Below are 112,079 nucleotides of genomic sequence, written 5' to 3'. Positions count from 1 at the left end.
CGTCAAAGCCCCGGCATGGGCGCGGTCATCAGGGGCTGGTGCGGCCCGGCGAAGTGTCCAGCGCAGGCGGGACTCAGGGCTCGACCCTGATGGGCGGCAAAATGCTGGGCCAGGTCGAGGAATGGTTCACCGATCAGCTCAGCCCCGGCGACACCTTCATGTTCGCCGGGCAAATCCTGAGCTTTGAAGGGGTGAGCGGCGGCGATTGCCTGGTCAGCCGATCAAGCGCGGAAGATCCGAAAATCCCCAGCTTTGAAGGCGGCAAATTCCCCTATTCCACCTATCTCGCCGCTCGCGTGCGCGAGCTGGTGCATAACCCCGACCGCTGGGCGCTGTTGCCCGCTCAGGTGCGTGACTGGCTGGAGATCCAGAAGCGCAAATCAAAACTGCCCGCGCCCGATAGCCTGCTCGTTGAGACCTTCCCGCGGGCCGGAAAGAGCTGGCTGGTCTGCTATCCGTTTGAAGGACGGTTGGCGCACCAGACGCTGGGCATGCTGGTCACACGGCGGCTTGAACGGCTCGGCAAACAGCCTTTGGGCTTTGTGGCGAACGAATATGCGCTGGCGGTCTGGGGCCGCAAGGACCTCTCTGACGTGGATATGAGCGCGCTGTTTTCAGAAGACATGATGGGCGATGATCTCGACGCCTGGCTGGCCGAGAGCGATCTGATGAAACGCACGTTTCGAAACTGCGCCCTGATCGCCGGGCTGATCGAGCGGCGCTTTCCGGGGCAGGAGAAGACGGGTCGGCAGGTCACGTTCTCCGCCGACCTCATCTACAATGTGCTGCGCGATCACGAGCCTGATCACATCCTGATGCAGGCCGCCTGGGCGGACGCGGCGGCGGGGCTTCTGGATGTGCGCCGCCTGTCAGATGCGCTGGTGCGCGTGGCGGGCCATGTGGAGGCGGTGCATCTCGATCAGATCAGCCCGCTGGCGGTCACGGTCATGCTGGAAGTGGGACGCGAGCCCATCCGGCATGGCGAAGCCATGGACGCCATTCTGGAAGACGCCAGCGAAGACCTGATCGCCGAGGCGATGAGGGTTTAATCCTCCGCCGTCACCTTCCGCATGGCTTTATAGGCGTCGCGCTGCTGCACCCGATCGAGCCAGGCCTTGAGCGCTGAGCCGTCTTTCACACCGCCACGCTTGGCGATGGCGTCGAGCTGAAAGCCCATCAGACAATCCGCCGCACTAAATAATTCGCCTGCGAAATAGTCATTCTGGCTGAGATGACGCTCGATATGGGCGAAGGCCTTGGCGCGTTCGCCTTCCATGAACTGATCGAGCAGCGACTCCTTCAGCCCCGTCGCTTCGCAATAGGTGCTCATCAGGAAAGGCAGGAAAACCGCGCCTTCAGACGCATGCATCCATTCAAGAAATTTCAGCCGCCCCGGCGTTCCCGGCGCCGGGTGCAGGGCGTGGTCCGGATCAAACGTATCGAGCAGGTACTGCGCGATGGCGCCGGTTTCCGCGATCACCGCACCGTCCTCAAGCTCCAAGAGCGGCGCTTTGCCCAAGGGATGCTTCTCGGCAAGTTCAGGCGGCGCAAGGCGGATTTGCGGATCGCGCTTATAGCGCTTGAGCTCATACGGCGCGTTCAGCTCCTCGAGAAGCCAGATGATCCGCTCGGAGCGAGACAGCTCGAGATGGTGCAAGATGACAGGCATGAACGCCTCCGCTTTGTCATGAAAACGCCGGGGGCGAGGCCCCCGGCGCGTATCTGATTAGTTGGCGACCGGCAGGACGTATTCCACCGTCGCGCCCGGCCCCAAGGGCAGGCCGAGGAACACCCAGGCCATGGTCATGATGATGCCCGAGATCAGAAGCCAGATCGAATAGGGCAGCATGCTCGCCGTCAGGGACCCGATGCCGAAGCTGTCCACCCATCGGCGGCAGAAGATCAGCACCAGAGGGAAATAGACCATCAGCGGCGTAATGATGTTGGTGGAGCCGTCACCGACGCGATAGGCCGCCGTGGCCATTTCCGGGCTGACGCCCAAGAGCATCAGCATCGGCACCAGCACCGGCGCCATCAGCGCCCATTTGGCGCTGGCCGAGCCCACAAACAGGTTCAGCACTGCCGAGAACAGCACGATCATGCCCAGGACGATCGGCAGGGGCAGGCCAGATTGCTCGATCGCGTTCGCGCCGTTCACCGCGGTGATGATGCCCAGGCTCGACTGGTTGAACATCTCCACGAAGTAGGCCGCGAAAAAGGCGAGCACGAGGTAATAGCCCATATCCTTCATGGCTTCGGCCATCATCGAAACCACGTCGCGATGGCTTTTCACCGTACCGGCGGCCTGGCCATAGGCGACGCCCGCCAGCAGGAAGAGGATCATGAAACCCGCCACCAGCGACTGGAAGAAGGGCACCATGGCGATGGCGACGCCCTGCCCCGCCTCCAGCGCGGCTTCGTTCAGAAGCGGCACATCACCGCCATACATCGAGAACGCGCCAAAGCTGAGGAGCGCGACCAGATCGACCGCCATCAACAACCAGACGAAGCACACCACCAGCACCGCCCAGAGCGCGCGCCACATGCCTTTTTTCTGACCGTCCGTCAGCGGCGCATCGGGATCCTCCTCGCCCTCCTGAGCCGCGGTCGAGGCGCCGCCTGTCCACGGACCCAGGCGCGGTTCAACAATACGGTCGGTGACAAACCAGATCACCGGCATGAAGACAAAGGTCATCGCGGCGATAAAGTACCAGTTGCCGACAATGTTCATGGTCCAGTCCGGCACCAACGCAATCACAGACGCTTCGGTGACGCCGAACAGGAGCGCATCGAGCTGGCCGGGCAGAAGGTTCGCGGAGAAGCCGCCCGACACCCCGGCGAAAGCGGCGGTGATGCCAGCGATCGGGTGTCGTCCGGCGGCGGCGAAAATGACGCCCGCCAGCGGGATCAGCACCACATAGGCCGCGTCAGCCGCCAGATTGCCCATCATCGCCACCAGCGCCACCGCCGGGGTGAGCAGCATTTTCGGGACATCGCGCACGGCCGCGCGCATGGCCGTGCCGAAGAGGCCCGCACGCTCGGCGACGCCGGCGCCCAGCATCACCACCAGCACATAGCCCAGCGGGTGGAAGCCCGTGAAAATGTCCGGCATTTCCACCAGGAGATGCTGCAGGCTTTCAGAATTGAGCACGCTGCGCGCATTGACGATCACTGCGCTGCCATCGGGATTGGTCTGGGTGGGGTGGATGGCGGACAGGCCGATCATCGCGGCGATCACCGAGATGACCACCATGGCGATGATCAGATACAAAAACAGAAAAGCCGGGTCCGGCAGGCGATTGCCCGTTCGCTCAATCAGCCCCAGAAACCCGGTCTGGTGTTCAATTTGCGCGCTGTCGCGCCCTTGTTCGCTCATGATGCTCCCCATCACCACAGCGGCTCTTTACGCTGAGCGCGCCGCAAAACTTTCCATTGCAAACAGGGATACAGGGCCTCGAAGCAAACGAAAACCCAAAGTGGATGCGGTTATCACAGCGGATTCATGCTGCAGGCGGCAAATCCACGCCCCGCGCCTATATGATCAAGGCATGGAACGCTTCGCCACTCTTCTGGACCGCCTGTCCTACACCCCCCAACGCAATGGCAAACTGCGGCTTCTGGCGGATCATTTCTCAAGCACGCCGGACCCTGACCGCGGCTATGCGCTGGCGGCGCTGACCGGGGCGCTGGACTTCAAGACCGCCAAGGCCGCAGCGATCCGCAGCCTCGTGAGCGAACGCGTTGATCCTGTACTGTTCGAGCTGTCTTACGACTATGTGGGCGATCTGGCCGAAACCGCCGCGCTGATCTGGCCGCAAAAGCATGGCGCGAACCGTCCGCCCGACCTGGTCGAGGTCATCGACGGACTGAGCACTGTGAGCCGCGCGGGCGCCCCCGCTTTGATCGAGGGCTGGCTGGATGCGCTGGACGCGCAGAGCCGATGGGCGTTGCTCAAGCTCGTCACCGGCGGGCTGCGCGTCGGTGTTTCGGCGCGTCTGGCGAAAACCGCGCTGGCGCAATTCGGCGATGTGGACGTCACCGAAATTGAAGAGCTGTGGCACGGGCTGGAGCCGCCCTATGAAAGCCTGTTCGCGTGGCTCGACGGCGAGGCGGACAAACCCGTCAACGCCGCCAGGGCGCCCTTCCGACCCGTCATGCTGGCGCATCCGGTGGATGACGGCGCTTTTGAGCGCCTGGACCCCGAAGACTTTCTAGCTGAATACAAATGGGATGGCATCCGCATTCAGGCCGTCAGCGAAGCGGGCGTGCGACGGCTCTACACCCGTACGGGCGATGACATCTCCCACACTTTTCCAGACGTGCTGGCCGCGCTCGACTTTGAGGGCGCGATCGACGGTGAACTCTTGATCCGCACCGAAGACGGACAGGTGGCGCCGTTTTCCGACCTCCAGCAGAGGCTGAACCGCAAGACCGTGTCCAAGGCCATGATGGCCCGATTGCCCGGCTTTATTCGCGCCTATGACATATTAGTCGACAAAGAAGACGATCTTCGCAGCTTGCCTTTGACCGACCGTCGCAAACGCCTTGAGAGCCTCATCAGTCAGTGCAGCTCGGAGCGGATCGATCTTTCAGAATGCGTGGCGTTCAAGGACTGGTCCCAGCTGGACGCCCTGCGGGCTGATCCACCCCACCGTCAGGCTGAAGGCGTGATGATCAAACGCAAGGACAGTCCCTATCTTTCAGGACGCCCTAAAGGTCCGTGGTGGAAATACAAACGCGACCCGTTTCTGATCGACGCCGTTTTGATGTACGCCCAGCGCGGCCATGGCAAACGGTCGAGCTTCTATTCAGACTTCACCTTCGGCGTCTGGCGCCAAGACGACGGCGAGCACGTTCTGACGCCGGTCGGCAAGGCCTATTTCGGGTTCACCGACGACGAATTGAAAAAGCTCGACAAATTCGTTCGCGACAACACCATCGAACGCTTTGGCCCTGTGCGCTCTGTCACCGCCCGCCCTGATTTCGGACTGGTGCTGGAGATCGCGTTTGAAGGGCTTAATCGTTCGCCGCGGCATAAATCCGGCGTCGCCATGCGCTTTCCGCGCATTCACCGCATCAGATGGGACAAGCCCGCGGGCGAGGCGGACACGCTCGACACAGTTGTGAAAATGCTCCCCAAGCCCCTCACACCCTCGGCGAAACAATGATATCCAAGGCTCAATCTAAGACGTTGAGCTGACTTATTGGGGACGCCTTTCATGGATACTTCCGCCTTTGATCTTCAGCGGGCTCAGGAATACCTGACCACAATCGGTCTGCAGATGGCCATGAATGTGGCCATGGCCGCGATCATCCTGATCGTGGGCTTCATGATTGCAGGCGCGATTGGCCGCACCATCCGCTCCATCCCGGACCGTAATCCGAAAATGGACCGGACCCTGGCGAGTTTTTTCTCGTCCATCGCCAAATATCTGGTGCTGGCGATCGTGATTATCGCAGTTCTGACCCGTTTCGGGGTTCAGACTACCTCCATGGTCGCCGTGCTCGGCGCCGCCTCGCTCGCCATTGGTCTCGCGCTTCAGGGCACGCTGTCCAATGTGGCGGCGGGCGTGATGATCATCTTCTTCCGCCCGTACAAAATCGGCGATTATGTCGAGGTTGCGGGCGTTGCAGGATCGGTCAAGGACATCACCTTGTTCTACACCGAGCTTAACACCCCCGATAACCGTCAGATCATCATCCCCAACGGTCAGTCCTGGGGTGATGTGATCACCAATTATTCCGCCTACCCCACACGTCGCTGCGACTTTGTGTTCTCGGCAGGTTATGATGATGACATCGACAAGGTGATCGGCGTGCTGCGCGACACGTTCGAAGCGGACAGCCGCGTGCTGGCGGAACCGGCCCTGTTTGTGGAAGTCAAAGCCCATGGCGCCTCCAGCGTCGATTATGTGGTGCGCGCCTGGTGCAAGGCGACGGACTATTGGGGGCTGCATTTTGACATGAACAAGAAGGTCAAGATCGCGTTCGACACCAACGAGATCGAAATCCCCTACCCCCATCAGGTGGAAATCCAAAAACAGGGATGATCGCCGCGTTTACGCCCTAATTGCATGAGACACAGACGATCATGAGTGAACAAACTCCAAAGACCTCAGAGCGCCATTCGCTGGTGCACCGTGTTCTGAGCGTACGGTTCGCCGACCTCATGGTCGTCTTTCTCCTGTGTGTGCTGGTGGGCCTGGTCCTCGCGGTGTTCCGTGTCGATCCGGCGGATCTGTGGGTGGATTTCTTCCACACCGTGGGCGAGGCCTGGGCGTCCTTCTTTGACTCCATTGGCGCGTCGGTGCGGTGGGCCTTGCGGTATTTCTTCCTGGGCGCGGTGATCGTTCTGCCGATCTGGCTGGCGGTTCACCTGATCCGGGCGTTTACCCGCCGGTAAGACTAACCCACGAATTCATAAGACAATATCCACTTTTTCCCTCTAGACCTATGTACATGAGTCTGTGAGGGGGAATACGTGGCGGCGGAACTGGATATCGATTTTGAGGACGAGAAGTCCGGCGAGGCCCTGGACTGGCGCCAGCGCGCCATTATCGTCTGTGACCCAACGCCCTTCTCACGCCGCCTGACTGTAGACATCCTGCGCTATGCGGGCGCGGAACGCATTCAAACCTGCACCACGCCGGATTCTGCGGTTTGGTTTGCTGAAAATGCAGACCATTCGGTCATGCTGGTCGACTGGCGCGATGAACGTCTGGACGCCGCAACGACTGTTCGCAAGCTGCGCCGGACCAGAACCGTCGCCAACCGCACCCCGGCCATGATCCTGTCCACCAAGAACACGCTGTTGGATATCGAAGCGGCGCGCGACGCCGGCGCCGACACTTTGGCGCTGCGGCCGATCTCTCCGCGCGCCGTCACTGAACGCCTGACTGAGATCACCCAGCGTCCCCGCCCCTTTGTGAAAACACTCAATTACAACGGCCCGGACCGCCGGGTCCGGGGTGAAGACCGAGCCGGCACGTTCAAACGCGATATGGATGTGGCGGCCGGGCTGACGTCGCCACTGCAGGCGGCCCGGGCGCAGGCCCAGTCCATTATCTTCAACATGCTGCGTAAGGGCGATGAACTCTCCGCCCGAATTGGCCGCTCGCTGGAGCGGTTTCTGTCCAGCGTCGAGGCGCTCGGCGAACGTGAGCGCGAGATCATTCAGCTGCACCGCGCCTCCCTGGGGCGTCTTGCAGATATGCAAGGCGAGCCCATGAATACTCGCCTCGAGGTCGTGAAAGGCCTGGAAACGCTGGTGCGGCGCAAGGTGCGCGACTGATCGGGCTGGAAAGCCCCGCCGCATCCGATTACAAGCGGGCGTATGAGCGACCCTTTACAAGACAAACTCGACACGCTGGCCGGCTTGCTGGTCGATGGCAGCCCCCATGCCATGGCGCTGGGCCTGAAACTGGTGAGCGTCAGCCCGGGTGAAGCGGTGATCCGTGCGCCCTATGAAGAGGCCTCCATCGGCGATCCGGACACCGGCGTCATGCACGGCGGAGTGGTCACGGCTTTGCTGGACCATGCCTGCGGCACCGCCGCGTTCGCCGGGCTCGGCGGGGACCAAGCCGTCGCTACGCTGGATTTACGGCTCGATTACATGCGCCCCGCCAAGCCCGGCCATGACGTGATCGCCGTCGCCAAGACCATCAAGGTGTCCGGCCTGATCGCCTTTGTCAGCGCTTTCGCCCATGACGGCGACACGGACGATCCCGTTGCGACCGCCCATGCCGCTTTTATGGTGAGTAAGGTCAGCCAGGCCGCTGCGGAGCGGGCCAAAGCCGATTTCGATCAACAGGCTGCAGCTTCAAAAGCCAGAGGCGCAGTCTCATGAACGAGCGATTGCTGAAACTCCAGTCGAGCCCATATGTGAGCCGCATGGGCGTGCGCTTTGACGATCATGGCGACGAGCTGACTGCGATCCTGCCTTATGACGAATGGCTGATCGGCAATCCGCTGATCCCGGCGCTTCATGGCGGCGCGATCGGCGCCTTTATGGAGATCACGGCCTCGGCGGGGCTTCTGGCTTTCACCGAGCTCGCCGGTCTTCCCAAACCCATTGATGTCGCTGTTGATTATCTGCGCCCCGGCAAACCACAGGACGTATACGCCCGCGCCTCCATCACCCGCCAAGGCTCCCGCGTGGCCAATGTCCGCGTGGACGCCTGGCAAGACCGCCGCGCCGCACCGATCGCCAATCTGCACGGGCATTTCCTGATCAAGCCGGTGAAGGCGAGCGGCTAGCCCAAGCACCGCGCATTCGCACCCACAACAAAAAACCCCGCAGGCGCGCCTGCGGGGTTTTCTAATCATCAGTCAGACGTAGCGGCTTTAGCGGACTTCCGCAGCCATTTCGATCACGCCGTTCACGCGAGCGACAGCGATGTTGAGCTGGGACTCGCCTTGGCGCTGGGCTTCGATCATGCAGTCGCGCGCCATGCGGCGCTCGGTCAGGGTGCGGGCTTCATAAACGTCGCAAACAGTCACAGCGGCGCTGCGAATACGCTCACGCAGCGTCTCCAGACGCTCGACATTGGTCAGGTCAGACGCGCGGAAGTCGATCTCGACAGATTTGGTGGTTTCAGTGGCGGATGCAGCGCCGGTCAGGGCGGCGGCGGCAATCAGGGCGACAGCGATGAAACGCATGGGGGAGATCCTTTTGTTCATTAGCGAACTACTCTTGCGGCAGCTCAATACCAACCAGGCCGGTGCATCCGGCTGCGGGCAATCTGCCCGCGGTTTGCTACGCGGATATGACACTTGCGCCCGCTTCCGCGCAGTGCCGCCTTGCAAAAATGCATGGCGGTTCTCGTCAGGGGTGAAAGCGCAACAGCGCTGAAAAAGGCCTCCCTCCGTGGTGCGGAGAGAGGCCAGGGGAACAGCCTCGTGAGCATTGCAGGCTGTTGTTCCGGGAGCTGAGCGTCGAGTGAGACTTATTGGACCTCTTGCTCGGACTCAGTTGCGCTTTGGGCATAGTAACGGTGGGAGGCGCGAACCTCAGCGACTTTGATTTCAAGCTGTTCGAGCCCCTGTTCGTACGCAGTCCGGGCGCAGGCGCGGGCTTCACGGCTTATGTATGAATTGAGATTGCCCGGTTCGGTGCACACCCTGCGAGCGGAATATGCGATCTGCTGACGAATGGCCTCAACCCCTTCATCCGAGAGCAATTGTTCGTTTGCGAAGTTCACAGCTCGACTCTGGGTCACAGTGTCTTCGGCGGGGAGTTCCGAGGCGGGGGTGAGTGCGAGCCCAGCCAGACTGACGAGCAAGACAGAAAGCGTAGACATGACCATTCTCCTAAGTTCGACCTTCGGACGTGGACCGCTCTCTTCGGAGCGGGTCTCTTCAGTCCGTAAGGTTGACCCTAGATTGCCTGACCTAACCGTACGCTGACGGGTAAATGAGACTTATGTCATGCGAAGGACATCATACCGACCGGCGATTTGAAGCGCATCGTCTGGAGCAATACTTCACACTCTCCCAATTGCGCTCCCACTTCTTTCGCCAGGTGAAGGGGCGCTTGCAAACCGGACACATCTTCTCGGGCAATTGGGATTTTTTGGCGCGCGGGGCCGGGCCTTTCATGTGATGTCCGCCCTGCTCCATCGTCGCGCAAGCTTCTGCAAAACGGGCCGAATAGGAAGAAACAGCTGGTAAGCCCCCTCGCCGATCCAGACGAAAGGCGGCAAGCCGCCGATGATCCCCAGCCACCTCCAGCCGGGCGTGACTCGCCAGAGCGCCGCGAAAGCCGCCGCGCCGGACCTGAGCCGCCCCTGGGAGTCCCGCACATGAAAGCGCTTGAGCGCTTGCGCGCAGCTGACGCCCGGCGGCGATGCGCCGTCCTGGGTCACGTCCGTGAACAGAGCATCCGCCCCAGATCGTTGATAATATCCAATCTCCGCTCGGCAGAGCGGACATCCGCCGTCATAAAAGACCTCGACAGCTGCAGGTGTGACTGCATCATCGGATTTGGATTCACTGGGTTTTGAACTTTTCTGATCCATAACAATCATCAAGCTAGTTCGCAGCAAAGAGGATGACAGGTGGCCAGGCACAGCGCAGCAGTGATCGGCGCCGGATTGGCTGGCGCAGCCGCAGCCAGAGCCCTGTCCGCCCGCGGGCTGGACGTCGTCCTGTTTGACAAGGGGCGAGGGCCAGGCGGGCGCATGTCCACGCGCCGGGCCAGCACGCCGCAGGGCGATGTCAGTTTTGATCATGGGGCGCAATTCCTGACCTCGACGGGGGAAAGCTTCAACGCTTTGCTGACCGAGGCGCACAAGGCTGGCGCCGCTGATCTGTGGAACGCCCGGACAGTCTCGATCGACCGGGGCGGCAATGCAGAGGCCCTGCGGGACAAGACGCGCTGGGTTGGCGTCCCGGGCATGAACGCGATTGTAAAAACCGCCCTGACCGGCATGGACGTCCAGTTTGCTCGCCGCGCCGTCAAGGTCAGCGGAGAGGGCGGCGCCTGGCTCGTCCATTTTGAAAACGGGGATACTGAAGGCCCGTTCCACAAAGTGGTCCTGACCCTGCCGCCTGAACAACTGATCGAGTTTCTGGCGCGCAGCGACGGCGATTTCTCCACCATGATTGCAGAAGCGCTAGCGGCGAAACTCTCGCCATGCTGGGCGGTGATGACGGTGCCGGAGGCCGAGACGGATATCGGCTTTGACGGCGCAAAGCTTCTGGGCGGTGCGCTGCGCTGGATGGCGCGTATGACCTCTCACCCCGGCCAGACAGGCCCTGACTCCTGGGTGCTGCATGCGTCGCCGGATTGGTCAGAGGCGTTTCTGGAAAACGATCCGGACACCGTCGCCCGCGCCCTAACCGAGGAAGCGTTTGTCCGCTTCGGACTGCCCCTGCCGGTCTGGAGCCAGGCGCATCGCTGGCGTTATGCGCTGGTCACCGAGGCGCCAGGCACGCCCTTCGCCCTTGATCCCAGCGGGACATTGGGATGCGCAGGCGACTGGCGATTGGGGCCGCGCGCTGAATTCGCCTGGGACTCAGGTGATGCTCTGGGCGACGCGTTGTCAGACTGATTTGCCGCTCGCCACCCACGCTCTGAGCCGTTATCCAGCCTGAATGACGGCGCCGCCCCTCAGCCGAAAGCACGTGTTTCTGCGCGCGCTGCCCATAATGGGCGCAAACATCGCCTCGCCTCTGGTGGGGCTGGTCGATTTGGCCGTGATTGGACGCACTGCGGACACTCAGGCCATCGCCGCCGTGGCGCTGGGCGGGTTGGTGTTCAACGTCTTTTTCTGGTCCGTCGCCTTTCTGCGCATGGGCGCGACCGCCCTCACCGCCCAGGCTGACGGACGCGAGGATGAAGGCGAAGTACGCGCCGTGCTGTGGCGCGCCGGACTGGTCGGCGTCGCCATCGGTCTGGTCTTGCTGCTCGCGCAATGGCCGCTCAAGGCTGGCGCCTTCGCCCTGTTTGACAGCCCCGATGATGTGGAGACGCTCGGCCGGGCCTATGTCGACGCCCGGTTATGGGGGGCGCCGGCCGCTTTCGCCGGATTCGCAGTCTATGGCTGGCTGATCGGTTTAGGGCTCACCGGACGCGCTTTGATCTTGCAGGCGGTGCTGAACATCACCAACGCCGGCTTGTCCGTGTTGTTTGTACTCGGCTTTGACATGGGCGTGGCCGGCGTCGGCGCAGCCAGCGCCGCAGCGCAATGGCTGCATCTTCTGGCGGCGGGCGGTCTTATTGTCATGATCTTGCGCAATCGCGGCGCGGCGCCCGCCAGCGCACTCTTTGACGGGGCCGCCATACGCCGTCTGCTTTCGGTCAATCGCGACATCTTCCTGCGCACGATGGCGCTCTTGGCCGGGTTCACCTGGTTTAACATCGCCAGCCTGCGCGAGGGGGCGGACGTTCTGGCGGGCAACGCCATTTTGATGCAGTATATCTCGATCTGCGCCTTTTTCCTCGACGCTTTCGCCCATGTGACCGAAGCCGAGACCGGCCGCGCAGCCGGGGCGAAGGACTGGAAACGCCTGTTACGCGCCTTCCGGCTGACCAGCGAGCTGGCGCTGGGTTTTTCGATCGCGCTCAGCCTCGGCTTTTTGCTGCTGGGCGATCAGTTCATCATGATGATGACCACTGACGAGGCCACGCGCGCCACTGCCCGCAGTTTCCTGATCTGGTGCGCGCTGACACCGCTCCTGGGCATGCCCAGCTGGCAATTGGACGGGTTGATGATCGGCGCCACCCGAGGCCCGCTCATGCGCAACGCCATGATCGCAGCACTGGTGATTTACCTGGCGCTCGACGCGGTGCTGCGGCCGGCCTTCGGCGCTCACGGGCTCTGGCTGGCCTTTCTGGCGTATTATGTGGCCCGGGCCGGAACCTTGATGGTTGGCTGGCCGGGCCTCAAGCGCAGCTTTATGACCTAGACGTCGACGCCCACCGCCTCTGACACATGCTCGAACCCGTCCGCTTTCAACAGCGCCGCCAGACCGTCGCGGATTTTCAGCGCCAATCCCGGCCCCTGATACACCAGGGCTGTGTAGAGCTGAACGGCGTTTGCGCCGGCGCGGATCTTGGCATAAGCCGCTTCCGGCCCGTCAATCCCGCCCACGCCGATGATGGGCAGGTCCGGTCCGGTGCGTTGACGGAACTGGCGCAGAACCTCGGTGGAGCGCGTCTTGAGCGGCAAGCCAGAAAGACCGCCCGCCTCGCCCTTATGGGCGCTTTTCAGGCTGTCAGGACGTTCCAGCGTGGTGTTGGAGACGATCAGGCCGGACAGGGCGTGAACCTGAACCGCTTTGACGATGGCGTCGATATCGGCCTCGACCAGATCAGGCGCGACTTTCAAGAACACCGGTTCCGCCCAGCGCGCGTCATTGACCCGCTTCAATAGCTCGTCCAGCGCATCCCCGCTTTGCAGCGTGCGCAGACCCGGCGTATTGGGCGAGGAAATATTGACGGTGAAGAAGTCCGCCAGCCCCGACAGCGCCTTTAGAAGAACCGCATAGTCATTCGCCCGGTCTTCAGAATCCTTGTTGGCGCCCAGATTGACGCCCACAGCCCCCATCACTTTTGAGGGACTGTCCTGGCGCGCTTCGAGCCGAGCTTTGACCGCTTCCAGGCCCTCATTGTTAAAGCCCATGCGGTTGATGACCGCCTTGTCTTCGCGCAGGCGAAACAGGCGCGGCTGCGGATTGCCATGCTGCGGGCGAGGCGTCACGGCGCCCACTTCCACAAAGGCGAAGCCGGCGTTGAGCAAGGCGTCCGGCGCCTCGGCGTTCTTGTCGAACCCGGCGGCGAGCCCGACCGGATGGCTCAACTCCATACCCGCCAGTGCGGTTTTCAATACCGGGTCGGCGGTCGAGCGCGACTTGGGGCCGAACCCGGCCTTCAGACCCATCAAGGCCGTGCGGTGCGCCGTCTCGGCCGGCAGCAGGGTGAGCAGTTTGGCGAGGGCGTCACTCATCGGGTCAACTCCGAAGGCAGACGCCAGCCGCCGCGCTCATCACGTTGCAGCAAGTGAATGCCGGTGATCGCGCTGAACGGGATGTCGCCATAGATGTGAGGGAACAAGGCGCCGCCGCGGGAGTTTTCCCATTTCAGCGTCTCGCCCAAGGCTGCGGTATCGATCTCGGCCACCGCCAGACGTTCCGCGTCGGCATAGTGCAGCTGCAGCGTGTCCGCGAGCTGGTCCAGCGACGAGGCGTGGATGAAGCCGTCAGCCTTGTCATGGGCTTCGCCTTCATAAGCGCCGGCGAGGGAAGCCGCGGCCAAAGCCGCCGGATCAGCGATGCGATAAATAAGCTCGGTCATGACACAGGCCGATACGACGCCCACGGGTTTGGTGCAAGCGTGAGACCCCTCTGACTGCGCCTGTAATCGCCCCTGGCATTTCTCAAGGATTTTTTTCCTGCTATAAGAGCGGCGAGAGTCGCGTTATACGGTATGCTCATGCTGACCCACGCCCAGATCTGGAACGGGATAGACCGGCTGGCCAACCGCGTCGGCCTGACGCCGTCCGGGCTGGCGCGCCGCGCCGGGCTGGATCCGACCACTTTCAACCCTTCCAAACGCAAAAGTGCGGACGGCGCAAAACCGCGCTGGCCCTCCACTGAGAGCCTCGCCAAGGCGCTGGACGCCACCCATGTCGGGTTTGACGAGTTCGCCGCCCTCGCCATGGGCCGCAGCCAGGGCCGCTCCGTGCCGCTGATCGGTTTCGCCCAGGCCGGCGATCATGGCTATTTCGACGATGCCGGTTTCCCGTCAGGCTCGGGTTGGGAAGACATCCTGTTTCCCGGCGAGGAGGGCGATGGCGCCTATGCGCTCGAGATCTCAGGGGAGTCCATGGCTCCCGTCTATCGCCATGGCGATCGTATCGTCGTTAGCCCTGAAGCGCCGCCGCGCCGCGGCGACCGGGTCGTGGTGAAAACCCGCGAGGGTGAAGTGATGGCCAAGGAGCTGGGCCGCGTGACCGCCGACAGCGTCGAGCTGATCTCGCTCAACCCTGTTTATGACAACCGCAATCTGGCCACGCGCGATATTGTGTGGATGGCCCGCATTGTCTGGGCCAGCCAATAGGCCAGCGCCCCCGCACCAGAAGACGCGAGGGGCTGAACGTCAAAGATATCTCAAGTGGAGCGCTTCGGCGCGTATTCGAACACCTCGGTCAGAGGGATTTCAAACACGGCGGCGATCTGAAACGCCACTTCGAGCGAGGGCGAATACTTGCCCTGTTCAATGGCCAGGATCGTCTGCCGTGTGACGCCGACCCGCTTGGCGAGCTCGGCCTGGGTCATTTCGCCCGCGTGAAAGCGAAGCTCGCGAATGCGGTTCTTGATCTGGGTGGATTTGGCCAAGGCTTACACCCCCACCCGGTAATCAATCGCACGCTGGACCCCCTTGTAGATTTCAGAAGCCGCCAAGCCCGCCAAAACCATGTGCGCGACCCAGTACACCTCAAACCCCAGCCAGGCGAGGTTCAGCGCCAGGATGGCGCCAGCGCCCAGCACATAACCGGAGCGCGCGTCGGCGCGCATCTCGATGAACCTGTCGCGTTCATCCGCTTCATCAGTATCGTCTGGCGACCAGACCGCGACGGCGATATGGGCGATGATCGCGTAGAAGATGATCGCCGCTGTCAGCCCGATAAAGGGCATGCCCAGCTGGGACGGCTCCGCTTCGCCCCGGATCAGAGCGACGCCCAGATCACCGAAATAGCCGCCAAAGACCAGCACCAAGATGACCGTCATGACCAGATTGCTTTTTTCTTGAAACGACATGTCAAACTCCTTTGATCTAATGTCGAATTTTTTTGACAAGGCAAGATGTAAAGACACGCAGACATAATGTCAAATATTTTAGACCTTGTGGCCTATTTTTTTGATACGAAGGCGTTGGAGTTATGCTAAAGCGCTGAAATCACTCTTCGAGTAGACGCACCGCTTCGGCCTGAGCCGCATCAGGGTCCGTGTTCAGCTGGTCCAGAAGATGTGTTGAAAGCGCTGCAACCGCCTGCCCCACCGCATCGGCTTCAGCGGTGTCGAGCGCCCGGTTCAGCATGCGCGTCGCCTCCGCGCTGTGGACGACCGGATCGGAAGCCACCAGCGCGACCGCAAAGCGATAAGGGATGGCGGCGGGCGCGCCGTCCATCTCAACCGACTGACGCATCAGGGCAAGGCCCTCCGCCTCATTGGCGTCGAACATGCCTTCACCTGCCCGGCGCACAACCTCGAGATGCCAGGCGCCCAGCATCGCCGGCGCCCAGGGCTCTGAGGGATCAAGCGCCAAGGCTTCCACCATATGGTCGCGCCCGCGCTGGGGCAGGCCCATCATCACGGCGCGCACCGTGTTCACATAGCGGCTCTGATAGCCAAGCCCGGCAGCAAGGCGCAGATGCGCCTGGGCGTTATCAGGCTCCAGCGCCAATGCCGCCTCTGCATAGTCTTGCGCGCGCAGCGCCGCCTGACGCCGCTCCCGGCGCGACAGGCCGTCCGCCTGATCGAGCGTAATGGGCATCAGCGCGGCTTCAGACGCAAGGATCAGGGCCGCCACATCAGAGACCTGGCTGGCGGCTGCGCTCTCCGCGACGCCCCATTGACCCGTCTCAAACGCCGTCATCGCCGGCGCAGGCGGCTGAGCAGACGCAGAAGCTGAGGCGAACAGAAAACAGGCGGACAGGCAAAGCGCTCTGAGCATGTAACCTCACACGGGCAACAGGGCGAATGGCGCGCCATTGAGGCGATCTGCATTCCCTGCTCAAATAGATCATGGGGGTGAGGAGACGACAATCATGTTGACGATCATGACTTTGGTTTTGGGTCTGCTCGTCGCCACCCAAGGCGCAGCCCTCTCTGAGCGTTGGCATGACTACCCGGCCTGCTCCCTGCTTGAGACGGCCCAGCCTTCACGAGACCTGACCAGAGAGAAGATCGATGCGGGCCTTCAGGCGTGCGCCCTGCCTATGGACGGCATTACCGCTCACGACGCAGCGCGCGTGCTTGGCGAGTCCCGCTTCGCGTTTGAGGCGGAGTCGGAAAGCGGTGTTCTGACCCTCTATGCCCGCCCCCATGATATGAACGCCCGTTTGCGGCTGTCCGGGTTGAGCGTTGAGCTGACGCCAATCAGCGACACGATCGCTGCTGGCCGGTTTCGTCTGTTGCACATGAACAGCGCCATGCTCACCTTCTACCTGCCGCCGAACCTTGCAGAAAACGGGCGTTTCCAGATCGTGACCTGGCGAGGGCCGGACGCCCCGCCCCTTCGGATGCGGGTGGAGACACTGGAGGGTCGAATTGATCAGGCTGAGCTCTATAGCGAGGCTCTGAGCGAGACCCGTCGGCTGGAAATCTACACCCCGCCGGGCTTTGATCCGGCTGCAGGCCCCTACCCGGCAATCTTCATGGCGGATGGCGGAGAGACGGCTTACTTCGCCCATCTGATTGAAACAGGAATTCAATCTGGCGAGCTGGAGCCTCTGGTCGTCATCGGTCTGGTCTCTGGCCATTGGGGCATTGTCGACGAAATTGATCCGACAGTGGACTGGCGAAGCGCTGATTATCTGCCCGGCTGGTATGAGGCCGAACCCCGATTCGAGCAGCATATGCGTTTCGTGATCGAGACCGTCGCGCCCTGGGCGGCCCATCATTACGCGATCAGTGAAGACCCGGCGCGTCGGCTGGTCATGGGACATTCCAATGGCGGTGTGTTCGCGCTCCACGCCGGCTATCGTCATCCGGACCAGTTTGGCTGGGCCTTCCCGTTCTCACCGGGTCGTGTGGCGCTTGATACGCTCGACTTTGAGACGGAGCAGCAAGCTCGCTTCCGGTTCGGCGTCGGACGCTATGAGCCGCGCTTTCATGTCTCCGCCCGAAACAGCCACGCACTCTTGAACGAGCGCGGCTATGACAGCGAATTCTCTGACTTCTCGGCCGGTCACACAGACGATATCCGCAACGCCGTCCTGATCGACTGGCTAGGCGAAGTCTTCCCCGGCCCTTGATCATATTCGGAGCAAAACGCTCGCATCATTGTGAAAAATCCTCATGAGGCGCTGGCGGTCAGCCCCCGTACAAACAGGCTGACGCCATGACGCGTCCAACAAAAGCACAACCATGAGGAAGCCTTAATGATACTCGCCGTCACTCACGCCTTGATGATGACGCTCAGCCTGGCCCAGGCCGAACAAACCCCGCCTTATGAGTGGAACCGGTATCCGCTGTGTGAGGATGTCGAAGCTCATGCCCCGGCTCCAGAGAGCCTTGAAGCGCGCCAACGCGCAATCGCGCTCGAGGCCTGCCAGCTTCCCACCGATATGATCCGCGTTTCAGATGTAGATGCGGGTCTGAACGGACAGAGCCTCGCCCTGTTGCCGGATCTAGAACGCTCAACTCTGACCCTGTTGGCCCGGCACGATGACGACGCCAATCTGGGCGTATTGGGCACGTTCAGAATGCCGCTCACCGCGATCGGAGAAGGGCGTTATGCGGCCCGGCTGAGACTGGCCCACATGGACACCGCGCTCATGACGGTGGTCTTGAATTCTGAATCGCCGACCGTAAGCGCCGAGCCGGTCTTCTGGCGGGGGCCAAACGCGCCCGACCAGGCTCCGCGCCAGTCTGAGCTCATGGGTCGGATTGAGCAGCATGAGGTCTTCAGCGAGGCGCATGGCGAAACCCGGCGGGTCCATGTCTATCTGCCGCCCGCACATGATCTGGAGGCCGGGCCTTATCCCGTGGTGTTCATGACCGACGGGGCGGAAACCGCGCATTTCGCCCATCAGGTCGAAGCGGCCATAATGGCTGGCGAACTCGCACCCCTCATCATTGTGGGCGCCCTGTCCGGTCAGTCGGGCGTCGTGGAGGACATGTCAGACTTCCCCACCGATCTGCGGGCGGCGGACTATCTGGCGGGCTGGTATGAGGGCGAACCCCGCGCGCAGGAGCATTTGCGTTTCTTCGCCGACGAGTTGACCGACTGGGCGTCCGAGCACTTCGGGGCGAGCACTCAGCGAGCGGATCGCGCCGTGCTGGGCTTTTCAAACGGAGCCAGCTTCGCACGGGACGCCGGCTACAGACGCGGCGACGCCTTTGGTTGGGTGATGGCCTATTCACCCGGGCGAGGTCCAATTCGCAGCGTAGAGTCCATAGACCATCCCCGGGCTTCGTTCCGTTTCGCCGCCGGGCGGTATGAACCGGGCTTCCTGCTGTCCTCTGAACTCACTCATAACACCCTGAGCGAGGCGGGCTATGACAGCCGCCTCACCCTGTTCACCACCGGCCATACGCGCGATGTCCGCGATGTGGTGCTGGCGGACTGGCTGGGCGAAGCCTTCGCCCCGCCCTCGCCCTGATCAGAGCACCCGGCCCGCAACGGCGTCGAGCTTGGACAAAAGTGCCGGATCGCGTTTGTCAGGCGCGGTGATGATGGCGTATTCCAGCGCCTTCTCGATGCCTTGCGGGCTGTCCGTGCGCTCGGTCGCAGCCATCGTTTTCACGAGGTTGCGCACCAGCGCATGGGCGTGGGCGGTGTTGGCGTGCATGGTCTTGAGAATGTCGGAGATGTCGACATCCGCATCCTCAGCGCGCCAGCAATCATAATCGGTGACCATGGACACGCTGGCATAGGGCAGCTCGGCTTCGCGGGCCAGCTTGGCTTCAGGCATGTTGGTCATGCCGATCACGCTGCAGCCCCATTGACGATAGAGCTGGCTTTCCGCACGGGTGGAGAATTGCGGGCCTTCCATCACCAGATAGGTTCCGCCGCGCTGCACGGTCTCGACCCCCGCCGCTTCCGCCGCATCCGCCGCCATGGCGGACAGGCGCGAACAGACCGGATCCGCCATCGCCACATGGGCGACGCAGCCTTCAGAGAAGAAGCTCTTGGTGCGCGCAAAGCTGCGGTCGATGAACTGGTCCACCACCACAAACGCGCCCGGCGCCAGCTCTTCCTTGAGCGAACCAACCGCTGACAGAGACAGCACGTCCGTCACGCCGGCGCGCTTCAAGGCGTCGATATTGGCGCGGTAATTGAGATCGCTTGGCGGAATGCGGTGGCCTTCGTCATGACGCGCCAGGAACACCAGCTCCACGCCCTCGAGCGTGGCGTGAACCAGCGCGCTGGAGGGATTGCCCCAAGGCGTGCCCACCGTCTCCCGACGCACATTGTCCAGCCCGTCCAGACCATAAAGACCGGACCCGCCGATAATCCCGAGTTTCCAGCTCATTCTTCGGTTCTCCAGTATGAATCAGGCACGCCCGGCGCCCAATGATGGATCTCCGCCCAGCTTTCCGCGGACCGAAGCACGGTCGAGATGAAAGGGCGCTTGATCGCCTGATATGCGGACCGGTCGCTTCGAGTCTTGTCCGCTAACGCCATTTTGAAGTCGCCATAATCCCGGCGCGCACTCTCATTGTCGCGCAGGAAGTCGCGCATCAGCAACATGTTGCGCGCGCCCGCCGCGCCATTGCGCCGGATGTGGATGTGCAGGCGGCGCTGGCCCCTGGCCTCTCGGAAATAGACCTTGCGCCAGTCGTCCTGTCCCAGCGAGGGCGGGGTGTCGAGATTGGGGTCGTCGCCAGTATTGTCAGGGTGGTGAACAAACCCCGCCGTCTTCATGGCGTGCACCAGACCGGCGTCATCCAGGTCAATCACCAGCGCCTGAATGTCGATCACATCCTTGGCGGCCAATCCCGGCACCGCTGTCGAGCCCACATGGTCGACCCGCAAGGCGCGAGAGCCCAGGGCGACGCACACGGCGTCGGCAAAGCCCAGACCTTCTTCCGCCCAGGCGGGGTCAGGGGGAGAGACATGGATTGGATCGCGGCTCATGCTCGGTCCTTTAACACCGGTCGCCTGGATAAGAAACGGGCCGCCCGGCTGTCCGGACGGCCCGCAATCTTGCTCAGTCAGAGCGTGAGAGCCTAGTGCTTCACGTTTGACCAGACCTGACGATAGGCGGCGTACAGCAAGCCCGCCAGCGCCAGCAGGTAGATCATGACCATCAGGCCCATCTTCTTGCGCTGTTCCATGTGCGGCTCGGACGCCCAGGTCAGGAAAGTGACGAGGTCGTGCGCCATCTGTTCCTTGGTGGCCTCGGTGCCGTCAGCATACTCCACCAGGCCGTCCTGCAATTGCGGCGGCATGGCGATGAGTTTGCCAGGCATGTAAGGGTTGTAATACTGGCCGACGCCGACATCGATATCGTCGGGGACTTCATAGTCATAGCCCAGCATCAAGGAGCGGATGTATTCCGGGCCATGGTGGCGCGCTTTCACGATCACCGAAAAGTCCGGCGGAATGGCGCCGCCATTGGACGCTGCAGCCTGCGCATCATTGGCGTACGGGCTCGGGAACCGGTCCGCCGGACGACCGGGGCGTTCGAACATGTCGCCATATTCGTCAGGGCCGTCTTCGATGAAATACTCCGCCGCAATGGCCCGCACGATCGGGTTGTCATTGGGGTTGGGGTATTCTTCAGAGTAGAACGGACCGCCCTGTTCGCCCAGATTGCGCAGGTGCAGTTGCTCCATCCCGTGACAGGCCGAACACACTTGCTGATACACCAGGAAGCCGCGTTGCAGCTCGCCACGGTCATAGCTGCCGAACGGCCCTTCCCAGGACCAGGTATGCTCTTCGGGTTCGTAATACTCGCCCGCGCCCATGGCGGCCGGGGTCGCCAGCGCCAAAGCGCCAGCAGCCACGGTGAGGAGGCGTTGGATCGTTTTCATCTATCGCTCTCCTTATTCAGCCGGAACGGCGGACGCCGCCGACATGTCTTTTTTGCCTGAACCCAGCACCGATTCCTCGATCGAGGCCGGGCGTTGGGTCGGTTTCTCGATGAATCCCAGAAGCGGCAGGATCACCAGGAAGTAGGCGAAGTAATACAGCGTCAACAGACGGCCCAGCCACAGGAAGTCCATCCCGACCGCGCCCAGCACCGGCACCTTGTTGTCCGGCAGCTCAGCGCCGCACCAGCCCAGCCCCAGGCACGCGATCACGAAGAACGCGAAGAACCAGCGGCCCAGCGGGCGATAGCGCATGGACCGCACCTTGGAGGTGTCGAGCCAGGGCAGGATGAACAGCACCGCAATGGCGCCAAACATCAAGATCACACCGCCCAGCTTGTCAGGCACGGCCCGCAGGATGGCGTAGAAGGGCAGCAGATACCATTCGGGCACGATATGCGCCGGGGTCACCAGCGGGTTCGCCTCGATATAGTTGTCGGCATGGCCCAGAGCGTCCGGCCAGTAAAACACGAAGAAGGCGAAGATGATCATAAAGACGATGATCGCGAAGCCGTCTTTCACCGTGTAGTACGGGTGGAAGGGCAGCGTGTCCGCCTTGGTCTTCACACTCAAGCCCGTCGGGTTGTTGTTGCCCGGAACGTGCAGCGCCCACACGTGCAGACCCACGATCCCGGCAATCAGGAACGGGATCAGATAGTGCAGAGAGAAGAAGCGGTTCAGCGTGGCGTTGCCCACCGAGAAACCACCCCACAGCCATTCCGTAATCGGCGTGCCGACCAGCGGCAGCGCACCAAACAGATTGGTGATCACCATCGCGCCCCAATAGGACATCTGGCCCCACGGCAGCACATAGCCCAGGAAGGCCGCAGCCATCATGAGCAGGTAGATCACGACGCCCAGAATCCACAACAACTCTCGCGGAGCCTTGTAGGAGCCGTAATACAGGCCGCGCAGCATGTGCAGGTAAACAGCCAGGAAGAACATGGACGCGCCATTGGCGTGAATGTTCCGAAGCAGCCAGCCAAAGTTCACATCGCGGTCAATGCGTTCAACCGATGCGAACGCGTAATCGATGTGGGGCACATAGTGCATGGCCAGCACAATGCCGGTGACGATCTGGATCATCAGGCAGACGGTCAGGATCCCGCCGAAGGTGTACCAGTAGTTCAAATTGCGCGGGGTCGGGAAATCCACGAAGGAATCCCAGCCCAGGCGCACGATCGGCAGGCGCTGATCCAGCCAGCGCTCTACACCGGTTTTGGGTTCGTATGTGCTCGGTCCGCTCATTCTTCGCTCTCCCTAGCCCAGACGCAATGTCGTCGCCGAGATGAAGGTCATCGGCGGAATAGGCAGATTTTCCGGGGCCGGGCCACGGCGAATGCGGCCGGCGGTGTCGTAGTGCGAGCCATGGCACGGGCAGAACCAGGCGTCAAAATCGCCTGCACCTTCAGTCGGAACGCAACCCAGATGGGTGCAGTTCGCGCTGGAGATCATCAGCGAATTGCGCAGGGTTTCGTCTACTTCCACGCCATCATCAATCAGGGCGGTGAATGCAGACCGGTTCTGGTCGGTCGCAGGCGCGTTGTCGTCAAGATTGGCGTTGCGCGCGAGCTGATCGGGAAGGCGAGACACCTCGACGTCCGCAGCTTCCGTAATCTCGGACGCCGTGCGGCGGCGCACGAAGTGCGGACGCTCACGGAACATCACCGTGATTTCCGCGCCTTCTTCAAGCGCGCCGACATTCACCTCGGTGGTGGACAACGCAAGCGTATCCGCCGCCGGGTTCATCTGATCGATGAACGGCCATAGCGTCAGAGCGCCACCGACGCCCACTGCTCCGACCGATGCGATGTAGAGAAAGTCCCGGCGCGACGGCTCGTCGCCGCCGGTCTCAGGATTGCTGTTCACGTCCGTCACGTGCCGACCTCTTGAATTCGAACTGCCCGCCCCGCAGAACCTGGCAGGCCCCACGCACGCTAGCGCGCGATATCAGACTTAGCCTAACGCTGCGACTTTTCCGTGCGACGTGCTGACGCAGCCTCGGTAAGTCTACAACGCAGATAGAGGGGCGGAGTAATGCGCGCCCCTGATTTTTTCAACCTGATTATCCCGTTTCCTGCGCGTGATTTCGCCGCAAACGCAGATTTTCCCCAGTTAAAAACTCACATCAGCGTTCGGATTCAGAGACAGGCTTGGTCTTTACCGCTCGCCGACCGATAAAATCGTGGCCTGAGCGACAGCAATGAGTTTTTCGCCCTCGTCTTGCTCAGCAATGATATCCACACGGACAACAACCTGCCTTTTGCCGGCTTTGATCACTTGAGCCCGGGCGCGAAAGGCGGACCCGATTCCCGGCGACAGAAAATTCACAGTGAACTGTGACGTGACCACGTCGCCCACAACTGTGGCGGCAGCGTACGCGGCGGCGTTATCCGCCAGAAAACCGACCAGCCCCCCATGCAGGAAGCCATGATGCTGGGTCATGTCGTCTTTGCGAAGCACCAGACGCGTCTCGACTTCGCCGGACTCGGCCTTGATGACCTCCAGCCCCGTCCAACGGGTGAAGGGCTGGACCTTGATGACCTCACGAAGCAGTGCGGCATCGGCCACAGGGGCTTCAGGCGGACGTTGTGCGGATGACATGAAAAACCTCCAAAACTAGACCGACCGGTCCACATAGACATCTCCGCCCCCTTCGTACAAGGTCTTGTTCAAGGAGATCTCGCCCATGTCCGCGCCCAAACACCCGTCGACCGCCCGCCCTGCTCGCAAGCACGGGGCGTCGCGGACGCGTCTGATCAGCGCCGCCGCTCAGCTGTTTCAGGAGAAAGGGTTCGCCGCGACCGGATTGTCAGAGATTCTCGACCGCGCCCAAATGCCCAAGGGCTCGCTCTATCATCACTTTCCGGGTGGAAAGGCCGAGCTGGGCGTGGCCGCAATGGAGTCAGCCGGTCAGGTCTTGCACCAGACTTTGACGGCACGCCAAGAAAGCCAGGGAACCTCGGCCGAAGCCATTCGCGCTTTCGCCCAGGATCTGGCCGGTTGGCTGGAAAGCTCTGCGTATACAAGAGGGTGCCCCATCGCCACGGTTGCACTGGAGCAAGCCAATGGCGCCCCGGAACTCGTCGCGGCGATCCGTTCAGCCTTCGATCGCGTTATTCAGGGGCTGGCGGAACAACTGGTCGCTGAAGGCCAGACGCGGGAGCGCGCGCGTCAACTGGCCACGCTGTGCCTGTCAACGCTCGAAGGGGCGCTCATTCTCGCCAGATCGCAGCACTCCAGCGATCCGGTTCGCATGGCTGGCGAAGAGCTTGCGCGATTACTCTCTAATGAGGCGTCAGCCTAGATCAGCCCCGCCCGTTCCAACGCGGCGCTCAAAGGCTCAAAGCGGTCTCCCGCCTCTGCATGAACGCCCGCGGGATCTGCGTTGAGGGCCTCGCTGCGCAGCCAGGCTTCAGCCGCCGCCGCATCGCCATCCACACCGATAAAGGTCGCCACTTCGCGCGCCACGGCTTGCGGATCACTGAGCATGTCTTCGTAGCGCACCGTGAGTATCCGGTCTGGAAAAATCGATTCCCAGTGCTCACACAGACGATTATGGCACGCCAGCACACGGGCAATGTCATCTGGATGGTAGGTCCAGTGCCGCGCCTTGCGAAACCGGGTCTTGTAGATCGACCAGGCCAGATCACGCGGATCACGGAAAATCCGAACCATTTTTGATGCGGGCAGGCAGACGCCGAACGCGCCCGCCGCCATTTCAGACAGCGAGCTGGGATCAATGATCCGTTTCGCAGGCGCCCCCAAGGCTTCCTCGGCCTGCCCCAGATAGCGCTTGGCGACATCGCCCAGCACATTGCGGCCCCATCCGGCTTCGATTGCGGCTGAAATCTCTGACAGGGTCTGATCGCCCAACGATGCGGCGTTGAGCCAGAACAGGCTGTTAGAGCGCATCAGCGTAGCGGTATCATCGTCTGCCGCCAGAACCTGGCTGAGCCACTCCGCGCCGCCGCAAGGCGGTGCGATCAAGAGCACCGGACGCGCGTCAATGACGCCCGCCTCTTCATGCTGGTCGACAAATTGGGGCTCATAACTGGCGATCAGCGCCTTGACCGACTGCTCGTGCCGGTCGGTGTCAAACCCTGTATCGCCCAGACAGAAGGATGCGCCTTCGGCCACACGCATGGCCGCGACAGCGTCCTCGCCCACATCGCGATAGGCCTTGGCCAGGGTATAGGCCAGCACGCCGCGTTGGGTGGAGGACATGTCGGCCGTGTTCTGGATACGCATTTCCTCCAGTGCGGCCAATTCCGCCGAGCCCGATTCAAACGTGATGCATTCCGACAGGCCTTCCCACGCCATGACATCGAACCGATCCAGGCTGATCGCACGCCGAAAACTCAACGCCGCCAGGTTTTTGCGCCCCAGCGCCAGAAGGGCGCGCCCTGCCCGTCTTTGCAAAGCCGGGTCATTGGGCGCTTGAGCGATCAACCTCTCCAGAATGTCGAGCGCTTGCTGATGACGGCCCAGACCGGACAGCGCGGAGACGAGCCAGAGCCAGGATTGCTGATAATTGGGAGAGGCTTGCGTCAGACGTTCCGCGGCCTGCAAGGCGCCGACTTCATCACCGACTTCAAGCGCCAGGCTGGCCACGTCTCCCCATTGACTGCCCAGTTGGGGCGCAGCCTCGATCAGGCGGCGCGCCTCGACAGAGACAGACAACAGGTCTTCACGACGACGCGCGTCGCGCAGGTCAGTCAAAGGGTCAATCATGGCGGTCAGCGATCCACATTCAGACAAGGCGTGATATGGCGGCGCAGACTAATGCCCGCCTCTCGCCTGCGCCAGCGCTTCAGGCGCCGTTTGGACTTGCCAGCGCGAGCCGAGATGTATCTTTTCACTTCGCCTAGAGCCTTGAGGAGCGAGCATGTCTGCAACCGCCAAACCTAGCGCTGATGCTCTGGCTGAGCGTCGCGCCCGCGCCAAAGCCTGGTTTGAGGACCTGCGTGACCGGATCTGCCTGGCGTTCGAAGCGCTTGAAGACGCCGCCGATCCAACCCTCTATCCGGGCGCGGCGGGGCGATTTGAACGCACGCCCTGGACCCGCGGCGACGGCGATGAAGATCTGGGCGGCGGCGTGATGGGCATGATGCATGGCCGGCTTTTCGAGAAGGTCGGCGTGCATGTCTCCACGGTCTATGGCGCGTTCAGCCCCGAGTTCGCCGCCCGTGTGCGCGGCGCTGAAACCGATCCGCGCTTTTACGCGACCGGCGTCTCTCTGATCGCCCATATGCGCAATCCCCATGTGCCCGCCGTGCACATGAACACCCGCTTCATCACCACCACGCTGAGCTGGTTTGGCGGCGGCATGGATCTCAATCCGACCCAGGACTATCAGCGCGACAAGCGCTTTGAGGACAGCGTGCTGTTTCATGAGGCCGCGAAAGCCGCCTGCGACGCCCATGACCCGTCTTACTACTCGCGCTTCACAGACTGGTGTGACGAGTATTTCTGGCTCAAGCATCGCGCGGAGCCGCGGGGCACCGGCGGCATCTTCTACGATCATCTCGACACGGGCGACCATGAGGCGGACTTCGGCTTTACCCGCGATGTGGGCGAGGCCTTCCTGAACGCTTACCCCCAGATCGTCAAAGCGCGCATGGACACGCTCTGGTCCGATGAGGACCGCGAGGAACAATTGGTGCGCCGCGGCCGCTATGCCGAGTTCAACCTGCTTTATGATCGCGGCACGAAATTCGGGCTCGAGACCGGCGGAAACATCAATTCCATCCTGTCCTCCATGCCGCCCCACGCCCGCTGGCCATAAGCGAAATCTTAATCTGCGTTAACGACCGGTTAGCAGACTCATCGAACGCTCTCCTTGAACGGCACCCCGCCTTTGGAGCGTGACATGGTCAATACGGTTGGAACCCAAGGTCCGTATCTGGGCACGAATGGCGCCCATGCGGCGACGCAAGCCGAAAGCGCCAAAACGCGATCTGGCTCCACCGGGCAGGATCAGACGTCTTCAAAAACCAATGACACCGTCAGCCTGTCTGCAGCGGCGCGTGCGGTTCTCAACGGCGCCGCATCGCGCGTAGACGCCCTTCTGGGAGACCACGGAGACGCGATCTTCCGCAACGCCCTGTCCGGCGCCCGCGCCTACAAGGACAATTTCGCCGCCACGCTGGAACAGCCGGGCCTTGATCCAGACATCGCGCGCGACACCCGCAAGAAAATGCTTGAACGCGAACGCGAGGCCTTCACCGCGCCCGAACATACCGGCGACGTCCTGACCCGTGCGCGCGCCTATATCGAGTTCTACGATTCTCTCTCCGAAGACGAACAAAACTCCGACCGTTATCGCGGCACCCGAGAGACCATGCAGGCGATCGTGGAGCAAGAATCGGCCAATGCCGGGGTCGAGGCGCCTGACCTCTCCCTGTCTCAAAGCCCGTTTGATGCGCTCTTGAACGCCCTCTCTGACGGCGAAGGCGGCGTTGCCCAGCGTGACAGCCAGGAGGTGATCGATCAGTTCCGCGCCCGCATGGAAGCCCAGATCGGATCGGAAGCGCGCCAGCGTGAAAGCCAGGATCTGGAGAGCCGCTACGCTACATTACAGGCGCTGATCGAACAGGCCCGTCGCGGCGATGACAAGGCCTATGCGCGGCTGGAAGCCCTGGCGGATAATCGTCTTGAGATCGCCCCGATAGCTGAAAGCGGCACGGACGAATAAGCCCTCAGGGTCAGACAAAGCCCGGCGACCAGCCCGCAGTCAGCAATCCGAAAATAAAGCCCAGCGCAATCAGCGAGGCGGCGACACCGCCCAAAATCAGCCAGTTCGTCATCTGAAGCCAGATTGGATTTGGGGCTTGGCGCGTCTCCAGCGGAGCGCCCAGATTCTTACGGATCGGCTGGTCAGCCCGCATTTCCGCCGCATCTTTTGGCGACCCTGCCGCCCCTGTCGCGAACTGGCACAGCCGAGCCAGCACATCGACCGCCAGCCGTGCGCTGGCTTCATCGTCCATGTGCAGCATCAGGCTGCCTTCGCCGTGGTTCAGCAGCTTACCGTCCCGCTTCGGCACATCGCGCACTGCGGTGATCTTGGAATAACTGCGGATCTCGTCCGCTTCCGCTTCCTCGATATCGTAGGGGCTGTCTTTATCTTCGGGCAGACCGAACAGGACCAGCCGCAACAACATCTCCGCCAGCCCCGCCCGGTCGAGCGCGTTCAGGCGCTGGTCTTTCAGACCGCCGCCATGGGCCAGCCATTTGCCGATCATCTCGATCCGGATCGCCGCCGCCACGCCCTCCGACACACCCTTGAGCGCGGTTTTGTCCAGAGGCGGCCCCGCCAGCCGTCCCAGCCCCTTGGCCGGTCGCTTGTCCTTGGGCGGTTTGGCCTTGACGAACGGTCCGTCCAGCTTGCCCCGGAAATGCACCAGACACTGGTCCAACGCATGCCGCGCCGCGCGCACCGCCGCGCCATGGCGCACTTTGGGGGACAAGAGGTCAGATTCCAAAAGGCGATCCGCTTCCCACAGGCTGCGCGCCGCTTCTGATAGCGACGCAGAGACTTTCAAAGGATCGAGCGTATGCGCCGTGACCTCTTCGCCATTGCGAATCTTGTTGTCCTGCGCGGTCAGCGCCTGATCAGCCTGGCTTTTGAGCGAGAAGAGGATCTGATCAAACTGGCTGTCGCGTTCGCGCGGCCAGTCATCGCGCCGCCAACGGCCCAGCTGGAAATACCAGCGCGACTCCCCGCGCTGAAGTCGCTGGTTCAGATCGCGACTGAACTCGAGCTGCTCCTCGCCGGGCAAGAGATCAAAGAACGCCTCCACATAATCAAAGATCATGAGGTTGGCGGCGATGCTCCATTTCTTGCCATTCAGCGGCTCGCGCGCGCTGACCCCGCCCTCAGCCTGAAAGAGGTTCTCAAAACCCGGTGCGTCCAGAACCGCAGACCAGTGCGCCCGGTTCGCCTGCAAATAGGCGTCCGCCATGATCTGGCGCGCCCGCCTGGGAAGATCCTTGATCTTGCGCTTTTCATTGGCGTTGTTGATGGATTTGTCGAGCTGGATGCGTAACGCCAGTTCGGCGTCCACCAGCGCGTTCTCAACCTCGTCTTCCGTGTAGTTGAGCGCCTTGGCCTTTTCTTCCAGCGCGCGGCGATCGTGCAGGTGCAAATCCGCGGCGAACAACTCGCCGCAGCCGACCCGGGCGCGATAGCGCAGGGAGAAGAGCTCGGACAGGCTCATCCCCGACCCTCGCTCGCCATCGCCAGAAGCGCCGCATGATCCAGTGTGAATCCTGATTCAATCCAGGCCTCTTCAAGCTGGCTCAGAACAGCGCCGAGTTGCGGCCCGGTTTGCAGCCCCGCCTCGATCAGGTCGCGGCCATTGACCGGCAAATCGGGAGCGCGCCAGGCCGCCGCCGTGTGTAAATCCGCCTCCGCATCGCCCTCGCCCTGCGCTTCAGCCAGGCGCAAGCGATCTGACACGGTCTGGGCGCCCAGCACGTAAAGCGCGCGTGAGAGAGCGTGACCATCATGCCCTGGACGCACCTCTCCTGCGCGCGCCGGCGCCGGGCCGCACATGGCGACAAGACGGTCTGTCTCTGCGTTTGACGCTTTCATCTGGTCACACAGGCTACGCACGGCGTCACCCTTTCCCCCGCACAGCGCCGCCGCTCTCAGGAGCGTGTCGGGCGCGCGCCCTTTCCCTCTGTCGGCGTTAATTATGCTTAAGAGAAGGTTTAAGTCGAGCGGTTCCGGCCAAACCGGTTTGAAAACGTGGCCCAGATGCATCGCTTTGACCACAGCACCTGGATCAGGCGCAGCCAGCAGTTTCTTGAGTTCTTTCCACACCCGTTCCCGCGCTAGCTCTGCCAGATTTGGAGCGGCGCGGATGCACGCGGCATGGCCGGCTTCATCCAGAGCGGAGCCATACCAGGCGTTAAACCGGTAAAAGCGCAGAAGCCGCAGAACGTCTTCCACCAGTCTTTGGTCTGGATCGCCAATGAAGACCACGCGCCGCGCTAGGGCGTCCGCAACGCCATTCCAGGGATCAAACAGGCTGCCGTCGCGTCGCGCATAAATCGCGTTCAGACGAAAATCGCGCCGGGCGGCGTCCAGCCTCCAGTCCTTAGTGAAGGCCACCACCGCACGCCTGCCATCGGTGGTCACATCCTTGCGTAGGGAGGTGATTTCAAAAGGCGCGCCATCGACCACAGCCGTTATCGTGCCGTGCTCAATCCCGGTGGGTATCGCGCGTATGCTTGCAGCCTCAAGCGCCGCCAGCGTTTCGTCCGGCGTCGCTTGAGTGGCGATGTCCACATCCTCCACAGGCTCGCCCTGAATGGCGTTTCGCACGCAGCCGCCCACGAAACGCGCCGTGTCGGCGTCAGCGGGACTGATCGCGTCCATGACCGCGTTCGTCGCCGGATCCCTCAGAAAGGCGTGCTGATCGGGATCGAGCTTCATCCCCTCACACCTTCGCTAGATCGCGTCGTCAGCCGGGGGCGGATCACGCTCTTCAAACTGACCGGGGCGGATTTCTCCCTCTTCCAGGCGTGGCGGCTGATAGGCGCCGTCCCGGGAACTGGCGTCGGTTTCCAACACGACCAGAACCACCAACATGATCAGGGCGGCGGCCATGCCGGACAAGACGCCCAGGGTCACAGAGAAGGGCTGTTTAAGCACGCCGGCCGCCGACAACAGTCTCGCGACAATGTAGGGCAACACAAACGCCACCAGCATCAACAGGAATATGCGGGTCATCGAGTGGTCTCCTTTGAACGCCTGATGGGCTCTCCCGGTCGCCCTTGTGCAAAGCGCACGGACAAGGCGCGCAGCATGCCCGCCGTCGCGCCCCAGATATAACGTCCTTTATGCGGCATCGCGTAAAAGCGCCGCAACATGCCGGCGAATTCGCGTTCTTCAAGTCTGTGATTGTCTTTGTCCATCAGGAAATCGAACGGGGTTTCAAACACCTCCGCGACTTCTCCGGGATCGGGCGACAGATCGAAACCCGGCTCGATCACGCCTGCAAAAGGCGTCACGGCATAGCCGGTGCCCGTTTCATAGCTCTCCCATCGCCCCAGCATCGTGATCATGCTCGGAGGCAAACCCACTTCTTCCTCGGTCTCGCGCAGGGCGCATTCGCACAAACTCTCACGCCCCGCCATCTGGCGGCCTCCCGGAAAGCTGACCTGACCGGGATGGGCCTGCAAATGGTCTGCCCGTCGCGTAAACATCACAGTCAGTCCCGCCTCGCGTTTGACCAGCAAGGCCAGAACGGCGGCCGGTTTGAGTTTGCGACCGGCAGGCAGCGTAAGATCCTCGTTCAGATCTCCGTCGCCACGGGTCGGCCGCGCCTCCTGCGGGGCGTCAACCGGGTCCAGAACTGTGCTGAGACGTTTGAGAATGCGGCCCGTCTCAACGCTCATTCGGCAGGCCCCAGAGGGAAGAACACGCCGCGACTCCACACGCCCATGCAAGGCTTGCCGGTCTCGTCCTCGCCGGCTTCAGCGAACTCCACGAGATCATAAAAGGCCGCGCGCGTGATCAGCGCTTCCAGCCGCCCGCGCACATGCACAAAAGGTTCCGGCTCGCCATCTGCTGAGATTTCAACGCGAAGTGGATGTTCAGGGCCGGCAATCACCGCGTCATCCATATTGGTCAGAAAAGCCAGTTTCTGATCCGGGCCAGAGCCTGACCGGTCCACGCGCACGGCAGTGAAGGGCGCGGCCTCGACCTTGATTTTGATTTTCTCGACCGGAGTGACGAGATAGGTCTCGCCATCCTCATCCTTCCGCAGAATCCGCGCGAACAGTCTGACGAGTTTTTCCCGCCCGATTCGCGCGCCTTCATGCCACCAGCTGCCGTCGCGGCGAATGACGAGATCCATCTCCCCGCAATACTCCGGCTCCCACCGATCCACCGGGGGATAGCCGTCTGCGGTGTCGATCGCTTCCGCCGCCGAGAGCAGCGACTGCATTGCATCTTGTTCAGACTTCGGTGCGCCCATGGACACCTCCTCTGGCTGCGGCCATGTTTGAGGTTAGAAAACAGCCTCGTTCAAGGATGTAAGCCGATGCCCACCTCGAAGGAAGACGTACAGGCGCTTTCAGCACGCGCAGACGCTGCAACCGCCCGCCTGGCCGAGGTTCGCCACTCCATCGCCCGTTCCATTATCGGGCTCGATGACGTGGTCGAACAATCACTCGCCGTAATTCTGTCAGGCGGTCACGGCCTGCTGGTCGGCCCGCCAGGCGTGGCGAAAACTCGCCTGGTGCATGCGCTGGCGGTGGTCACAGGGCTTGAGGACAAGCGGGTGCAGTTCACACCCGACCTGATGCCGGCGGATATTCTGGGCTCTGAAGTGCTCGACCAGGACACCGACGGCAAACGCCATTTCCGCTTCATTCCCGGCCCGGTCTTCTGCCGCTTGCTGATGGCGGACGAGATCAACCGCGCCAGCCCGCGCACTCAGGCCGCGCTTTTGCAAGCGATGCAGGAAGGCTTCGTCACGGTAGCGGGCGCGCGGCATGATCTGCCTCAGCCCTTCCACGTGCTGGCGACCCAGAACCCGATCGAGCAAGAGGGCACCTACCCGCTGCCCGAAGCGCAGCTTGACCGCTTCTTGATGCAGATCGACGTGCCCTATCCTGACAAGGATCAGGAGCGCGCCATCTTGCTGGCCACCACCGGATCTGAAGACGCGGTCGCCGAGCCGGTTCTGAACGCTCAGGAAATCCTCGACCTGCAACAGCTGGTGCGCGCCATGCCGGTAGGCGAAGCCGTTCTGGACGCCATTCTGGCGCTGCTCGAACAAGCCCGCCCGGACCGCTCCAATGACCCAGATGTTCGCGAGGGCGTGAGCTGGGGGCCGGGCCCCCGCGCCGGTCAGGCGCTGATGCTGGCCGTGCGCGCCCGCGCCTTGCTGCAAGGTCGCCTCGCGCCATCTACCGAGGACGTGCTCGCACTCGCCGAGCCCGTGCTCAAGCATCGTATGGCGCTCAGCTTCGCCGCCCGGGCCGAGGGCCTGCAGCTGGACGCCCTGATCAACCGCCTTGCGAAAGCCGCCGCGTAACCCTTGATGAGCCAGGCTCCCGCCCCTTCCCGACTGACCCGCCTGCGCCATGATGCGGAGCACGCGGCGGCGCGCTTTCCGGCGCTGCTGGCCGAGGCCGAGCGTATCGCCGCCAGCGTCGCCCATGGCGTGCACGGCCGGCGACGCGCGGGTCAGGGCGAGACTTTCTGGCAATACCGCCATCACCGGCCTGAAGACGGCGCGCGCTCTGTGGACTGGCGCCGCTCGGCCCAGGGCGATCATCTGTATATTCGCGAAGTGGAATGGGAGGCGGCGAACGCCATCTATTTCTGGCGCGACGGGTCCGCTGGCATGCAGCTTCATTCGCCAGGACTCCCTTCGAAAGCCGAGCGCGCCTCGGTGAACCTCATGGCCATCGCGAGCCTTCTGAGCCGAGGCGGTGAACGTCTGTCCGTGCTGGGGGAAACCGGCCGCGCCCGCGCAGGCCGCACCGGGTTTGAAACCGTCAGCCGCGCATTGGCCTTGGGCGAGGGAAACGCGGATAGCGTTGAGGCTGCGGACTTGCCGCGCCATGCCCGGCTTGTGATCGCCAGCGATTTCCTGGACCCGATCGAGACCTGGCAGGCCCGGCTGAGTCGTTTCGCCGCCCAAGGCGCCAGCGGCGCCGTGTTGCGCCTGATCGACCCTGCCGAAGATGATTTCCCGTTCAAGGGCCGCACCCGATTTGAAGCAGCGACCTCTGGTGTGGACAGTGTGTTGTTCGGCCGGGCCGAAGACGCCCGATCCGCCTATCGCGAGGCCTGGAGCCGTCATGGCGCGCAGCTCAACGATCTGGCGCGTCAGTATGGCTGGCGGCTGATCACCCATCGCACTGATCGTCCTGCGGCGAGCGCCGTGCTCGCCCTTTACCAAGCCCTGTCAGAGCCCCGTTCATGATCAGCCTGGGTCCGCTCGCCTTCGCCGCGCCCTGGGCGCTGGCCGCCTTCGCAGTCTTGCCGCTGCTGTGGCTCTTGCTGCGCGCCACGCCGCCCGCTCCGGCGCGAATCGTCTTCGCGCCGCTGCGCCTGTTGCAAAACCTCGCACGGACGCCGGAAACCCCGCAATCCACGCCCTGGTGGCTTCTGGTGCTGCGGCTGCTGATGGCGGCGTTGGTGATCCTGGCGCTGGCGCGACCGATCCTGAGCCCACAGACGGACATCAGTACAGATCGCCCGCTTCTGCTGCTGGTGGATGACGGTTGGCGGTCCGCGCCTGACTGGCCGCAAATGCAGGCTCAGGCCCGCAGCCAGCTGATCGCGGCGCGCAGCGAAGGCCGGGATGTTCTGCTGGTCTTCACCGCCGCGTCCGCGAACCAGAGCGATCTGTCCTTCGGCCCCGCCAGCAACGCCCTCGCCCGCCTGAACGCGCATGAGCTGCGCGCCTGGCCGCCCGCTCGCGATGTCACAGCAGAACGCCTTGAAACAGGTCTGAGCGTACAAGGCGCGCCTGAACGCTTTGACACTGTGTGGATCACCGACGGCGTCTCAAACGACGACCAAGATCGCGCGTTGGCGCGCATACTCAGCGCCTCAGGTTCGGTGACGATCGTCTTGCCCGAGCCTGAGCGCACCGCCATAGGCCTGACGCGCGTCGGGGTGGAGCCGGACGGCTTCACGGTCCGGCTGGTGCGCGCAGACAGCGACACTGCGCGCCTGGTCACCCTGACCGCCACGGGCGCCGATGGGCAGGCGCTGGCGCGACTTGAGGGCGTGTTTGAAGCCGGTGAACAGCGCCTGGATCTGTCCGCCAGCCTGCCGCTCGACCTGCGCAATCAGATCTCCCGCCTGGCGCTGGACCGCTTCGGGTCCGCGGGCGCAACCCATATCACCGGAGACCGCTGGCGCAGGCCGCGCGTGGGTTTGCTGACGCCGGAGACCGGCGGCGACCGGCAACCGCTTTTGTCTGATTATCATTACGCCCGCGAAGCGCTGGCGGGATCCTCAGAACTTGTGAGCGGCGATCTCGACACAGTGTTGGGCACAGAGCCTTCGGCGCTGGTCATGGTCGACAACGCCCGTCTTGAGGATGATCGTCTGACCGCCTTTGTCGAAGAGGGCGGCCTGCTGATCCGGTTCTCCGGTCCCAACCTCGCCACCCGCGCCGATGATCTGTTGCCCGTGCGACTGCGTGAAGGCGGGCGTTTGTTTGGCGGCGCAATGGCGTGGGAAGATCCCCAGCGCCTTGCAGATTTCCCCGATGAGAGCCCGTTCACAGGGCTGGCGGTGTCCAGCGAAGCGCAGGTGACCCGCCAGGTTCTGGCCGAGCCCGGCCCCGATCTCGACGCCAAGGTCTGGGCGCGCCTGTCTGACGGCACGCCACTGGTGACCGCCGACAGGCGCGGGCAAGGCTGGATCGTGCTCTTTCACGTCACCGCCGGTCCTGACTGGTCGTCCCTGCCCCTGTCCGGGCTGTACCCGGCCATGCTGGAACGGGTCTTGTCGCTCAGCGGCGGCGCGGACCCGACCCCGCCCCAGGGCGGCGCCTGGGGGCTTGAGCGTCAACTGACCGCTGAGGGGCTGTTGACGGACCCCACCGGCCAATCACAGATGATCGCTGCGGATCAGTTTACCCAGGCGCGCGCCAGCGCCGAGACCCCCCCCGGCGTCTGGAGCCTGGGCGCAGCGAGCGCCGCGCTGAACGTGATGCAGCCCGGCGATGATCTGGACTTGATGGCGCGCGATCTGCCCGGCGCGACCTATCGGACGGGCGATGGCGCAATCGAGACGCGACTGGCGGGGCCGCTCTTGAGCCTGGCGCTCATCATCTTGTGTCTTGATGGCCTGATCACCCTGGTCCTGTCCGGGCGCATGCCCTTCGCCACCCGCAATCTCGGTGCGATCGCTTTGCTCGCGCTGGCCTTTGGGGGCCTGCCGCAAGACGCCCACGCGCAAGGCGTCACTGGGATCGACCAGCAAGCGCTCGAAGTCCGCCTCGCCTATGTGCGCACAGGGGATGCGCGCATTGACGAACTGAGCCGGGCAGGTCTCGCAGGACTCTCGCGTGAAAGCACGCGGCGCAGCGCAGTCGAACCCAGCACGCCCGCTGGCGTTGATATCGAGACCGACGACATCCTGTTCTATCCGATGATCTACTGGCCGGTGACCGAAGACGCTGAGGCGTTGTCGCCTGAGGCTGCGGCCCGCGTCACCGCCTATATGAATGCGGGCGGGCTGATCGTCTTTGACACCCGCGACGGGCGCGCCAGCGGACGCGGGCTCGCCCCGCATCCCGGGCTGGTGCGGCTATTGGATTCCGTCGAAGTGCCGCCACTGCAGCAAATGCCTGATGATCATGTGCTGGGCCGGGCGTTCTATCTTCTGACAGACTTCCCCGGACGCTATCCCGACACCCGGATCTGGGTGGAAGCCAATCCTGAAAGTTCGGGCCGCGACGGCGCCTCCTCGGTGGTGATCGGCTCGGCGGACTGGGCCTCCGCCTGGGCGATTGACGAACAGGGACGCCCGCTCGCCCCGGTGGAAGGCGGCCCGCGACAGCGCGAGCTGGCCATCCGGTTCGGGGTCAATCTCGCCATGTACGCCCTGACCGGCAACTACAAGGCCGATCAGGTGCATGTCCCCGCCATTCTCGAACGTTTGGGGCAGGATTGATGGATGCTGTAACGCTCTCCCTCTCTCCGCTCGTCCCGCCGGCTCTGGCCTATGGGCTGGGTGCGCTGGCGCTGGTTGTGGCGGGCTTTGCGCTGGTGCGCGGTCTGAAAGGCTGGCTGTGGCGGGCGCTGGCGGCGCTGGTGCTGACGGGCGCGTTGCTCAACCCCGCTTTGGTGCAGGAAACCCGCGAACCGCTAAGCGATGTGGCGGTGCTGATCACAGACGATAGCGCCTCCATGCAGATCGGAAGCCGCAGCGACGCCTCAAATCAGATCGCTCAAGCTGTGCGCTCCCTGGCGGAGCGTGATCCGCTTCTGGACCTGATCGAAGTCACAGGCGGCGCCTCCGAAGACGGCACCCGCCTCAGCCGCGCCCTCCAGCAGGGCCTGTCGCAAGCCCCGCGCAACCGGCTGGCCGGGGTGATCATCGCCTCTGACGGTCAGGTGCACGATACGACGCCAACCGCAGAGGAACTGGGGCTGGATGCGCCCGTGCATCATTTCCTCACCGGCGACCCGGACGCGCGCGATCGGCGGCTGATCGTCTCTTCGGCGCCGCGCTATGGCCTGGTGGGCGATCCGGTCAGCTTCACGCTGCGCGTCGAGGATGAAGGCGCCGCGACCGGCACGGCCATGGTCAATCTTTATGTCGATGGCGGCGACCCGATCAGCGCGCGCGTGCAGATCGGTCAGGATGTGACCGTGCAGGCCGAGATCGCCAATCGCGGACCCAATGTGGTCGAAATCGAGGTCGAGCCCGGTCCCGGCGAGCTGTCTTTGATCAATAACCGTGCAGCCGTGAACGTCACCGGCGTACGCGACCGCTTGCGCGTGCTCCTGGTGACAGGTGAGCCGCATAACGGCGCGCGCGCCTGGCGCAATCTTCTGAAATCTGATCCCAGCGTCGATCTGGTGCACTTCACCATTTTGCGCCCGCTGGACAAGGATGACAGCGTGCCGCCCAATGAGCTGGCGCTGATCGCCTTTCCCGTATTCGAGCTGTTCCAGCTGAGCTTGCAGGAATTTGATCTGGTCATTTTCGACCGCTATCGCCGCCGCGGTATTTTGCGCCCGCTCTATTTCGACAATATCGCCAATTATGTAGAGAATGGCGGCGCGCTGCTGGTGACCACCGGCCCGCCCTTCGCCGGCCCTGAGAGCGTCGCGCGGTCGCCGTTAGCCAGCGTTCTGCCTGCCGTACCGACGGGACAAATCAGCGAAGAGCGCTTCACGCCGCAAATCAGCGATATCGGCGAAAGACACCCCGTCACCCGGCCCATGCTGAGCGGACAAGGCGAGTGGGGCCCCTGGTTCCGCAGCATCGGCGCCCGCGCCCTCTCCGGCGAGACACTCTTGCAGGCGCCCAATGGCGATCCTTTGCTGACCCTGTCGCGCGAAGGTCAGGGCCGTGCGGCGATCCTGCTGTCTGATCAGGCCTGGCTGTGGGCGCGCGGTTATGAAGGCGGCGGCCCCCATGACGAGCTGTTCCGGCGAGTGGCGCACTGGCTGATGGGCGAACCTGAGCTTGATGAGGAACGCCTGAGCGCGCGGGTTGTGAATGGTGAGCTGGAGGTGACGCGCAACACCCTCGCCGATGATGTGCCCGATCTTGAGATCGAATGGCCGTCGGGAGCCCGCGACACCCTTGCAATGACATCAAACGGCTTTGGCGATTATGTGGAACGTCTCCCCGCGCGCGAGCAGGGCCTTGTCCGGCTGCGGTCAGGCGATCTGACCACGGTCACCGCCTCCGGCCCGCTCAATCCGCTGGAATATCGCGATCTGCGCCCTGATCCTGAAGGCTTCGCTACGCTGGTGGACTCAAGCGGCGGCGGCGTGTTCGCCTTGGGCGACGCTGTCGACCTGCCCGACCTGCGCCGGACCAATGAGCGCGCCCGTCAGGCGGGGATCAACTGGGCGGGTCTCAAGCGCAACGCCGCCTATCGGGTCATTGACGCGCAATCCACACCCCTCGCCCCCGGCCTTCTGATCGCGCTTCTGGTGCTGGGCCTGTTTGCTTTGGCTTGGCGACGCGAGGGCGAGTAGGGCTCATCCTTTCCAGAACGGCAAAACTCACCGTCCAAGCCTCCCATTAATCTGAGCGCCTTCAGCCGCTATCTGTGTGTCCAACACGAGCGAGCTAAGGAGGTTCGTCATGATCGACATTCGACATTTTGAAGATCTGGGCGCGTTCCGGATCGACTGGCTGAACGCGAAACATCATTTCAGCTTCGGCTCCTATCACAATCCAAAGCGCATGGGCTGGGGCGCGCTGCGCGTCTGGAACGATGATGAAATCCAGCCCGGCACGGGCTTTCCCCCGCACCCCCACGCAGAGATGGAGATCATCACCTATGTGCGTGACGGCGCGATCACGCACCAGGACAGCCTGGGCAATAAGGGCCGCACGGTGGCGGGCGATGTGCAGGTGATGAGCGCGGGCAAGGGCATCCGCCACGCCGAGTACAATCAGGAAAGCGAGCTGACCCGGATTTTCCAGATCTGGATCCTGCCCGATGAACGCGGTGGCGAGCCCTATTGGGACAGCCGCAGCTTTCCCAAAGGTGACCGGGCGGGGGAATTGGTGGTGCTGGCCTCAGGCCGCCAGGGTGATGACGACGCCCTGCCCATCCGCGCCGATGCGCGGGTTCTGGGCGGAACGCTCAAGGCTGGTCAATCAGCGAGCTATGCGCTGGAGCCGGGCCGTCACGCCTATCTGGCGCTCGCCAAGGGCGCCGTGACGGTCAATGACGAAACCCTGGGTCCACGCGACGGCGCGGCGATCGTGGATGAGCCGAGCCTTGAGATCACAGCGCTTGAGGACGCCGAAATCGTGATGGTGGACAGCCGCTAGCGCAGGATGTTCACCCGGCCTTAAGCGCCAATGCCTAGACAGAAAGCCTCGGTGGAGCGACGGGCTCCCCGTGGCTTTCTGGAGTTCGCCATGTCGCGCACCGCCCTTGTAATGTTCGCCCTCGCCACGTTGGTGCTGACGCCCGGCTGCATCGTGGTGCAAACCGCCGATCTCGCAGTCGGGGCGACGGGCGCCGTGGTGGGAACCGCCGGCAAGGTGGTGGTCGGGACGGTGGACGCCGTGACGCCTGGCAAAACCGCGCCCGAGGACAAGTTCGTCACCGAGTTGTGCGAAGAAACGCCCGCCTAGGGCACGTTGATCCATTTGTGAGTCTGCAGGCTGAGCATCCATTGGGGATGTTTCAGGCAATACTCGAACGCCGCCTGGGCGTTCTCCGCCTGATGAGGCCCGTCCATGGGCTGAAGCCGGAACTGCTTGAAATCGAGATGCTCGAACAGCTCGGGCATGGCTTCGGGCTGGGGGTAGACGAGCTTGAGCTCATCGCCTGAGATCTGCTTGAGCGGGGCGGTGGATTTGGGACTGACGCACACCCAGTCGATCCCCTGCGGCGCTTGGATCGTGCCGTTGGTCTCCACAGCAATCTTGAACCCTACGGCGTGCAGAGCGTCGATCAGAGGCGCATCGAGCTGCAAGAGCGGTTCGCCGCCGGTGCAGACCACATAAGGCTCGCCCCCGCCCGGCCACAGGCTGGCGACGGCTTCCGCCAGCGCCTCGGCGGTCTTGAACTTGCCGCCATTAATCCCGTCTACGCCGACAAAATCGGTGTCGCAGAACTGGCAGATGGCGCTGGCGCGGTCACGCTCCAGCCCGCTCCAGAGATTACAGCCCGCAAAGCGCAGGAACACGGCCGGACGCCCCGTCTGGCCGCCCTCGCCCTGAACGGTCAGGAACATTTCCTTGACGGAATAGGTCATAAGCCTGCCGCGCCCTCGCGCCATCTGCTCCAGCCCGTCTTGCGCAGCGCGCACGCCGGACAGTCACCACAGCCATAGCCCCAGTCATGACGCTGGCCTCGTTCGCCGCGATAACAGGTATGGCTGTGCTCAACGATCAGATCGACGAGCGCATCGCCGCCCAGCTCATGCGCCAATGCCCAGGTCTGGGCCTTGTCCAGATGCATGAGCGGGGTCTCAACCCATGTCGGCCGATCAAGCCCCAGCCCCAGCGCTTTCGCCTGGGTCTGGATCGTGTCCTCGCGGCAGTCGGGATAGCCAGAATAATCAGTCTGACACATGCCGCCCACCAGCACATCGACGCCGCGGCGATAGGCCAGTGCGGCGGCGACTGTGAGAAAGACCAGATTGCGCCCTGGCACGAAGGTCGAGGGCAGGCCAGCCTCGGTCATGACGATTTCCATGTCCGCCGTCAGCGCGCTCTCCGCGAGCGCGCCATAGCCTGACAAATCCACAAGCCGGTCCTCGCCCAGTCGGTCGCTCCACGCGGGGAACGCCCGAAGCATCTCTGCGCGAACCGACAGGCGCGCACTCAGCTCCACATCATGACGCTGGCCATAGTCAAAGCCGATGGTCTCCACCCGCTCATACCGGCTGAGCGCCCAAGCGAGACATGTGGCGGAATCCTGGCCGCCGGAGAACAGCACGAGAGCCGCGTTTGAAGAAGAGCGAGTATCCATGTAGCCAGTATATCTTGCGTATCAGCCGCGCCTGCAAGGAGCTCGACCATGACTGACGCCGCTGAGGGCGTTCTCGTCCTTTACACCACCTGGCCAGACATAGAGAGCGTGGAGCACGCCGCAACCCGGCTGCTCGACGCCCGGTTGATCGCTTGCGCCAATATTCTGGGCGAGAGCCGGTCGATCTATCGCTGGGAGGGCGAGGTTCAGAGCGAGCGCGAAATCATCGCCCTGTTCAAGACGTCCGAAGCCGCAGCCGGGCGCGCGCGCGACGCCCTCCTCGCGCTTCACCCCTATGACGAACCGTGCGTGCTGGCGCTGGAAAGCCGATCTGAATTCAGCGCCCCCGGCTTCACCGGCTGGGTGCACAGCCAGACGGTATAACCGCAGGTTTAATAACGCGACTTTTCAATGAAGCTTCCGTGAAACACGCGCGCTATTAAGCCCGCGGCAAGAGCCAGCATGTGTTTGTTCCCGCGACATTAGCCGCTATCCCTACGGAGCGTCCGCATGAGCCGCACGGTTCAAAGTCTGTTGCAACACGCCCCTGTGCTCAATCCCGGCGTTACCGGGTCGCATGTGTATGACCTGTTCTCCGAAGACCGCGATCTTCTGGTCTGCGCCGTGGTTGAAGACGACAAACCGATCGGGCTGGTCGCGCGCAACGCCTTCTTCCTGCGCATGGCCGACACCCATGGCCGCGCCCTCTTCGCCAAGCGGTCTGTGACCTATGTCATGGACAAGGACCCGCTCGTGGTGGAGAGCAATCACCTCCTCTCCCAGCTCAGCCGGCATATCGTCACCGACCGGATCTCGGCGCTGTTTGACGGCTTCATCATTACCGAGAAGGGCCGCTATGCGGGGGTTGGCACCGGCGTCGGCCTGATGCGGATGATCCAGTCCGAGAGCGAGGAGCGCAATCGCAAGCTGGTCGCACTGGCTGAGCAACTGGGCGAAGCGCGCCTTGAGGCGATGTCCGCCAACGCGATCAAGTCTGAATTTGTGGCCACGATGAGCCATGAAATCCGAACGCCGCTCAGCGGTATGATGGGCATGACCCAGCTTTTGCAAGAAACCGGTCTGACTGAAGAGCAAGGCAAGCTGGCGCAGAGCATCCAAAGCGCAGGAGATGTCATGCTTCACCTGCTCAATGACGTGCTGGATCTCTCCAAGATCGAAGCGGGCAAGATGGAGCTCCAATCTGTCACCTTCACCCTGGATGAGCTCTCCGAAAGCGCAGCAGAGCTCTGGCGCGGTCGCGCCCAGGGCAAGGGCCTCGGTTTCACAGTTCGCACCGAAGGCGCCTCCGCCACGCCTCTGCTGGGTGATCTCAGGCGCCTCAAACAAATCTTGTTCAACCTCATCAGCAACGCCATCAAATTCACTAATGAGGGCGCAGCTGAGGTCTGTCTGTCACTGACGCCCCTGACGCCGACGCGGGTCATTCTGCGCGGCGAAGTGACCGATACAGGGTGCGGCGTGCCCCAAAGCGCGAGGGACACGCTGTTCACCTCGTTCATGCAGGCCGAACCGAAAACCCCACAGGCCGTGAACGGCTCTGGGCTGGGACTGGCGATCTGCAAGCAGTTGATCGAGATGATGGACGGCATGATCGCCTGCGATAACGAGGTGCAGACAGGCGCGCGCTTCTGGTTCGAGCTGCCGTTGAAGATCGCCCAAACCCAGAGCGACCCGCGTGCAACCCTGGAATTCGCCCCGTCTGCACCTGCGCACGCCGTCTCCCCGAAGATCCTTCTGGTGGAGGACGACGCGGTGAACCGGGCCGTCATTGAAGGGTCTCTGAAGCTGCGTCAGTGGCGCTGCGGGGTCTGCGAGAGCGGAACAGACGCGCTGGAGCGTCTTCAGAGCGAAGCCTTTGACCTGATCTTGATGGATGTGCGCATGCCGGGCCTGAGCGGGTTGGAAACAACGCGCCGCATCCGACAGATGAACACCTCGGCCCGCTCAACCCCCATTCTCGCCCTGACCGCCAATGCGCTTCGGGAAGAACGGGCTGAGTGTCTGCGCGCGGGCATGGATGGCTACGTCTCCAAGCCCATCCAGCGCGAGGCCTTCTTCGCGGAAATGGACCGCTTGCTCACGCCAGACTGCAGGTTGCACGGTTTAAAGCGCCCCAGAGGCGCCGCCTGACCCCTCAGAACAGAAAAAAGCCGACGTCACCGCCGGCTTTTTTATGGGATACGCTTGGGAGGATAAAACGATCAGGCGATTCGGTAGAGCTGGGCGTTCGCAATCGGATCATTGGCGAGAGCTTGCTTCAGCCCCTCCATCAAAACCTCGGCTGTCACCGGTGATCGCACCAGGGTTTCCATCGCATTCACCCGAAGCGGCGTATCCAGGCCTTCCACAAGGCGCAAGACGGGCGTCATCGCTGCAGTCGACGGCAAGGCGCGCACATCCGCCGCCGCGTCCTCGGGCTCAGCATCACTGAGTTCATGTCCCAGGACGACCGCGTCGTAAGCCGAAGCCCCGAGCGCGTCCGTGAGTTCCGCGGAATTGCTGGAACAGGTGACCACGCAATTGAACGATTTGAGATAGCCCAGCAGCACAGAGCGGAGCGCCGGCTCGCTTTCTCCGACCAGAATGCGCAAGCGACGGCTTGAGACCGACATTTGCTCGCCATCGGCAAACCGGTCCGCTTTCGCAGAATGACGCAGCTTCACCTCGAACCAGAACACAGATCCGGTCTCGGTCTCGGCCGGTGCGTAACCGACATCCCCATGCATCATTTCAGCCAGTTTGCGCACCAGATGCAGCCCCAGCCCGGTGCCAGCCTGTTTGATGTTATCGTCGATCGAGTCGCGCCCCATGGCGTTGAACAGTTGATCGCGCGAACTCTCAGGCACGCCTGAGCCTGTGTCATGGATCTCGACCCGCAGCGAAGAGCACGCATTGCCGGTTTCGTCCGCACTCAGCCGGATCGTGACGCCACCAGTTTCGGTGAAGCGGATCGCATTGCCGGTCAGAATTCTGCACATATGCATGAGACGGCTGCCATCAGCCCGCAAGGTACGCTCGACATCGCCCGCCAGCTCGATGTTCAGGTCAATATTCTTGGCTAAGGCGTGCGGCTTGTGCTCGCGGCGCAAGCGGTCAGCGAGGTCGCTGGGTGTCAGATCCTCGACCACCAGCTCCATTCGGCCTGCATCAATGCGCGACACTTCGAGGACCGTATTGATCAGGCCTTCAAGGGTTCCACCGCTTTCAAGAAGCCCGGACACCATCAACGCCTGTTCGTCAGTCAGCGAGGACTTGCTCAGCAATTGCGCCATGCCGAGCACGCCATTGAGCGGCGACCGCAATTCATGACCCATATTGGCGAGCATGACGGAGCTGGCGCGCGCTGTTTCTTCAGCTTTCCGAGCCGCCTGGTCATTATGTTCGGCGAGGCGCGCCAGAGCAGCGGCCTGTTCAAGGGTCTTCTTGTTGGCGCTTTCCAGCGCCACGGTGGCGCCCACCGCTTCCTTCAAGGTCTCGGCATAGGTCTTGGCCAGCATGGTGATCCCGGACAGGAAACCGAGCAGCATCAGAGCGCCGAAACCGCCAATCACAGGATCAACCTCGATTAACGAGACCGCCCACAAGCCAAGCGCAGGACCGGCGTAAGACAGAATGACCCGGCGTTCGCCTGCAGAGGTCAGCACCGCGCCAGCGGCCATGCCGGCGATCACGAGGCCGACGATCTGGGTCACCAGAGCCGGAGCCGCATTAGACAGGATGAGCGGCGTCGCGCCCCACGCCACCCCTACAACGGCGGATAGGGCGATGTAGAGGTACATTTCGGTGTCATTGGGCGCACGTTCCGCCTTGCGAGCGCGCAACATGGCGCTAAAGCGCAAGAGCGGACCAACGCTGAGCACGGCCAGCCAGGTCCACAAAGCGACCGGAGCCACATAGGGATAGATAATGGCCGTGAGCAGCAGGGCGTTGACAATGTTCAGGGGAACAGCGCGGAGCGCACCTTTGGACACGAGTTCGTACTGCGCGTGTCTGGCGCGATGCGCAATGTCGTGTATTTGAATGTCGTCCGCCGGGTTAAATTGACCCATCAAGCCACCTCCAGGACCGCTTTTCGCGGCTCTTCGGTAGGTTTATGACAGGAAGTTCTTAAAACTGCGTGCATTTCTCTCTAGCTGTTATTGAGATGTCCGCACCCTGAACTGGAGCTTTGGTGTTATGTTGCGCATATCCGCTCTGAGCCTGCTCGTCCTGCTCGCACTGACAGCGTGTGGAGCCGAACCGACTCAGAGCAGCGAGAGCCTTTCCGGGCTGGTGGCGGTCGACCCTGACGCTGAAGCCGAGCTGCTGGTCTGGCGCGACCTCATGCCCGATGCAGACCTGGAAGCGCTTGAGGCGCTTGTTGAAGGGCGCGCGGATCCTTCCTTGATGAGTCAGCTGGGGGAGCAAAGCACGATCGAAGGGCAGATCGGCACCTTCAATATTGTCGAAGACCTCGATGGGCTGGTGGTGCGGATGCCGGGCTATATTCTGCCGCTCGATTTTGCCGAAAACGGATCAGCCCAAGAGTTCTTGCTGCTGCCCTATCATGGCGCCTGCGTGCATGTCCCGCCGCCGCCGCCCAACCAGATCGTCTATCTGCGCGCGCCGGAGCCGGTGCGGTTTAACAGCTTGTGGGAGCCGGTCTGGGTAGAGGGCCGCATGGAAATCGAACGCGTCGACACAGAACTCGCCGCCACCGCCTATTCCATGGTGGTGCGTTCAGTCGAACCCTACCAGGTGCGCTAGACCGAGTGGCTTAACGCTGGTGATCGCAGGCGTCAGTCGTGAACAGATCCGCGATGACGCCCTCGCAATCGCGATCCCGGCGCGGTCGAGCATGGCGACGGTCATAGCGATCGCGGCCATACGCATGATGATGGCGCGCCGGCGCCGCGATATCGGCGCGGATTTCCGCCAGAGATAACGACACGTCCGTAAAGCGATCCTGGGCCCGCTCCCACGAATTGAGTGAGGCCACGCAATCGCGTTCCTCGTAATCGCGTTGGTGCATGCACGCCGAGTAGGCGCGGCAAGAGCCGGCTGCAAACCGGTAGGCGGCGTCCAGGTCCAGCTCGAAAGCCCGCAGCATTTCCGTACGCTCGGTTTGCGGGCCTGAGGGCGGCTGATCCACGCGAAGCGTGCCTTCGCGGTCCTCCCAGCGCTCGTTCACATCCCCGCCCGACGCATAGCCGGTGATCAGAAGCGCGCGTGCCGACTCGATGCGCTCGTCACGTTGAGCCCGCAAGGAGTCCACTTCACAAACCTGCAGGGCGGTGTCGATCGCAATGGCGTCAGCTGTCGCGGCGACCGGCTCGCTAATGGGCGGATAATAGGGGTCCACAGGCGGAACATAGCCAGGCTCGGTCTTGCAGCCTGCGAGCGCGGCGGTGCTGATCAGCACGCTGAGTAAGATTGAATTGCGCATCAGTCCTGTCCTCTTGGTCTCGCCGGTCATCGGCTCGCGTTGGCGTCCAGGCATCCGGCATGCGCCGGCGGGACTCGGGCGCGCATGGCGTTGCGCAGAATCTCCATCGCCCGGGCTCCCCGGCCCGGCTCGGAGGCGGCTTCTTCTTCGATCTCTTCGCGAATCCGGGCCCATCGCACATGCGCGTTGGGCGCACGGGTCAATTCGGGCGTCGAGCGGAAGCGCCGCGCCAGGCCATGACCCAACTCCGCTGCGTCACGCAGATACGCGTCGGCGCGTTCGGGATTTTCCACGATGGCGCACAAACGATATGAGCCGAACACTGCGCCCGTACCGTAAATGACCGCCAGGTTGAAATTGGCGTCGGGATCGCCGCGCACCGCCGCCATCTCAAGCCATTCCAGCGCAAGATCGGTGTTCTGGACGACGCCAAGCCCGACGGCGTGCATAATCCCCAGCACGTTCTGGACGCTGGGATCACGGGCAGTCTGGGCGGCGTGACACATCAGCTGGGCGGTCTGACGCGGCGTCAGCGAAGCGGTTTCATCATAGCCAAGCTCGCGCTGGAACGCGCGGACGGCCCGGCGGGTTTCCGCTCCATAGGTTCCGTCGATTGAGCCGTTGTAATAGCCCAGCGCGGACAAGGCCGCCTGCCGCAAATTGAGCCCGATCACGTCCGCCAGACGGCTTTCTGGATCGCGGGCGATGCGCGCCAGGCTGTCCTGGGTCACCGGACAATCAACCAGATGCGCCTGGAGCCGGCGTTGCGCCAGGATCGAAGATTGCGCGCCGAACGGACGGCCCCAGGCGACCGACCGGTTCCAGAAGCGCATGGCCGCTTCACGCGATTCAGGCATGAGCGGACGTCCGCCCGCCTGTTCGCACCCAAAGTCTATGAGGGAGGAAAAACTGTCCCCGCAATCGAGCTCCAGCGTGGTCAGCTCCGCATCGCCGCGCAACAACCAATATCGCGCCGCCTCGCTGTAAACACGCGCGGCGACAGGCCGGGGCACGCACTCCGCGGCGCCGTCCACGCACACCAGGGTCGCGTTGGTCTCGCCGGTTCCCGGATCCGTTGTCTCAAGATGAAACGTCCAGGGTTCGGACGGAAACGCGTCGCGCTGGCGCGGAAACCATCTGCGGTTCGGGTTCAGCCAGTTGCTTGGTCCTTGATAGGTCGGCGGCTGATAGCCCGGAGCACGACCGCCGCGAGGCGTCCAGCGCCCTTGCTGACGAGACGCCTCCGAGAGGGTGCGCGGTTGCCAGTCATCCACACTGGGGGAGCGCGTCACCTGGATGTCTTCATCCTCGGGTTCGGACTGAAAATTGAAGATCGACTGACGCGCCGAACTGTCGGCGGCGAAAAAAGCCGCCGTCGCGCCCGCGAGCGCCAGCGCCAAAGCCAGGGTCACAAGAATGGAGTACCGGTTCATGAGCCCTCACCCCATCCGCTCTGGGTCGCACCGAAGGGACGCTCTTGCGATTGCGGGGCATAGGCGGGGTCTGTATCCAGCCCGTTTTCATAATAGTCATACCGGGGCGGCTCGCAGACCGGCACGCCGCAAATGTCAGACGCGTCGATGCAGACGCGAGCATCGCGCCCGGTCAGCGTATTTTGCGCCAACCGACCGTCGAAATAGCGCCGACGATAGGCGTCACGCTCCAGCTCGCGCACATAGCTTTGATAACCGTAGCGCGAGAGCTGAACGCTCAGCACGCCTGAAAAACACCGGCAATTATTGTCGCCATACGTGTCGATACAGGCGGCGTAGATCGGCTCGCTGTCATCGCCGCCACGCATGATTTCACTCATGCGCCAGCCGCCGAAAATCAGCAATCCGATCAAGATCAGGCCCGCCAAGGCCCAGACCCATCCCAGTCCGTATGAGAATTGATCGCGTTCGTGCATGTGCGCCTGTCCCGCCTCGTCCAAGCGTTTACCCCCTGTTAAGGTTAACGTACGCTTAGGACGTCTGCCCGGCAACTAGAACGGATCAAGTTTCGGTGAGTTCCCTTTTTTATTCCTCGGCGTGCGCTTTTCCCACATCAGTGCGGTAGGGCGTGTCGGGATCCTTGAAGACCACATAGACTGCAGGAATGACCAGCAGGGTCAGAAGTGTCGAGGACAACAGGCCGAACAGAAGCGAAATCGCGAGCCCCTGAAAGATCGGATCAAACAAGATCACCGAGGCGCCGAGCATCGCCGCCAGGGCGGTCAGAAGGATCGGTTTGAAGCGGATTGCGCCCGCCCGCAGAACGGTCTCGCGCAAGGTCTCGTCCGGCTGGGCTTCATGACGGATGAAGTCCACCAGAAGGATCGAGTTGCGCACGATGATGCCCGCCAGCGCGATAAATCCGATCATGGATGTGGCCGAGAACGGCGCGCCGAAAAGCGCATGCCCGATCAGGATGCCGATCAGGGTCAGCGGCACGGGCGTGAGGATGACCAAAGGCGCCCGGAACGACCCGAACTGGGCCACCACCAACACGTAGATCCCCGCCAGCGCCACCATGAAGGCCGCGCCCATATCGCGGAAGGTCACATAGGTGATCTCCCACTCGCCATCCCACAGCAAGGTTGGCGCGTCGTCGCTGAGCGGTTGGCCGAACAGCCGAATCTCCGGACGCGGCAGGTCGTCCGGCCAGCTCTCGCCCTCAATCAATTCAGCGACCGCGCCCATGCCGTAGATCGGCGCTTCATAGCGGCCCGCCAGCTCCCCCATCACCATGTCGGCGAAGCGGCCATTGCGGCGATAGATGACCGGCGAGCCTTCCACTTCGCGCACGCTGACCACATCACCGAGCTCGACCACAGTGCGGTCGCCCGGCAAGAGATTGGCGGGCACAGGTGTCGAGAGCAGGCGCTCGGCCCAGATCCGCTCGGACCGGGGCAGGTCAATCGTGATCTCCAGCGGATTGCGGCCATCACCCTGCTGGGCGTAGCCCACCGCGCGGCCATCCAGCAGGATGCGCAGGGTGTCAAACACATCGCCCTGCTCCACGCCGTAAAATTCGAGATTGTCCTGATCAAGCACGATCTGAAGGCGCGGGCGCGGCTGACCGAAGCTGTCATCCACATCCACGATGAAATCGACCTCATCAAAGATGCGGCGCACTTCAGACGCCACCGCGCGTCGGGTCTCGCCATCAGGCCCGTAAATCTCAGCCAGCAAAGTCGACAGAACCGGCGGTCCCGGCGGGGTTTCGGCCAGTTTGATCACCGTGCCCTCAGGCGTGGGTATTGCGCTCAACAGCTCACGCGCTTCCAGCGCAATGTCATGGCTCTGGCGGGTGCGGTGATGGCGTGAGGCGAGATTGACCTGAAGATCGCCCTGCTCGGGATTGGTGCGGAAGAAGTAATGGCGCACAAGGCCATTGAAGTTGAACGGCGCAGACGCGCCCGCATAGGCCTGAATGGAGATCACTTCCTCGACGCCGGACAAGACCTCCGCCGCGTCAAACAAGACCCGTTCGGTGTCTTCCAGGCTCGCGCCCTCTGGCAAGTCCACGATCACCTGAAACTCTGACTTGTTGTCGAACGGCAAGAGCTTGACCGTGACGATCCCCATGGGAATCACCAGCATGACGGCGAGCGTCATAACCCCCGCGCCAATCAGGAACGCCCAGGCGCGGGCGCGGCTCTTCACCACCCAGCCGGCGATGGCGCGATATCCCCGGCCCAGCCGGGTCTCGGTGTCTTCAGCGCCATGGGCGTGTTCGCCCGCATTTGAGGCGATTTTCACCATCAGCCAGGGCGTGATGATCATCGCCACGAAGAACGAAAAGATCATCGCCGCAGACGCGTTGATCGGGATCGGCGCCATATAAGGCCCCATCAACCCGGACACGAAGAGCATGGGCAGGAGCGCCGCCACCACCGTCAGGGTCGCAACGATGGTGGGATTGCCCACTTCGGCCACGGCTTCGACAGCGGCCTTGATCGGCGGGCGGCCATCCTTCATCGCCCAATGGCGCGCGATGTTTTCGATCACCACAATGGCGTCATCCACCAGAATGCCGATGGAGAAGATCAGCGCGAACAGGCTGACCCGATTGATGGTGAAGCCCAGCGTGTTGGAGGCGAATAGCGTGAGCAGGATGGTGGTGGGAATGACCACCAGCACCACGATGGACTCCCGCCAGCCCACCATCAGCGCGATCAGCACCACGATGGAGATCGTTGCGAGCCCCAGATGGAAGAACAGCTCATTGGCTTTTTCCGCCGCGGTCTCCCCGTAGTTTCTGGTGACCTCAACGCGTACGCCCTCAGGGATCAGCGTGCCGCGCAGGGTCTCGACGGTGTCCAGCACCTGCTCGGCCACCACTACGGCGTTCGCGCCGGGGCGTTTCGCCAAGGCCAAAGTCACCGCCGGGCTGCGGACCCAGTCGCCGGTCGCGCCATGCGCTGCTTCGGCGTGGGCGTCTTCAGCATGGGCGTCGCCCTCGCGGGTCAAAGACCAGACGCGGTGATCAGAGGGCTCGGCCCCGATCACCACATCCGCCACATCGCGAACATAGACGGGGCGTCCGTCACGCGTTGTCAGCAATAAAAGACCGATAGAAGCGGGATCGCGCAGGGTTTCGCCGACCAGCGTTTGCGCCATCGCGCCGTTCTGAAACACCGGGCGCACCGGAAAGGCGGAATTGGCGGCTCCGATCTTTCCCGCCAGCTGCTGCAAGGTGACGCCATAGAGCGCCAGCCGTTCCGGGTCAGGCTCGATGCGCACCTGATCCGCGCGTCCGCCGACGATGAAGCTCAAGCCGGAGCCGTCCACAGACGTCAGCCGCGATTGCAGCTCTTCAGCTAGCGTCAACAAGGACGCATCCGTCCAGCGTTCGCCAAGGCCCGGTTCAGGACTGAGCGTCAGGGTCAGGATCGGCACGTCGTTGATGCCGCGCGCAATAATCAACGGTTCCGGCACGCCCAGGGGCAGCTGGTCGTAATGGCCGCGGATTTCCTCATGCACGCGCAGGACGGCGATATCCTCGGCCACGCCCACCTTGAAGCGGGCGGTGACCAGAACCTGATCATCCATGGTGTTGGAATAGGTGTGCTCCACCTCGGAAATGCCCGAGATGATCGCTTCGAGCGGTTCGGTGATCAGCTCCACCGCGTCCGGCGCCGCCAGACCGTCCGCGCGCACCATGATGTCGATCATGGGCACCGAGATTTGCGGCTCTTCCTCACGCGGGATGGTCAGAAGCGCGATCAGGCCCAGGCCAAGCGCGGCCAGCAGCAAGAGCGGGGTGAGCGGCGAGCGGATAAACCCGTTCGCCAGATGTCCAGACAGGCCCAGCTTCATGGCTGCACCAGCAGGTCGCCGGGCTGCAAACCGGAGAGGATCTCAACGCGGGCCTCGCCCTCTGGGCCCTCTTGCAGGCCGCCGCGCTGGACCACCACGTCACGGGCGTGGCCCGCCTCATCCAGCACGCTGACATAATCAAGGCCATAGCGGGTCTCGATCAGATCAATTGGAATGACGATGCCGCGTCGGGCGTCGGTGTTGACCTGAACGCGCACACGCTCGCCCACAAAGAAATCGCCAAGGCCTTCAACCACCGCGTCCGCCGTCACCCGGCCCGCCTCGATGCGCGGATAGACCTGACGGATCGTGCCGGTCGCGGCGAGGCCGTCCTCGGTCAACGCGCCGCCCTCCAGCTGGACCGGGTCGCCTTCGCGGACAAAGCGGGCATGACGTTCGGGCAGAGAGAGCCGCAGCACATAAAGATCGGTGGCGATCTCGGCGATCTGCTCGCCCGGCATCACCACGCTGCCCGCCGTCACCGGCGCAGACAAGACCACGCCGGTGGCTGGGGCCAGCACATCGCCTTCGCGGGAGCGCTGCACCGTCACCGCGCGCTGCTGGCGCGCGGCGCTGACCTGATTTTCAAAGACCTCGACCTGGGTGCGCGCCGCTTCCAGCCGCGCTTCAGCCACAAGGCCGCGCTCATACAGACGCTGATCGCGCGCCAGATCGGCGCGGGCCTGTTCAAGCTGGGCGGAGACCGCCGCCAATTGCGCATTCAAGGACCCGATTTGCGGAGCGAGCTGGGAATCCACGACCACGGCCAGCACCTCACCGGCCTCGACCCGGTCGCCCTCATCCACGCGTAATTCTCCGATGGTGCCCGACAGGCGCGCGCGCGCTATGGTGACGTCCACGCTCTGCACCGTGGCGAAAACCGCCTTCTGATCGGTGATTTCGGTCTCGGAGACCTCAAAAGGCGCCTCTTGCGCCCAGCTCGCAGCCGGGGTCAGACCCAGCGCAAGACACCCCAATACCAGTCCGCGGATCATCCAGTCTCTCCCTGCGCGCGCGAGCGGAGACTCTCCCGTCGCACTTATCACTTATCAAAATAGATAAGTGTGAGAGACTTGTCACCGCCCCGCGCTGCTCTGCCGCACCTGGGGGGAGGCTGGAGGCTGCGCGCGCCATCCGACGTCAGATTGCCCGCTGTCCATTCCGGGGTCAGCGTGCGCGCAACGGCGCCCGTCTCGGTGATGTCGATGATCTGGTTGAGCGCGTTATGGTCATAGATCGAGGTCTGGTCGGTATGGCCCGAAAAGGCGAAGCTGCCGCCGGTATCCGTCCGCTCGGTGATACTTTGCAAGTCAAAGTCAAAATTAAATTGATTCAACCCCACGCTGGATCATCATATTCACCATCACAGTACATTTCATCAGGGTCATAATTATTTTGACCAGCAATTCTTGCGAATATATACCCAAATACAGTGCGAGTATCAGAGTCATATGATTCACGTGGCGAAAACCTAATCATTACCTGATTATTAATAAATCTGTCTAAGCAAGAATCAGATATCACAATTATATTATTATCCTCATCCCCTAGTATAAGCGTATCACCTTCACTAGAGCGGAGCTGGCCAATTACACCTATGGCTGATTTTTGTTCTGGATAAACTTCTTCCAAAAAACCATCTACGCTAAATATTCCCATCGATTCACGGGCACATGCTATAATACCGACATAGCAACAGAAGGCGACCAATACAATTGGTAGTTTTTTTACATTAATGGCAAGCATCAGTTGTTCCTCCGCGAGCAACTAATTCATATGATCTCCCATCAGAAACATACAAGTCGGCACTATAAGTTAAGGTTTTTTGAGTCCAACCATCCCTCCTAACAGAAACTGTCACTGTATTATTGCGTGAATTAACAACATTAGCAACTCGTTCTGTTGTGAATGGCACAATTCCACCATCCGGAAAATGCCAGCCCGTGCCGTACTGCCCACTTTGAAGACTATATCCAGCATAGTTGTGGATAAAATAGTTACCATTTAAGCGGTTTCTAAAAACGGATGCACCTATAAGGCGATCACCAATATTCATATCTCTCCTATAAGACTCCATTCTAGCCCCTGCCTCCAATAGAGCTTGCTCAAAATCACTGGCTTCATTTGGTAATGGAGTTACTTGTTGGCAAAGATCATCCTCCCGTTCGCTATCACCCCCCTGACTTTTCGGCTGTCTGTAGACGCCTCCACTTCCACCAAAATTCCAACCACTTCCCCAGCCCCCGCTTTCAAAGCGACGGCCTATAACGACGACTCTATCTTCCGCCTCGCAGCCGCCGCTACTGTCAGGCCGAGTCCCTGAAGGACATTTCTGATTGGGTACGTTGACAGGGTTTCCAAACAACCCCCACGGATCCGTCGCATTCACCGGATCCCCGCCCACATAGGCGTAGAGATTGATGCCGCCGCTATGACCGATCGGGTCGGATTGCATGAAGACGCCCAGCTCGGCGTGATAGGCGCGGGCCTTGTAGTGATAGAGCCCGGCTTCGGCGAGCCAGATCTGGCCGGTATAGCCAAACCGGCCCTGGTTGGAGTTCCCCGGACGACCATATTCGTCATAGGTGTTGATCTGGATGATCGCGCCCGCCTCATCCGCATGGGCGTAACTTCGGAGGATCAGACAAAGGCGCCGGGGGCGCGTTTGGCCCGGAGAAGGCCGCGTTCATCGGCCAAGAGCCAGCGGCGACCCTCGAGCGCGCCCAAGCTGTCATAATCATAGCGCACCAGCGGGGCGTCCATGCCAGGACCATGCACATAGCGGCGCATCACAGTGCCCGACCCGTCATATTCAGCGATCATCGCGGCGCCGCCATACTGGAACCGGGTCACCAGACCGCCCGTCACATCAAGCTCCGCCAGGCGCCCCAGAGGATCGTAGCCGAGATCCACATCCGACTGACCGCCGCCGGTGACGCTGCTGAGCCGATTAAACGGGTCATAGCCATAGTCTCGCTCGCCATCCGACGTCAGATTGCCCGCCGTCCATTGCGGGGTCAGCGTGCGCGCAACGGCGCCCGTCTCGGTGATGTCGATGATCTGATTGAGCGCGTTATGATCATAGATTGAGGTCTGGTCGGTATGGCCCGCAAAGGCGAAGCTGCCGCCGGTACCGGTCCGCTCGGTGATCTGACCTGCAGGGTTGTACTCAAAGTCCAGCGTTCGGATCTCGGACGGGGTCGAGCCCGCAAGCTCATCTAGGCGTGATGCGGCGTCGTAATACATGCCGGTCCGCACGCCATTGCCGCGCAGGATGGAGTCAAGTCGCTCCCTAAGGGAAAGTCACTCTCTCCGTAGAACATAATTATTTAGACCTATCACTTCCCCAAACGAATTTGAAATTCAACCATGCCGGAAAAAATATTATGAAAGCAAGTATTATATATAGATACCAAAAATTTACAAAAAACCAATCTAAAAATAGAACCATCCCCCCAAAACCTGAATTCAATACCGTATCAAAAAATCTCAATAAGTATATAATTGCTGGAAACGCAGATAATATAACCACATAAAATATGAAAAATCTCATGACCACCTCTATTCGCAACTATTAAATGTAGTCTCTGAGCCCCCCATAGAGCCTCCCGCACCTGAGCCTACTCCGAGCCTGTAAACGTTATATAGCATACCATTTTCAAGAGACCCGCCAGCAAAGAAAGCGCCTTCGTAGACTGATGACTGGCCTGACATTTCCACACCCCGAACACCATCTGCATATCCGAGAGCCAAGCGAACGTCATATCCTTGCCCACCAATACCAAGCTCCTACCCTGTGAACGTACAGTAGCTTCCGTCACCTGATACCCAGGCGCCAACATTGCCACCAGCACCCAGTCCCAATACACCGGCAGCACTAGCGTCAATAAGCAATGTGAAGTCCTGTGCGCTCAAACCTGAATCTAGTCTCTGGCTCGCCAGCTCACCAACAAGGCCCTCTAATTGTTGCGCGGCTTCATAAATGGCTACACAGACAGGATCAGATTTCAGTCCCTCTTCATTATTTGCAAAACCACCTCGCTCCCACCAAGGAGCGCCCGCATCACTCCATGGGTCTCTATTGTAATTAGGATTGAAAAAACTCCAGAATGTCCGCAATCGCTCTTTAGATGGCTCTACTTGTACTGTGCAAGCTGGAGGGTCTTGAGTGTCGTCGCACTGCCAAGATAGTCCCCAAGGGTCCACCCTGTTCACCGGATCCCCGCCCACATAGGCGTAGAGATTGACGCCCCCGCTATGACCGATCGGGTCGGATTGCATGAAGACGCCGAGCTCGACGTTCCCGGATCAAGTCCGGGACAGGGGCCGACGCGGGCCTTGTAGTCTTCGAAGCCGGTCCCGAAGGGATGATTTGATCCGGTGGATCAAATCAAGGCGCAGAAGGCCACGGCAGTGGCATGAGCCCCGCTTCGGCGAGCCAGATCTGGCCCGTATAGCCGAACCGGCCCTGGTTGGAGTTCCCCGGACGGCCATATTCGTCATAAGTGTTGATCTGGATGATCGCGCCCGCCTCATCCGCATGAGCGTAACTTCGGAGGATCAGACAAAGGCGCCGGGGGGCGCGTTTGGCCCGGAGAAGGCCGCGTTCATCGGCCAAGAGCCAGTGGCGACCCTCGAGCGGGCATACGTCGTTGTCAAAGGAGAAGGGGTGGTGGCGGGGGGGAGACTTGAACTCCCGACCTCACGATTATGAGTCGTGCGCTCTAACCAGCTGAGCTACCCAGCCAAACCGTGTGTTCGCAACGGGGTCGGCTGCGAACCGGAGGGAGGCGTATAGCCGCGCGCGGGCCGCCTTGCAAGGGGTCCGCGCTGATGCGGCGTGATAGAAGTCAGTTAGGCCGCGCGGACCGAGGACAGGAACTCGCCAACCGCTTTGCGCAGGCCGGTGGATTCTTCGGTCAGGGCGTGGCTGGCGGCGTTCACCTGGGCGGCGCACTGGCCGGTTTCAGAGGCGGCGGCGTCCACATGACCGATGGATTCAGACACTTCACGCGTCCCCGAGGCGGCCTCGTGGGCGGCGCGTGTGATTTCAGACGCTGCAGCGCGCTGTTCTTCCATGGCGGCGGCGATGGCGGCGGAGATATTGTTCATCTCGGAGATGACTTCGCCGATATTCTCGATGGAGCTCACGGTCTTGCCCGTGGCGTTCTGAATGCCGGAGATCTGGTCAGAGATCGACGAGGTCGCCTTGGCGGTCTGCTCAGCGAGGGTTTTGACTTCGCTGGCCACGACCGCAAAGCCCTTGCCGGCTTCGCCCGCGCGGGCCGCCTCGATGGTGGCGTTCAGCGCCAGCAGGTTCGTCTGCTCGGCGATGTCGTTGATCAGGTTGACGATATCACCGATGCGCGCGGCGGCTTCATCGAGCTGGGCCACATCCGTATTGGTCGCCTGCACGCGGTTGGCGGCGTCCTGGGCGATCTCGGTGGAGCGCGAGATTTGCTGGGCGATTTCGGCGATCGAGCCGGTCATCTCTTCAGCGGCGGCGGCCACGGTGTCCACATTCTCAGCGGCGCGGCTGCCCGACGAGTTCACGCGCGCCGTGGTTTCGCCGGCACTGCGTGAGGAATGGTCAAGCGCGGTCGCGGCGCTTTCCATTTCCTCGGCGGCGGTGCCGACCGCATCCAGGGCGCGGCGCGAGACATCGTCGAACTGGGCCACCAGCTCTTCGATTTTCTTGGCGCGGGCTTCACGAGCGATCCGCTCGGCTTCGCTTTCCTGCTCCAGGCGCTGACGCTCGACGGCGTTCTGACGGAAGACAGCGACGGCCTTGGCCATCTGGCCGATCTCATCCTTGTCATTGTCTTCGATTTCCTGACCCAGATCGCCCTTGGCGAGGGTCGCCATGGCGCGGGCGATGCGGGTCAGACGATCCAGCAGATTGCGCGAGACATAGAAGTACCCCACAGCGCCGCCGACGGCGACGGAGAGGATGGCGAACACCCACATCAGCGCGGAACCGAACGCCATGGCGTTCAGACCGGCATTGCTGGCGGCGTCTTGCTCATTCAGCGCGCCTTCGCGGGTCGCGGTCACCAGCTCTGCAAGCGCGGCGTCCATGATGCGCGCGTCTTCAACGAGCATTTCAGTCTCGTCGATCATTTCAAGCTCGGTCTCACGCAAGCTGAACATGCCTTGCGGACCTTCGGCATAGGCCAGAAGCGTATCGACGGCGCTGCGCAGTTCAGCGGTCGCCACATCGCCCAGAATGGCCATGTTGATGCTGAGATCGTCAGCGGCGATGTAGAAATCATCCTGAATGCTGGCGACTTCACCGGGGCTGCTCGCTGTGCTCAGCTCGGCGAACCGCGCAGCGGCCAGATTGACCGACATGGACGAACGCAGAAGCGTTTCGATGACGCCCTCATCGCTGGTTTCATCCAGCGCGCCTTCGAGCATTTCAGACACGGCCGCGCGTTGACGCAGCACGTCGCGCATGGCGCGTTCGCGTGCGGCGCTGGCTTCCAGCTTGGCGCCGACCGGACCGGAAGCGGCCTCAACGGAGGCTTTCACACTATCAAGCGCTTCGCTCAAGGCATTGGCGTTTTCTGTGCTCAGACCTGCCTGGCGCAGAGAGTCGATCGCGGCGCTCGCGTCCTGGGTCAGGGCGTCGAGGCGCGAGGCGGACACTTGTTGGTCGATGGTGTCGCGCGAGCGTGAGAACGCCGCCAACTCGCCGGTCAGCGCGCTGGAGGCGGCTTCCAGCCTTTGGGCGGCGGCGGCGCGGGGCGCGGATTCTTCAACGATGGCGTCAAGCGCATTCTTGGAGCTGGAGAAGGCAAACAGGCCCGCAGCGCTGGTCGCCAGAGTAATAACGATCACTGCAGCGAAAGCGGCAAGCAGGCGTGTCTGAACGGAGTGGATCGAGATCGCCATCTATAAGCCCCAATTAAGGTTAATTCATTCAAACGCACAAAAACGGCGCAGCCATTGTTTGACTGCGCCGCCTTTACAAAAGGTTTAGTCGCCGAAGTTGAAGTCGAAACGGCGCTCAACACCTTCAGCGCCCGGGCCGGTCGCGTACTGCCAGCTTTCAAGAGCGCGCATCACGGAGCGCTCGAACACACCCGCAGGGCTCGCTTCGACCACTTCCACATCAGCGACAGCGCCATCAGCGGAAACGTTGTAGCGCACGACCACATGGCCTTCGATCTCGCGGCGCTGAGCAGCGCGCGGAAACTCAGGCGCTTCGGCCTGAACCAGTTCCGGCTCCTGGAACGCATAAGCGGGGGCTGCGCCCAGACCAGCGATCAGAGACACGGCAGCGAAAACACCAGCAAACTTTTTCATAGTCACACCCAAACCTAGCAAAGGGGTCCTCGTTTTGAGGCCCGTTGTCTTCCCAAAACGTCGTCGTCTGAGCGTGTTGTCCGCTCTTCCGACAATCGACAGGTGTGATTTGTGACAGAAAGGGCTGAATCTTCGTTTAAAGGGTATGACTAATAATCGGTAAAATTGCGCGCCTAAGTCGTCTGGTCTGCGCAAGCCCCCGTCTCGACTTCAATGGTGGCGTGGGTGAGTTTGTACCTCTCCGCCAGGCGGGCCTTAAGTCTGCGCACGATCTGGGCGACATCCGCCTCCGGTTCTATTCGCGCGTGAAGTGTGGCCATGGGCCGGTCCGGGGTCAGCGACCAGACATGAACATGATGGATATCAAGCACGCCCGGGGTCGACGCCATCAAATCCTCTCGCAGCACTTCAGGATCGATATGATCCGGCGCCGCTTCCAGAAGCACCCGTCCGGCGTCGCGCACAAGGCGCCAGGCCGACACGCCGATCAGCCCCGCGATCAACAGAGACAACAGCGGGTCAATCGGCGTCCAGCCAGTCCACCAGATCACGCCCGCCGCAATGATCGCTGCGACCGAACCCAAAAGATCGCCCATCACATGGGCCAGGGCGCCGCGTATATTGAGATTGTTGGTATCGGCGCCATGCAGGACCGCAAAGGCGGCGATATTGACCAGCAGCCCCAGCACCGCAATCACCGCCATGCCGGTCGCCTGAACCTCGTTGGGGTTAAACAGGCGCATCACCGCTTCACAAGCGATCCAGACCACTAAAATGGACAGCGTCACCCCGTTGGCGAACGCCGCCAGGATCTGAATCCGGTCATACCCATAGGAGCGCTTGGAGGTGGCCGGCCTGCGCGACAGCCGAAACGCGCCCCAGGCAAGGAGCAGCGCGGCGAAGTCCGTCAGCATGTGCGCCGCGTCCGCCAACAACGCCAGAGACCCGGTCAGAAGACCGCCGATGACCTCGGCGAGCATGAAGCTCCCGGTCAGCGCGGCGGCGATCAGAGTCCGCGTCTCATTGCGGCTATCCACGGGATGCGCGTGGCCATGACCATGGCCATGGTCATGGTGGCCGCCATGGTCGTGGGCGTGATCGTGGTCGTGACGGTGTGGGGCGTGCTCTTTGGTCATCACCTTCCCCTACCCGCATTGGCGGGCGGGGAAAAGCGATGACATAACGTTTCTATCAGGCCGAAATGTGGATGGGATGGCCCAGTGCGGTCAGCACGCCTTCGGCAAAGCCCTCGGTCAGGGTCGGGTGCACGTGGATCGTGCCCGCCACATCTTCCAAAGTCGCGCCCATTTCCAGAGCCAATGCGAACTCGCCTGACAGTTCGGAGACGTGTTTGCCCACCGCATGAATGCCCAGGATCACATGATCGCTCTCACGCGCGGTGACGCGCACAAAGCCGCCATCCGCGCCACCTTCCATGGTCAGCGCCCGGCCGGAAGCCGCCAGCGGGAATTTGCCGGTGATGACGGTTTCCCCTTTGGCCTTGGCTTCATCCGGCGTCAGGCCCACGCCCACGAGTTCGGGTTCGGTGAAGCACACCGCCGCAACAGAGACCGGATCATAGGCGCGCTTGTGGCCGGCGATAATCTCGGCGACCAGCTCGCCCTGTTTGGTGGCCTTGTGCGCCAGAAGCGGTTCGCCCACCAGATCACCAATGGCGTAGACGCCGCGCATGGCGGTGCGGCACTGATGATCGATCTTCACGAACGGGCCGTCCATGTCGACGCCCATGTTTTCAAGCCCCCAGCCTTCGGTGACCGGCTTGCGGCCGACGGCGACCAGGATCTTGTCCGCTTCGATACGCTGGGTCTGGCCCTTGGCGTCTTCAAACTCTAGGAAGGTCTGACCGCCCTCCTCCACCGCGCCCTTGGCCTTGCAGCCGGTATGCAGCGCGACCTTGTTCTTCTTCAGCCACATCTGGACCGGGCGGATCAGCTCCTTGTCATAGCTCGGGAGGATGGAGTCGAGCGCTTCAACGACCGCGACCTCCGACCCCATTTTACGGAAGGCGATCCCCAGCTCGAGGCCAATATAGCCGCCGCCGACGACCACCAGCTTTTCAGGACGCTCGGTCAGCTCCAGCGCCTCGGTCGAGCCGATGACATTGCCGCCAAATGGCATGAAGGGCAGCTCGGTCTCTTTCGACCCCGTGGCGAGGATCACGTGCTCCGCCGTGATCTCAACGGTTTCGCCGTTCTCCATCTCGACCACGCAGGTCTTGGCGTTCTGAAAAGTCGCCCAGCCCGCGATCGTCTCGACCTTCGCCGCCTTCAGAAGCTGGCCCACGCCCTTGGTGAGTTTGGAGACGATGCCGTCCTTCCACGCCGTGACGCCCGCCATGTCGAGGGTCGGATCGGCAATCTTCAGACCCATCTCGTCTTTCTGGGCGTGATGGACCATCTCCTCATACTTGGAGCTGGCATGGATGAAGGCTTTGGACGGGATGCAGCCGCGGTTCAGGCAGGTGCCGCCCAGTCCGTGCTTGTCCACGATAATGGTGTCCAGCCCCAGCTGACCCGCACGAATGGCGGCAGGGTAGCCGCCAGGGCCGCCGCCAACCACGAGAACCTGACATGTTTTAGACTGGGCCATGAGCAAAACTCCTGCGGGTCCGGTATCGATTGGCGTGATGTTTAGACGCTCGGCGCACAACAAAAAAGGGGCAGGCTGAAACCTGCCCCTTTAGTTCGTAAAGGTCCGTACAGATTAGGTCTTCTCGACATTGACGTTTGTGTCGTCCGCCCAGCGTTTGGTCAGGCTGGCGCCGCTGGCCACGGCGATGCCGAGCAGGATCATGTCAGCGATCACGATCCAGGTCGCTGGAACGCCAAGCTGAACCAGCGCCCAGGTCAGACCGCCGATCGCGAGCAGTGCGCCAATCAGGAAAATGCCGAACGTTTTCATCTCATCACCCTTTGTCTGTGCTGGATGAAGAACGCGAGGCGCAAGATGAAAGTTCCCGATCAGGGCGTGGCCTCGCCTAGCCGCAACAACTGCCCCTCCAGCACGCCGCGCACCTGTTCAATGACGAAAGCTTTCAGATCGTCCGGACTGCGCGGCATCAAAGAGGCCGTGCTGGCCAGCGTCACAAGCCCATAAGCCGCCGACAACCCGGCGAAGGCCAGATCGCGCGCATCAGCCTCCCGCTCCCCGGCCTCGGCTTCAAGCGCCAGTCGCGACCAGACCATAAGCTGCTCAAGCTCGGCCTTCACAGCCTCGCCCAGCGCGGTGTGCGCATCCATGGCCGCCCGTGATCGCGTCAGCATCAACGCGTGAAGGTGCGGACGGTCGAGCGCGAAGCGGACAAAGACCTCAAACGCCGTCTGAAGCGGGGTTGATACGCCTTCACAGGCTGAGAGCTGATCGCCGAGCAGCTGGCGATAGCCCTCGGCGGAGACTTCGGCCAGCACAGCCTCCCGGTCCGGGTAATGGCGGTAGAGCGCGCGGTGATCGACGCCCACCGCCTTGGCCAGCGCGCGCATGGTCAGGGCGTCAGCGCCCTTCGCCTCGATCAGCGCGAGCGCTTCGCCGATGGCCGTCTGCCGCACCTCGCCATGATGGTAGTTTCGCCCGGCCATCAGCCCGTTTTCTTGACGTGCCAGTTCACCACCATTTCGGAAACCGTGACGCCCTCGGCGTCCGTGATGGCGACCTTGATGTCAAACACCACCTTGCCGACGTCTGCGAGTTCCTTGCGGATCGCCTCGGCGTCCGAATTGGCGGTCGCGGTCGCCGTCAGATCGGTCTTGCCGGTCTTGAGATATTTGATGCTGGCGTCCGCCGCCACGGGCCGCGCCGACATCAACAGGTCGCCCAGGACGCCGCCCAGCGCTGCACCCGACGCCGCCTCACCCAGGGTGAACATGGCGCCGGCATGCATGGTCTGAATGTGGTTCTCGACCTCCGGACGCTTTTTAAGTCGCGCCACGCCTCGCTCGGGCGAGACTTCCACCAGCTCGACCCCGGTCACCGTGGCGAACGGGACCGACTTGTCCATATGATCGCGGATCATCTCATAGATCGACATCAAACCCTCCTAATGTCACCAGTGGTGACATTAGGAGGCGGGGGCTTGGGTGGCAAGGGGGGATTGATGGATATTGAGGCGGCGACGCTTCCAATGGGTCCCCGGGTCAAGCCCGAGGACCGAGACTTCATAGCTCAACCCACTCGGCCTTCGGACTTGATCCGGAGGCCCATGCGGCATTTGCCATAGAACACATCGTCATCCCGGCCTTGAGCCGGGATCTGGTGACAGCGTCTCTGTGATCAGAACAGAGTGATTTCGCCAGATCCCGGATCGCTTCGCGTCCGGGATGACAGCCATTTGATGGCTTGCAAAAAAGCCCGGCGCGAGGGCCGGGCTTTGAGCGTGTCTGACAGGGTGACCTAGTCCATGAATAGCGTCGCGGGGTTTTCGAGATAGCCCTTCATCTCCTGCACCAAAAGGGCGGCTTCATAGCCATCCACGATACGGTGATCGAAGCTCGAGGACAGGTTCATGATCTTCTTGGGCACGACGCGGCCTTCGCGGTCATAGCGCGGCAGGGTCTGCATCTTGTTCACGCCGATAATGGCAGTCTCGGGATGGTTGATCACCGGGGTGGTAACGATGCCGCCAATCGCGCCCAGAGAGGTGATGGTGATGGTCGAGCCCGTCAGCTCGTCTTTGGTGCAGTTGCCGGCCTTGGCTGCATCGCCGAGGCGCTTCACCTCGGCGGCGACCTCCCAGATATCGAGACTCTCGGCATGCTTGATCACCGGCACCATCAGCCCATTGGGCGTGGCCGCGGCGATGCCGCAGTGGATGCCGTCATGCTGGGTGAGCAGAGAGCCGTCGGTATCGAAATGGGCGTTCGCCTGCGGGAATTTCGGCAGGGATTTCACGAGCGCCATGACCAGGAAGGGAATGATGGTCAGCTTGGTCTGATCGTCTGACTTCTTAGCGTTCATGTGCGCGCGCAGGTCTTCGAGCGCAGTCAGATCGATCTCGTCCACATAGGTGATGTGGGGAATGGTGCGCTTGGCGTGCGCCATGTTCTCGGCGATCTTGCGGCGCAGGCCGATCACCTTGATGTCTTCCTTGCCGGTGCGCGGCGCTCTTGAAGACCCCGCCCCGCCCGCTTTCGAAACAAGACGACCGCCTGCAGCGATGAAATCATCAAGATCGGTATGGGTGATGCGTCCCGCAGGTCCGCTTCCGGGCACATGCGCCAGATCAATATCCGCCTCCAGCGCGCGTTGACGCACAGCGGGGCTCGCTAGCGGGCGTTCGCCATTGGAGCGCGCCGGGGCCGCGGTTTTCGCCGGAGCGGCAGCCGCCGGTTTCGGCGCGGGCTCGGGTTCGGGTTTCGGTTCCGCCTTGGGTTCGGCTTTAGGGGCCTCGGCCTTCGGGGCCTCCTTGGGCGCGTCCTGGGTTTCAGGCTCAGCCGTGTTCTCGACATCGTCGGGGACTTCGCCGTCCACATTGATGACCAGGATTTCAGTGCCCACAGCGATAACTTCGCCAGGCTCGCCGACGATGGATTTCACCACGCCGTTCACCGCGCAGGGAATCTCCACGGTCGCCTTGTCCGTCATCACATCGAGGATGTGCTGGTCCTCGGTGACTTTGTCGCCGACCTTGATGTGCCATTCGACGATTTCCGCCTCGACGACGCCTTCGCCCACATCGGGGAGCTTGTACTTGTATTCGCTCATGCTCAGGCCTCCGTCACGGTCTTCATCGCGCGCGCAAAGCGATCGCGCGTGGGGAAGTACGCCCATTCATGGGCGTGCGGATAGGGAATGTCCCAGCCGGTCAAACGGAAGATCGGCGCTTCCAGCGCATAAAAGCATTCTTCCTGAATCTGGGCGGCCAGCTCAGCAGCAAAACCCGAAGTGCGCGGCGCTTCCTGCGCCACGACCACCCGTCCGGTCTTGTTCACCGATTTGGCGATGGTCTCGATATCATAAGGCACGAGCGTCTTGAGATCGATGATCTCCGCATCAATACCCGCCGCCTCGGCAGCGGCCTGCGCCACATGCACCAAAGTGCCATAGGCGATCACGGTGCAGGCTTCGCCTTCGCGCACCACTTCGGCCTTGCCCAGCTCGACGGTGTAATGGCCTTCGGGCACGTCGCCCTTGGCGTGCTTGGCCCAGGATTTCAGCGGCGTATCCGGCACGCCGTCAAACGGGCCATTATAAATCCGCTTGGGCTCGAAGAAGATCACCGGGTCGCCGCTTTCCAGCGCCGAGATCAGAAGGCCCTTGGCGTCATACGGGTTGGACGGCACGACGACCTGCAAACCCGGAACATGCGTGAAGAAGGCTTCCGGGCTCATCGAGTGGGTCTGGCCGCCACGAATGCCGCCGCCCCAAGGGCTGCGCACCACACAGCCGGAGGTGAACTGACCCGCAGAGCGATAACGGATGCGGCTCATCTCGGAGATAATCTGGTCGATGGCCGGGAAGATGTAATCGGCGAACTGGATCTCGGCGATAGGCTTGAGACCCTTGGCCGCCATACCAACCGCCATGCCGGCGATGGCCGCTTCGTTGATCGGCGTATCAAACACCCGATCAAGGCCGTATTTCTCTTGCAGCTTGTCGGTGGCCTTGAAAACGCCGCCGAAATAGCCCGCGTCCTCGCCAAAAACCACGACGTCCGGATCGCGCTCAAGCAGCACGTCCATGGCCGAGTTCAGCGCCTGAATGATGTTCATCGCTGGCATGACTTAAACCCCCAGATCCTGGCGCTGACGGCGCAGGCGCCAATCGGGCTTGGCGTAGACGTCTTCAAAAATGCTTTCGGTCGGCGAGAGCGGGCCTTCGTGCAGCGTGCCGTGGCTTTCCGCTTCCTTGTAGGATTTCACCACCAGCGCGGTCATCTGCTCCTCGAGCTTGGACTGGCGCTCTTCATCCCACTCGCCCTTGCCGATCAGATGCTGTTTCAGGCGCTCGATGGGATCACCCAGCGGCCAATGATCAAATTCGGTCTTGGGACGGTATTTCGTGGGGTCGTCCGAGGTGGAGTGCGCGTCCGCGCGATAGGTAAAGAGCTCAAGCACCGTCGCGCCCTTGCCCGCACGCGCGCGCTCGGCGGCCCATTGGGTGGCGGCGTACACGGCCAGGAAGTCATTGCCGTCCGCCCGGATGGAGGCGAGGCCATAGCCCAGTCCTTTCGCCGCAAAGGTCGGTGCATCACCGCGGGCGATGTTCTGATTGGACGAAATGGCCCATTGATTGTTCACGACGTTGAAGATCACCGGCGCACGATAGGTCGACGCCAGGGTCAGACCGGCGTGGAAGTCGCCCTCCGCCGTGGTGCCGTCCCCGATCCAGCTCGCTGCAATCTGGTCTTCGCCTTTATAGGCGCAGGCCATGGCGTAACCGGCGGCTTGCGGGAACTGGGTGCCCAGATTGCCCGAGATCGTGAAGAAGCTGCCTTCCGCCCAGGTGTAGTGCACCGGCAGCTGGCGGCCCTTCAGATTGTCGCGGCTGTTGGAGATGCAATGGCACATCATGTCCACGATGTTGCGACCGCGCGCGAACAGGATGCCTTGCTGGCGGTAGCTGGGGAACACCATGTCGGTGGGTTTGAGCGCCATGGCCGCAGCGACGGCGACCGCCTCCTCGCCCGTGGACTTCATATAGAAGCTCATCTTGCCCTGGCGCTGCAGCTTGAGCATCCGCTCGTCATAGATACGGGTGAGCACCATATGGCTCAGCCCTTCGCGCAGCACTTCCGGACTCAGCTCCGGGTTCCAGTCCCCGACCGCCTGGTGATTATGGTCAAGAACGCCCACGAGGCCGGTGGCCAGATCGCGGGTTTCTTCCCAGCCGACGGCCGGATCCGGTCGCGGCGCCGCGCCGGCTTTCTGAAGATCGAGGTGAGCGAAATCGGGCTCGTCCCCCGGCCGATACGGCGGGGTCGGAACGTGGAAACGAGTCTGTCCGTTCGACATGCTTTGTCCGTACGTTTCTTCAAGCCATACAAGGCTTTTCGGGCTGCGAGGTAGCGATCTGTGACGGGTTTGGCAAGCGATGCGCCGTGGACAAAGCCATGTTGCGGCGCATCATGATTATTCCACTTCCGATGAATTTCGGAGTGGATTCCCGGTCCGGACACGACGCATCTCTTGCATACCCCCAGGATAAACCGCGTCCTCAGAGCCACTTGATTTAGAAATCATAAGTTACATGGCGCACAATCATGAGGCATTGCAACACAGGCAATTGTTATGACGCGTGTGAATCTCGCAAATCAGCTTCTCTCCACCCGCCCGCGCATCTGGTATCTCGCCGTGGGCGGGATCGAGACCGTCCATGGCGCCATGGGCAATCTGCAAGAGCTGCAGAAACGGGTCGATAAAGAGCATATCCGCGGCGCCGTGATCGATTTTCGAAAGCTCGAAGGCTATGATCCCCAGCAGGACTGGGTCGGGTTCATCAAAGGATTGAAAGCCTATACGCCCCATGGTCTGCCCATTGCCTGGATGGCGCATGCCCATGGCGCGAACGCCGCTCAGCAATTGGCGCAGGCCGCTCAACAAGCCGGCGCGCTGTCGCAATTCTGCGTCAACTGGCAGGCGGCGCTCATGACGGTCGGCCTGCCGACATCTACGCCCGATCCCTTGTTGGAACTGAGCGCTAGGGCTGACGACGGGGATGATGACGACGTCTTCTTGCTCGACTGAAAAAAGCCCCGGCCAGATGACCGGGGCTTCCTCGTCTTCAGCGTTCAGACGCTGGTTGGTTCAGGCGCTGATTAGTTCAAGCGCTCGATGGCGACCGCAGTCGCTTCACCCCCGCCAATGCAAAGCGAGGCGACGCCTTTGGTCTTGCCCTGATTTTCCAGCGCGGCGATCAGGGTGACCATGATGCGTGCGCCAGACGCGCCGATCGGGTGACCCAGCGCACAGGCGCCGCCATTGACGTTCACGACGTCATGGCTGAGGCCCAGCTCTTTCATCGCGATCATCGGCACCACGGCGAAGGCTTCGTTGATTTCCCAAAGGTCCACATCGTCCTTGGTCCAGCCCGCCTTCTCCAGAACCTTGCGCATGGCCGGGACCGGCGCAGTGGTGAAGTAAGCCGGCTCATGGGCGTGGGCGGCGGTGGCGACGATTTTCGCCAGCGGCTTGAGGCCGCGCCGCTCGGCTTCGCTCTGACGCATCATGACGAGCGCCGCCGCGCCGTCGGAGATGGCGGATGCGTTCGCTGCCGTCACCGTGCCGTCCTTGCCAAAGGCCGGCTTCAGGCTCGGGATCTTTTCAGGGCGCGCCTTGCGGGGCAGCTCGTCGGTCTCGACGGTGATGTCGCCCTTGCGAGACTTGATGGTGACCGGAGTGATCTCACGCTTGAAATCACCCTTCTCGGTGGCGCGGGTGGCGCGCGCCAGGGTTTCCAGCGCATAGGCGTCCTGATCTTCGCGGGTGAACTGATGCTCGCGCGCGATCATGTCGGCGAACACGCCCATGGCGTTGCCTTCATACGCGTCCTCGAGACCGTCCTGGGCCATATGGTCCTTGACGGTGTCGTGGCCGTACTTGAAGCCGGTGCGGTGATTGGGCAGCAGATGCGGCGCATTGGTCATGGATTCCATGCCGCCCGCCACGATCACAGAAGCGTCGCCCGAGGCGATGGAGGCGCGGCCCATAATGGCGGCCTGCATGCCCGAGCCACACATCTTGTTCAGCGTGGTCGCTTCCACCGATTTGGGCAAACCACCCTTGATGGCCGCCTGGCGCGCCGGGGCCTGGCCCTGGCCGGCGCTCAGCACATTGCCCATGTAAATCAGGTCCACATCGTCGCCGGCGACGCCGGCCTCGGCGAGCGCGGCCTTGACGGCTTCTGCACCCAGCTCATTGGCGGACAGGCCCGCCAGTTCACCCATCAGGCCGCCCATCGGTGTGCGCGCCATACCTACGATGACAATCGGATCTTCGGAACTCATAGCCCGTCTCCTAATAGTTTTATATCGGCCGGCTCGGGCCGGTCATTGAGATGAGAGAAAGGCCTTGTTTCGCACCGCGTCAAGTCTGCTCGCATCCGCAGCAGGGCGGCGCGAGATCGCCGTGCTGACGTGAACTCCCTTGAAGTGACTTGCGATACAGGCGTTTTCTGCGCCCGACACGCCCCATTCACAGGGTTATGAGCTTCATTCATTTTTTGATGAACGGGTCGCTGGTGGTCTATAGAACCGGATCAATCACCACCTCAGGCCGAAGCAGACTCTGTGAACCTTCCCGAAAGCAGAAACCGCCGAATCCCTGAGAGCCAGCCCCCGGCTCCAACCGCTGCGGACATCAGGCGGCGGCAGGCTAACGCACTTTTTCCGGCGACATCCGATCAAGCTCCACCGCAGCGTCCAAGATCGCGTCCAGCTCGGCGTCCAGCTGGTCAGGCGTCGCCAGCTTCACATGCCGCAATTGCTTGCCCGTCCCCTCAATACGCGGGCTGCTGTCGGCCAAGCGGGCGCCTGACCAGAGCTGCAGGTTCACATGAACCTTGTGCGCAATAATGGAAAAGACGCGCTCATTGCCCGCATAGCAGGGGAACCCCCAAGCGAGTTTCACGCTCAGATGCGGCGCCCGCGCCATCACATGATCTCTCACCGCACGGGCGATATCAGCCATCGGCGGATCAAGTGACGCGAAATAAGCATCTGGCGTGCTGGGCTTGGACATGCTCGCAGTCTAGCACCCCGTCAGCGGGGATAGAAGGCGCCGCTAGGCCGTCGCCCGGATCCAGCCGCCGCCCAGCACCCGGTCATGATCGGGATGGGAATAAAAGACGCAGGCCTGTCCCGGCGCAACGCCCTCCTCACCCGCTTCCAGGAGCACGAAGACGCCGTCTTCGCTGACTTCCAGCACAGCTGGCTTCGGCGGTCTTGTTGAGCGCACCTTGATGCCCACGGTCAGACCATCCGCTTCAGACAAATCACCATCGCCGATCCAGTTCACATCCGTCAGCGTGATCTTGCGCACTTGCAACGCCTCTCGCGGACCCACAATGACCTGTGCGTTTTCCGCATCCAGACGCACCACATACAGCGGCTCGCCCGTGGCGATCCCGAGGCCGCGGCGTTGGCCGACCGTATAGCGCAGCACGCCCTCATGCTGGCCCATCACCCGCCCATCCAGATGCACGATCTCGCCCGGGCGCGAGGCGCCGGGACGCACCTTCTCGACCACGCTGGCGTAATCGCCGTCAGGCACAAAGCAGATGTCCTGACTGTCGGGCTTGGCCGCCACGATCAGGCCCAGCGCGGCGGCGAGCTCGCGGGTCTGGTCCTTGTTCAGATGACCCAGCGGGAAACGCAGATAATCAAGCTGCTCTTCAGTGGTGGCGAACAGGAAATAGGACTGATCCTTGCCCGCATCGGCGGCGCGACGCAGCTCGGGCCGGTTCCCGTTCATTGTGCGCTGGATGTAATGGCCCGTGACCAGACACTCCGCGCCCAGCTGTTTGGACGTGGCCAGAAGGTCCGCGAACTTCACAGACTGATTGCACCGCACGCAGGGGATGGGGGTGAAGCCGGCCAGATAGGTATCGGCGAAATCCTCGATCACCGCTTCACGGAACCGGGTTTCATAGTCGAGCACATAATGGGCGAAGCCCATGGCCTCAGCCACGCGGCGGGCGTCGTGAATGTCCTGACCCGCGCAGCACGCGCCTTTGCGGTGAACGGCTTCGCCATGGTCGTACAGTTGCAGCGTCATGCCCACCACCTGATAACCGGCGCGATGCAGCACGGCCGCCACGACCGAGCTGTCCACACCGCCGGACATGGCCGCCACCACCCGATGGTCCGCGGGCTCGCCGCCCAGATTGAGGAATTCGCCTGTCAGCCCGTACTCGGCCATGAGCGCATCAACGCGCGCCGTATCGAGCACCGGGGTCGAAACAGCATTGGTAACAGCGCCCGCGCCTGAGCGCGGGGCGTTGGAAATCAGTGTCGTCATCATCCTCTCCCTCGCCGGGTCAAGGCCGACGACGAACAGCAAAAGGTGTCTGCATATAAGAGTACTGCAGCAATAAAGCCAGTCTGCCTGATCACAATGTCCATCCAGACAAACCCAGAGCAACGGTGCTTCAGACTTTATTAGCCAAAACACCATCACCACAGAAGACACACGACAGACAGGAGAGACTTACATGTTCAGTTCCCTGGTTACACGTCTTGTCATCCTCATTCTGGGGCTCGTCGCCATGGGCGTCGCATTGACGGCGCTCTCGGCTGGTTGGGTGATCAACAATTCAATCTCACGCTCCGCCTCTGAAGCGCAGGAAATGAATTTGCGGGTCGCCGCTGCAACGTTGCAGACCACACGCCTGCCGGAACTGGACATTCGATACAATTCAGAGGGCGAGATTACGCGCCTTGAAGCGCCGGCCCTGCCCGAGTTCGCTTCCCACGAAATGATTGATTCCGTGGGTCGCCAGACAGGCCAGACCGCCACATTGTTTATCTGGTCTGACGCCGAGACTGATTTCTTCCGGCGCACCACCAATATCGTCAAACCCGACGGTGACCGCGCGGTGGGAACCCCTCTGGGACAGGGCGCGGTCTATGACGCGATGATGGCCGGTCAGGGCTTCCGCGGTGAGGCGACCATCCTGGGCAAGGATTACTTCACCGCCTACCAGCCCGTTTTCACCCCTGAGGGGGAGACAATCGGCATTTTGTATGTGGGTGTCGAGAAGGCTGCACTGATTGCAACGCGCAATACGGTCCTGATCACCACCGCTCTGCTGGCGCTCATTTCGCTTGCGATTGCGGGCGGGGTCGGCTTCTGGGTCAGCCGGCGCGCTCTGGCGCCGCTCAACACGGTGACGCACACCATTGATGACGTGGCAGCGGGTCAATATGCGCCGGACCATCAATTCCTGGAGCGTAAAGATGAGATTGGGCGCATCGCCAACGCGGTTCGCGACCTCTGCGCCAAACTTCAGGACGCTGAAACCCTGCGTCGCAGCGAAATGGACAAGCAGGCGCTTGAAGCGCGGCGGGCGCAAACCCTGTCTGAAGAAATCACGAAGTTCGAACAAACCGCCAACCAGGTCTTGAGCACAGTCACCAAAGCCGCACAGGACGTGCAGCAAACCGTTCAATCCACCCGTGCGACCTCCGTCGAAAGTCGGGACCGCCTGGCCAAGGTCAGCGAGGCGGCGCAGGCCGCGAGCGCAGGCGTGCAGACCATGGCCGCGTCCACCGAGGAGCTGAACGCCTCGATCGGTGAACTCCGCGGGTCTGCGGCCCGAGTCGCGGAGCTGACATCCGCATCCGCAGACAAGACCCAGCAAAGCCGCTCCAAGATGGAAGACATCAGCGACTCCCTGAGCGACATGACCGACATCATCGCGGGCATCGACGCCGTAGCTGAGCAGACCAATCTTCTGGCGCTGAACGCCACCATCGAGGCGGCGCGCGCTGGTGAAGCGGGCAAGGGCTTCGCGGTCGTCGCGAGCGAGGTCAAAGCGCTCGCCGAGCAGACCACCAAGCTGACAGAGACCATCAACGCCCGGATCGTAAACTTCAAATCCCTGGTTCAGGACGCCGGCGAGGCGACGCAAAGCGTGGCGGACGCCATGACGCAGATTGATCAGGCCTCCTCAGAAAGCGCCTCCGCCGTCGAGCAGCAAACCGCCGCCGTCTCTGAAATCAGCCGCTCCGCCCAGACAGCGGCCGAACGCACGGGTCTTGTGGACGAGGAAACCAGCACGGTGATGCAAGGCGCTGAAGCCTCGGTCGCCAATGCCGACCAGATCGCGCAGTTGTGTTCGGAGCTGGAGCGCGAGGCCGCTAGCATGTCCGCCACGATCAATGACTTTCTTCAATCCGTTCGTTCAGCCTAAGTATACGAATATTCATTCTATTTCCCCCTGATGCGTGTGGGTTTCTCCACACGTATTAGGGGGGGATTAACCGATCGGGACGCATCAGCAACACACAGACAAACTGTGAGATGCGTCATGCCCTCCCTCCCGCTTTCTATTCGTTTCATCCTGGTTTTTCTCGGCCTGATGACCTTTGGCGTCTTGCTCAAAACCGGGCTTTATGCCGTCTTCGGCGCGGGCTGGCTTGGATTTTTGATGGCCACAGCAATCGCAGGCGCGATTACAGCAGCGCTCGCCTGGCCCGTCATCCAGCGCATGTTCAAACCCATGCTCGACCTGGCCAAGCGCATGGACGCGGTGGCGCAAGGCGATCGCAGCGCGGATAACGCGTTTCAGAACCGGACCGACGAGATTGGCCGGATCGCCAAAGCGCTCAACCATATGACAGAACAGCTGCATGCCGCAGAAACCGCCCAGGCGGGCGAACTGTCGCGCAAAGAGAGCGAAGCGCGAAAAGCGCAAGCGCTGCAGGCTGAAATCGAGACGTTCAAAACCGGCGCAGGCCAGACCCTGCGTGCTGTGGAGGCGCTGTTAGAGCAGGTGGTCGAGGCTGCAGAAACCTCTCGCAGCGCCGCGGAAGACGGCAAGGCGCGCTCCTCCTCCATGAACGAAGCCGCGCGCGAGGCCAGCAATGGCGTACAGACCATGGCGGCGGCCACTGAAGAGCTCAATGTCTCGATCAATGAGGTGCGCGGCTCCGCCGAGCGCGTCTCCAACCTGACCCGCCGCACCGCTGCACGCACCCAAGAGAGCCAGGCCAGCATGAGCGAGATGGCCTCGGCGCTGGCGGACATGGTCGAGATCATTTCCGGCATCAACGCCGTGGCCGAACAAACCAATCTTCTGGCGCTCAACGCCACCATCGAAGCGGCCCGCGCCGGTGAAGCCGGCAAGGGGTTCGCGGTTGTCGCGAGCGAGGTGAAAGCCCTGTCCACCCAGACCACCAAGCTGACCGAGACCATCGGTGAGCGGATCTCCCGCTTTGAATCCAGCGTTCAAGACGCCTCAAAGACGGCGGCTGCAATCGTGGAAGAGATCAGCGAGATCGACGCCGCCTCGGCGGAAAGCGCCTCAGCCGTTGAGCAACAGATCGCCGCCGTCGCGGAAATTTCAGGCACGGCTCAGACCGCCGCCCAGAAAACCCAAGCCGTGGATGAAGACAGCGTGCAGGTGATGCAAGGCGCCGCGAACGCCGTCGCCGCCGCGAAACAGATCGCTGACATGGCGACCCAGCTGCGCACCAACGCCCATGATCTGTCTGATCGGATCGACGGGTTTCTGGAGGCCGTGAACGCCGCCTGACGGCGCGTCTCTGTCCGCCCCTCTTCCCTCATTTGCGTGTTCGGCCTATACGGCCCGCCAAAGTCGCTACATATGCTGAGCTAAAGAGAGGCGCGCGCCATGGGTTTCAAATGCGGGATTGTCGGTCTGCCGAATGTGGGCAAATCCACCCTGTTCAATGCGCTGACCCAGACAGCCGCAGCGCAAGCGGCGAACTACCCCTTCTGCACCATTGAGCCCAATGTGGGCGAAGTGGCGGTGCCTGAGCCCCGCCTGCAAAAGCTCGCCGAGATCGCTGGCTCCGCCAACGTCATTCCGGCGCGCATGAACTTTGTGGACATTGCCGGCCTGGTGAAAGGCGCCTCTCAGGGCGAGGGCCTGGGCAACCAGTTTCTCGCCAATATTCGCGAGACCGACGCCATCCTCTATGTGCTGCGCTGCTTTGAAGACGGCGACATCACCCACGTCGCAGGCAAGATTGACCCGCTGGCGGATTTCGAGACCGTGGAAACCGAGCTGATGCTCGCGGATATGGACAGCCTTGAAAAGCGCCGCGCCAATCTTGAAAAGAAAGCCAAGTCTGGCGACAAGGACGCGAAAGCCACCATCGAGCTGGTGGATCTGGCGTTGGCTGAATTGCGCGAAGGCCGTCCGGCCCGCAATGCCGATGTTCCCGAGGACATGGCCAAGGAGTGGAAAATGCTCCAGCTCCTTACCTCCAAGCCGGTCATGTTTGTCGCCAATGTGGATGAAGACAGCGCCGGTACCGGCAATGAATTCTCCAAAGTGGTCGAAGAACGCGCCAGCCAGGAAGGCGCAGCCTGTGTGGTCATCTCCGCCAAGATTGAATCCGAGCTGGCGCTTCTCGAAGACGAGGAGCGCGCCGAATACCTGTCCGAGATCGGCCTGGAAGAACCCGGCCTCGATCGCCTGATCCATGTGGGCTACACGCTGCTGGATCTGCAGACCTACTTCACCGCCGGCCCGAAAGAGGCCCGCGCCTGGACCATCCGCAAGGGCTGGACCGCGCCCAAGGCCGCCGGCGTCATCCATGGCGATTTCGAGCGCGGCTTCATTCGCGCTGAAACCACCGCTTATGACGATTACGTCGCGAATGGCGGGGAGAGCGGCGCGCGTGAAGCGGGCAAGCTGCGCCAGGAAGGCAAGGAATACGTCGTCCAGGATGGCGACGTCATGCTGTTCAAATTCAACGTCTAAGGCGCGACACAGCAGCTGACGACCGGGCGTTAAGCGCTTAAGCTCTCCGAAAAACAGACTTTCGGGGAGTGATATGAGCTATTCCACCATTCGCTATGACGTTCAGGACGGCGTCGCGCTTCTGACCCTGTCACGGCCAGACGCCATGAACGCCTTCACCACAGTGATGGGCGAAGAGATGGCGGACGCATTTGACCGGTCGGACGCTGATCCGGCCGTGCGCGCCATGGTTGTCACCGGCGAAGGGCGCGCCTTCTGCGCCGGGGCGGATCTGTCGCTGGGCGCTGAAACCTTCAACGCCGTCGCCACCGCGCAGGCCGAGGGCGAGCTTGTGGACACAGATCCGCAATGGCGCGATTTCGGCGGGCGGCTGAACCTGCGTATTTTTGACAGCGAGAAGCCGGTTGTGGCCGCCATCAATGGCGCCTCGGTCGGTATCGGCGCGACCATGATCTTGCCCATGGATGCGCGGGTGGCGCTGGCGGGGGCGAAATTCGCCCTGCCCTTCACCAAGCGCGGCATTGCCTGGGATGGCTGCGCGAGCTGGTTCCTGCCCCGTCTGGTCGGCGTCGAGGCGGCGCTCGACTGGGGCCTGTCGGGCCGGACATTCCTGGCTGAGGAAGCGCTGGCGCGCGGTCTGGTGAGCGAACTGCAAGACACCCCCGAAGCCGTGCTCGAACGCGCGCTCGAACGGGCGCGCCTGTTCGTGAAAGACACGGCGCCTGTCTCGGTCGCCATGAATCGACGCCTGCTCTGGCGGATGCTGGGCGCAAGTCATCCCATGGAGGCGCACCGGCTTGAAAGCCGCGCCATCCTCCATCGCGGCATGTCGCCAGATGCGGCTGAGGGCGTGACAAGCTTCCTGGAGAAGCGTACCCCGAACTTCCCCGGTCAGGTTCCCGCTGATTATCCAGCAGGCTGGCCCTGGGATACGGACCCGCAATACTAAGCCCCAGCCTCAATGATCGCGGTCGGGACGGCGCCCAGGAGGCCCGCTTGCAGCACCTGCCCTCTCCCGACCCGCTCCGCCCCCGCATCTCCACGCGCGAGCTGATCGCCATGGTCGGCCTGCTGATGGCGCTCAATGCTCTGTCGATCGACATCCTGCTACCCGCTCTGTCAGAAATGGGGCAGGCTTTGGGCGCGCCTGGCAATGACCGCCAGCTGGTGATCACCTCTTATGTGTTCGGCTTCGGGTTGGCGCAGCTGGGCTTTGGACCGCTTTCGGATTCCCTGGGGCGCCGCAGAACCTTGCTGATTGCGCTCGTCGCGTATCTGGCGGCGACAGTATTGTGTCTGGCCTCGCAGGGGCTATGGCAATTGGTGGCGGCGCGTGCGCTGCAAGGGGTCGCCGCAGCGGCGACGCGGGTGATCGCCGTGGCCATTGTGCGCGATCTCGTGTCCGGGCGCCGGATGGCGGAGATCATGTCGTTCGCCATGACCGTCTTCACGGTCGCGCCCATCCTCGCCCCTGGCATCGGCCAGCTGATCCTGTTCGGCGGCAGCTGGCGGGAGATCTTCGTCTTCCTGTTTGTGATGGCGGCGGCGTTGTCGGTCTGGATGCTGGTCCGGCTGCCTGAAACCCTGCATCCGAACAAGCGCACCCCGCTGCGCTTTGGATCGGCGATGCGCAATTACGCTCTGGCCGCGTCCAACCGCATAACGCTCGGTTATCTGACAGCATCCTGCTTTATCATGGGCGCGCTCTTCGCCTTCATCGCCACCTCTGAACAAGTGCTGGCGGAGCTTTATGAGCTGGGCGCCTGGTTTCCGATCGCCTTTGCAGTGATCGCAATCGGGCTGGCGGGCGCCAATATCGTCAACGCCAAGATCGTGCGCCGGCTGGGCATGCGGCGGATTTCGCACGCCGCCTTGATCGCCTATTTGCTGGTCAATGGCGTGAACATGACGCTGGCCCTGTTCGGCAACCCGCCTTTCATCGTCTATTTCGGGCTGTTGATGACTGCTCTGATGCTGTTTTCCATGATCGGGGCGAACTTCTCCGCCCTTGCCATGGAGCCGGCGGGCGAGCGCGCAGGAACGACAGCGGCGCTCTATGGCTCGTCCACGGCTATGGCGGGCGCGGTGCTCGGCTCAGTGATCGGTCAGGGCTATAACGGCACGGTGCTGCCGATCACCGTGGGCTTCACGGTGCTGGGCGCCCTGGCCCTGCTGGTGGTGTTCTGGACGGAAAAGGGCAAGCTGTTCGGCATCGGCGAAACCAGCGATGAGGCGGACGCCTAAAGCCGATTGGTCGCCTTTTCGAGCCACGAAACCGGCATCCACTTTCGCTGAAAAGGCTCTAGAATTCGTCCACCATCAGGCTGTCATCATTGATGCAGCCATCGAGCCGCCAGCCCGCATCTTCATCCTGCGCCAAAAGCTCGGTGAGCCAGGGCAACAGTTTCAGCAAGCGCTCTTCAAGTTTGAACGGTGGGTTGATCACCACGACGCCAGCTCCGGCGAGCGGGCCCTCTTCCTTCAGCTCGCGCACCCACATATCCGCGCGCAGCAGCTTCTCGCCCTCAAGTCCCTGATCCGCGATCAGCCATTCCGCCAGGCCGACGTCAAAGCGCTCCTGCGCCCACAAATCCTTCAGCGGCCTCCAGAAAAGGAAGGTGCCGGTGGGCCAGCGCTCCAGCGCGGATTTCGCCGCCTGCGCCATGAACGCCATCTCGTCACGATGCTCGAACGGCGGGTCGATCATCACCAATCCGCGCTTTTCCCGCGGCGGCACAAGGCCCGGCAAAGCGCGATAGCCGTCCATGGCTTGAACTTTCACCCGGGCGTCCTTGGCATAGCGCTTGTCCAGGGTGACTGAGTCGTCCTTGTGAAGCTCACACAGATGAATGCGGTCATCCGCGCGCGCCAGACGGGCCGCGATTTCAGGCGACCCAGGATAAGAGGTCAGCGCCTCACCGGGATTCATCGCGCGCACGATGTTCAGATAGGGATCTAGCGATTCGCGCAGATCAGCGGGAATGTCCGCTTTCATCAAACGGTCGATCCCGTGCGTCCATTCCGGGCTGCGCTGCGCCTCGTCTCCTGTCAGGTCGTACGCGCCCACGCCCGCATGCGTATCGATCACACGATAGGGTTTGGGCTTCGCGCCCAGATGCTCAAGGCATTGGGCCAGCACCAAATGCTTGAGCACATCAGCAAAATTACCAGCGTGGAAGGCGTGACGATAGTTCATAAGGGCTCGCTTTGCGCCTGGGTTCGGATCGGGTTTGTCGACGGGCGTCTCACAATGTGACCAAACTGTAACGGATCGCGACTTTGCTCTTGGCCCGTGTCCAGCCTAGTTTGTCACACTTGTACGGCAATCAAGAGGGGAGGCTTGGAAATGTCGCAGTTTCGCAGCCTGTGGTTTGCAGCGGCCATCGCCGCCATTTCAGCGGGCGCGCCCGCATTCGCCCAAGATGAGGGCGAGGACGAAGAAGCGGAAACTATTGAAAGTTTCACCGAAGAGTTTGAAACGATCGATGGTCTGTTTCCGCTCTATCGCAATCCGGAAGACGGCGCGCTCTACATGGAGATCGCTGCCGACCAGCTCGACGACGAATTCGTCTATTTCACCTATGCAGAAGATGGCGCGCCGCGCACCGGCCTGTTCCGCGGCCAGTTCCGCGACAATCGGGTTCTGAGCTTCGCCAAGCATTACGGCGAGATCGAGATCAGCGCAGAGAACACAAGCTTCTCCTTTGATCCTGACAACGCCCTGTCGCGCGCCTCGAGCGCCAACATCACGCGCGCGCCACTGGCTGTGCTGGAGATTGAAGCGGAAACCGAAGGTGAAGAGGATGCGCCGGACCGGTTCCTGGTTCAGATCGACTCGCTTCTGAGCGGCGAAGATCTCTCCCAGATCAAGCCCAATGCTCCGCGTGGCCCCGGCGCTGAAAACGCGTTTTCGATGGGGCGTCTGTCCAGCGACCGCACCCGCGTTCTGGACGTGCGCAACTATCCCGAAAACACCGATGTGGTCGTCGAGTACGTTTACACAGAAGATTCCCCGCGCAATGGCGGCGGTGCCGAGATCACCGATGCGCGCGCCGTGGCGGTGACCGTGCAGCACAGCTTCCTGGCCCTGCCCGAAGACGGCTATGAGCCGCGCGCGGATGATTTCCGCGTCGGTTATTTCGGCCAGCGCGTCACCAATCTGACCGACACCAGCGTCACGCCTTATGACGACGTGATCAATCGCTGGCGCCTCGTCAAACAGGATCCCACCGCCGAGATCTCAGATCCGGTGGAGCCGATTGTCTGGTGGATCGAGAACACCACGCCTGTCGAACTGCGCGACATTATTCGTGACGCCGCCCTGACCTGGAACATCGCCTTCGAGGCCGCGGGCTTCTCAAACGCGATCGACGTGCGGGTTCAGCCTGATGATGCAGACTGGGACGCCGGCGATATTCGCTACAATGTCCTGCGCTGGACCTCATCGCCGACCCCGCCCTTTGGCGGCTACGGCCCCAGCTTCACCCATCCGCGCACCGGCGAGATCATGGGTGCGGACATCATGCTCGAATACGTCTTCATGACGAACCGCATCCGCTATTCGGAGCTGTTTGACGTCGCGGGCCTGAGCCAATGGCTGCCAGCTGAGCAGCTGGCGGAAGCCACCGGAGAGCCTGTGATCGAGCATGATCACGCCGCCCATGGCGCAATGTGCAACTTTGCCGAACACTTGCAGATGGAGACCCTGTCCGGCGTCGCGGCCTTGCAAGCGCAGGGCGCCTCCACCGTCGAGGTCGACGAGCTGATCCGTCAATCCCTGCACTATCTGGTGATCCACGAGATCGGCCATACGCTGGGCCTGATGCACAATATGCGGGCGACCTCGACGATCTCGCTCGATGAGCTGGCCAATGGTGAAACCGTGACCGGCTCCATCATGGATTACCCGGCGCTCAATCTGCCGATGCAAGCCGGCGCCAGCGTACAGTACTCGCAGGAAACCCCGGGACCGTACGACATATGGGCGATCAACTATGGCTATAATCCGGACACCGAAGCCCTGCCTGCGATTCTGGAGCAGTCCACGGATCCGGCGCTGGCTTTTGGCAATGACGCCGATGACCTGCGTTCACCGGGGATGCACTCTGACCCGCGTGTGATGATCAACGATCTGTCGTCTGACCCGGTAAGCTGGGCCGGACAACGGGTCGAGCTCATCAACGACACCTTGCGCACCCTGCCGGAAAACTTCGAGATCGAAGGGGAAACCTATCAGCCTCTGCTGACCAGCTATCTGGTGCTCTCGGGTCAACGCTTCGGCGCGGCTAATGTGGCCAGCCGTCATATCGGCGGCATCTACAACAACCGCTCGGTTGTGGGCCAGCCCGGCGCTGAAACGCCGTTCATTCCTGTCCCCCGCGACACGCAAGAACAGGCGCTCGAGGTGCTGGACGCCGCGTTGTTCGGGCCTGACGCCTTTGCCGCGGAAGAAGCCTATCTCGATCACTTGCAACGCCAGCGGCGCTTCTTTGATCATTTCGGCACGGATGAAGATCCGGCGCTGCACGACCGGGTCTTCAACCAGCAACGCGCTGTCATGGCCCACCTGCTGCATCCCAACATGCTCGAGCGTATGAATGATGCGCGCCAGTATGGCGGGGAGTATCCGGTGGCGGACTATCTGCAGGACCTGACGCAAGTGGTGTACGCCGCCGATATCCGCGGTGAGCCCAACACCTATCGCCAGAACCTGCAGGTGGAGTATCTGCGTCAGCTGATCTCGATTGTCGGCAATGGCGATTATGCGCCAGTGGCGCGATCAGCCGCCCTCGCCTCCATTCACGATGTGAAAGGCTGGGTCGGCCCTGACTGGATGCCCGACCTGATGGGATCGCGGGAAGCCAAAGCGCACCGCGCCCATCTGCGCACCCTGATCAACGCCTTCGAGGGCTAAGATCAACGCGGACCGCCGCCCCCGTCCTCAGGACGGGGGCGGTTTGCGTTTGGGCGAAAGCTTATGTCTGGACTTGACCTGACGAGCGCCCAGACCGCACAACGTACTATTATAACACCGGCCCGACGGCGACGTCGAAGAGCCGGAAAATACGGGGAAAAGGAGACGGATATGTTCCGCACCGCCGCCGCCGCGCTCAGCGCGGCGCTTATGTTCACAAGCCCGCTCATGGCTCAGGACGAGACACCTGACATCCCGGAACCGAAACGCTGGGAATCCACCGGGCAGGTCACCGCTGACGGCGAGCGCATCCGCTACAGCGTCATTGCGGGCGAGACCTATCTGGAAGACGACAATGGCGCGCCGACCGGCTCGATCTTCTCCACTACCTATTTGCGTGACGGCGTCTCTGATCCGCGCTCGCGCCCGGTGGCCTTCATTTTCAATGGCGGCCCCGGCTCGGCCTCGCTCTGGCTGCATATGGGCATGTTCGGCCCGCAACGCGTGGTGTTGCCCAGCGACGCCCGCGATGACGGCGCCGCGCCGTTTGATCTGCGCGACAACCCTGAAACGCTTCTGGATGAAGCCGATCTTGTCTTCATCGACCCCGTCGGCACCGGCTGGAGCCGGGCGCTGGGCGACACCGACCCGGCCGAAGAATTCTGGGGCGTGGATGAAGACGCGGCCTCCGTTGCGGCCTTCATCCGCAAATGGCTGACCGAGCATCAACGCTGGAACTCACCCAAATACCTGCTGGGTGAAAGTTATGGCACCACAAGAATTGGCGCCCTGATGCGCCAGCTTGAAGCGGGCTGGAACGATGTCTCGATCAATGGCGTCGTGCTGATTTCCGTCGTGCTGGATTTCCGTCTGGACGCCACCGATCCGGGCAATGACATCGGCTATGTGGGCCTGTTGCCCGGTTACGCCGCGACCGCCTGGCACCACAATCTTGTGGACCGCGCGGCCTGGAACAATGACCGCGACGCCTTTCTGGATGACGCTCGCGCTTTCGCCACCGACGAGTATCTGCCGGCGCTGGTGCGCGGCCACGACATCGACGCAGCGCGCAAGGCGAATGTCATCTCGCGCATGAGCGCGCTGACCGGCCTGTCCGAGCAATATATCGAGCGCTCGGACATGCGCGTGACGCTGTCGCGCTTCCGCACGGAATTGCTGCGTGACCAGGGCCTGTCAGTTGGCCGCTTTGATTCGCGTTTCACGGGTGTCGAGCCGATCGGCGTGTCAGACAGCCCCGAGGGCGACCCCTCCGGCTATGGCATTGACGGCGCCTATACAGCGGCGATGATGGATTATTACACCCGTGTGCTGGGCGTGGATGAAACCCGTCCCTACACCACGCTGGGCGGCGTGCGCGACTGGAACTGGGACGCGGGTCCGGGTGGCGGCCGCAATAATTACGTCAATACGTCCGTCTGGCTCGAGCGCGCCATGCGCCAGAACCAGGATCTGCGTGTGTTGGCCACCAACGGCATTTATGATCTGGCGACGCCGTTCTTCGCTACAGAGATGACGTTCAACCGTCCCGGCTATTACGACCAGGACCGGATTGAGCTGACCTATTATCCGGCCGGCCATATGATGTATCTGCACCAGCCCTCCATCGAGCAGATGGCGCAAGACGTGCGGGACTTCATCGAATAAGCTTGTAGCCTCTGACAACGAGGAAGCCCCGGAGCGGTGCTCCGGGGCTTTTTTGTGCCTTGCTGACTACAGTGCTTATTCGCCCTCGAAAGCCACCAGGCTCGCGACTTTCACGCCATGACTTTCGATCCGTTTCGCGCCGCCGATATCCGGCAGATCAATGACGAAGGAGCAGCCCACCACCTCGCCGCCGGCCGAGCGGATCAGCTTGATCGCCGCCTCCGCCGTACCGCCTGTGGCGATGAGATCGTCCACGATCAGGACGCTCTCGCCCGGCTTGATGGCGTCAGTATGGATCTCCACCTCGTCCGTGCCGTATTCAAGCTCATAGCTCTGGCTCAGCGTCGTGTGCGGCAGCTTGCCTTTCTTGCGGATCGGTACGAAGCCGACGCTGAGCTGGTGCGCCACGGCGCCGCCCAGAATGAAACCCCGCGCCTCGATCCCGGCGACCTTGTCGATTTTCTTGCCCGCATGGGGAAACACCATCGCATCCACTGCGGCGCGAAACGCTCCGGCGTCGCCCAGCAGCGTCGTCACATCCCGGAACATGATGCCCGGCTTGGGATAATCAGGGATTGTGCGAATGGCGGACTTGATATGGTCCATGAGGCGCTCCGGCTGAATGGAATAAGGCAGGCGCACCCTGCCCGTGTCAGGCCGAGCATTGAAGAGGGCGCATGCAGCGTCAAGCGCCCTGACCGTAAAACAAACGGGCCCGTCAGCATGTGCTGACGAGCCCGGTTTGGTTCGCGCCGCTAAAGCGACGTGAGCGTTGACCGAGATTACCCGCGGTCGGCCACGTAGCGCGCCTCACGCGTCCGCTCCACATGAAGCGCTTGAAGGCCTTCATGGGAGACTGCGCTGATCACGTGATCCACGACATCGGCCCGGCAATAGGCCAATTCGGAATCAGATTGCAGCGGCAGTGAGCCACAATAGCGGTCAGCTTCAGCGTTCAGGCGCTGATAGGCGACGCGAATGGCGGTCTGGGAAGTCAACTCGGCACGGTCCACCGCAAAGGTGAACTCTTGAGATTCCTGCGCAGAAGCCGCGAACAGACCGGCAGACGCCAGGACAGAAGCCGCTGCGACGGTTTTGATGAAATGCTTCATTGGGTTCATTCCTCTTTTTTCTGGCGCAATCCGCCGCGCCTCACGGCATTGCGGATCGCTATTAGGGACGGAGCCGGTTCAGACCTTCATCAGGGGGGTGAATCCTGCGCGCTGAAGCCTCGACAACCGTCCTAGTTATTGTTCTGTCACCCAACAGTCATATAAATGTAATACATCTGGATACGGATGAAAAGTGGAGACCTGAAACAAGCTTCAAGCCTCCCTAATTCGGCACAAAGCATTGTTCAAATTGGAAAAAATACCGATCCGCCAAATGCGATCAAGAGTGGTGCATCACACCACTCCATCAAAAACGCAATAATTATAAATGCTTAGCTTGGGCTGATATTTTTCAGTTTTGTGTCACACAAATCGCAGATCTGTTGATAACTCAAATATCAAAATAATATCAGTTAATTAAATATCATCCGCCGCATGCCAAAGCGCTTGGGGCATAAAAAAAGCGCCGAGCTTTCGCCCGGCGCTTCCCTGTTTTCGGCAACTCGGGAATCTCGACCTAGCCCTGACGGAGATCCTCGCCCGCCAGCGCCCGTTCGATCAAAGCGATCGCGCCGGGCAAGCCATACAGCGCCGCCAAGCCGCCAAAACGCGGACCCTGGCTTTGCCCGAGCAGCACTTCATAGAGCGCCTGAAACCAGTCACGCAGATTCTCAAAGTCCTGGCCCTTACCGGCGGCGTAGACTTCTGTCTGGATCACTTCCGGATCGGTCTCCGCCGGATTCAGCGCCTTGAGACGCTGCACCAGATCTTCCATGGCCGCCCGCTCCATATCGGTCGGGGCGCGATAAACCTTGTGAGGCTTCACCTGGTCTTCGTAATAGGCGAGCGCATACCCTGCGAGCCGATCCAGGAAAGGATCGGTTTCCGGCGTCGTATCCGGCGCATATTTGGCGATGAACCCCCACAGCGTCGCTTTGTCATGGGCGTTCGCGGCAGAGACCAGATTGAGCAGCAAGGAATAGCCGATGTCAGAGCCCGCCTTGGGCGGCTCGCCGGAGTGAATGTGATAGACCGGATTTTCCAACTGCTTGGCCGGCTCCTGATCGGGATAGGCGCGCAAATGCTGACGATACTCATCGATCGCTTTGGGAATCACGTCGAAATACAGGCGCTTGGCCGTCCGCGGCTTCTGGAACATGTATTGCGACAAGCTCTCTTGCGGCGCATAGCGCAGCCAGTCTTCCACAGCCAGGCCATTGCCCTTGGACTTGGAGATCTTCTCGCCCTGATCGTCCAGGAAGAGCTCGTACACATATTGCACCGGCGGCTCGACGCCCAGAATGCGGCAGATCTTGGAATAGACCGGCGCATTGGCCTGGTGATCCTTGCCGAACATCTCAAAATCCACGCCCAGCGCCGCCCAGCGCATGCCGAAATCAGGCTTCCATTGCAGCTTGGTGTTGCCGCCTGTGACCGGCAGGGTCGTGTCGGTTCCGTCCTCATCCTCGAACGTGATGGTCCCGGCCTTGGCGTCGATCGCCTTCATCGGCACATAAAGCACCCGGCCTGTCGTGGGCGAGATCGGCAAGAAAGGCGAATAGGTCGCCTGACGTTCCGCCCCCAACGTAGGCAACATCACCGCCATGATGTCATCGAACTTCTCGAGCGCGCGGATCAGCGCCTCGTCAAAGGCTCCGGAGCGGTATTCCTGGGTGGCGGAGCGAAACTCGTACTCAAACCCGAAGCTATCGAGGAAGGCGCGCAGGCGCGCATTATTGTGCTGCGCAAAGCCTTCATGGGTGCCGAACGGATCGGGCACGTCAGTCAGCGGCTTGCCCAGATGCTCAGCCAGCATGTCCTGATTGGGCAGGTTGGTCGGCACTTTGCGCATGCCGTCCATGTCATCTGAAAACGCGATGAGTTTGGTGGGATACTGATCCTCGGTCAGCACGCGAAAGGCGTGGCGCACCATGGCGGTGCGCGCCACTTCGCCAAACGTTCCGATATGCGGCAAGCCGGACGGACCGTAGCCGGTCTCGAAGATGACCGCGCCGCCCTTCATCCCGCTTTTCTCCACCCGTTTCTTCACCAGGCGGGCCTGTTCAAAAGGCCAGGCCTTGGCGTTCTGGGCGAGCGCGGCGAAATCGGTCATCGCGGGTCTCTTTTCCTGCTGCGAGTGAAGTGAAGCAGGGCAAGTAGAACCGGTAAGGGTTTTGGTCAACTCAAGATGAGGGTTTTAGGCCCTCACCCTTCGCCTTCATCATCAAAAATCGCTTCGATCGGCTGGCCAAAAAGCCGGGCGATCTTGAACGCCAAGGGCAAGGACGGATCATATTTTCCGTTCTCAATGGAGATGATGGTCTGACGCGACACGTCGAGCTTGTCCGCCAGCGCCGCCTGGCTCCAGCCAAGATCCCCGCGCATTTCTTTCAGATGGTTCTTCATGCGTACCGGCGCGAGACGAAAAACAGGGCGCTGTAATAGCCCAGCATGAAGCCCGGAAAGCCAAAAACCAGCAAGATATCGGGCAAGGGCCAGATCACATCCACGACCGCCCAACTGGTGGTGAGAATGGCCAGCACGCCGCCAGACAGCGCCAAAGCCGTCAAATGGATGCGGTGTTGCAGCTCGTCCAAGGCCTTGACCAGAAGGGCAAACTCCCAAAGCAGCCAGCACAAGCCCACGAGCAATCCCAAGAGTGCTGCCTCTGGAACCCATTCCCAATGAACCAGCAACGTAACGAGCACAGCCAGCGCGCCCGCCAATGATCCGTTCACCATGTACCGCTTCCGCGCCTTGGGCGGTGCGGAAGCGGTTTCAGGCATGACATAATCTAGCCAACGTCCCAATGGGTCTCTCCTGACAGGGTTGATCGAGACTCCTTTACGCTGAACCGGTGATCTTCTTCCAGAGCCGCGCGCGGTTTGCGAACGCCGTCCACCCCAGTAGCGCGCCGCCGCCCCAGATCATTGCTTCGGTGGAGAAGGCGGCGGCGACAACCGCGGAAATCGTAAGCGCGCGCGGCGCATCTAGAACGATCGTCAGACCTAAGGCAGCCCAGGAGGCCGCACACAGCCCGATCAGAGCAAAGGCGGCAATGCGGCGGATGGATTGTGCCTGTTTCATAACGTGTCCTTTCAAGTTGAGCCAGGGGGGGGCGTTCATGCGCCCGGTTGCAGGGTCGCTTCACTGTGAGGCCTGTCCTGTGAGGGCGGCTCTTGTTGAAGAGGCGCGTCTGGCCGGGGCTGCGCCACAAAGACGAGGGCGTACAGCGCCATCCAGGGCAAGGCCTTCAAACAATCAGCAGACATTCGCGCTCACTCCTTCATGTAAAGCGTGCTTCACATATTATGTAAAGCTCACTTCACGTCAAGCACCCTTTACCCGAAAAGAGCAAAAAAACGGCCGCTCCGATATCCGGAGCGGCCGCATTCATCTCAAAAGCTCTTAAAGGCTTACTTGTCCGGCTGCGGCGTGGTGCGCAGATAGGGCTTGATCTTGGTGTAGCCCTTGGGGAAGAGCGTGTCGGCTTCCTCATCGGAAATGGACGGCACCACGATCACATCCTGGCCATCTTCCCAGTTCACCGGGGTCGCCACCTTATAGCCGTCGGTCAGCTGCAGGGAGTCGATCAGACGCAGCACTTCATTGAAGTTCCGGCCCGCGCTCGGCGGATAGGTGAAGGTGGCGCGGATCTTCTTGTTCGGGTCGATGATGTAGACGGCCCGCACGGTGACTTTCGGATCGGCATTGGGGTGAATCATCGAGTAGAGCTCGGACACCGAACGATCGGTGTCGGCGATGATCGGGAAGTTCATCTTCACGCCCTGGGTCTCTTCAATATCCTTGACCCAGCCATGGTGGTCCGCAATCGGGTCCACAGAAAGAGCGATCGCCTTGGCGCCACGCTTGGCGAATTCGTCTTTCAGCTTGGCGGTGTAGCCGAGCTCGGTGGTGCAAACCGGGGTGTAATCGGCAGGGTGAGAAAAGAACACCACCCAGTCATCACCGATCCAGTCGTGAAACTTGATCTGACCTTCGGTGGTTTCCGCTTCGAAGTTCGGGGCGATATCGCCAAGCAGCAGACCCATAATTCATCTCCATCAGAGCATTTGCGAGGGGCGTCAAACACCGCTTTACTTGGCGCGGGCTGTCGTGCAACGCAACCCGTAAGCCGTGTAATTGCCCTTGCCTGAGGATTCGCCCCTATGCCGCTCCTGATAGCCATGCGTCACGCCAAGGCCGTCGACCGTATGATGGCTGAAGACGATTTCGACCGGGGCCTGACCGAGCGAGGCGTCGCCGACGCCGACCGGGCGGCCGAGGCCTTGAACCGGGCCGGCGTCAAGGCCACACATGCTTTGGTCAGCCCCGCGCGTCGGACCCGCGAGACCTGGAAACGTCTCAGCGCCATACTGGGCGAACCGCCGGTCACAGACCCGATGGCGCTCTATCACGCCTCACCTGAAATGCTGGAGCGCGCCGTCGCCGAACAACTCGATCACGGCGCAGAAGCGATCATGCTCGTCGGTCACAATCCCGGCATCGGCGCGCTGGTGCACATGCTCGCCGGTCAGGCCGAAGCCGCATCCGACCTGCCTTATGGCTGGCCCACCAGCGCCCTCGCCGCTTTTGATGTCAAGCTGGAAGACAAACGCCTGACCGCAAATCGGCGCCGTTTGTATTTCAACCCGAAAGAGTCTTGATTCTCCTATTAAGAGAATATTAACTACGCTTCGGCTGGGACTCAACGGGGGAGCGCGGCATGCCGTCTGTGACCAGACCGGCCTTTTCAGGACGTGCGCGCTCCGCTCGAAGTGGAGGATCGCTTGATCTGCACGCGGCCGCCTATGGCCTGCGGGATCTCAGCCCTCTGGCCAGCGCCGGACGCGCCTTAAGTCCGCCTCCAGCGCTCGTGATCGGACCGCTTTGTTTTGTCCTGGTGCTGGCGGTTCTTTTTAAGGGGCTCGCGCTTATCGCCCTGCTCTGGACCGCCGCGTGCGGCGTGATCGTGATGAGCGCCTTACGGATCGCCGCGGCCCTCACCCCGGTGCGCTATGCGCCGCGCGCTCGTCTCGCAAACCAGGCCTTGCCGGTCATCAGCGTGATCATCGCGCTTTATGACGAGGCGGAGGTGCTGCCCGGCCTGATCGCCGCCCTGTCGCGGCTCGACTATCCGCGGCGCAAGCTCGACATCATCCTGGCGCTCGAAGCCCATGACACGGCCACACGCGCCACAGCCCGCGCGCTGGCGGCCCGGCAGGCCTTGCGCGTTGTGGTCTTACCCCCGCTCGGCCCCATGACGAAGCCACGCGCCCTCAACATGGCGCTGCAGGCGGCGCGCGGAGAGTTGATCGCCGTTTATGACGCCGAAGACTCCCCCCTCCGCCAGCAATTGCGTCACGCCGCAGAGGCCTTAGCGGCGGATCCGGGCCTGGGCGTCGTACAGGCCCCGCTGGGCTGGTATAACCGCGCAGAGAACTGGCTGACCGGGCAATTCGCGCTCGAATACGCCACCCAGTTTCACGCCCTGCTGCCGCTTCTGTCTCGGCTGAACTGGCCGCTGCCGCTTGGAGGAACCAGCAATGTGTTCCGTCGCTCCGCGCTGGAGCATAGCGGCGCGTGGGATCCCTTCAACGTTACGGAAGACGCGGATCTGGGCTTTCGCTTGGGACGCCAGGGCTGGCGCGCCGGGCTGATCGCCCCCGGCACGCTGGAAGAAGCGCCGCTGACATCCCGCGCCTGGATCAATCAGCGCAGCCGCTGGCTGAAAGGTCATTTCGTCACCTGGCTCGTGCATATGCGCGAGCCACGCGACCTGATCGAGACCCTTGGCTGGGGCGGCGTGTTCAGTCTCAGCTTCACCGTGCTCGCCAACATGCTCAGCGCGCTGATCCACGCGCCGACCGTCATTGCGATGGCTTTGGGCGCGACCCTTCTGGGGCTCGTGCCGGGTTGGGGAGCGCTTTGGACGCTTGGGGCGCTGATGATGGGCGTCGCCTATGGCTCGGCCATGGCTTGCGCCCTCACCGGCGCGCGCCGGGCGGGCTTTCGCCCAGCTCTGAGTTCTGTGCTCAGCATGCCCGCCTACTGGCTGATGCAGGCGCCCGCCGCGCTCAAGGCCTTGCGCGAGCTGCCCCGCCAGCCCTATCTGTGGGACAAGACCCAACACGGCGTTTCCCGCGCCCGCAGAGAAACGCCTGATGACGCTGCCGATCACACTCTTGCTCATGCTCGCCACCGCCGGCCTGTTCGCGCTCGCCGCCTGGCGCAGCGGCAGGCCCTCAAATCCGCTCAAGCCGCGTCTTATTCCCTGGACGCTTCTCAGCATCGCTAGCGGCGTCTTTTTCATGATGCTGCTGGCGCATGTGTTCAGCCATTTCGGCTTTGAAACCGGTCAGCGCTTCATGCCGCGCTAGCGCCGCCCGCGACCAGCACGATCGCCGCGCCCATCATCAGGGCGAACAGCGCCACAGCGCCCAAGCGCACCGCCAGGCGCAGCCCGCTCGGCAGGCGCGCCCACAGCCAGAGCACGCGGCGACCGAAGAGAAACAATAAAACGCCCATGGCGCCATAGCGCACCAGCCGCCCCGAAAACGCCGCCAGCACAAACAGGGGCGCCGGGATCAGCGCCGCCCCGGCGGCGAACGAACTCAGCTGCACCGGCACCGGCGTTAGCATGGACACGCCCACCGCCCACGCGCCATAGGCGTCGATCCGCGTCCGCGCGCCCTCCAGAGACAGCGCGAGATCAGGTCGCGCGCTGATGAACGCCTCCGCCAGATCGAGCGCCAGCCGCCCCGCCCAATAGCTCAGCACACAGCCCAGAACCGAACCGAGGGTCACCACCAGGGTAGATTCCACCACCTGACGGCGGCCGCGCAACATGTAGGCGAGTAGCGGAAACTCGATCGGCCAGGGCAATAACGTGCTTTCCAGCACCGAGCCCGCAAACAGCGCCGGCAAGGCCAAGGGCCCGCGCGCCATCCGGTCGAGCCGGGCGCGCCAGAGCCTCAGCCGGCGCCGCCAGCTTCTCGGTCGTTTGAAAGGCGCGCGCGTCTCGTTCATGAACCCGGCTTACACCGGAAGGGTTAATGCCGCACCCGGCGTGTCGCCGCAGGGGGCATGAGGGCTCGCACTGTCAGGAATAGTGTGGAGCGGGTAGCGAGAATCGAACTCGCACGTTCAGCTTGGGAAGCTGACAGGCTACCATTACATCATACCCGCTCGAGGGCTTTTGTTCTTACCAGATTGCCGGTCAGCGACAAGCGCTTGGGCGCAGAGGCGCTCAGCTCTTGAAATGCTTGGCGAGCTTGAGGCCCTGAGCCTGATAGTTCGAGCCTGCGACGCCATAGGGCGTTTCAACCTTTGACGACATGGGCTCATAGACCAGCCGGGCCACGGCCTGACCATGGTCGAGAATGAAGGGCACGTCCCGGCCGCGCACTTCGAGCACGGCGCGGGAACCGGTGCCGCCCGCGGCGTCCACGCCGAAACCGGGATCGAAAAAGCCGGCGTAATGGGCGCGGAACTCGCCGATTTCGGGCGCGATCGGCGCCATTTCAGCGGCCTGATCCACCGGCACGCTGACCGCTTCGCGCGAACACAGAATGTAGAACTCACCGGGGTCGAGCACGATGCGGCCATTGGGAGCATAGACCGGCTCCCAGAAGCGCTCTGGATCGTGCGCGCCGACTTTCACAAGGTCCACCAGAGGGCTGTGACGCTTGGCGCGATAGCCCACGGGCTGGCCGTCCCCGGCCTTGAGGTCGACGGACAGGGTGACCGCATCGAGCGCTTTCATCTCACCTGCGCGCAGGCGCACCTGCACCAGCCGGTCGCCGGGCCGGGCCAACACCGAGAAGGTGCGCGGGGAAATCTCTACATAAAGCGGGCCGTGATAGCCCGCGCGCACCTGATCAAAGGCGCTCGACTGATCGCCGATGACGCGGGTGAACACATCAAGGCGACCGGTGGAGCTTTTGGGATTGGCGAAGGCCGCGACGGCGTCAGGCAGGCTGAGGCTTTCCTGAAGCTCGGCCAGATAGACGCAGCCCGTTTCCAGCACTGCCCCGCCCTCCAGATCAAGCTCGTGCATGACCACGTCTTCATCAAGGCAGTCCATCACGGTCCGAGACGGCCCCGGCAGGAAGCTCGCCCGCAAGCGCCAGGCGCGGCGCGCCAGACGCAAATCGAGGCTCGCCGGCTGGATCTGGCCGGGTTCAAGATCAGTGCTGGTACGGATCCAGGCCTGAGCAAGGGCATCATGAAGCGCGCGATCAGGCAGAATGCCGGGGGCATGGGTCATCAGGTCAGAATCCGGCTGGCAAACAGAATCATTTCGGCGCACAGAGTGTCCGCGCTAGAACACGGCCTTGTCCAGCAAGCGCCACTGTCGCACAAGCGCATGACTGCGTCCGGGCACTATTTTGCTTGAGCCCGGAGGTCTATCTGGGTCTGATACGCGCTTGCGCTTGAAGGGAGGGCCCGCCCATGTACGAAGAAGTCACCCGCGACATTCTGATCCGCGTGCGCCCGGCTTTTCGTGACGAAGAGTCCGAGCCCGATGAGGGGCGCTATTTCTGGTCCTACACTATCGAGATCGAGAACAAGGGTGACGCCGTCGTTCAATTGATGAGCCGGGAATGGCGCATCACCGACGCGTTCAATCAGACTGAAATCGTGCAAGGGCCGGGCGTCGTCGGCGAGCAACCACAGATCAAGCCGGGCGAAGTCTTTGCCTATACGTCCGGCGCGCCCTTGCGCACCCCGTCAGGGTTCATGCGCGGCGCCTACACCATGCGCACCGAGGATGGCGAGAAATTTGACGCGGTCATCCCCGGGTTTGCGCTGGACTCGCCGTACAACACTGTGACCTTGCACTAGAGCCGCTTCGGGAAATCCTGTGAACGCTTCGGGCCGTACCGTTCTTTTCGTGCTGGGCGTGATGCTCGCCAGCCTGTCCGCCGCCATGTTCGCGCCGGCGATTGCGGACCTGAATGACGACGCCCAGGCCGCACACGCCTTTTTCGGTGCAGGCGGACTGGGGTTGGCCCTGGGCGGGATCATGACCTTGATGGGCCGCGGCTCCACCAAGGATCTCAGCGCCCGCGGCGCAATCTTGCTGACCGGCGGCGCCTGGATTGTGTTGTCTATAGCGGCGGCGATCCCTTTGAAGCTCTCAGGGCTTGATATCAGCTGGACGGATGCGCTGTTTGAGGCCACGTCTGGGATCACCACAACTGGCGCGACGGTGCTGACGGGGTTGCAGGACATGCCGGCGGGCATTTTGCTGTGGCGCTCGATCCTGCAATGGATTGGCGGCGTGGGCATCATCGTCACCGCCATGGCAATCTGGCCACTCCTGGGCATTGGCGGCATGCAACTCTTCCGGCTTGAAAGTTCTGACAAGTCCGAAAAAGCCTTGCCGCGCGCCGGTCAGATCGCAGGCGCTGTGGGGGGCATCTATCTGGTCCTGACATTCTTGTGTTTTCTCGCCTATCTGGGCGCAGAGATGACGCCCTTTCAGGCGATCAACCACGCCATGACCACGGTGGCGACCGGCGGTTTCTCCACTCATGACGGCTCGATCGGGGCTTTTGTCGACGGCGGGGCCGACCTCGTGGCGCTGGTGTTCATGGTGCTGGCGGGATTGCCCTTCGTGCTGTTCCTGCGCGCCGCACAGGGTCGACCGGATTTGTTGGTGTTTGATCCGCAGGCGCGGGCCTTTCTGATGGTGGCGCTGACCGCCTCCCTCCTTCTGACCCTGTGGCTCGTGGTTCATGACCCCCATGATCACGACCATCTGCCCGCCTGGCGGATCGCGGCGGTCAATGGCGTCTCGGTGCTGACCGGGACAGGCTACGCCTCGGCGGATTTCTGGCTGTGGGGCGGCGGCGCGGCGGGCATTTTCTTTGTGTTGATGTTCATCGGCGGTTGCGCGGGCTCGACCACGTGCTCGGTGAAGATTTTCCGCTATCAGATCGCGGCCTCGGCCATGAACGCCTATATCGCCCAATATGCGCGGCCCAACGCGGTCAAGCCGATCCGCTACCGCAATCAGACCGTCCCGGACGAAACCGTGCGCTCGGTGCTGGGGTTCTTCTTTTTGTTTTTTCTGACCTTCGGGATCAGCGCCTCGCTGCTAAGCCTGATCGGACTGGACCCGGTGACCGCGGTCAGCGGGGCCGCCACCACGCTCGCCAATGTGGGGCCGGGTCTGGGCGAGATCATCGGCCCCGCCGGTTCGTTTCAGGACCTGCCCGCACCCGCGAAATGGGTGATGACGGCCAATATGATCATCGGCCGGCTGGAGATCATGGTGATTTTCGTGATGCTCGCGCCACGCTTCTGGCGCGGCTAGGCGTTGACGGCTTTCGAGCGCTCGATCACCTCGTCCACATCGCCGCGATGGGTGATCACGCCTTCCTGCATCAAGATCGCCTGATTGCAGACCGATTGCATCAGTTTGACGTTATGGGTCGCCAGCACGAGAATGCGCGAGCGTTTGACCATATCGTCGAGCCGCTCCTTGGCGCGCGCCTGAAAGGCTGCGTCACCCGCGCCCAGCCATTCGTCAAACAGCAAGATGTCCGCATCAAAGGCTGTGGCGCATGCGAATTTGAGCCGCATGGCCATGCCTTGCGAATAGGTGCGGATCGGCAAATCCAGATAATCGCCCAGCCCGGTGAACCGGATGATGTCCTCCTGCATGCCGTCAATTTCGCGCTGGCTCTTGCCCGCCACGATGCCCGCCAGACGGATATTTTCATACCCCGTGGCGTCCATATTCATGCCCAGGCCGATATTGAACATGGTCGCGATATGCCCATCCACCGCCACCATGCCGCGCTTGGGCGGATAGATGCCGGCGATTGTGCGCAGCAAGGTGGTCTTGCCGGCGCCGTTGCGCCCCACCACGCCCAGACGATCGCCCGGCTTGAGCAAGAGCGACATATTACGGATGGCGTGCACGTTCAGAGTCGAACCCTGACGCTCGATCAGCCCGCCCGACACCCGCTCCTGGGTAGCCCCATCATCTTCCGCCGTTTTGCGCTTCACCCGACGCGAGGTGAATGTGACGTCGACATTTCTGAGCAGAACTCGAGCCATTGCGTTACAACCAGAAAATCAGATCGCGGCGAAAACGCGCGAACACAACGAATGTAATCAGCGAGCCCAGGCCCGTCATCGCCAACACGATCCACCAGTGAAACATCACGACCTGGCCGTTAAGCAAGGGCTCGCGCACAATGGCGATGAAATGAGTCAGCGGATTGATGTTGGCGAACTGGCCACGCGTTCCCAGCTCATCCGCCACCCACAAGACCGGCGTCATCAGAAAGGCGAAGCGCATGATGGTGATGACGATATGCTGCAAATCACGGAACCGCGCCGTCAGGAAGCCCAGCAGCAAAGTCACCCAGACCGATGTGTAGATGATCACCCCAAGCGCAGGGATGGCCCACAGGGCGCCCCAGGTCAAAGGGTGACGCAGGAAGGCCAGCGCCAGGGCGACTGAGAACCCCGTCAAAGCCAGATTGAAAACGTTGCGGAAGGTCAGTTTATAGGCGAACAGACTCATCGGCAGCCGCTGCGAGCGTAGCCAGCCCTCCGCCGCAATGAATACGGTGCAAGCCCCTGTGATCACGGTGGCGATGTATTGAAACACCCAAAGCCCGATAAGCAGATAGGCCGCGAACCAGCGCGCATCGGTCGAGCTGAGCGCTCCAAAGAACCAGATCAGTCCCGCCCCGAACACCAGAAAGGAAACAACGATCCAGGCGGCTCCGAGCAAGGAGCCCCGATAGAGCTGTTTGACTTCCTGAAGGCCCAGATTGATCCACAAAGTGTGCCGTTCCAGGCCCTCCTTGAGATCAAACCAGGCATCGGCGATCATATTCGAGCTTGACCGGTAAGAGTAAGGCGCAGGCACTTAGTCACTCCAAACGCTGGAATTGGCGCTCGGGCCAAGCCTTTGAGTGTTGGCATTAATGGACGTGAAGCCAAGGGATGTCCACCATCCGCCTGCAACCGTCCGAATGCGTACGACCATCGCCTCAGACGTCAAGCACGGTCTTGATGAATTCTGCTTTGGCTTCGCGGTATGACGCTGTCTTTCGTCCGCGATAGGCGCGTTTCAGGGCGTTGTATCGCGCCACCAGAACCTTGTCGGCGTTCAGGGCGTCTCGAAAGGCGCTGAACTGATCGAGCGTGTCGCCGACCACCACAAGCTGGACGCCGACATCAAGCGCGTAACCTGGTGCGATGAACGCGGCAAATCCCTCGCGCCGGGACGAGCGGTCATTGGCTTTATGCGTCTTGTCCAGATGCTTTAGCGCTGCGGGGAAATCGTCCTTGGAGACGCGGACCGCGATATCAAGATCGCCCTTGGTTTCACAGCCCGCCACAGAGGTCGCACCCACATGTTCGATCAACGCCGCATCGGGCAGAGCGCGCGCATGCTGACGCCGCCATTTCTCAAACGCGATCTGCGCCTGATGACAGCATTCCTCTAGATCAGGGCTGAGCTGAAAGAGCGTTTCATCATCGGACATCAATCGTTCGCAACGGCGGCCGCGTCGATCTCTTCAGCTGTGAAGCGCCACTCCACTTTGCAATACTCGCAGGTCATCGCGACCGAGCCGTCTTCCTTGCTCATATGCTCACGATCATCGGCCGGGAAGCGCGCCAGCATTTTGGCGAGACGCGTCCGCTCGCATGAGCAATACCGGTTCACATCACGCTCCGCCTGAACCCTCACGCCGTCCTCGTGGAACAGGCGGTACAACACCCGCCCCGCCGTCAGCTCCGGATCCAGCAGCTCGTCATCCTCAATGGTGTTGAACAGGGCGAGCGCATGATCAAACTCGGCGCTTTCAGCAGGCCGGCTGTCATCACCGGCGATTTTCTGGATCAAGGCGCCGCCCGCGCGCCAAACGGGTTTGCCGCCATCCATGATTTGCTGACCGACCGCTAACTGCAATCGGGTCGGCACCTGCTCGGACTGGGCGAAATAGTGTTCGGCGCTGGCAGCCAGACTGTCACCCTCGATGGCGGTGACGCCTTGATAGCGCTCCATGCTTTCGCCGGGATCAATCGTCATCACGAAATTGCCCTTGCCCAGAAGGTCGAGCGGCCCTAGGGGGCCGTTCGCCTGGGCTTCCAGGGCCTGCACGCGATCCGCATCATATTTTGCGTAGGCGCGCACGCCCTTGCCGGGTACGAAATCCGCGACGACAAAGCCGACTGCGCCATTACCCTCCACAGACTGACCTGTCGCGCCGGGGCCGCTGGCCTGAACGATCAACCGACCGTCAAACTTGAGCGAATCCCCGATCAGGATGGCGACCAGCGCACACTCGCCGACAAGTCGGGCGACAGAGGGCGGATAGTCGTGCGACGCCAGAAGCGTGTCCATGGTCTCGCCCAGACGGACGAAACGGCCGCGTACACTCAAACCTTCGAGCTGGAACGTCAGGACGATATTGTCGCCTGCCCCCAATGAGTCCGGGCCAGGTGTGGAAGTCATATCAGTCATACGTCCGTCTCGTTCCGCTTAACTACTCAGGCTGCAGCTCGCCGAGCGCCTTGTCGAGGGCGCTGACTGCTTCACGCACATGATCTTCGTTGATGATCAGCGGCGGGGCCATCCGAGCCACATTGTCGCCCGCCGCGCCCATCAGCAAATGGTGCTCGCGCGCCTTGCCGACAAGCGCGCGGTTGCCAAAGCCGTCCTTGAGCTTCAGTCCAACCAGCAACCCGCGTCCGCGAAGCTCTTCAACCTTGTCGGAATGCGCGTCGACGAGGCCGGAGAGCGATTGGCGCAAAACGTTGGAAATGGAGACCACGTGCTCCATGAAATCAGGCTTGGACAGCTCGTCATAGACCACATTGCCGACCGCCATCGCGAGCGGGTTGCCGCCAAAGGTCGAGCCGTGCGTCCCCACCACCATGTGTGCGCCAGCCGCATCCGTGGTCAGACAGGCGCCCATCGGGAAGCCGCCGCCCACGCCCTTGGCCACGGCCATGATGTCGGGTTTTGCAGTTTCGGCCCATTCATGCGCCCAGATTTTGCCGGTCCGGCCAGCGCCGCACTGCACTTCATCATAGATGAGCAGCAGGCCGTGCTCGTCACACAGCTCACGCAAGCCGCGCAGACAGACATCAGGAATGGCGCGCACGCCGCCCTCACCCTGAACGGGCTCGACCAGAATGGCTGCGGTCTCTTCGGTCACCGCCGCTTTCAGCGCCTCATGATCGCCGAACTCGACCTGGTCAAAGCCTTCCATGGCCGGGCCGAAGCCTTCGAGATATTTCGGATTGCCGCCCGCATTGATCCCGCCATAGGAGCGACCGTGGAACGCACCTGTGAAAGTGATGATCCGGTATTTGTCGGGGCGGCCATTGGCGAAGTGGTAATGGCGCGCCGATTTCAGGGCGCACTCGACCGCTTCCGTGCCTGAATTGGTGAAGAAGACCCGGTCCGCAAAGCTGTCGCGGCAATATTTCTCAGCCAGTTCGAGCTGACCGGGCACCCGAAACATATTGGAGGTATGCCACAGCTTGTCCGCCTGATCTTTCAGCGCCGCCACCGCCTTGGGGTGGGCGTGGCCCAGCGCGTTCACCGCGATGCCGGAGATGAAGTCGAGATATTTCTCACCGCTTTTCTCAATCAGGTAAACGCCCTCGCCGCGTTCGAAATCAAGATTGGGCGGCGAATAGGTGTCCATCAACGGCTTGGGCATGAAAGGCTCCCTGGGTGGAAAGGGGTGAGAAAAATCAAGTCTGCTGATCTAGGACCAGACGCGTCAGCTCTTCAAGCGCCAGCCTGAGCGCAGCAGCAGATAAGACGCTGCAAGAAGCGCGGCATTGATCGCTGCGATCACAAGGCCGCCGATCAGAAGCGGGCTGTCATGACTGCCGATGAAGCCATAGCGGAACCCGTCGATCAGGAAGAAGACCGGGTTCACATGACTGATCGAGTAGAACGGCTCGGGCAAAATCTCGACCGAATAGAACGTGCCTGACAAGAAGGCCAAGGGCATGATGATGAAATTGGTGATCACCGCCAGATGATCAAACTTCTCCGCCCATAGCCCCGCGATCAGACCAATCATCGCCATCATCGCTGTCGCTGAGAGGCCGAAATACACCATCGCCCCGATATGGCTGATAGTGATGTCTACAAACGGAGCCACCGCCAAAGCGGTCGCCGCTCCGACGATCACGCCACGCGTCACGGCTCCGCCAATGAAGGCGGCGGCCAGCTCAGCCGCAGACAGAGGCGGCATCAGAAAGTCGACTGTGTTGCCCTGCACCTTCGCCACGATCAGCGAGGAGGACGAATTGGCGAAGCTGTTGTTGAGCATGCCCAGCATGATCAGGCCGGGCGCCAAAAACGTGGCGAAATCCACGCCCATCATGTCGCCTCGACGCGAGCCAATCGCCAGGGAGAAGACGATCATATACAGCAAGGTAGTCGCCACCGGCGCCAGCACCGTCTGGAAGCTGACCTTTAAAAAGCGCCGCACCTCTTTCTTGTACAATGTCCACAGACCCAGCCAGTTCACCGCGCCAAGCCGGCGTGGTCGGGGACCGTCGGAGACAGGTGTGGATTGCGGCGCCGAAGCGACTTGATCTGACATGAGCGACTCCCCTTAAGGCTCTGTACGCGCATCTAGCACGCTCCCGCCGCCCTGTGCAGGTCATGCGGTGCGGACGAAGTTATCCACGGACGAATCAAGTCGGCATCTTGTGCCTAGCGCCTCAGGAGATACTGTATCTCGTGTTCACACCCAAGATATAGGGCAAGCCAATGACCCTATCACTAGGTGTGGGATACGTGGATGAGCTTAATTGGGCGAGGAGCGCACCGCCATGGCGTGGACCGAAGACCGTGTGGAAACTCTGAAAAAGCTTTGGTCGGATGGCCTGAGCGCCAGCCAGATCGCCAAGCAACTTGGCGGGGTGACCCGAAACGCCGTGATCGGCAAAGTACACCGCCTGGGCCTGTCAGGCCGCGCTGCGCCTTCGCGCCCCGCGCGTCGCCCTGCGCCTCGGCCCGCGCCGAGACCGGCGGCAAAGCCCGTGGCCGCGAAAGCCGCCCCCCAGGCCGCCGCGCCTGCAAAGGCGAAACCTGTCGTTGCTGAAACCAAGCCTGCAGCCCTGGTGGCGCCTCAAGACGCCGCCCGTCTGCCCAATGGCGAATACGCGACCGTGCTGACCCTGCGCGAAGGCATGTGCAAATGGCCGATCGGCGATCCGACCGACTCTGAATTTCGCTTCTGCGGTCGCCATTCCGGCGTCGGAAACGCCTATTGCGAAGCGCATGCGCAGCTGGCCTATCAGCCGCAAGCCAAGCGCAAGCGCAAGCCGAGCGACGACGCCAAGGCGGTGCTCGACAGCCTGCAATCGGCGCGACGCGTCAATCTTTAGGCGTGTCTCGTCTGATCCAAAGAACCCCGGCCTCGCGCCGGGGTTTTTTTATGCGCAGCGTGCGAGCGCGTATCCACAGAGCGCCCGCCTGAATGGTCTGACGCGACAGCCAGTATGGGCTCTCTGCCGCACCGCACATGAAAACCCCGGCAGGATCACCTGCCGGGGTCAATCAAAACGTCTGTGGCGAAGTTTTATTCGGCCGGGGCCGCCGCGCCCTGCACGGACCGCTTCAGCATCATATTGTCAAAGTTCGACCAGACACCGGCATCGCCATGCCAGTCGCCCTGGGTCGCGCCTTTTGAGTATTCAGTGGCGCGCGCTTCAAAGAAGTTCGCGTGCTCCACCCCGTTCAAGATCTCAGACAGCCAGGGAAGCGGGTGCTCTTTGACGCCGTAAATCGTAGGGAGCTTCATCTGCTTCATCCGCCAATCGGCGATATAGCGGATGTAGGTCTTGATATCCTCAGGCGTCATGCCTTCGACTTCACCCGCTTCAAACGCCAGATCAATGAACTTGTCTTCGAGCTTGACCACGGTCTGACAGCAATCTGCGATGTCGTCCTTGACCGATTGGGTCAGAGCGCCGGTCTCTTCCGAGAAGGTGTGAAACAGCTTCATCATGCCTTCGCAGTGCAGCGATTCATCGCGCACGGACCAAGAGACGATCTGGCCCATGCCCTTCATCTTGTTGAAGCGCGGGAAGTTCATCAGCATTGCGAAGCTGGCGAACAGTTGCAGGCCTTCGGTAAAGCCGCCAAACACCGCCATTGAGGTGAGAATGTCTTTCTCGGTCTCACAGCCAAACTTGCCAAGATAATCGTGCTTGGCCGCCATTTCCTCATACTCCATGAAAGCGGAGAATTCGGTGTCAGGCATGCCGATGGTTTCCAGAAGCAGCGCATAGGCCGCGATGTGGATCGTCTCCATATTGGAGAAGGCGGCGAGCATCATGCGCACTTCAACCGGCTTGAAGAGCGGCATGTAGTTTTCCATGTAGTTCGCGCCGACTTCCACGTCCGACTGGGTGAAGAAACGGAAGATCTGCGTCAGCAGATTGCGCTCCTTATCCGTCAGCTTGGTCGCCCAATCCTTGCAGTCCTCGCCCAGCGGGACTTCTTCAGGCAGCCAGTGAACCTGGGACTGAATCTTCCAGAAGTCATACGCCCATGGATAGCGGAACGGCTTGTAGGTCAGGCTGGGAGACAAAAGGCCCGGACGGTCTGAAGCGACGGATAGCATGGCGTTTTCTTTCTCGGCTCGGCAATCATTCAAGGGGCAATATAGCACCGCTGGCACGACAGATAGCGCTTTGGCCCCTCATTTCCACTAGATATTGTGTCACAACGAGTCTGGTTTCCAGTGTATTAATCGGGTTTTCCACGCTGGAAGAAACTTGACCCCCGAACGACTCAAATGCCGCCTTCGCTAAAAGGCGCGAGAGAGCGCGATGGCGCCAAACCGTTGCGGCCCGTTCTGTCCGTCATACTGCTCGCTTCGCACCACATAGGTAAAGGCCAGTCGATAGTGATTGATATGGAGCGCCGCGCCCGCCTGCACATCCCCAACCCAGATATTGCGCTCTACTGAAGCTGAGTCGCGAAACGTATTACCGTCGAGAAAAACATCTCGGCCCACCGCATATCCGCCCAGACTGGCGAACACATAGGCGGACACCGGCTGGTTTGGCGTGAAAATGCTGGACGGGGACAAGGCCGGGCGCATGCGCGGCGGCGCGAACGAGTCCTGCAGATCGGTTCCGAACCGGACAGTCGCCCCCACGGACAGATCGGTGCGCAAAGTGCCCAGCGTCAGGCCGCTATGCCCCATCAGATCCGCCCGATAGGCGCCAAACTCCCATTGGTGAAGGCGCTCCGTCCTCTGCCCTGAAATGGCGAACACCAGCTCGTCATGCAATTGCCCATCCCAACCGCGCGGTTCCTTGCCGTCGATCAGCTGGTGCCAGCGAGACTGGACAAATTCGCCCTGCGCGCTGGGTCCGATCAGCCCCACATCAACAAGTATGGTGTGTTCGCTATTGGCCGTCCGGGCTGAGGCGAACCAGTTCACGCTCAGATGAGCGGCATAGGGGTGATCATCGGAGGGCGGATCATCCAGCGTGATGTCACTGGCCGTATAGAGCGTATGCGCCAGCGCATAGCCTTCGCGCAGAGACGCGCCCTTGAGTCTGACGAAGGGCTGGGTGCGGGCGGCTTGCAAGAGCCAGGGGCTAACAGCCTCTTCAGCGGACACCCATTCCAGCCGCAGGCCATTCGTGTAATGCCGATCCGTACCGCCGAACATGTCATTCTCGATAACGACGGTCAGCACTTCGCCTTCTTGGGGTTGGAAGAAGTCCGGAAAATCGGGGAAGTCAGACACATCCGACGCGCGCGCCGTTTCAAATCCCGAGACCAGTCCGCAACAGACCGTCAGGAGCGCCGCAAGGCAAAATAGTCTCAATGCACGCCCCTCTGACGCGCGTCTGACGGCGCGTACACTCAGTCTTACCGGCGCAGCGTCAATGAGAACGCCGCGAACCCTTCAGATGTTTCCCAGGATTCATTGGGCAAGGCGTAACGTGTTTCACGCTGGATATAAGCGAAAGACAGATCCGCACCGCCGAACCGGGCGGCGACGCCCGCCTGAGCATCGCCCACGGTCGCATAAGGCCCCATGGCGAGCGCATTGCGCATATTGAAGCCCGCGCCCGGATCATACATCAGCGCTTGCTGGTCAGCGCCGGCGAAGAACCACCAGGCGGGACGATCCGCGCCGAACCCTTCATCAAGATATTGACCAAGCCGGACGGTGGCGCCCGCCTCGGCTGCGGGGCCGTCCTGACCGATGGAGACGCCGGCGCGCGGCGCCACGCCCACATCCAGACCGTCCAGGCCGCCGCGGGCGTCAAATGCGTTCTCATACCGCAAGGTCATGCGACTTGCTGACCGACCCGCAGGATCAATCGTGCTGCCTGCTATGTCGGCATAGGATTCAGAGAGCGCTGACAAGGCTGCATCCGGAGCGCGTCCATCGAACAAAGAGACGGAGATGCGACCGCCCTGCGGTGTTTCCATCAGGGTGGTTCCCGCCTGATAGAGCGCAGAAAACCCCTCCATCGCGGCGCTGTCGGAGCGGACACTGAGCGCGGCCCCGGCCAGTCGCGCTGCATCCGGCCGAGCAGACTGCGAATCAGAGCCGATAAAATCGGTGTAGCTGGGTGACCAGCCCAAGGTCTGGGAAGCCGTATAATCCACGCCGTCATGGCGAGGGCGCGGGTGCGCCAGCTCGTCCTGAAGCGGACCCATGATCATGGCGCGCAGTTCCTGCGACGCCTGCGACTGTTGGGCGAAAGCACTGGCGCCCAATGAGGATAGTGGAACCAGGCACGCCGCCGCGCACGCACCAACCAGAGCCAGATGGCTCTGCGTCGATTTCCGCACTTTGCTTGCGTTAGGCGTGGTCATACCGGTCCCCATCGGCTTCAACCTGCGATACTCAAATCATAGCATGAACAATGGCTATATTGAGATCAAGGAGGCTTCTTTAGGGTTAACAGATCATAAAAAATAAAAGCTCAAATTTTTCAAAGCTATAAAATGAAAAACCCCGGCGCGAGGCCGGGGTTCTTACAATATTCACAAAACTTCTGGCGCTACTGACAGGCGAGGCATTCGTCATAGTCCTTGGGAGCGGCGTCCCCCATGGCTTTGGACATCTCGTCTTTCTCGCCAGCCCCGGCATAGGCTGCGCGCTGGACCGATTTGGAGCGGCAATAGTAAAGCGATTTGACGCCCTTCTCCCAAGCCGACCAATGCAGCATGTGCAGATCCCATTTGTTCACATCACCGGGCAGGAACAGGTTCAGCGACTGCGCCTGGCAAACGAAAGGCGAACGGTCAGCAGCGTGCTCGATGACCCAGCGCTGATCCAGTTCAAACGCGGTCTTGAACACGTCTTTCTCAAGCTCATCCAGGCAATCAAGATGTTGGACCGAGCCTTCATGCTCCAAGATGGAGGACCAGATGGTCGGCGTGTTCTGGCCTTTCTCCTCAAGCAGCTGCTCAAGATACGGATTTTTGACCGTGAACGAGCCTGACAGGGTCTTGTGCGTGTAGACATTGGCCGGGATCGGCTCGATCCCCGCAGAGGTGCCGCCACAGATGATGGAGATCGACGCGGTCGGCGCGATCGCCAGCTTGTGGGAGAAGCGCGCCTTGACGCCGTTCTCGTCCGCATCCGGGCACGCGCCTCGCTCTTCAGCCAGTTTGACAGACGCTTTGTCTGCGCCTTGGCGGATATGCTGGAACATACGCTTGTTCCAGGACTGGGCCATGGCGGATTCAAAGGGCACATTCATCTTCTGCAAGAAGGAGTGATAGCCCATCAGGCCCAAGCCGACAGAGCGTTCCCGCGCGGCGGAGTATTTCGCGCGCTCCATCTCATCGGGCGCACGCTCAATGAAGTCCTGCAAGATGTTGTCGAGGAAGCGGAAGATATCCTCAAGGAACCGCGCATCGTCTTTCCACTCAAGGAACTTCTCGGCGTTCAGAGAAGACAGACAGCACACAGCGGTGCGGTCATTGCCCAGATGATCCACGCCGGTCGGCAGCGTGATTTCCGAACACAGATTGGACTGACGCACCTTCAGACCCAGCTTGCGCTGGTGAGCGGGCAGATTGTTGTTCACCGTGTCGGAGAACAAAATGTAGGGCTCTCCGGTCTGCAGGCGGACTTCCAGAATTTTCTGCCACAGCTTGCGAGCATTGACGGTTTTGACCACCTCGCCAGAGCGTGGCGAAATCAGTTCAAAGTCCTCATCCTTGGCGACGGCCTCCATGAACGCGTCCGACACGTTGAGGCCATGGTGAAGGTTGAGGCTCTTGCGGTTGAAGTCGCCCGACGGTTTGCGGATTTCGAGGAATTCCTCGATTTCGGGATGGTGGATGTCGAGATACACCGCCGCAGAGCCGCGCCGCAGCGAGCCTTGGGAGATCGCCAGGGTGAGGGAATCCATCACCCGGATGAAAGGAATGATGCCGGAGGTCTGGCCGTTCTGACCGACTTTTTCGCCGATCGAGCGGACGCTGCCCCAATAGGTGCCGATGCCGCCGCCATTGGAAGCCAGCCAGACATTCTCTGTCCAGGTTGAAACGATGTCGCCCAGCGAATCGTCCACCGAATTCAGGAAGCACGAGATCGGCAGGCCGCGATCCGCGCCGCCATTAGACAGGACGGGCGTCGCCGGCATGAACCACAGATTGGACATGTAGTCATAAAGGCGCTGCGCATGCTCAAGGTCGTCGGCATAGGCCGTCGATACGCGCGCGAACATGTCTTGATAGGATTCGCCGGGCAGAAGGTAGCGATCAACCAGCGTCTTCTTGCCGAAATCGGTCAGAAGCGCGTCACGCGAGGGGTCAATCTTAACCTTATCCACCAGTCGGAGCTGAACAGATTTGGGCTTGCCGCGCAGGCTGGAAGCGGACTCCTGTGCGCGAGCTCCGGTAGCGTGGGCTTGGTCGAAAGGCGTCATCTCTACCCGCTCCAATTCAGCATCGCGCATCTGACCTGCGAGAGGTCGTTTTCCCGCGCGCTGCTTAAGAAAAACCTATACATGGTGTGCGGCTTCCCCCGGAAACCGCAACATATAGTGCTTGGGTCCTGTCAGACCGTCAACGGGTCAAACCGGCCCCCAGCCGCTTTTTTCGTAAACAAAGTCCTACCAGAAAACGCTCCGGGCCCGGACTCGTTAAGGAGTCCGGGCCCGGGGATAAATGCGGTTTCTTGTGGATATCTGGCGAGAGCGCCGATGCCCCTATTGGGGGTCGGGTTAACCCAAAGACAGAAGTTCAGGGTCCCCACCCTGCGCCGCCACGTTAATGGTGACCGTATGCTCGGAGGCGAACCGGTAGATATAGTGGGGGCCGCCCGCCTTTGGGCCCGTGCCTGACAAGCCTTCGCCGCCGAAGGGCTGCACGCCCACCACCGCGCCGGTGATGTTGCGATTCACATAACAATTGCCCGCCGGCACGATCGCGCGCACCCGCTCGGCGAATCGATCCAGGCGACTGTGCACGCCCAAAGTCAGCCCATAGCCCTTGTCAGCGAGCTGACGCGCCACGGTCTCAAGCTCAGAGCGCTTGTAGCGCAGCACGTGCATGATCGGGCCAAACTTCTCATCGGTCAGCTGATCCATGGACGTGATTTCCACCAGGGTGGGCGAGAAGAATCGCCCTTTGGCCGCCAGTTCGTCACTCAGCGGCGCGCGGTGCAGCACCTTGGCCTCAGAGGCCATACGCTCCACATGGCTTTCGAGCATGGAATAGGCGTCTGCATCGATCACCGGGCCGATATCTGTGGACGCGTCCGCCGGATCGCCCAGCTTGAGCATATCCATCGCGCCTTTCAGCCCTTCAATCAGATGATCGCCGATCTCGTCGGGAATCAGCAGCAGACGCAAAGCCGAACAGCGTTGGCCCGCTGAGCCGAAAGCAGAGAGAATCGCATCATCGATCACTTGCTCGTGCAAAGCGGAGGTGTCCACGAACAGGCCGTTCAGACCGCCCGTCTCTGCGATCAGCGGCACGATGGGGCCGTCCTTGGCCGCCAACGTCCGATTGATGATTCGCGCCACATCGGTGGAGCCGGTGAACGCGACGCCGTCCACGCCCGGCAGCCCGGTCAGCGCCGCGCCGATCTTGCCGTCACCGGGAATCAGATGCAGCACGCCTTCAGGCAATCCGGCTTCGAGATAGAGTTTGACCGCTTCAAACGCGATCAGCGGGCTTTGCTCGGCGGGCTTGGCCAGTACGCTATTGCCCGCGGCCAGAGCCGCCGCCACCTGACCGGTGAAAATCGCCAGCGGGAAGTTCCACGGGCTGATACAGACGAAGACGCCGCGCCCGCCAAGACCGAGATGGTTGGTCTCGCCCGCAGGCCCGGGAAGCCGCACCGGCTCACCAAATTTGGTCTCCGCCTCGACAGCGTAATAACGCAGGAAGTCCACGGCCTCGCGCACTTCAGCCACGCCGTCCAGCAAGGTCTTTCCGGTTTCCCGCGCCATCAGGGCGAGCAAACGGTCGGTGTTGGCTTCAAGGCTATCAGCCATGTCGCGCAGAATTTTCGCGCGCGCCGGCCCGCCCTTGGCGTTCCAACCCGGCTGGGCGGCACGCGCAGCCTGATAGGCGCGCTCCACATCCTCTTCTGTGGATTCGTGCAAGGTCGCGACCTGGAAGCTCTCATCCGCGGGGCTCGTCATCGGCGCACCCCAATCGGTCAGCGCCTCGCCGTTGATGATAGGCCCGCAAGGATAGGGCGCATCAGCGTCAAACGCCGCTTGTGCGTCCGCCAGACGCTCCCGCACAGCCGATTGCGTCAGGTCCGTGCCTTTGGAGTTCAGGCGCGCGGGGCCATAGAGTTTTGGCGGGATGGAGATGAAGGGGTGCCGGTCCAGGGTCGGGGCCGCCTTGAACGGGCCGCTGGCCACGTCTGCAGCAGGCACGTCTTCGTCCAGGAACGCATGAACGAACGAGGTGTTCGCCCCGTTTTCCAACAGGCGCCGCACCAGATAGGGCAACAGGTCTTCGTGACTGCCCACGGGCGCATAGACGCGCACGGCGCCCAGATCCGGGAACGCCTCGGCGGCGGCGGCGTATAGCGGCTCGCCCATGCCATGCAGGCGCTGGAATTCATAAGGCGGGTTGCCGGTCTCGGCTGCAATCTGACGCACCGCACACAGGGTATGCGCATTATGCGTGGCGAATTGCGGGAAGATAGCGTCCGGCGCCGCCAGCATCAGGCGTGCACACGCCAGATAATTGAGGTCCGTCGCCGGCTTGGTGGTCCAGACAGGAAAATCGGGCTGGCCGTTCATCTGGGCGAATTTGATCTCGGTATCCCAATAGGCGCCTTTCACCAGGCGCACCATGAACCGACGACCACAATCCTGGCCCAGCTCAATGAGCTTTTGCAGCACGGCGGAAGCCCGTTTTTGATAGGCTTGGATCACAATGCCAAGGCCGTCCCACCCCGCCAGAGACGGATCGCGGGCCAGCCGATCAAAAATCTTGAGCTGAATGACCAGACGGTCGCTCTCTTCCGCATCCAGGCTGAAGCCCAGATCGGCGGCTTTCGCGGCTTGCGCCAGCTCCAGCGCCCGCGGGTAGAGCTCGTCCATCACCTGGTCTTGCTTGACGGCCTGATAGCGCGGATGGAGCGCCGTCAGCTTGACGCTCACGCCGTCCACATCTTCAGCGCCGCCCGTCTGGCGTTTGGCGGCGACGGCCTGAATGGCGTCGAGATATTTCTTTTGATAGCGCTGCGCGTCGGCATCGGTGCGCGCGCCCTCGCCCAGCATGTCAAAGCTGAAGAGCGGCTTCACGGAGCCATAGGTTTTCCAGCTGCGCCCACGCTTGATCGCACCTTCAATAGTGCGGCCCAGAACAAACTGCTCGCCCAGTATGCGCATGGCGCGGCGCGTGGCGGTTCGGATCACCGGCTCACCGAGACGGCTGGCCATCTGCTTGAAGTATTCGCCAGGATTTCTCTGGGCGCCCTTGTCCACTTTCAGGATGGAGCCCGTCATCATCAGCCCCAGAGTGGAGGCGTTGACCAGCCAGTTGTCGGATTTCCACGCATGCTCGACCCAGGATCCCGATCCGATCTTTTCGGCGATCAACGCATCGGCGGTCTCTGCGTCCGGCACACGCAACAAGGCTTCCGCCAGGCACATCAGCGCCAGGCCTTCTTTATTGCTGAGACCAAATTCCTGCAGGAAGCTTTCCATCAAGCCGCCGCCATGGCGGGTGGCGCGCGCGCGCTCGACCAGATCAATCGCCGCATCGCCCGCCGCCTGGCGCGCTTGCGGGCTCAACCCCACCGCGTCATCCAGCAGGCGAGCCGCCTGACGCTCGTCAGCGAATTTGTCGCCATCCAGAACGTCCCAGTCGATGTTTACGTCTGTCCAATCGCGCATGGTCGAAAACCTCTCGAACCCAGAGCGGCCGGCGCATCCGGCCCTGTCAATCTGACAATGCTTGCTCGACCCATAGAATTCAAGCCCCGCTATACGAAATCAGTATAAGTCCGCAGAGCGCCGCATTGCAGCATGACTGCATAGAATTTATTTTGAGCTGAAAATATCTAAGTTGATTTCAGTAATTACCATTACAGAACACACCTCGAGTACGAGCTCCTAGCTTTACTTCATCGCAGATTTTAATGGCAGCAATCTTGGAAGCGCCATGTCTGCCTACCGAAATTTTCTATTTCAATCAGTTCGCAAGTCTTTGTATAGTTTCAAAAATCTATTTATCTCAACGTAGATACAAAGGAATTGCGTCCGGTTCTCTCTGCGAAATCTGCAAAACCTGACTGTTTGGCCAGGCGCCTCCTGCAGACACGTCCTTCTCTGAAGATTTTATCGCTCGTCTGCGCTGCGTTGCGTGAACGCAGACAAAGCTTGGTCACATCACAAACGGCCGAACGCAGCCATCGTTCCCAGATCAAGCCAAATCCCCGACCCGATCCCTCAGCAAACAGGCCGGGCGCCGACAGCCCTTCGACAAACGGCTAAAACACGCTAAACCGGCGCTAAGAGACACAAGGTTCTGGAGATCCGTCCCATGGAGGAAAGCGCTCCGCTGCGCATACTGCTCGTCACCGATGCGTGGGAGCCTCAGGTCAATGGCGTCGTGCGGACGCTTTCACGCACAGTGGAAGAGTGCCGCGCCATGGGTCATGAGGTCGAAGTGATTCACCCTGGCCTCGGCTTCAAGACCTTTCCGCTGCCGACCTATCCCGAGATCAAGATGGCGGTCGGTGCGCGCAAGGATCTGGAAGCGCGGTTCAAGGCGTTTGAACCTGAAGCGATCCACATCGCCACTGAAGGCTCGCTAGGCCAGGCCGCGCGAGCGATCTGCCTGAAGTGGAAGCTGCCCTTCACCACCAGCTATCACACCAAATTCCCCGAATATGTGCATGCGCGCTTGCCGTTCATTCCGATCTCGGCGGGCTATTGGTTCATGCGGCGCTTCCACAATTCGGGCAATCGGCTGATGGTCGCCACGCCGTCCATGCGCGACATGCTGACCGAGCGCGGCTTTAACAACATCACCCCCTGGGCGCGCGGCGTGGACACAGAACTGTTCCACCCCGACAAGCGCCATATGGGCGGGGAAAGCGTCTATGAAGGACTGCAGGGGCCGATCTTCGTCTATATCGGCCGGGTCGCCGTCGAGAAGAATATCGAATCCTTCCTCGACCTCGATCTGCCTGGCACCAAGGTCATTGTCGGCCCGGGCCCGCAGCTTGAAGAGCTGAAGAAAAACTATCCCGAGGTCGTGTTCACCGGCAATAAGTCCGGCGATGAACTGGCGCGTCACTTCGCCGACGCTGACGTCATGGTCTTCCCCAGCTTCACCGACACATTCGGGCTGGTGATCCTGGAATCAATGGCGACAGGCACCCCGGTCGCCGCCTATGTCGCGAACGGCCCGAAGGACATTATCCCTGGCTCCAAGGCGGGATCGGTGAATGACGATCTGAAAACGGCATGCCTGGAGGCGCTTGAGATGAAGCGCGAAGATTGCCGGACTTACGCCGAGAAATACTCCTGGCGGTCCTGCGCAGAAGAGTTCGTCCAGAACCTCAAACCCCAGCCCCGCCCCGAGCGCCGTCGCTTCTGGCGCCGCCTACGCCGACTGGGTCGCCGCGGCTGATCAGAACATCGGTTCTAAACACAAAAAGGCTGGAGCATCGCTCCAGCCTTTTTTTCGTGCATTCGCTCTGAAAGGCTCAGGCCGCCTCGCCGGCATCCTTGGAGGAGCGTTTCTCACCTTCGCCATCAGCCGCATCAAGGGCTTTCTGGGCGTCCACATCCGCTTTCGGGCGACGGGTGCGTGTGCGCTTTTTCGGCTTCTCTTCGGCCGAAGGCTGGCTGTCGCCGTCTTCCGACGGCGTCGAAGACGACGCGCCCGTGCTCTCAGGGTCAACCACCTGCAGCGGGTCATCGCTGCCTGACGGCTCGTCCCGGCGACGGCGACCGCGCGGGCGGCGCTGACGCGGCGCGTCCTCAGCCTGGTTGGAGCCGGAGGCG

At 61.8% G+C, this 112,079-nt stretch carries 108 protein-coding genes, 2 tRNA genes and 1 pseudogene (2 of these 111 cut by a window edge); 38 read left to right on the top strand and 73 right to left on the bottom strand.

Going from position 1 to position 112,079, the window contains the following annotated elements:
- A protein-coding gene (locus tag ACP154_RS08770; protein ID WP_421859846.1) for a ligase-associated DNA damage response DEXH box helicase crosses the window boundary here: on the top strand, positions 1-1,049 show its 3' portion. Its footprint begins 1,519 nt before the window's first position; only the last 1,049 of its 2,568 coding nucleotides appear in the window; its start codon lies off the left edge, out of view; it ends in the stop codon at positions 1,047-1,049.
- Here the strand turns inward: ACP154_RS08770 and ACP154_RS08765 are convergent.
- Both ACP154_RS08765 and ACP154_RS08760 read right to left on the bottom strand, forming a co-directional pair.
- Positions 1,046-1,669: a glutathione S-transferase family protein gene (locus ACP154_RS08765; RefSeq protein WP_421859848.1), complete on the bottom strand. Its 624-nt coding sequence runs from the start codon at positions 1,667-1,669 to the stop codon at positions 1,046-1,048. The two genes, ACP154_RS08770 and ACP154_RS08765, sit on opposite strands and share 4 nt — an antisense overlap.
- A 57-nt stretch (positions 1,670-1,726) precedes the next feature.
- The gene (locus ACP154_RS08760) at positions 1,727-3,376 is read right to left on the bottom strand and encodes an AbgT family transporter (RefSeq protein ID WP_421859850.1); all 1,650 of its coding nucleotides are present in this window, start codon (positions 3,374-3,376) and stop codon (positions 1,727-1,729) included.
- A 172-nt stretch (positions 3,377-3,548) separates the two neighbouring features.
- Here ACP154_RS08760 and ACP154_RS08755 point away from each other — a divergent pair, with 172 nt between their 5' ends.
- The 6 genes from ACP154_RS08755 (at position 3,549) to ACP154_RS08730 (ending at position 8,256) form a co-directional block, all read left to right on the top strand.
- Positions 3,549-5,168, top strand: coding sequence for a cisplatin damage response ATP-dependent DNA ligase (locus tag ACP154_RS08755; RefSeq protein WP_421859852.1), 1,620 nt, complete (start codon positions 3,549-3,551; stop codon positions 5,166-5,168).
- A 51-nt stretch (positions 5,169-5,219) separates the two neighbouring features.
- Positions 5,220-6,050 carry a mechanosensitive ion channel family protein gene (locus tag ACP154_RS08750; protein ID WP_421859854.1) on the top strand — a complete coding sequence of 277 codons (831 nt, stop codon included), beginning with the start codon at positions 5,220-5,222 and terminating at the stop codon, positions 6,048-6,050.
- Positions 6,051-6,091: 41 nt separating this feature from the next.
- Complete coding sequence (locus ACP154_RS08745; protein ID WP_107712617.1) at positions 6,092-6,403, top strand: DUF6460 domain-containing protein; 312 nt, start codon at positions 6,092-6,094, stop codon at positions 6,401-6,403.
- Between the two features lie 78 nt (positions 6,404-6,481).
- Positions 6,482-7,291, top strand: a complete 810-nt coding sequence (locus tag ACP154_RS08740; RefSeq protein WP_421859855.1) for a response regulator — start codon at positions 6,482-6,484, stop codon at positions 7,289-7,291.
- 42 nt (positions 7,292-7,333) lie between these two features.
- Positions 7,334-7,846 (top strand): PaaI family thioesterase, encoded by a 513-nt coding sequence (locus ACP154_RS08735; RefSeq protein WP_421859856.1) that lies wholly within the window; start codon positions 7,334-7,336, stop codon positions 7,844-7,846.
- Complete coding sequence (locus ACP154_RS08730; protein WP_107712614.1) at positions 7,843-8,256, top strand: PaaI family thioesterase; 414 nt, start codon at positions 7,843-7,845, stop codon at positions 8,254-8,256. The genes ACP154_RS08735 and ACP154_RS08730 overlap by 4 nt, the downstream gene beginning before the upstream one ends.
- Positions 8,257-8,343: 87 nt before the next feature.
- Here ACP154_RS08730 and ACP154_RS08725 read toward each other — a convergent pair whose 3' ends face one another.
- From ACP154_RS08725 to ACP154_RS08710, 4 genes are all read right to left on the bottom strand, one after another.
- Positions 8,344-8,658 (bottom strand): UrcA family protein, encoded by a 315-nt coding sequence (locus ACP154_RS08725; protein WP_158267876.1) that lies wholly within the window; start codon positions 8,656-8,658, stop codon positions 8,344-8,346.
- Positions 8,659-8,945: 287 nt separating this feature from the next.
- Positions 8,946-9,299, bottom strand: coding sequence for a UrcA family protein (locus ACP154_RS08720; protein ID WP_158267875.1), 354 nt, complete (start codon positions 9,297-9,299; stop codon positions 8,946-8,948).
- Positions 9,300-9,438: 139 nt separating this feature from the next.
- Positions 9,439-9,597 carry a DUF2256 domain-containing protein gene (locus ACP154_RS08715; protein ID WP_107712611.1) on the bottom strand — a complete coding sequence of 53 codons (159 nt, stop codon included), beginning with the start codon at positions 9,595-9,597 and terminating at the stop codon, positions 9,439-9,441.
- Complete coding sequence (locus ACP154_RS08710; RefSeq protein ID WP_421859857.1) at positions 9,594-10,016, bottom strand: thiol-disulfide oxidoreductase DCC family protein; 423 nt, start codon at positions 10,014-10,016, stop codon at positions 9,594-9,596. The genes ACP154_RS08715 and ACP154_RS08710 overlap by 4 nt, the downstream gene beginning before the upstream one ends.
- Before the next feature lie 39 nt (positions 10,017-10,055).
- On the opposite strand from ACP154_RS08710, the gene ACP154_RS08705 reads away from it, so the two are divergent.
- Together ACP154_RS08705 and ACP154_RS08700 are read left to right on the top strand one after the other, a co-directional pair.
- On the top strand, positions 10,056-11,051 hold the full coding sequence (locus tag ACP154_RS08705) for an NAD(P)/FAD-dependent oxidoreductase (protein WP_421859858.1): 996 nt from the start codon (positions 10,056-10,058) through the stop codon (positions 11,049-11,051).
- A gap of 43 nt (positions 11,052-11,094) precedes the next feature.
- Positions 11,095-12,408, top strand: a complete 1,314-nt coding sequence (locus ACP154_RS08700) for an MATE family efflux transporter (RefSeq protein ID WP_421859859.1) — start codon at positions 11,095-11,097, stop codon at positions 12,406-12,408.
- Here the strand turns inward: ACP154_RS08700 and ACP154_RS08695 are convergent.
- Both ACP154_RS08695 and ACP154_RS08690 read right to left on the bottom strand, forming a co-directional pair.
- A complete protein-coding gene (locus ACP154_RS08695) occupies positions 12,405-13,448 on the bottom strand; it encodes a quinone-dependent dihydroorotate dehydrogenase (protein WP_421859860.1) in 1,044 nt (347 codons plus the stop codon). The two genes, ACP154_RS08700 and ACP154_RS08695, sit on opposite strands and share 4 nt — an antisense overlap.
- Complete coding sequence (locus ACP154_RS08690) at positions 13,445-13,795, bottom strand: DUF952 domain-containing protein (protein WP_421859861.1); 351 nt, start codon at positions 13,793-13,795, stop codon at positions 13,445-13,447. The genes ACP154_RS08695 and ACP154_RS08690 overlap by 4 nt, the downstream gene beginning before the upstream one ends.
- Before the next feature lie 138 nt (positions 13,796-13,933).
- On the opposite strand from ACP154_RS08690, the gene ACP154_RS08685 reads away from it, so the two are divergent.
- The gene (locus ACP154_RS08685; protein ID WP_421859863.1) at positions 13,934-14,560 is read left to right on the top strand and encodes a S24 family peptidase; all 627 of its coding nucleotides are present in this window, start codon (positions 13,934-13,936) and stop codon (positions 14,558-14,560) included.
- Between the two features lie 50 nt (positions 14,561-14,610).
- On the opposite strand, the gene ACP154_RS08680 is transcribed toward ACP154_RS08685, so the two are convergent.
- The 3 genes from ACP154_RS08680 to ACP154_RS08670 all read right to left on the bottom strand — a co-directional run bounded on the left by ACP154_RS08680 (position 14,611) and on the right by ACP154_RS08670 (position 16,177).
- Positions 14,611-14,838 (bottom strand): helix-turn-helix transcriptional regulator, encoded by a 228-nt coding sequence (locus ACP154_RS08680; protein ID WP_107712606.1) that lies wholly within the window; start codon positions 14,836-14,838, stop codon positions 14,611-14,613.
- A gap of 3 nt (positions 14,839-14,841) precedes the next feature.
- Complete coding sequence (locus ACP154_RS08675) at positions 14,842-15,261, bottom strand: hypothetical protein (RefSeq protein ID WP_421859864.1); 420 nt, start codon at positions 15,259-15,261, stop codon at positions 14,842-14,844.
- Between the two features lie 139 nt (positions 15,262-15,400).
- Entirely contained in the window at positions 15,401-16,177 is a 777-nt protein-coding gene (locus ACP154_RS08670) for a hypothetical protein (RefSeq protein WP_421859866.1), read from the bottom strand.
- Positions 16,178-16,271: 94 nt separating this feature from the next.
- On the opposite strand from ACP154_RS08670, the gene ACP154_RS08665 reads away from it, so the two are divergent.
- Both ACP154_RS08665 and ACP154_RS08660 read left to right on the top strand, forming a co-directional pair.
- Positions 16,272-17,480 carry an alpha/beta hydrolase gene (locus ACP154_RS08665; RefSeq protein WP_421859867.1) on the top strand — a complete coding sequence of 403 codons (1,209 nt, stop codon included), beginning with the start codon at positions 16,272-16,274 and terminating at the stop codon, positions 17,478-17,480.
- Positions 17,481-17,606: 126 nt separating this feature from the next.
- Positions 17,607-18,830, top strand: coding sequence for an alpha/beta hydrolase (locus tag ACP154_RS08660; protein ID WP_421859869.1), 1,224 nt, complete (start codon positions 17,607-17,609; stop codon positions 18,828-18,830).
- Here the strand turns inward: ACP154_RS08660 and ACP154_RS08655 are convergent, their stop codons facing one another.
- The 6 genes from ACP154_RS08655 to ACP154_RS08630 all read right to left on the bottom strand — a co-directional run bounded on the left by ACP154_RS08655 (position 18,831) and on the right by ACP154_RS08630 (position 23,868).
- Positions 18,831-19,703: an S-methyl-5'-thioadenosine phosphorylase gene (locus tag ACP154_RS08655; protein ID WP_107712601.1), complete on the bottom strand. Its 873-nt coding sequence runs from the start codon at positions 19,701-19,703 to the stop codon at positions 18,831-18,833.
- The gene (locus ACP154_RS08650) at positions 19,700-20,308 is read right to left on the bottom strand and encodes a GrpB family protein (RefSeq protein ID WP_421859871.1); all 609 of its coding nucleotides are present in this window, start codon (positions 20,306-20,308) and stop codon (positions 19,700-19,702) included. Before ACP154_RS08650 ends, ACP154_RS08655 begins: the two co-directional genes overlap by 4 nt.
- Before the next feature lie 92 nt (positions 20,309-20,400).
- Positions 20,401-21,207: a cytochrome c1 gene (locus tag ACP154_RS08645; protein WP_107712599.1), complete on the bottom strand. Its 807-nt coding sequence runs from the start codon at positions 21,205-21,207 to the stop codon at positions 20,401-20,403.
- A gap of 12 nt (positions 21,208-21,219) precedes the next feature.
- A complete protein-coding gene (locus ACP154_RS08640; RefSeq protein ID WP_107712598.1) occupies positions 21,220-22,512 on the bottom strand; it encodes a cytochrome b/b6 in 1,293 nt (430 codons plus the stop codon).
- Between the two features lie 12 nt (positions 22,513-22,524).
- Complete coding sequence (gene petA / locus ACP154_RS08635; RefSeq protein ID WP_107712597.1) at positions 22,525-23,142, bottom strand: ubiquinol-cytochrome c reductase iron-sulfur subunit; 618 nt, start codon at positions 23,140-23,142, stop codon at positions 22,525-22,527.
- Positions 23,143-23,424: 282 nt separating this feature from the next.
- Complete coding sequence (locus tag ACP154_RS08630; protein WP_421859873.1) at positions 23,425-23,868, bottom strand: PaaI family thioesterase; 444 nt, start codon at positions 23,866-23,868, stop codon at positions 23,425-23,427.
- A gap of 85 nt (positions 23,869-23,953) precedes the next feature.
- Here ACP154_RS08630 and ACP154_RS08625 point away from each other — a divergent pair, with 85 nt between their 5' ends.
- Positions 23,954-24,571, top strand: coding sequence for a TetR/AcrR family transcriptional regulator (locus ACP154_RS08625; RefSeq protein ID WP_421859875.1), 618 nt, complete (start codon positions 23,954-23,956; stop codon positions 24,569-24,571).
- Here the strand turns inward: ACP154_RS08625 and ACP154_RS08620 are convergent.
- Positions 24,568-25,998 carry a sulfotransferase gene (locus tag ACP154_RS08620; RefSeq protein WP_421859877.1) on the bottom strand — a complete coding sequence of 477 codons (1,431 nt, stop codon included), beginning with the start codon at positions 25,996-25,998 and terminating at the stop codon, positions 24,568-24,570. The genes ACP154_RS08625 and ACP154_RS08620 overlap by 4 nt on opposite strands.
- Positions 25,999-26,152: 154 nt before the next feature.
- On the opposite strand from ACP154_RS08620, the gene hemF reads away from it, so the two are divergent.
- Both hemF and ACP154_RS08610 read left to right on the top strand, forming a co-directional pair.
- Positions 26,153-27,052 carry an oxygen-dependent coproporphyrinogen oxidase gene (hemF, locus tag ACP154_RS08615; RefSeq protein WP_421859879.1) on the top strand — a complete coding sequence of 300 codons (900 nt, stop codon included), beginning with the start codon at positions 26,153-26,155 and terminating at the stop codon, positions 27,050-27,052.
- 84 nt (positions 27,053-27,136) lie between these two features.
- Positions 27,137-27,961: a hypothetical protein gene (locus tag ACP154_RS08610; RefSeq protein ID WP_421859881.1), complete on the top strand. Its 825-nt coding sequence runs from the start codon at positions 27,137-27,139 to the stop codon at positions 27,959-27,961.
- A 10-nt stretch (positions 27,962-27,971) separates the two neighbouring features.
- On the opposite strand, the gene ACP154_RS08605 is transcribed toward ACP154_RS08610, so the two are convergent.
- From ACP154_RS08605 to ACP154_RS08585, 5 genes are read right to left on the bottom strand one after another with little or no spacing between them, the layout of a single operon-like run.
- The gene (locus ACP154_RS08605) at positions 27,972-29,483 is read right to left on the bottom strand and encodes a hypothetical protein (RefSeq protein WP_421859883.1); all 1,512 of its coding nucleotides are present in this window, start codon (positions 29,481-29,483) and stop codon (positions 27,972-27,974) included.
- Positions 29,480-30,706, bottom strand: a complete 1,227-nt coding sequence (locus tag ACP154_RS08600) for a CCA tRNA nucleotidyltransferase (protein WP_421859885.1) — start codon at positions 30,704-30,706, stop codon at positions 29,480-29,482. The genes ACP154_RS08605 and ACP154_RS08600 overlap by 4 nt, the downstream gene beginning before the upstream one ends.
- A 15-nt stretch (positions 30,707-30,721) precedes the next feature.
- Positions 30,722-31,003 (bottom strand): hypothetical protein, encoded by a 282-nt coding sequence (locus ACP154_RS08595; RefSeq protein ID WP_421859887.1) that lies wholly within the window; start codon positions 31,001-31,003, stop codon positions 30,722-30,724.
- Positions 31,000-31,671 (bottom strand): NUDIX hydrolase, encoded by a 672-nt coding sequence (locus tag ACP154_RS08590; RefSeq protein WP_421859889.1) that lies wholly within the window; start codon positions 31,669-31,671, stop codon positions 31,000-31,002. The genes ACP154_RS08595 and ACP154_RS08590 overlap by 4 nt, the downstream gene beginning before the upstream one ends.
- Positions 31,668-32,252 carry a DUF1285 domain-containing protein gene (locus tag ACP154_RS08585; protein ID WP_421859890.1) on the bottom strand — a complete coding sequence of 195 codons (585 nt, stop codon included), beginning with the start codon at positions 32,250-32,252 and terminating at the stop codon, positions 31,668-31,670. The genes ACP154_RS08590 and ACP154_RS08585 overlap by 4 nt, the downstream gene beginning before the upstream one ends.
- Before the next feature lie 66 nt (positions 32,253-32,318).
- Here ACP154_RS08585 and ACP154_RS08580 point away from each other — a divergent pair, with 66 nt between their 5' ends.
- From ACP154_RS08580 to ACP154_RS08555, 6 genes are all read left to right on the top strand, one after another.
- On the top strand, positions 32,319-33,317 hold the full coding sequence (locus ACP154_RS08580) for an AAA family ATPase (RefSeq protein ID WP_421859891.1): 999 nt from the start codon (positions 32,319-32,321) through the stop codon (positions 33,315-33,317).
- Between the two features lie 6 nt (positions 33,318-33,323).
- A complete protein-coding gene (locus ACP154_RS08575; RefSeq protein WP_421859893.1) occupies positions 33,324-34,214 on the top strand; it encodes a DUF58 domain-containing protein in 891 nt (296 codons plus the stop codon).
- Positions 34,211-36,925, top strand: coding sequence for a DUF4159 domain-containing protein (locus ACP154_RS08570; protein ID WP_421859895.1), 2,715 nt, complete (start codon positions 34,211-34,213; stop codon positions 36,923-36,925). The genes ACP154_RS08575 and ACP154_RS08570 overlap by 4 nt, the downstream gene beginning before the upstream one ends.
- Positions 36,925-38,970, top strand: a complete 2,046-nt coding sequence (locus tag ACP154_RS08565) for a hypothetical protein (protein ID WP_421859897.1) — start codon at positions 36,925-36,927, stop codon at positions 38,968-38,970. Before ACP154_RS08570 ends, ACP154_RS08565 begins: the two co-directional genes overlap by 1 nt.
- Positions 38,971-39,079: 109 nt before the next feature.
- Entirely contained in the window at positions 39,080-39,778 is a 699-nt protein-coding gene (locus tag ACP154_RS08560; protein ID WP_421859898.1) for a pirin family protein, read from the top strand.
- A 90-nt stretch (positions 39,779-39,868) separates the two neighbouring features.
- The gene (locus ACP154_RS08555; protein ID WP_133724936.1) at positions 39,869-40,087 is read left to right on the top strand and encodes a hypothetical protein; all 219 of its coding nucleotides are present in this window, start codon (positions 39,869-39,871) and stop codon (positions 40,085-40,087) included.
- Here ACP154_RS08555 and queE read toward each other — a convergent pair.
- Both queE and queC read right to left on the bottom strand, forming a co-directional pair.
- On the bottom strand, positions 40,084-40,713 hold the full coding sequence (gene queE, locus ACP154_RS08550) for a 7-carboxy-7-deazaguanine synthase (RefSeq protein ID WP_421859900.1): 630 nt from the start codon (positions 40,711-40,713) through the stop codon (positions 40,084-40,086). The two genes, ACP154_RS08555 and queE, sit on opposite strands and share 4 nt — an antisense overlap.
- Entirely contained in the window at positions 40,710-41,432 is a 723-nt protein-coding gene (queC, locus tag ACP154_RS08545) for a 7-cyano-7-deazaguanine synthase QueC (protein WP_421859902.1), read from the bottom strand. Before queC ends, queE begins: the two co-directional genes overlap by 4 nt.
- 48 nt (positions 41,433-41,480) lie before the next feature.
- Between queC and cutA the strand changes: the two genes are divergently transcribed.
- Complete coding sequence (gene cutA / locus ACP154_RS08540; RefSeq protein ID WP_107712579.1) at positions 41,481-41,816, top strand: divalent-cation tolerance protein CutA; 336 nt, start codon at positions 41,481-41,483, stop codon at positions 41,814-41,816.
- A gap of 126 nt (positions 41,817-41,942) precedes the next feature.
- Positions 41,943-43,583, top strand: coding sequence for a response regulator (locus ACP154_RS08535; protein WP_421859904.1), 1,641 nt, complete (start codon positions 41,943-41,945; stop codon positions 43,581-43,583).
- A gap of 71 nt (positions 43,584-43,654) precedes the next feature.
- On the opposite strand, the gene ACP154_RS08530 is transcribed toward ACP154_RS08535, so the two are convergent.
- Positions 43,655-45,502 (bottom strand): sensor histidine kinase, encoded by a 1,848-nt coding sequence (locus ACP154_RS08530; RefSeq protein ID WP_421859906.1) that lies wholly within the window; start codon positions 45,500-45,502, stop codon positions 43,655-43,657.
- 127 nt (positions 45,503-45,629) lie between these two features.
- Here ACP154_RS08530 and ACP154_RS08525 point away from each other — a divergent pair, with 127 nt between their 5' ends.
- Entirely contained in the window at positions 45,630-46,199 is a 570-nt protein-coding gene (locus ACP154_RS08525; protein ID WP_421859907.1) for a DUF3299 domain-containing protein, read from the top strand.
- 10 nt (positions 46,200-46,209) lie between these two features.
- On the opposite strand, the gene ACP154_RS08520 is transcribed toward ACP154_RS08525, so the two are convergent.
- The 21 genes and pseudogenes from ACP154_RS08520 to ACP154_RS08420 all read right to left on the bottom strand — a co-directional run bounded on the left by ACP154_RS08520 (position 46,210) and on the right by ACP154_RS08420 (position 67,456).
- On the bottom strand, positions 46,210-46,878 hold the full coding sequence (locus tag ACP154_RS08520) for a hypothetical protein (protein WP_421859908.1): 669 nt from the start codon (positions 46,876-46,878) through the stop codon (positions 46,210-46,212).
- A 26-nt stretch (positions 46,879-46,904) separates the two neighbouring features.
- On the bottom strand, positions 46,905-48,311 hold the full coding sequence (locus tag ACP154_RS08515) for a peptidoglycan-binding protein (protein WP_421859910.1): 1,407 nt from the start codon (positions 48,309-48,311) through the stop codon (positions 46,905-46,907).
- A complete protein-coding gene (locus ACP154_RS08510) occupies positions 48,308-48,787 on the bottom strand; it encodes a hypothetical protein (protein ID WP_421859912.1) in 480 nt (159 codons plus the stop codon). Before ACP154_RS08510 ends, ACP154_RS08515 begins: the two co-directional genes overlap by 4 nt.
- Before the next feature lie 109 nt (positions 48,788-48,896).
- Positions 48,897-52,181: an efflux RND transporter permease subunit gene (locus tag ACP154_RS08505; protein ID WP_421859914.1), complete on the bottom strand. Its 3,285-nt coding sequence runs from the start codon at positions 52,179-52,181 to the stop codon at positions 48,897-48,899.
- Entirely contained in the window at positions 52,178-53,176 is a 999-nt protein-coding gene (locus ACP154_RS08500) for an efflux RND transporter periplasmic adaptor subunit (RefSeq protein WP_421859915.1), read from the bottom strand. The genes ACP154_RS08505 and ACP154_RS08500 overlap by 4 nt, the downstream gene beginning before the upstream one ends.
- Before the next feature lie 47 nt (positions 53,177-53,223).
- Positions 53,224-53,490, bottom strand: a complete 267-nt coding sequence (locus ACP154_RS08495) for a hypothetical protein (protein WP_421859916.1) — start codon at positions 53,488-53,490, stop codon at positions 53,224-53,226.
- 23 nt (positions 53,491-53,513) lie between these two features.
- Entirely contained in the window at positions 53,514-53,927 is a 414-nt protein-coding gene (locus ACP154_RS08490; protein ID WP_421859918.1) for a hypothetical protein, read from the bottom strand.
- Positions 53,914-54,774, bottom strand: a complete 861-nt coding sequence (locus ACP154_RS08485) for an RHS repeat-associated core domain-containing protein (protein WP_424993793.1) — start codon at positions 54,772-54,774, stop codon at positions 53,914-53,916. Before ACP154_RS08485 ends, ACP154_RS08490 begins: the two co-directional genes overlap by 14 nt.
- Before the next feature lie 47 nt (positions 54,775-54,821).
- Positions 54,822-55,427, bottom strand: a complete 606-nt coding sequence (locus ACP154_RS08480; protein ID WP_421859920.1) for a hypothetical protein — start codon at positions 55,425-55,427, stop codon at positions 54,822-54,824.
- Between the two features lie 543 nt (positions 55,428-55,970).
- Positions 55,971-56,465 (bottom strand): annotated as a pseudogene (locus tag ACP154_RS08475) (RHS repeat-associated core domain-containing protein); the annotation flags it as partial.
- A 386-nt stretch (positions 56,466-56,851) separates the two neighbouring features.
- Positions 56,852-56,928, bottom strand: a tRNA-Met gene (locus ACP154_RS08470).
- 107 nt (positions 56,929-57,035) lie between these two features.
- Positions 57,036-59,075, bottom strand: a complete 2,040-nt coding sequence (locus tag ACP154_RS08465) for a methyl-accepting chemotaxis protein (RefSeq protein ID WP_421859923.1) — start codon at positions 59,073-59,075, stop codon at positions 57,036-57,038.
- A gap of 84 nt (positions 59,076-59,159) precedes the next feature.
- Positions 59,160-59,489 (bottom strand): energy transducer TonB, encoded by a 330-nt coding sequence (locus ACP154_RS08460; protein ID WP_107712565.1) that lies wholly within the window; start codon positions 59,487-59,489, stop codon positions 59,160-59,162.
- A 173-nt stretch (positions 59,490-59,662) separates the two neighbouring features.
- Entirely contained in the window at positions 59,663-60,625 is a 963-nt protein-coding gene (locus ACP154_RS08455; protein ID WP_421859925.1) for a cation diffusion facilitator family transporter, read from the bottom strand.
- Between the two features lie 55 nt (positions 60,626-60,680).
- Positions 60,681-62,099: a dihydrolipoyl dehydrogenase gene (gene lpdA, locus ACP154_RS08450; RefSeq protein WP_421859927.1), complete on the bottom strand. Its 1,419-nt coding sequence runs from the start codon at positions 62,097-62,099 to the stop codon at positions 60,681-60,683.
- A gap of 114 nt (positions 62,100-62,213) precedes the next feature.
- Positions 62,214-62,411 carry a hypothetical protein gene (locus tag ACP154_RS08445; RefSeq protein ID WP_421859928.1) on the bottom strand — a complete coding sequence of 66 codons (198 nt, stop codon included), beginning with the start codon at positions 62,409-62,411 and terminating at the stop codon, positions 62,214-62,216.
- Positions 62,412-62,470: 59 nt separating this feature from the next.
- On the bottom strand, positions 62,471-63,085 hold the full coding sequence (locus ACP154_RS08440) for a TetR/AcrR family transcriptional regulator (RefSeq protein ID WP_421859930.1): 615 nt from the start codon (positions 63,083-63,085) through the stop codon (positions 62,471-62,473).
- Positions 63,085-63,534, bottom strand: a complete 450-nt coding sequence (locus ACP154_RS08435) for a DUF4442 domain-containing protein (RefSeq protein ID WP_421859931.1) — start codon at positions 63,532-63,534, stop codon at positions 63,085-63,087. Before ACP154_RS08435 ends, ACP154_RS08440 begins: the two co-directional genes overlap by 1 nt.
- Positions 63,535-63,896: 362 nt before the next feature.
- Positions 63,897-65,207: a dihydrolipoamide acetyltransferase family protein gene (locus ACP154_RS08430; RefSeq protein WP_421859933.1), complete on the bottom strand. Its 1,311-nt coding sequence runs from the start codon at positions 65,205-65,207 to the stop codon at positions 63,897-63,899.
- Positions 65,208-65,209: 2 nt separating this feature from the next.
- Positions 65,210-66,223: an alpha-ketoacid dehydrogenase subunit beta gene (locus ACP154_RS08425; protein ID WP_421859935.1), complete on the bottom strand. Its 1,014-nt coding sequence runs from the start codon at positions 66,221-66,223 to the stop codon at positions 65,210-65,212.
- A 3-nt stretch (positions 66,224-66,226) separates the two neighbouring features.
- On the bottom strand, positions 66,227-67,456 hold the full coding sequence (locus ACP154_RS08420) for a thiamine pyrophosphate-dependent enzyme (protein WP_421859937.1): 1,230 nt from the start codon (positions 67,454-67,456) through the stop codon (positions 66,227-66,229).
- Positions 67,457-67,732: 276 nt separating this feature from the next.
- Between ACP154_RS08420 and ACP154_RS08415 the strand changes: the two genes are divergently transcribed.
- Positions 67,733-68,188: a hypothetical protein gene (locus ACP154_RS08415; RefSeq protein ID WP_421859939.1), complete on the top strand. Its 456-nt coding sequence runs from the start codon at positions 67,733-67,735 to the stop codon at positions 68,186-68,188.
- A gap of 71 nt (positions 68,189-68,259) precedes the next feature.
- Here the strand turns inward: ACP154_RS08415 and ACP154_RS08410 are convergent, their stop codons facing one another.
- The 3 genes from ACP154_RS08410 to mnmA form a co-directional block, all read right to left on the bottom strand.
- Complete coding sequence (locus ACP154_RS08410; protein ID WP_107712554.1) at positions 68,260-69,447, bottom strand: thiolase family protein; 1,188 nt, start codon at positions 69,445-69,447, stop codon at positions 68,260-68,262.
- Positions 69,448-69,814: 367 nt separating this feature from the next.
- Complete coding sequence (locus ACP154_RS08405; protein ID WP_421859941.1) at positions 69,815-70,129, bottom strand: DUF1801 domain-containing protein; 315 nt, start codon at positions 70,127-70,129, stop codon at positions 69,815-69,817.
- Between the two features lie 93 nt (positions 70,130-70,222).
- Complete coding sequence (mnmA, locus tag ACP154_RS08400) at positions 70,223-71,359, bottom strand: tRNA 2-thiouridine(34) synthase MnmA (RefSeq protein ID WP_421861369.1); 1,137 nt, start codon at positions 71,357-71,359, stop codon at positions 70,223-70,225.
- Positions 71,360-71,651: 292 nt separating this feature from the next.
- Between mnmA and ACP154_RS08395 the strand changes: the two genes are divergently transcribed.
- The 5 genes from ACP154_RS08395 (at position 71,652) to ACP154_RS08375 (ending at position 78,137) form a co-directional block, all read left to right on the top strand.
- Positions 71,652-73,352 (top strand): methyl-accepting chemotaxis protein, encoded by a 1,701-nt coding sequence (locus ACP154_RS08395; protein ID WP_421859943.1) that lies wholly within the window; start codon positions 71,652-71,654, stop codon positions 73,350-73,352.
- 117 nt (positions 73,353-73,469) lie between these two features.
- Positions 73,470-74,696: a methyl-accepting chemotaxis protein gene (locus tag ACP154_RS08390; RefSeq protein ID WP_421859944.1), complete on the top strand. Its 1,227-nt coding sequence runs from the start codon at positions 73,470-73,472 to the stop codon at positions 74,694-74,696.
- 99 nt (positions 74,697-74,795) lie between these two features.
- Positions 74,796-75,893: a redox-regulated ATPase YchF gene (gene ychF / locus ACP154_RS08385; protein ID WP_107712549.1), complete on the top strand. Its 1,098-nt coding sequence runs from the start codon at positions 74,796-74,798 to the stop codon at positions 75,891-75,893.
- A 73-nt stretch (positions 75,894-75,966) separates the two neighbouring features.
- Positions 75,967-76,842, top strand: a complete 876-nt coding sequence (locus ACP154_RS08380; RefSeq protein ID WP_421859946.1) for an enoyl-CoA hydratase-related protein — start codon at positions 75,967-75,969, stop codon at positions 76,840-76,842.
- A gap of 47 nt (positions 76,843-76,889) precedes the next feature.
- A complete protein-coding gene (locus ACP154_RS08375) occupies positions 76,890-78,137 on the top strand; it encodes a multidrug effflux MFS transporter (RefSeq protein WP_421859949.1) in 1,248 nt (415 codons plus the stop codon).
- 58 nt (positions 78,138-78,195) lie between these two features.
- Here the strand turns inward: ACP154_RS08375 and ACP154_RS08370 are convergent, their stop codons facing one another.
- Positions 78,196-79,089 (bottom strand): 23S rRNA (adenine(2030)-N(6))-methyltransferase RlmJ, encoded by an 894-nt coding sequence (locus ACP154_RS08370; RefSeq protein ID WP_421859951.1) that lies wholly within the window; start codon positions 79,087-79,089, stop codon positions 78,196-78,198.
- Between the two features lie 150 nt (positions 79,090-79,239).
- Between ACP154_RS08370 and ACP154_RS08365 the strand changes: the two genes are divergently transcribed.
- Together ACP154_RS08365 and ACP154_RS08360 are read left to right on the top strand one after the other, a co-directional pair.
- Positions 79,240-81,807 carry a zinc-dependent metalloprotease gene (locus ACP154_RS08365; RefSeq protein ID WP_421859954.1) on the top strand — a complete coding sequence of 856 codons (2,568 nt, stop codon included), beginning with the start codon at positions 79,240-79,242 and terminating at the stop codon, positions 81,805-81,807.
- A gap of 171 nt (positions 81,808-81,978) precedes the next feature.
- Positions 81,979-83,472 (top strand): S10 family peptidase, encoded by a 1,494-nt coding sequence (locus ACP154_RS08360; protein WP_421859957.1) that lies wholly within the window; start codon positions 81,979-81,981, stop codon positions 83,470-83,472.
- 75 nt (positions 83,473-83,547) lie between these two features.
- On the opposite strand, the gene ACP154_RS08355 is transcribed toward ACP154_RS08360, so the two are convergent.
- From ACP154_RS08355 to ACP154_RS08325, 7 genes are all read right to left on the bottom strand, one after another.
- Positions 83,548-84,078, bottom strand: a complete 531-nt coding sequence (locus tag ACP154_RS08355; protein ID WP_421859960.1) for an adenine phosphoribosyltransferase — start codon at positions 84,076-84,078, stop codon at positions 83,548-83,550.
- A 176-nt stretch (positions 84,079-84,254) separates the two neighbouring features.
- A complete protein-coding gene (locus tag ACP154_RS08350) occupies positions 84,255-84,584 on the bottom strand; it encodes a UrcA family protein (RefSeq protein WP_421859962.1) in 330 nt (109 codons plus the stop codon).
- Positions 84,585-85,101: 517 nt separating this feature from the next.
- Entirely contained in the window at positions 85,102-86,697 is a 1,596-nt protein-coding gene (locus ACP154_RS08345) for a lysine--tRNA ligase (protein ID WP_421859964.1), read from the bottom strand.
- Between the two features lie 92 nt (positions 86,698-86,789).
- Positions 86,790-86,990, bottom strand: a complete 201-nt coding sequence (locus ACP154_RS08340) for a helix-turn-helix transcriptional regulator (RefSeq protein ID WP_421859967.1) — start codon at positions 86,988-86,990, stop codon at positions 86,790-86,792.
- Positions 86,987-87,394: a hypothetical protein gene (locus ACP154_RS08335; RefSeq protein WP_421859969.1), complete on the bottom strand. Its 408-nt coding sequence runs from the start codon at positions 87,392-87,394 to the stop codon at positions 86,987-86,989. The genes ACP154_RS08340 and ACP154_RS08335 overlap by 4 nt, the downstream gene beginning before the upstream one ends.
- Before the next feature lie 34 nt (positions 87,395-87,428).
- Positions 87,429-87,671 (bottom strand): hypothetical protein, encoded by a 243-nt coding sequence (locus ACP154_RS08330; protein WP_133724897.1) that lies wholly within the window; start codon positions 87,669-87,671, stop codon positions 87,429-87,431.
- 329 nt (positions 87,672-88,000) lie between these two features.
- Positions 88,001-88,636 carry a peroxiredoxin gene (locus tag ACP154_RS08325; protein ID WP_107712538.1) on the bottom strand — a complete coding sequence of 212 codons (636 nt, stop codon included), beginning with the start codon at positions 88,634-88,636 and terminating at the stop codon, positions 88,001-88,003.
- Positions 88,637-88,753: 117 nt separating this feature from the next.
- Here ACP154_RS08325 and ACP154_RS08320 point away from each other — a divergent pair, with 117 nt between their 5' ends.
- Positions 88,754-89,251 (top strand): SixA phosphatase family protein, encoded by a 498-nt coding sequence (locus ACP154_RS08320; protein WP_421859971.1) that lies wholly within the window; start codon positions 88,754-88,756, stop codon positions 89,249-89,251.
- 59 nt (positions 89,252-89,310) lie between these two features.
- Entirely contained in the window at positions 89,311-90,882 is a 1,572-nt protein-coding gene (locus tag ACP154_RS08315) for a glycosyltransferase (protein ID WP_421859973.1), read from the top strand.
- 68 nt (positions 90,883-90,950) lie between these two features.
- Here the strand turns inward: ACP154_RS08315 and ACP154_RS08310 are convergent, their stop codons facing one another.
- The 3 genes from ACP154_RS08310 to ACP154_RS08300 all read right to left on the bottom strand — a co-directional run bounded on the left by ACP154_RS08310 (position 90,951) and on the right by ACP154_RS08300 (position 92,853).
- Positions 90,951-91,613, bottom strand: a complete 663-nt coding sequence (locus tag ACP154_RS08310; RefSeq protein WP_421859976.1) for a YqaA family protein — start codon at positions 91,611-91,613, stop codon at positions 90,951-90,953.
- An 85-nt stretch (positions 91,614-91,698) separates the two neighbouring features.
- A tRNA-Gly gene (locus tag ACP154_RS08305) sits at positions 91,699-91,772 on the bottom strand.
- Positions 91,773-91,833: 61 nt separating this feature from the next.
- Positions 91,834-92,853, bottom strand: a complete 1,020-nt coding sequence (locus tag ACP154_RS08300; RefSeq protein ID WP_421859979.1) for a 2'-deoxycytidine 5'-triphosphate deaminase domain-containing protein — start codon at positions 92,851-92,853, stop codon at positions 91,834-91,836.
- A gap of 185 nt (positions 92,854-93,038) precedes the next feature.
- Here ACP154_RS08300 and apaG point away from each other — a divergent pair, with 185 nt between their 5' ends.
- Positions 93,039-93,431 carry a Co2+/Mg2+ efflux protein ApaG gene (gene apaG, locus ACP154_RS08295; protein ID WP_421859981.1) on the top strand — a complete coding sequence of 131 codons (393 nt, stop codon included), beginning with the start codon at positions 93,039-93,041 and terminating at the stop codon, positions 93,429-93,431.
- 19 nt (positions 93,432-93,450) lie between these two features.
- Positions 93,451-94,908 (top strand): TrkH family potassium uptake protein, encoded by a 1,458-nt coding sequence (locus ACP154_RS08290; RefSeq protein ID WP_107712530.1) that lies wholly within the window; start codon positions 93,451-93,453, stop codon positions 94,906-94,908.
- Here ACP154_RS08290 and ACP154_RS08285 read toward each other — a convergent pair.
- From ACP154_RS08285 to ACP154_RS08260, 6 genes are all read right to left on the bottom strand, one after another.
- Complete coding sequence (locus ACP154_RS08285; RefSeq protein WP_107712529.1) at positions 94,905-95,657, bottom strand: ATP-binding cassette domain-containing protein; 753 nt, start codon at positions 95,655-95,657, stop codon at positions 94,905-94,907. The genes ACP154_RS08290 and ACP154_RS08285 overlap by 4 nt on opposite strands.
- A gap of 4 nt (positions 95,658-95,661) precedes the next feature.
- Positions 95,662-96,480 carry an ABC transporter permease gene (locus ACP154_RS08280; protein WP_421859985.1) on the bottom strand — a complete coding sequence of 273 codons (819 nt, stop codon included), beginning with the start codon at positions 96,478-96,480 and terminating at the stop codon, positions 95,662-95,664.
- A 124-nt stretch (positions 96,481-96,604) separates the two neighbouring features.
- Positions 96,605-97,102 carry a GrpB family protein gene (locus ACP154_RS08275; RefSeq protein WP_421859988.1) on the bottom strand — a complete coding sequence of 166 codons (498 nt, stop codon included), beginning with the start codon at positions 97,100-97,102 and terminating at the stop codon, positions 96,605-96,607.
- Complete coding sequence (locus tag ACP154_RS08270; protein WP_421859991.1) at positions 97,102-98,085, bottom strand: Hsp33 family molecular chaperone HslO; 984 nt, start codon at positions 98,083-98,085, stop codon at positions 97,102-97,104. Before ACP154_RS08270 ends, ACP154_RS08275 begins: the two co-directional genes overlap by 1 nt.
- Before the next feature lie 22 nt (positions 98,086-98,107).
- On the bottom strand, positions 98,108-99,292 hold the full coding sequence (locus ACP154_RS08265; RefSeq protein ID WP_107712525.1) for an aspartate aminotransferase family protein: 1,185 nt from the start codon (positions 99,290-99,292) through the stop codon (positions 98,108-98,110).
- Between the two features lie 63 nt (positions 99,293-99,355).
- On the bottom strand, positions 99,356-100,192 hold the full coding sequence (locus ACP154_RS08260) for an ABC transporter permease (protein WP_107712524.1): 837 nt from the start codon (positions 100,190-100,192) through the stop codon (positions 99,356-99,358).
- A gap of 232 nt (positions 100,193-100,424) precedes the next feature.
- On the opposite strand from ACP154_RS08260, the gene ACP154_RS08255 reads away from it, so the two are divergent.
- Positions 100,425-100,982 carry a GcrA family cell cycle regulator gene (locus ACP154_RS08255; RefSeq protein ID WP_421859994.1) on the top strand — a complete coding sequence of 186 codons (558 nt, stop codon included), beginning with the start codon at positions 100,425-100,427 and terminating at the stop codon, positions 100,980-100,982.
- Positions 100,983-101,176: 194 nt separating this feature from the next.
- Here the strand turns inward: ACP154_RS08255 and ACP154_RS08250 are convergent, their stop codons facing one another.
- The 5 genes from ACP154_RS08250 to putA form a co-directional block, all read right to left on the bottom strand.
- On the bottom strand, positions 101,177-102,223 hold the full coding sequence (locus ACP154_RS08250; protein ID WP_107713662.1) for a ribonucleotide-diphosphate reductase subunit beta: 1,047 nt from the start codon (positions 102,221-102,223) through the stop codon (positions 101,177-101,179).
- 186 nt (positions 102,224-102,409) lie between these two features.
- Positions 102,410-103,444 (bottom strand): lipid A deacylase LpxR family protein, encoded by a 1,035-nt coding sequence (locus ACP154_RS08245; RefSeq protein WP_421859997.1) that lies wholly within the window; start codon positions 103,442-103,444, stop codon positions 102,410-102,412.
- Between the two features lie 44 nt (positions 103,445-103,488).
- Positions 103,489-104,448 carry a lipid A-modifier LpxR family protein gene (locus ACP154_RS08240; protein WP_421860000.1) on the bottom strand — a complete coding sequence of 320 codons (960 nt, stop codon included), beginning with the start codon at positions 104,446-104,448 and terminating at the stop codon, positions 103,489-103,491.
- 188 nt (positions 104,449-104,636) lie between these two features.
- The gene (locus tag ACP154_RS08235) at positions 104,637-106,517 is read right to left on the bottom strand and encodes a ribonucleoside-diphosphate reductase subunit alpha (protein WP_421860002.1); all 1,881 of its coding nucleotides are present in this window, start codon (positions 106,515-106,517) and stop codon (positions 104,637-104,639) included.
- 297 nt (positions 106,518-106,814) lie between these two features.
- Entirely contained in the window at positions 106,815-109,958 is a 3,144-nt protein-coding gene (gene putA / locus ACP154_RS08230; protein WP_421860004.1) for a bifunctional proline dehydrogenase/L-glutamate gamma-semialdehyde dehydrogenase PutA, read from the bottom strand.
- A 667-nt stretch (positions 109,959-110,625) separates the two neighbouring features.
- Here putA and ACP154_RS08225 point away from each other — a divergent pair.
- Positions 110,626-111,702: a glycosyltransferase family 4 protein gene (locus ACP154_RS08225; protein ID WP_421861372.1), complete on the top strand. Its 1,077-nt coding sequence runs from the start codon at positions 110,626-110,628 to the stop codon at positions 111,700-111,702.
- Positions 111,703-111,778: 76 nt separating this feature from the next.
- Here the strand turns inward: ACP154_RS08225 and ACP154_RS08220 are convergent, their stop codons facing one another.
- Positions 111,779-112,079: the 3' end of a DUF4167 domain-containing protein gene (locus ACP154_RS08220; RefSeq protein ID WP_424993778.1), read on the bottom strand. 317 nt of this gene lie beyond the right edge of the window; the window shows 301 of its 618 coding nt (coding positions 318-618); its start codon lies off the right edge, out of view; its stop codon occupies positions 111,779-111,781.

Origin of the sequence: Oceanicaulis sp. (genome assembly GCF_965249665.1) — a bacterium.
GTDB lineage: Bacteria > Pseudomonadota > Alphaproteobacteria > Caulobacterales > Maricaulaceae > Oceanicaulis.
The sequence above is the reverse complement of the archived record's forward strand: the minus strand, read 5'-3'. Positions and strand labels throughout refer to the sequence as shown.

What these genes read in the sequence shown, in the direction of transcription:
- ACP154_RS08765 (WP_421859848.1), bottom strand. Translation starts at nt 1,669, where the DNA reads ATGCCTGTCATCTTGCACCATCTCGAGCTGTCTCGCTCCGAGCGGATC.
- ACP154_RS08760 (WP_421859850.1), bottom strand. Translation starts at nt 3,376, where the DNA reads ATGAGCGAACAAGGGCGCGACAGCGCGCAAATTGAACACCAGACCGGG.
- ACP154_RS08755 (WP_421859852.1), top strand. Translation starts at nt 3,549, where the DNA reads ATGGAACGCTTCGCCACTCTTCTGGACCGCCTGTCCTACACCCCCCAA.
- ACP154_RS08750 (WP_421859854.1), top strand. Translation starts at nt 5,220, where the DNA reads ATGGATACTTCCGCCTTTGATCTTCAGCGGGCTCAGGAATACCTGACC.
- ACP154_RS08745 (WP_107712617.1), top strand. Translation starts at nt 6,092, where the DNA reads ATGAGTGAACAAACTCCAAAGACCTCAGAGCGCCATTCGCTGGTGCAC.
- ACP154_RS08735 (WP_421859856.1), top strand. Translation starts at nt 7,334, where the DNA reads ATGAGCGACCCTTTACAAGACAAACTCGACACGCTGGCCGGCTTGCTG.
- ACP154_RS08730 (WP_107712614.1), top strand. Translation starts at nt 7,843, where the DNA reads ATGAACGAGCGATTGCTGAAACTCCAGTCGAGCCCATATGTGAGCCGC.
- ACP154_RS08725 (WP_158267876.1), bottom strand. Translation starts at nt 8,658, where the DNA reads ATGCGTTTCATCGCTGTCGCCCTGATTGCCGCCGCCGCCCTGACCGGC.
- ACP154_RS08720 (WP_158267875.1), bottom strand. Translation starts at nt 9,299, where the DNA reads ATGTCTACGCTTTCTGTCTTGCTCGTCAGTCTGGCTGGGCTCGCACTC.
- ACP154_RS08715 (WP_107712611.1), bottom strand. Translation starts at nt 9,597, where the DNA reads ATGAAAGGCCCGGCCCCGCGCGCCAAAAAATCCCAATTGCCCGAGAAG.
- ACP154_RS08710 (WP_421859857.1), bottom strand. Translation starts at nt 10,016, where the DNA reads ATGGATCAGAAAAGTTCAAAACCCAGTGAATCCAAATCCGATGATGCA.
- ACP154_RS08700 (WP_421859859.1), top strand. Translation starts at nt 11,095, where the DNA reads ATGACGGCGCCGCCCCTCAGCCGAAAGCACGTGTTTCTGCGCGCGCTG.
- ACP154_RS08695 (WP_421859860.1), bottom strand. Translation starts at nt 13,448, where the DNA reads ATGAGTGACGCCCTCGCCAAACTGCTCACCCTGCTGCCGGCCGAGACG.
- ACP154_RS08690 (WP_421859861.1), bottom strand. Translation starts at nt 13,795, where the DNA reads ATGACCGAGCTTATTTATCGCATCGCTGATCCGGCGGCTTTGGCCGCG.
- ACP154_RS08685 (WP_421859863.1), top strand. Translation starts at nt 13,934, where the DNA reads ATGCTGACCCACGCCCAGATCTGGAACGGGATAGACCGGCTGGCCAAC.
- ACP154_RS08675 (WP_421859864.1), bottom strand. Translation starts at nt 15,261, where the DNA reads ATGTCGTTTCAAGAAAAAAGCAATCTGGTCATGACGGTCATCTTGGTG.
- ACP154_RS08670 (WP_421859866.1), bottom strand. Translation starts at nt 16,177, where the DNA reads ATGCTCAGAGCGCTTTGCCTGTCCGCCTGTTTTCTGTTCGCCTCAGCT.
- ACP154_RS08665 (WP_421859867.1), top strand. Translation starts at nt 16,272, where the DNA reads ATGTTGACGATCATGACTTTGGTTTTGGGTCTGCTCGTCGCCACCCAA.
- ACP154_RS08660 (WP_421859869.1), top strand. Translation starts at nt 17,607, where the DNA reads ATGATACTCGCCGTCACTCACGCCTTGATGATGACGCTCAGCCTGGCC.
- ACP154_RS08655 (WP_107712601.1), bottom strand. Translation starts at nt 19,703, where the DNA reads ATGAGCTGGAAACTCGGGATTATCGGCGGGTCCGGTCTTTATGGTCTG.
- ACP154_RS08650 (WP_421859871.1), bottom strand. Translation starts at nt 20,308, where the DNA reads ATGAGCCGCGATCCAATCCATGTCTCTCCCCCTGACCCCGCCTGGGCG.
- ACP154_RS08645 (WP_107712599.1), bottom strand. Translation starts at nt 21,207, where the DNA reads ATGAAAACGATCCAACGCCTCCTCACCGTGGCTGCTGGCGCTTTGGCG.
- ACP154_RS08640 (WP_107712598.1), bottom strand. Translation starts at nt 22,512, where the DNA reads ATGAGCGGACCGAGCACATACGAACCCAAAACCGGTGTAGAGCGCTGG.
- ACP154_RS08630 (WP_421859873.1), bottom strand. Translation starts at nt 23,868, where the DNA reads ATGTCATCCGCACAACGTCCGCCTGAAGCCCCTGTGGCCGATGCCGCA.
- ACP154_RS08625 (WP_421859875.1), top strand. Translation starts at nt 23,954, where the DNA reads ATGTCCGCGCCCAAACACCCGTCGACCGCCCGCCCTGCTCGCAAGCAC.
- ACP154_RS08620 (WP_421859877.1), bottom strand. Translation starts at nt 25,998, where the DNA reads ATGATTGACCCTTTGACTGACCTGCGCGACGCGCGTCGTCGTGAAGAC.
- hemF (WP_421859879.1), top strand. Translation starts at nt 26,153, where the DNA reads ATGTCTGCAACCGCCAAACCTAGCGCTGATGCTCTGGCTGAGCGTCGC.
- ACP154_RS08610 (WP_421859881.1), top strand. Translation starts at nt 27,137, where the DNA reads ATGGTCAATACGGTTGGAACCCAAGGTCCGTATCTGGGCACGAATGGC.
- ACP154_RS08605 (WP_421859883.1), bottom strand. Translation starts at nt 29,483, where the DNA reads ATGAGCCTGTCCGAGCTCTTCTCCCTGCGCTATCGCGCCCGGGTCGGC.
- ACP154_RS08600 (WP_421859885.1), bottom strand. Translation starts at nt 30,706, where the DNA reads ATGAAGCTCGATCCCGATCAGCACGCCTTTCTGAGGGATCCGGCGACG.
- ACP154_RS08595 (WP_421859887.1), bottom strand. Translation starts at nt 31,003, where the DNA reads ATGACCCGCATATTCCTGTTGATGCTGGTGGCGTTTGTGTTGCCCTAC.
- ACP154_RS08590 (WP_421859889.1), bottom strand. Translation starts at nt 31,671, where the DNA reads ATGAGCGTTGAGACGGGCCGCATTCTCAAACGTCTCAGCACAGTTCTG.
- ACP154_RS08585 (WP_421859890.1), bottom strand. Translation starts at nt 32,252, where the DNA reads ATGGGCGCACCGAAGTCTGAACAAGATGCAATGCAGTCGCTGCTCTCG.
- ACP154_RS08580 (WP_421859891.1), top strand. Translation starts at nt 32,319, where the DNA reads ATGCCCACCTCGAAGGAAGACGTACAGGCGCTTTCAGCACGCGCAGAC.
- ACP154_RS08575 (WP_421859893.1), top strand. Translation starts at nt 33,324, where the DNA reads ATGAGCCAGGCTCCCGCCCCTTCCCGACTGACCCGCCTGCGCCATGAT.
- ACP154_RS08570 (WP_421859895.1), top strand. Translation starts at nt 34,211, where the DNA reads ATGATCAGCCTGGGTCCGCTCGCCTTCGCCGCGCCCTGGGCGCTGGCC.
- ACP154_RS08565 (WP_421859897.1), top strand. Translation starts at nt 36,925, where the DNA reads ATGGATGCTGTAACGCTCTCCCTCTCTCCGCTCGTCCCGCCGGCTCTG.
- ACP154_RS08560 (WP_421859898.1), top strand. Translation starts at nt 39,080, where the DNA reads ATGATCGACATTCGACATTTTGAAGATCTGGGCGCGTTCCGGATCGAC.
- ACP154_RS08555 (WP_133724936.1), top strand. Translation starts at nt 39,869, where the DNA reads ATGTCGCGCACCGCCCTTGTAATGTTCGCCCTCGCCACGTTGGTGCTG.
- queE (WP_421859900.1), bottom strand. Translation starts at nt 40,713, where the DNA reads ATGACCTATTCCGTCAAGGAAATGTTCCTGACCGTTCAGGGCGAGGGC.
- queC (WP_421859902.1), bottom strand. Translation starts at nt 41,432, where the DNA reads ATGGATACTCGCTCTTCTTCAAACGCGGCTCTCGTGCTGTTCTCCGGC.
- cutA (WP_107712579.1), top strand. Translation starts at nt 41,481, where the DNA reads ATGACTGACGCCGCTGAGGGCGTTCTCGTCCTTTACACCACCTGGCCA.
- ACP154_RS08535 (WP_421859904.1), top strand. Translation starts at nt 41,943, where the DNA reads ATGAGCCGCACGGTTCAAAGTCTGTTGCAACACGCCCCTGTGCTCAAT.
- ACP154_RS08530 (WP_421859906.1), bottom strand. Translation starts at nt 45,502, where the DNA reads ATGGGTCAATTTAACCCGGCGGACGACATTCAAATACACGACATTGCG.
- ACP154_RS08525 (WP_421859907.1), top strand. Translation starts at nt 45,630, where the DNA reads ATGTTGCGCATATCCGCTCTGAGCCTGCTCGTCCTGCTCGCACTGACA.
- ACP154_RS08520 (WP_421859908.1), bottom strand. Translation starts at nt 46,878, where the DNA reads ATGCGCAATTCAATCTTACTCAGCGTGCTGATCAGCACCGCCGCGCTC.
- ACP154_RS08515 (WP_421859910.1), bottom strand. Translation starts at nt 48,311, where the DNA reads ATGAACCGGTACTCCATTCTTGTGACCCTGGCTTTGGCGCTGGCGCTC.
- ACP154_RS08510 (WP_421859912.1), bottom strand. Translation starts at nt 48,787, where the DNA reads ATGCACGAACGCGATCAATTCTCATACGGACTGGGATGGGTCTGGGCC.
- ACP154_RS08505 (WP_421859914.1), bottom strand. Translation starts at nt 52,181, where the DNA reads ATGAAGCTGGGCCTGTCTGGACATCTGGCGAACGGGTTTATCCGCTCG.
- ACP154_RS08500 (WP_421859915.1), bottom strand. Translation starts at nt 53,176, where the DNA reads ATGATCCGCGGACTGGTATTGGGGTGTCTTGCGCTGGGTCTGACCCCG.
- ACP154_RS08490 (WP_421859918.1), bottom strand. Translation starts at nt 53,927, where the DNA reads ATGCTTGCCATTAATGTAAAAAAACTACCAATTGTATTGGTCGCCTTC.
- ACP154_RS08480 (WP_421859920.1), bottom strand. Translation starts at nt 55,427, where the DNA reads ATGTATTACGACGCCGCATCACGCCTAGATGAGCTTGCGGGCTCGACC.
- ACP154_RS08465 (WP_421859923.1), bottom strand. Translation starts at nt 59,075, where the DNA reads ATGGCGATCTCGATCCACTCCGTTCAGACACGCCTGCTTGCCGCTTTC.
- ACP154_RS08460 (WP_107712565.1), bottom strand. Translation starts at nt 59,489, where the DNA reads ATGAAAAAGTTTGCTGGTGTTTTCGCTGCCGTGTCTCTGATCGCTGGT.
- ACP154_RS08455 (WP_421859925.1), bottom strand. Translation starts at nt 60,625, where the DNA reads ATGACCAAAGAGCACGCCCCACACCGTCACGACCACGATCACGCCCAC.
- lpdA (WP_421859927.1), bottom strand. Translation starts at nt 62,099, where the DNA reads ATGGCCCAGTCTAAAACATGTCAGGTTCTCGTGGTTGGCGGCGGCCCT.
- ACP154_RS08445 (WP_421859928.1), bottom strand. Translation starts at nt 62,411, where the DNA reads ATGAAAACGTTCGGCATTTTCCTGATTGGCGCACTGCTCGCGATCGGC.
- ACP154_RS08440 (WP_421859930.1), bottom strand. Translation starts at nt 63,085, where the DNA reads ATGGCCGGGCGAAACTACCATCATGGCGAGGTGCGGCAGACGGCCATC.
- ACP154_RS08435 (WP_421859931.1), bottom strand. Translation starts at nt 63,534, where the DNA reads ATGTCGATCTATGAGATGATCCGCGATCATATGGACAAGTCGGTCCCG.
- ACP154_RS08430 (WP_421859933.1), bottom strand. Translation starts at nt 65,207, where the DNA reads ATGAGCGAATACAAGTACAAGCTCCCCGATGTGGGCGAAGGCGTCGTC.
- ACP154_RS08425 (WP_421859935.1), bottom strand. Translation starts at nt 66,223, where the DNA reads ATGCCAGCGATGAACATCATTCAGGCGCTGAACTCGGCCATGGACGTG.
- ACP154_RS08420 (WP_421859937.1), bottom strand. Translation starts at nt 67,456, where the DNA reads ATGTCGAACGGACAGACTCGTTTCCACGTTCCGACCCCGCCGTATCGG.
- ACP154_RS08415 (WP_421859939.1), top strand. Translation starts at nt 67,733, where the DNA reads ATGACGCGTGTGAATCTCGCAAATCAGCTTCTCTCCACCCGCCCGCGC.
- ACP154_RS08410 (WP_107712554.1), bottom strand. Translation starts at nt 69,447, where the DNA reads ATGAGTTCCGAAGATCCGATTGTCATCGTAGGTATGGCGCGCACACCG.
- ACP154_RS08405 (WP_421859941.1), bottom strand. Translation starts at nt 70,129, where the DNA reads ATGGCTGATATCGCCCGTGCGGTGAGAGATCATGTGATGGCGCGGGCG.
- mnmA (WP_421861369.1), bottom strand. Translation starts at nt 71,359, where the DNA reads ATGGCCGAGTACGGGCTGACAGGCGAATTCCTCAATCTGGGCGGCGAG.
- ACP154_RS08395 (WP_421859943.1), top strand. Translation starts at nt 71,652, where the DNA reads ATGTTCAGTTCCCTGGTTACACGTCTTGTCATCCTCATTCTGGGGCTC.
- ACP154_RS08390 (WP_421859944.1), top strand. Translation starts at nt 73,470, where the DNA reads ATGCCCTCCCTCCCGCTTTCTATTCGTTTCATCCTGGTTTTTCTCGGC.
- ychF (WP_107712549.1), top strand. Translation starts at nt 74,796, where the DNA reads ATGGGTTTCAAATGCGGGATTGTCGGTCTGCCGAATGTGGGCAAATCC.
- ACP154_RS08380 (WP_421859946.1), top strand. Translation starts at nt 75,967, where the DNA reads ATGAGCTATTCCACCATTCGCTATGACGTTCAGGACGGCGTCGCGCTT.
- ACP154_RS08370 (WP_421859951.1), bottom strand. Translation starts at nt 79,089, where the DNA reads ATGAACTATCGTCACGCCTTCCACGCTGGTAATTTTGCTGATGTGCTC.
- ACP154_RS08365 (WP_421859954.1), top strand. Translation starts at nt 79,240, where the DNA reads ATGTCGCAGTTTCGCAGCCTGTGGTTTGCAGCGGCCATCGCCGCCATT.
- ACP154_RS08360 (WP_421859957.1), top strand. Translation starts at nt 81,979, where the DNA reads ATGTTCCGCACCGCCGCCGCCGCGCTCAGCGCGGCGCTTATGTTCACA.
- ACP154_RS08355 (WP_421859960.1), bottom strand. Translation starts at nt 84,078, where the DNA reads ATGGACCATATCAAGTCCGCCATTCGCACAATCCCTGATTATCCCAAG.
- ACP154_RS08350 (WP_421859962.1), bottom strand. Translation starts at nt 84,584, where the DNA reads ATGAAGCATTTCATCAAAACCGTCGCAGCGGCTTCTGTCCTGGCGTCT.
- ACP154_RS08345 (WP_421859964.1), bottom strand. Translation starts at nt 86,697, where the DNA reads ATGACCGATTTCGCCGCGCTCGCCCAGAACGCCAAGGCCTGGCCTTTT.
- ACP154_RS08340 (WP_421859967.1), bottom strand. Translation starts at nt 86,990, where the DNA reads ATGAAGAACCATCTGAAAGAAATGCGCGGGGATCTTGGCTGGAGCCAG.
- ACP154_RS08330 (WP_133724897.1), bottom strand. Translation starts at nt 87,671, where the DNA reads ATGAAACAGGCACAATCCATCCGCCGCATTGCCGCCTTTGCTCTGATC.
- ACP154_RS08325 (WP_107712538.1), bottom strand. Translation starts at nt 88,636, where the DNA reads ATGGGTCTGCTGCTTGGCGATATCGCCCCGAACTTCGAAGCGGAAACC.
- ACP154_RS08320 (WP_421859971.1), top strand. Translation starts at nt 88,754, where the DNA reads ATGCCGCTCCTGATAGCCATGCGTCACGCCAAGGCCGTCGACCGTATG.
- ACP154_RS08315 (WP_421859973.1), top strand. Translation starts at nt 89,311, where the DNA reads ATGCCGTCTGTGACCAGACCGGCCTTTTCAGGACGTGCGCGCTCCGCT.
- ACP154_RS08310 (WP_421859976.1), bottom strand. Translation starts at nt 91,613, where the DNA reads ATGAACGAGACGCGCGCGCCTTTCAAACGACCGAGAAGCTGGCGGCGC.
- ACP154_RS08300 (WP_421859979.1), bottom strand. Translation starts at nt 92,853, where the DNA reads ATGACCCATGCCCCCGGCATTCTGCCTGATCGCGCGCTTCATGATGCC.
- apaG (WP_421859981.1), top strand. Translation starts at nt 93,039, where the DNA reads ATGTACGAAGAAGTCACCCGCGACATTCTGATCCGCGTGCGCCCGGCT.
- ACP154_RS08285 (WP_107712529.1), bottom strand. Translation starts at nt 95,657, where the DNA reads ATGGCTCGAGTTCTGCTCAGAAATGTCGACGTCACATTCACCTCGCGT.
- ACP154_RS08275 (WP_421859988.1), bottom strand. Translation starts at nt 97,102, where the DNA reads ATGTCCGATGATGAAACGCTCTTTCAGCTCAGCCCTGATCTAGAGGAA.
- ACP154_RS08270 (WP_421859991.1), bottom strand. Translation starts at nt 98,085, where the DNA reads ATGACTGATATGACTTCCACACCTGGCCCGGACTCATTGGGGGCAGGC.
- ACP154_RS08265 (WP_107712525.1), bottom strand. Translation starts at nt 99,292, where the DNA reads ATGCCCAAGCCGTTGATGGACACCTATTCGCCGCCCAATCTTGATTTC.
- ACP154_RS08260 (WP_107712524.1), bottom strand. Translation starts at nt 100,192, where the DNA reads ATGTCAGATCAAGTCGCTTCGGCGCCGCAATCCACACCTGTCTCCGAC.
- ACP154_RS08255 (WP_421859994.1), top strand. Translation starts at nt 100,425, where the DNA reads ATGGCGTGGACCGAAGACCGTGTGGAAACTCTGAAAAAGCTTTGGTCG.
- ACP154_RS08250 (WP_107713662.1), bottom strand. Translation starts at nt 102,223, where the DNA reads ATGCTATCCGTCGCTTCAGACCGTCCGGGCCTTTTGTCTCCCAGCCTG.
- ACP154_RS08240 (WP_421860000.1), bottom strand. Translation starts at nt 104,448, where the DNA reads ATGACCACGCCTAACGCAAGCAAAGTGCGGAAATCGACGCAGAGCCAT.
- ACP154_RS08235 (WP_421860002.1), bottom strand. Translation starts at nt 106,517, where the DNA reads ATGACGCCTTTCGACCAAGCCCACGCTACCGGAGCTCGCGCACAGGAG.
- putA (WP_421860004.1), bottom strand. Translation starts at nt 109,958, where the DNA reads ATGCGCGATTGGACAGACGTAAACATCGACTGGGACGTTCTGGATGGC.